This is a genomic window from Leifsonia sp. NPDC058292 (assembly GCF_042880955.1).
Classification (GTDB): domain Bacteria; phylum Actinomycetota; class Actinomycetes; order Actinomycetales; family Microbacteriaceae; genus Leifsonia.
Genome location: NZ_JBHVYL010000001.1, coordinates 276,716 through 392,058, shown reverse-complemented (window position 1 = coordinate 392,058; position 115,343 = coordinate 276,716). Strand labels below are relative to the sequence as shown.

Sequence of the window (115,343 nt, the reverse complement as noted above, 5' to 3'; positions counted from 1 at the left end):
GCCAACGTGAGCAAGGCCGACTCGAACTGGGCCGACGACTACACCAACAACAAGGCGAAGTACGTCAACCCGCCCGCGCTCGCCGGCTTCACCCACACCCAGGAGATCTTCGACAAGGGTCTGATGAACAAGGACTACGCGTCGCTGACGAACGTCAACGCGCTGAAAGCCCTCGCCACGGGAGAAGGCGCCCAGTACCCGATGATCACCGCGGTGATCAGCAACGTGCTGCAGTCGAACCCCGACCAGATCAACGACATCGGCTACTTCGCGATGCCGACCGAGTCGGGCGAGCCGCAGGCCACCGTCTGGGAGCCGGGCGGCGCGTACATCCCGAAGTCGACCACCGGTGACAAGCTGACCGCGGCCAAGAAGCTGGTGGCGTTCATCAACACGCCCGCCGGCTGCGACATTCAGAACGATGCGGGCACCCCTGCCGGCCCGTTCGCGATCAGCACGTGCAAGATCCCGGATGACGCTCCGGCGTTGGTGAAGGACGAGCTGGCGTACCAGGAGGCCGGCAACACCGGTCTGGCGCTCGAGTTCGTCTCGCCGATCAAGGGACCGAACCTCGAGAAGATCCTGATCCAGGTCGGCTCCGGCATCACCAAGGCCAAGCCGGGAGCCGAGCTCTACGACAACGACGTGAAGGCTCAGGCCCAGCAGCTCGGACTCAAGGGCTGGTAGATCGACCGGATGCCGCGCCTCGGGCGTAGCCTCCACGCACGGGACCGGAGACCATCCGGTTTCCGGTCCCGTGCGCCGCACCACAGCACCGAACTCGACGAGGAGTAAGTAAGTCATGTCGACTGCCAACCCCGCGACCGCGATCCAAGCGGCCGACATCATCACCGAGGGTCATCCGCCGGAGAAGAAGAAGCGCCGGTCGATCAAGTCGTTCTACCCGACCTGGTTCTTCATCCCGGCGGTGGCGCTCTACGTCATCTTCTTCGCCATCCCGACGTTCTCGTCGTTCTACTTCTCGCTGACCCGGTGGACGCTGTTCGACTCGCAGTTCATCGGCTTCGACAACTTCGTGCAGTTCTTCCGGGATCCGCAGCTCTACACGAGCTTCATCCACACGCTGATCTACGCCGTGCTCACCTCGGCCACCAAGGTCATCATCGGGTTCTTCCTCGCTCTGCTGCTCACCGGGCCGATCATCGGCCGCGGCTACCTGAGGGCCGTCGTCTTCTTCCCGGTGCTGCTCTCCACGATCGGCGTCGGCATCATGTGGAAGTCGCTGCTCGACCCGTTCCACGGCATGGTCAACGGCGTGCTCGGGTTCTTCGGTCTCCCGCAGCCCGGCTGGTTCACCGACCCGAACCTCGCGCTCTACTCGATCGCCGGCGTCGACATCTGGAAGGGCGTCGGGATCGCCACCCTGATCTTCATGGCCGGCATCGTCGCCATTCCCAACGAATACTTCGAGGCGGCGAGGATCGACGGCGCGAGCTCGTGGAAGATCCTGCGGCAGATCACCATCCCGCTCTCCAAGGGAGCGACCGCCACGGTGATCATCCTGTCGCTCATCGGCGGCCTCCGGTCGTTCGACATCATCTGGGCGACCACGGGCGGAGGCCCAGGATTCACCAGCGACGTGATCGCATCCGTCATCTACAAGCAGTACCAGGCGGGCTTCTACGGCCTGTCCACCGCGGGCAACGTCGTGCTGTTCCTGCTGGTGACGGTGATCATGGTCCCCCTCTCCTACTTCCTCAACCGAAAGCCGGTGGAACTGTGACCCGCGCACGCACTCGAGCCTGGATCGTCGGCGTCATCGCGATCGTCGTCTCCGTCGTCGTCTTTCTCGTGCCGTTCACCTTCGTGCTGCTGCAAGCGGCGAAGACCCCGGCAGAGGCCTCGAACCTCTCGTTCTCCTGGCCGACGAGCTTTCAGTTCCTCCAGAACTTCTGGGAGACGCTCAACTCGAACGACGGCGTCATCTGGCGGGCGATCATCAACAGCGCCGTGCTGACCATCTTCTCGGTCGCCATCATGGTCGCGCTCGCTGCGATGGCCGGCTACGTGCTCGCCCGCAAACGCAGCAAATGGGGCCCGGTCGTCAACTTCTTCGTGCTGGCCGGCCTGATCGTGCCACCGGCCGTGGTGCCGACGATCTGGGTGCTGCAGGGGCTCAAGCTCTTCGGCACGATGCCGGGCATGATCCTCGTCGAGGCCACCTTCGGGCTGTCGTTCTGCATCCTGCTGTTCCGCGCGTTCGTCGGCAACATCCCTCGGGAGCTCGACGAAGCGGCCGTGCTCGACGGCGCCGGCCCGGTGCGCCTCTTCTGGCAGGTCGTGCTGCCCCTGCTGCGCCCGGTCGTCGTGACCGTGATCGTGGTGCAAGCGGTGTTCGTGTTCAACGACTTCGCCGGCCCGCTCTACTTTCTCCCTGGTGACCAGAACGTGACCGTGCAGCTCGCGCTCTACACGTTCTCCGGCCAGAACCTGAGCTTCTACAACCTGCTGTTCATGGCGATCTTCCTGATCACCATCCCTCCCCTCATCGCCTACATCTTCTTCAACAGGCAGATCGTCGCCGGTATGACCAGCGGCGCTGTCAAAGGCTGACCTCACCGTGACCACGAACGAAACCACTGGAGACACATCAATGAACTGGCAAGCTCGCATGATCGCCGCCGACGAGAACTTCGACGGGGCGCCCCTGCTCCGCACCGAGTTCGCGCTCGAGGAGGGCCACGGCGCCGTCGCGAAGGCCGAACTCACGCTCACGGCGCACGGAGTGGTGGAGGGCTGGATCAACGGCCGGCCGGTCTCCGACGCGCTGCTCACCCCCGGCTGGAGCAGCTACGAGTGGCGGCTGCGTTACGTGACCTACGACGTCACGGGGTTGCTCGACTCGAAGAGTGTGCTCGGACTGGCCGTCGGCAAGGGCTGGTTCGGCGGCCGGCTCGGCTGGTCGGGCAAGGGCAGCTTCTACGGCGACACTCTCGCCGCGTTCGCGCAGCTGGAGATCACGTTCGACGACGGCGCCACCCAGCTCGTCGTCACCGACGACTCGTGGACGGCCGGCCCGAGCGCGGTTCTCGCGAACGACCTCTACGACGGCGAGACGATCGATGCGCGCAAGCGTGACGACGCCTGGCTCGGCACGGGCTTCGCCGGCGACGGCTGGGTGGGTGTGCACGAGGTCGAGTTCGACACCGCGGAACTGACCCCGCAGACCAGCCCGGAGGTGAAGCGCTGGGACGAACTGCCCGTGAAGGAGATCTCGACGTCGCCGTCGGGCAAGACCCTGGTCGACTTCGGGCAGAACCTGGTGGGCTGGGTGCGAGTGCGGGTGACGGGCCCCGAGGGCGCCGAGGTCACCATCCGTCACGCCGAGGTGCTGGAGAACGGCGAGCTCGGTGTTCGCCCGCTCCGCTCTGCGCAGGCGACCGACCGCTACATCCTGAGCGGCGGCGACGACGTCTTCGAGCCAACGTTCACCTTCCACGGATTCCGCTACGCCGAGATCTCCGGATGGCCGGGCGAGCTCACGGCAGAAGCGCTGACCGCCGTCGCGGTCGGCTCCGAGCTCACGCGCATCGGCACCTTCCGCACGTCGGACCCGATGCTCAACCAGTTCCACGACAACGTCGTCTGGGGGATGCGCGGCAACTTCGTCGACGTTCCCACCGACTGCCCGCAGCGGGACGAACGCCTCGGCTGGACGGGGGACATCGCTGCGTTCGCGCCCACGGCGGCGTTCCTGTTCGACGTCGACTCGTTCCTCTCCGAGTGGCTGCGCAACGTGGCCGTCGAGCAGGCCCACCAAGACGGGATCATCCCCTACGTCGTGCCGGATGTGCTGAAGTACCTGGACAAGCCGGGCGGCTTCCCCGAGACCGACTCGACCGCCATCTGGAGCGACGCCGGCGTGTGGGTTCCGTGGACCCTCTACCAGGCCTACGGCGACACGGAGGTGCTGAAGGCGCAGTTCGACTCGATGGCGTCGCACGTGCGACGCGTCGGTTCGCTGCTGTCGCCGAACGGTCTGTGGGACACGGGCTTCCAGTTCGGTGACTGGCTCGACCCGGATGCCCCGCCGGAGGACCCGGCGAAGGCCAAGGCCGACACCGGCGTCGTCGCGACCGCCTGCGCGTACCGCTCTGCCGCGATCGTGGCCGAGACGGCTGCCGTGCTCGGTCTCGAAACCGAGCACGCCGAGTTCGCCGAGCGCGCGGCCGCCCTGCGTACCGCGTTCAACGAGCACTACGTCACCGACGGCCGCGTCTTCAGCGACTGCACCACGGTCTACGCGCTCGCCATCGTCTTCGGCCTGCTCGACGACGCCGACGAGCGGGCGGCGGGCGACCGCCTGGCCGAGCTGACCGCCGAGAGCGGCTACCTCATCTCCACCGGGTTCGCCGGAACGCCGTTCATCACCGACGCGCTCACCAAGACCGGTCACCTCGACGACGCGTACAAGCTGCTGCTGCAGCGCGAATGCCCGTCGTGGCTGTACCCGGTGACCATGGGTGCGACCACGGTGTGGGAGCGCTGGGACTCGATGTTGCCCGACGGCACCATCAACCCGGGCGAGATGACGTCGTTCAACCACTACGCCCTCGGTGCCGTTGCCGACTGGATGCACCGGGTCGTCGGCGGGCTCTCCCCGCTGGAGCCCGGCTACGCCAAGGTGCTCATCGCCCCGCAGCCCGGCGGCGGCCTCACCGAGGCCGAGACCGCGCTCGAGACTCCGCACGGCCGAGTGGCCGTCCGTTGGACCCTCTCGGGCGACCAGCTCACGGTGGAGACGGATGTTCCGGCCGGCCTCGAAGGCGTGTTCCGCCTGCCGGGCCAAGACGACCGTCCGCTCGAACCCGGCCGGTCGACCGCCACCGCATCCCTCCCCACCGCCGTCGGCGCGGTGCGCTGAGCGTCGGCATCGCCTGCACCGACGAACCAACCCAGAAATGAATGAGCACTGACATGACTGATCTCACCGCCATCACATCCGCACTGGCGGAGCAGGCGATCGAGCTGCCCTCCTGGGCGTTCGGCAACTCCGGCACCCGCTTCAAGGTCTTCGCGCAGGCCGGCGTTCCGCGCGATCCGTTCGAGAAGATCACCGACGCCGCCCAGGTGCACAAGCACACCGGGCTGGCGCCGAAGGTGGCGTTGCACATCCCGTGGGATCTGGTCGACTCGTACTCCGACCTGCGCAAGCACGCCGAAGACAACGGGGTCGGTTTGGGCACGGTGAACTCGAACACCTTCCAAGACGACGACTACAAGCTGGGGTCGGTCACGCACAGCGACCCGAAGATCAGGCAGAAGGCCATCGACCACCACTTCCAGTGCATCGACGTGATGAACGAGACCGGTTCGCGAGACCTCAAGATCTGGCTCGCCGACGGCACGAACTACCCGGGACAGGACGACATCCGGGCCAGGCAGGACAGGCTGGCCGAGTCGCTCGCCGCGATCTACGCACGGCTCGGCGACGATCAGCGGCTGGTTCTCGAGTACAAGTTCTTCGAGCCGGCGTTCTATCACACCGACGTTCCGGACTGGGGGACCAGCTACGCGCACACGGTCGCCCTCGGCGACAAGGCGTACGTGTGCCTCGACACGGGCCACCACGCACCGGGCACGAACATCGAGTTCATCGTGGCGCAGCTGCTGCGCCTCGGAAAGCTCGGCTCGTTCGACTTCAACTCGCGGTTCTACGCCGACGACGACCTGATCGTGGGCGCGGCCGATCCGTTCCAGCTGTTCCGCATCCTGTACGAGGTCATCCGCGGCGGCGGCTACGCCAACCCGGAGGTCGCGTTCATGCTCGACCAGTGCCACAACATCGAGAAGAAGATCCCGGGCCAGATCCGGTCGGTGCTGAACGTGCAGGAGATGACCGCGCGCGCTCTGCTCGTCGACACGGCCGCGCTGAAGACCGCTCAGGCCGACGGCGACGTGCTCGGCGCCAACGGAATCCTGATGGACGCCTTCTACACGGATGTGCGGCCGGCGCTCGCCGAATGGCGCGAGTCCCGCGGTCTTCCGGGCGACCCGATGAAGGCGTACGCCGCATCCGGATACCAGGAGAAGATCGAGGCCGACCGCGTCGGCGGCACCCAGGCCGGATGGGGGGCCTGAGCCGATGGCCGCGACCGTCACGAACTCCGCCGTCGCCGACCTGATCGCGCGCTCCAACCGCCTGGGAGCCGACCCGCGCAACACCAACTACGCCGGCGGCAACACCTCGGCCAAAGGCACCGACACCGACCCGGTGACAGGGGATGCGGTCGACCTGTTGTGGGTGAAAGGCTCGGGCGGCGATCTCGCCACTCTGACGGAGTCGGGGCTGGCCGTGCTGCGCCTCGACCGGCTGCGGGCCCTGGTCGACGTGTATCCCGGAGTCGAGCGCGAAGACGAGATGGTGGCCGCGTTCGACTACACCCTGCACGGCAAGGGCGGTGCAGCGCCGTCGATCGACACGGCCATGCACGGTCTGGTGGATGCGGCGCACGTCGACCACCTGCATCCCGACTCCGGCATCGCGTTCGCGACGTCGGCCGATGGTGAGCGGCTGACGGCCGAGGCGTTCGGCGGCAAGGTGGTGTGGGTGCCGTGGCGGCGACCGGGCTTCCAGCTCGGGCTGGACATCGCCCGCATCAAACGCGAGAACCCGGATGCCGTCGGCGCGATTCTCGGCGGTCACGGCATCACCGCGTGGGGCGACACCAGTGACGAGGCCGAGGCGAACTCGCTGTGGATCATCGAGACGGCCGCCAAGTACATCACCGAGCACGGGCGGAACGAACCCTTCGGAACCGTCTTACCCGGTTACGAGGCGCTGCCGGAGGCGGAGCGCCGCGCGAAGGCCGCGGCGCTTGCCCCGCACATCCGGGCGATCGCCTCGACCGACCGGGTGCAGGTCGGCCACTTCACCGACTCGGAAGTGGTGCTCGACTTCCTCGCGTCGTCGGAGCATCCCCGGTTGGCGGCGCTCGGCACCTCCTGCCCCGACCACTTTCTGCGCACCAAGGTGAAGCCGCTCGTGCTCGACCTGCCCGCGGACGCCTCCATCGAAGACTCCGTCGCGCGGCTCGAAGAGCTGCACGAGCAGTACCGCGCCGACTACCAGGCCTATTACGACCGCTACGCGACCGATGAGTCTCCGGCGATCCGCGGCGCCGACCCGGCGATCGTGCTGATCCCTGGCGTCGGGATGTTCAGCTACGGCGCGAACAAGCAGACGGCCCGGGTGGCCGGCGAGTTCTACGTCAACGCGATCAACGTGATGCGCGGGGCCGAGGCCCTGTCGACCTACGCGCCGATCGACGAGGCGGAGAAGTTCCGCATCGAGTACTGGGCGCTCGAAGAGGCGAAGCTGCAGCGGATGCCGAAGCCCAAGCCCCTCGCGGGCCGGATCGCGCTCGTGACGGGCGCGGCATCCGGCATCGGCAAGGCCATCGCCACCCGGCTCGCCGCCGAGGGCGCGTGCGTCGTCATCGCCGACCTCGATCTCGAGAAGGCGCAGGCCGCTGCGGCAGAGCTCGGATCTGCGGATGTGGCGATCGGCGTGGTCGCCGACGTCACCGACGAGCGCGCGGTCGCCGCATCCGTCGACGCCGCCCTGCTCGCGTTCGGCGGACTCGACCTGGTCGTCAACAATGCTGGGCTCTCGATCTCGAAGCCCCTGCTGGAGACGACGACGGCCGACTGGGACCTGCAGCACAACGTGATGGCGAAGGGCTCCTTCCTGGTGTCGCGGGCCGCGGCGAAGGTGCTGATCGAGCAGAAGCTCGGCGGCGACATCGTCTACATCTCGTCGAAGAACTCGATCTTCGCCGGCCCGAACAACATCGCGTACTCGGCGACCAAGGCCGACCAGGCGCACCAGGTGCGGCTGCTCGCGGCGGAGCTCGGCGACCACGGCATCCGGGTCAACGGCATCAACCCCGACGGGGTCGTGCGCGGTTCGGGGATCTTCGCCGGCGGCTGGGGCGCGAAACGGGCCGCGGTCTACGGTGTTCCCGAAGAAGAGCTCGGCCAGTACTACGCCCAGCGCACCCTGCTGAAACGTGAGGTGCTGCCGGAGCACGTGGCGAACGCCGTGTTCGTGCTCTGCTCCTCCGACCTCGATCACACCACCGGACTCCACATCCCCGTGGATGCCGGGGTGGCGGCCGCCTTCCTCCGATGAACGCGTCGGTGGGTTCGTCAACCGTCGCCGCCGTCGACCTCGGAGCCACCAGCGGACGGGTGATGGTCGGCCGGGTCGGCCCGAACATCCTCGACCTGTCTGAGGCCGCGCGCTTTGCGAACACACCGGTGCGACTCTGGGAGGGCGACCGCACGGGCCTGCACTGGAACATCGCCGAGCTGTACCGCAACGTCGGCGAGGGGCTCGGTGCCGCACTTCGCGACCACCCCGAGACCGTCAGCGTCGGCGTGGATGCGTGGGCCGTCGACTACGGTCTGCTGCGCGGAGGCGTGTTGCAGGGCATCCCGTACCACTACCGCGACGACCGCTCCGGCGCCGGCACCGACATCGTGCACGGCGTGGTGTCGCCGATCGAGCTGTACCGGGAGAACGGATTGCAGTACCTGCCGTTCAACACTCTCTACCAGCTCGCGGTGGAGAAGCAGGGGTCGCGACTCGACCAGGCGGACACCATGCTGCTCATCCCCGATCTGATCGCCTACTGGCTGAGCGGTGAGGCCGTGGCGGAGCGCACCAACGCCTCGACGACGGGGCTGCTCGCCGCCGACGGGGCGTGGAACTCGGCCCTGATCGAACGGCTCGGGCTGCCGAGACGCCTCTTTCCTAGGCTGGTGGAGGCGGGAACGGCCGTGGGCCAGCTGCTGCCGAGTGTGCGCGAGCAACTGAACCTCGGGGACCGGCCTGGGCCCGGCGTGACCGCGGTCGGCTCGCACGATACCGCGTCGGCGGTCGTCGCAGTGCCGATGCTCATGCCGAATGCGGCATACATCTCGTGCGGCACCTGGGGGCTCGTCGGAGTGGAGCTCGAACGACCGGTTCTCACCGACTCAGCGAGGCTCGCCAACTTCACCAACGAGGGCGGCGTCGACGGGCGGGTGCGGTTTCTGCACAACGTGATGGGATTGTGGCTGCTCAGCGAATCCATCCGCACCTGGCAGACGCGCGGGATGCACGCCGACCTGGCAGCCCTGCTCGAACGCGCTGAGGCGATCGCGGGGCCGGTCCCCGTCTTCGACGCGGACGACCCGAGGTTTCTCGCGCCCGGCGACCTTCCCGCGCGCATCGACGACTGGTTCGCCGAGCGAGGACTGGCGGCGCCGCGCGATGCCGTCGAGTGCGTGCGAAGCATCGTCGAAAGCCTCGCGGATGCGTTCGCGCGCGCCGTTCACTCGGCAGCCGAACTCTCCGGGCGTTCCGTCGAGGTGGTGCACGTCGTGGGCGGCGGGGCGCGCAACCGTCTGCTGTGCCAGCTGGTCGCCGACCGGGCCGGGCTTCCGGTGCTGGCCGGCCCGGTGGAGGCGACGGCGCTCGGCAACGTTCTTGTGCAAGCGCGCGCGCACGCGCTGGTCTCGGGAGACCTCGAGTCGCTGCGGGCGCTGGTGGCAGGTGCGTTCGCGCCGACGCGCTACGAACCGCGGACGGCTGCTGGGCGAGGAGGCGCTGAGTCGCGCCGAACCGACCTGAACCGCGCGCCGCGATGAGCGCGGACCGGGCGGCGGGCGAGGCCGGAGCGGGCGAGGCCGGGGCGGGCGGAGGCACGGAGCTGCAGCGGGTGTGCTTCACGCTGCGGGTGCGGCCCGGACTCATCGACGAGTATCGCCGCGCCCACGAGGCCGTGTGGCCGGAGATGCTGCGAGAGATCGCCGCATCCGGTCGCCGCAACTACTCGCTGTTCCTCGCCGCGGACGGCCTGCTCGTCGGCTACTACGAGACACGATCGCCCGATGCCGCGACGCGCTACCTGGCCGAGTCGCCGGTGGCTGCCGAGTGGGAGCGCGCGATGAGCAGGTTCTTCGTGTCGATCGAAGGGCGCGCCGACCAGGATGCTCCGCAGCTTGCCGAGGTGTTCAACCTGGAACTGCAGGTCGGAGAACTCGTGTGACGCGCCGGTGACTTGTCCGCCGTTGCGGAGATTCGGGCCGGAACGGGCGGAATCACCGACGTGAGGTATGGGCGCGGGCCGGGCAGGGGACGGGGGCCGGTCAGGAGGCGCGGGCGGCGGTGGTCTCGGTTTCGGCCAGTTCTTCGCGAAGCTCCTCGCGGGCGTCGACGGTGAGGCGGGGGAGCCAGGCGGTGAAGCGCAGACGAAGGTTGCGGTACTTCACGAGGTAGAAGACCCCGACGATCGCGGCGGCGAAACCGGATGCGGCCCCGACCCCGAGCGCCCAGCGCGCCCCGAACGTGTTGGCCACCCAGCCGACGATGGGGGCGCCGACCGGCGTTCCTCCCATGAAGATCGCCATGTAGATTGCCATGACGCGGCCGCGCAGCTGCGGTTCCGTCGTCATCTGAACCACGCCGTTGGCGGTGGTCATGAGGGTCTGCGACGAGACGCCGATGATGATCAGCGCGAGGGCGAACAGCCAGTATTCGGGCATGACGGCAGCGATCGCGCATCCGAAACCGAAGAAGGCCGCGCCGGCGAAGAGCAGCGCGACGCGCGGGCGCTCGCGACGGGCCGACAGCAGCGCGCCGACCACCGATCCGATCGCCATGATCGACGACAGCAGGCCGAACTCGCCGGCGCCCTTGTGGAACACGCTCACTGACATGGTCGAGATGAAGATCGGGAAGTTGAGGCCGAACGTGCCGATGAGGAACACCATCACCAGGATGACCATGATGTCGGGGCGCCCACGCACATAGCGGAACCCTTCGACCAGGCCGCCGTGCTTCTTCGCGGCGCGCTCGGACCGGTAGAGCTTCTCGACGCGCAAGAACTTGAGCGACAGCAGCACCGCCCCGAACGTGATCGCGTTGATCAGGAACACCCAGCCGGCGCCGACCACCGCCGTGAGCAGCCCGGCGACCGCCGGGCCGATGAGTCGCGCCGTGTTGAAGGATGCCGAGTTGAGGGCGACGGCGTTCGACAGGTTCGGCCCCGCCACCAGTTCGGAGACGAACGTCTGGCGGGCCGGTGCGTCGAACGCGGCGACGCATCCGAGCAGCGCGGCGAACACGTACACGTGCCAGAGCTGTACGACTCCGGTGACGGTGAGGATGCCGAGCCCGAGGCCCAGCGTGCCCATTGCTCCCTGGGTGGCCATGAGCAGCTTGCGGCGGTCGAGGCGGTCGGCCGCCCATCCCGTGACCGGCAGAAGCAGAAGCTGCGGGCCGAACTGCAGCGCCATCACGAAGCCGACGGCAGCGGCGTTGTTGTGGGTGAGCTGGGTGAGCACGATCCAGTCCTGCGCCGTGCGCTGCATCCAGGTGCCGACGTTCGAGACGATCGCGCCGGCCGCCCAGATGCGGTAGTTCACTCCGGAGAGCGAGCGGAACATGGCGCTCACGAGTCCGCCAGCTCGCGCATGATCGCTGCGGCCTCGGCCAGCGTCTCGCGCTGTTCGGGGGTGAGGCCGCGCAGGCGTTTGTGCAGCCAGGCGTCGCGGCGGCGCCGGGTCTCGGCGACGAGCTCGCGCCCGTCGTCGGTGGCGGTGACGACGACCTTGCGCCCGTCGTCGGCGTCGGGCGTGCGCACGACGTAGCCGGCCGCTTCGAGGTGGTTGATCGTGCGGTTCATCGACGGCGGTTTGACGCGCTCGAACTCGCTGAGCTGGCCGATGGTGCGCGCACCCGACCGCACGACGAACGCCAGAGTCGCGATCTGGGTGTCGCTGAGCTCGTGGTCGGCCTTCTCGGCGCGCAGGCGTCGCGAGAGTCGGGCGACGGCGATCCTGAGCGCGCTGCTGAGGTCGTGAGTGGAGAGTCGGGGCATACATCGTTAGCCTATCAAATTAGCCGCGCTAAATAAATCCCGGTGGCGGATGCGGTGCGCCAGAATGAGCGCGTGCCTACCTTCACCGATGCCCGCGGAACAGCGATCACCTACGACGTGTGGCCGGTCGAGCGCCCTCGGGGGGTCGTGCAGGTGGCGCACGGGGTGGGGGAGCACGCCGCACGGTACCGGGCACTCGCGGAACACCTGAACGCCGACGGGTTCAGCGTCTACGCCGACGACCATCTCGGTCACGGCAGAACCGGGATGGCGCAGTGGGGCGACGCCGCTATGCTCGGCAAACTGGGGCCGGGCGGTGTGCGCGCCGCCGTCGCGGCCATCCACGCGTTCTCGGGCGTCATCCGCGACGCGAACCCGGGGCTGCCACTGGTGTTCTTCGGGCACAGCTGGGGTTCGCTCGCCGCGCAGATGATCCTCAACACGAACGCCGATGACTACGACTACGCCGTGCTCTCCGGCACCGCGTACCGCACACTCGGCTCGATGGACAACGGGTACAACCTCAACAAGCGGCACGCCCACCTCGGCACGACGGGCGCCGAATGGCTCAGCCGCGACCCGGCGGTATCGCAGGCGTTCGTGGACGACCCGCTCACCACATCCGTGCCGCTGCCCAAACTGTTCGGTGCGTTCGAGGCGATGCGCCTGCTCGGCAAGCCGGCGCGCGCGCTCGCCCGCGACATCCCGGTGCTGATCCAGGTGGGCGGCGACGACCCGCTCGGCGGCGAGGCGAGCGCTCGGCGGCTGGAGCGCGCCTACCGGGAGCGTTCGGGGCTGACGGATGTGACCACGATCGTGTACCCGGGCGCCCGGCACGAGATCTACAACGAGACGAACCGCGACGAGGTCATGGCCGACCTCTCCTCCTGGCTCGACGTCCGCATCGCCCGGCGCGAGTCCTAGGCTGGAGGCATGCACGGTGAATACAAGGTGCCCGGCGGCAAGCTCGTCGTGGTCGACCTCGATGTCGTAGACGGCAAGCTCGCGAACTTCCGGCTCGCGGGAGACTTCTTTCTCGAACCGGACACCGCTCTGGAGGCGATCGATCGGGCGGTGAACGGTCTCTCCGCCGAGTCGAGTGCGGCCGACATCGCCGCCGCGGTGCGGGGTGCGCTGCCCGAGGGCGCCATCCTGCTCGGCTTCTCGCCCGAAGGGGTCGCCGTCGCGATCCGCCGTTCGCTGGCGAAAGCCACGAACTGGCGCGACTACGACTGGCAGATCATCCACTCGAAGGCCGTGCATCCGGTGGAGCAGATGGCACTCGACGAGGTGCTCGCCACCGAGGTCGGCGAGGGTCGTCGCCAGCCGACGATGCGCATCTGGGAGTGGGATGAGCCCGCCGTCGTGCTCGGCAGCTTCCAGTCGGTGAAGAACGAGGTCGACGCAGAGAACGCGAAGAAGTACGGCTTCGACATCGTGCGCCGGGTCTCGGGCGGCGGCGCCATGTTCATGGAGGCCGGTTCGGTGGTCACCTACTCGATCTACGCACCGGCCGAACTGGTGCAGGGCATGAGCTTCGCCGACAGCTACGCGTTTCTCGACGAGTGGGTGCTCGTGGCGCTGCAGTCACTCGGCATCGACGCGTTCTACCAGCCGCTCAACGACATCACGAGCCCGAAGGGCAAGATCGGCGGGGCCGCGCAGAAGCGTCTCGGCTCCGGCGCCGTGCTGCACCACGTCACAATGAGCTACGACATGGACGGTCAGAAGATGACGGAAGTGCTGCGCATCGGCCGCGAGAAGATCAGCGACAAGGGCATCACCAGTGCCGCGAAGCGGGTCGACCCGTTGCGGAGTCAGACCGGGCTCTCGCGCGCCGAGATCATCGACCGCATGAAGCAGACCTTCACCCAGCTCTACGGCGCGACCCCCGGCGACATCACGCCCGAGGAGTACGCCGCCGCCGAGAAGCTCGTCGCCGAGAAGTTCGGCACTGACGAATGGCTGTACCGGGTTCCGTAACCGGGCGCCGAGGGGCGAGTCGTCGCGGGCTGGGATGCGTTCCGGCTCGCAACAAGGCGCCCCTCGCCGCTCAGGCGGCCTCCTGCTGCAGCAGGCCGAAGGCCTCGCTCGGGCTCGGGAAGGCGTCGCGGTCGCGAACGGCCGACTCGAGCACCGAGTTCAGGTGGTTGCCGGCGAGGCTGATGCCGCCCATGGCGACGGCTTCCGAGCCGAGCGTCGAGGCGAGCACGGCGGGAGGCAGCGGGCAGATCTCGCGCAGCGTCTTCTCGAACCGCGGGAGGAACACGTCGGCGCCCGGCGAGCTTCCGCCGCCGATGACGAGCAGCTCGGGGTCGAGCGTGAGCGTCATCGCCGCCGCGCCGGTGGCCAGGTCGTCGGCGAACTCGTCGACCGCGGTGACCGCCATCGGGTCGCCGGCGCGCGCGAGCTCGAAGATCTGCTCGCGGCTGGGGCGTGGTGTTCCGAGAACCGAGGTGCCGTACAGCTCATTGAGCTCCGCCCAGCGGAGCTCCGGCATCTCGCCGACGATGCCCGCTGCGCCGTGCACACCGCGGTGCACCTTGCCGCCGACGATCGACGCCCCACTGGTCCGGATGCCGCAGAGCACGTAGACGACGTCGCTGTAGTTCTTCGCCGCCCCGATCGTCAGCTCGGCGTGTGCGCCGAGCGCCACGTCGCCCTCGACGAGCACGGCGGCCGGGAACTCGCGGCCGAAGCGCTCGCGCAGGTCGAGGCCGATCCAGCCGGGCATCCCGCTGCCGCCGAAGTGCGACACGACGCCTGACGCGCTGATCGCGCCGGGGGAGCCGATCGTGACGACCCACAGCGCATCGCGCGAGACGGCGAGGTCGGCGAGCAGCCGGTCGCTCACATCCAGGGCCGCCGCCACCCGATCGGACGCACTCGCCATCTCGTCGATGGGGTCGGTCAGGTGGCCCTGCACCTGCCCGGTCAGGTCGGTGACGACTGCGTAGATGTGGTTCGCGCCGATGTCGATGGAGAGGAAGTACCCCAGCTGCGACGCCACCCGGTACGTCGCGGCGGGCCGGCCGAGGCGGCCCGAGGATGCGATCTCCGACGCTTCCAGCCAGCCCATGCCGACGAGGTCTCCGGCCACAGCGTCGACCGCCGTTCGGGAGAGTCCGGAGCTCGCGGTGAGGTCGCGCAGGGTCTGCGGCTCGTCCATGACGGCTCGCAGGATGCCGAGGGAGTTCATCCGCCGAAGGAGCGATCGGCTGCCGACGGCCCCTCCCGACGACTGAACGAGGGCCTCCTGTGACATGGCTCTCCTTGATGGTTGCGGTTTATAACGGCAAGTTGCATAATTAATGCGATCACCCCAGTCTACCGCGGTCGAAGCCCGCATCTTCAGGTAGATCCCGGCAATTCGAGTGTGCGCCAACGACGGTTCTCTTCTTCGGCGCCGAGAGGTTCCCATGACAGCAGTGCTCCCCAAGGTCACGGCCCGTGACCGCTCTGTGCCAGGGCTGCGGCCCCGTCGCCGACGCGATGACCGCAAGGTCGCGCTCCTGTTCATCGCGCCGGTTCTCCTCGGGTTCGCGGTGTTCTACCTGTACCCGACGGTGCGCGGGGTGTGGTGGTCGTTCACCGACTACAGCCTGCTCGGCGAGCCGAGCTTCGTCGGTCTCGCCAACTACGCGGCCGTGCTCAAAGACGGCGAGTTCTGGAACTCGATGGGCGTCACCCTCTACTACGTGATCTTCAACGTCACGACGCAGACCGTGCTGGCGCTGCTACTGGCCGCGCTGATGCACCGGCTCACGCGGTCGGTCGTCCTGCGCACGACGCTGCTGCTGCCCTGGCTCGTTCCCAACGTCACCGTCGGCCTGATCTGGCTCTGGCTGCTCGACACGAACCTCGGCTTCGTCAACCACGTCATCACCTCGATGGGCCTGCCGGCGGTGGGGTTCTTCACGAACCCGGCCCTCGGCATCCCCACCATCTCGATCGTGAACACCTGGGCCTTCACCGGATACACGGCACTGCTGTTCTACGCAGGGATGCTGCAGATCCCGCACGACCTCTACGAGAGCGCGTCGCTCGACGGGGCAGGGGAGTGGCGGCTGTTCACCCGCATCACGCTTCCGCTGCTGCGGCCGATCATGGCGCTCGTGCTGGTGGTGTCGCTCATCGGCTCGTTCCAGATCTTCGACACCGTCGCCGTGACCACGAAGGGAGGTCCGGTGAACGCCACGAGGGTCATCTACTACTACATCTACCAACAGGCGTTCAACTACTTCCATATGGGCTACGCCGCGACCATGGCCATCGTTCTCGTCCTCATCCTCGGAATCCTGACGGCCGTGCAGCTCCGCCTGCTGCGTGCCTCCGAATCCCAGCTCGCCTAGGAAGCACCCATGACCTCGACATCGCCCACCGTTCCCGTGCTCCCCGCACCTGGCAAGTCAGCCTCGCCGCGCATCCCCAAGCGCGCCCGCCGCCCGTTCTCTCTCGGCCGCACGCTCGGCTGGATCGTGCTGATCGTCTCGCTGGTGCTCACCGTGTTCCCCTTCTACTGGATGCTGAAGACGGCGATCACCCCGGCCGCCGACGTCATCCGGGATTCGGGCGCACTGTTTCCCGGAAACCCGACGCTCGTCAACTTCGCCCGCGTGCTCGGCTTCCTGAGCCCGGACCAGGATCGCGCGGCCGGCGGCTCGGGTGCATCGATCAACTTTCTGCTCTACCTGTGGAACTCGATCGTGTACTGCGTGCTCATCGGGTTCTTCCAGACGCTGTTCTGCGCCATGGGCGGCTATGCGTTCGCACGGCTGAAGTTTCCTGGACGCAACCTGGTGTTCGCCATCCTGATCGCGGCGCTGATGGTGCCCGGCATCTTCACCCTCCTGCCCAACTTCGTGCTGGTGCGCGACCTCGGGCTGCTGAACAACATCTTCGGGATGGTCGCGCCGAGCCTGCTCATGACGCCGTTCGCGCTGTTCTTCCTGCGCCAGTTCTTCCTCAACATCCCGGTCGACGTCGAGGAGGCCGCGCTGCTCGACGGCGCGGGAAAGGCGAAGGTCTTCTGGCGCATCGCCCTCCCGATGAGCAAGGGCCCGCTCATCACCATCGGCCTGATCACCGTGGTGTGGGCGTGGAAGGACTACCTCTGGCCGCTCCTGATCGGCCGCGACGAGTCCGTGCGCACCATGACCGTCGCCCTCGGCGTGTTCTTGCAGCAGTCCCCGAACACGCAACCCGACTGGACCGGGCTGATGGCCGGCTCGACGCTCTCGGTGATCCCGGTGCTCATCCTGCTCATCGTTCTCGGTCGCCGCATCGTCGAATCCCTCAACTTCACCGGCATCAAGTAGCCACACCATCCACCCCTCCAACAGCACTGCCAATCACAGAGAGAGAAAAAGATGAAAAGAGTACGTCGCGTCGCCGCCATCGCTGCCGCCGCCGCACTTCTCGCGGGCGTCTCAGCGTGTTCCTCCAGCGGAGCGGACACCGACGCCAAAGTCACGCTCCAGTACTGGATGTGGGACGACACCCAGGTTCCTGCCTACCAGCAGTGCGCCACCCAGTTCGAGAAGGAGAACCCGAACATCACCATCAAGATCAGCCAGTCGGCTTGGGGTCAGTACTGGACCAACCTGACGACGCAGATCGCCGCCGGAAGCGCCCCTGACGTGTGGGTCGATCAGGCCTCCTACTACCCGCAGTTCGTTCAGGACAAGCAGATCGTCGACCTCGCGCCCTACGTCAAGAAGGACAAGGTCGACCTGAGCCAGTACGTCGACGGCATGGCCGACCTCTGGAAAGACGGCGACGCCCGCTACGGTCTGCCGAAGGACTGGGACACCATGGGCCTGGTCTACAGCAAGGCCGACATGCAGGCCGCGGGCGTGACCGAGGACGACCTGTCGAAGCTCACCTGGAACCCGGAAGACGGGGGAACGTTCGAGCAGACGATCGCGAAGCTGACGGTCGACAAGAACGGCCACAACGGTCTCGACCCGGCGTTCGACAAGAACAACGTGAAGACCTACGGCTTCCTCCCCGAGTGGGCCGACGGATCCCAGGGTCAGAACGGCTGGGGCAACTTCGCTTACTCGAACGGATTCACCTACGCGAACAAGAACCCGTTCGGCACCAAGTTCAACTACAGCGACACGTCGCTGACCGATACCGTGCAGTGGCTGGCCGACCTGTCGGACAAGGGATACGCACCCAAGCTCGACACGCAGTCGACGCTCGCCCGTTCCGACGTTCTCGCCAGCGGTGGTGGCGCTCTCACCACACTGGGGTCGTTCAACCTCGCGATCTACAAGGGCAAGACCGACCAGTTCGGATTCGCTCCGCTGCCGATCGGACCGGAAGGCCGCAAGACCGCGATCAACGGTCTGTCCGACGCGATCTACGCCGGCTCCAAGCACAAGGATCAGGCTTGGGAATGGGTGAAGTACCTGGCGTCGGCGGACTGCCAGAACACCGTTGCCGCCACCGGCGTGGTCTTCCCCGCGATCAAGGAGGCCTCCGAGAAGTCGGCCGCGGTGCGCGAGAAGGACGGGCTGAACGCCAAGGTCTTCCTCGACGAGCAGCAGGCGAAGGACGGCACGTTCATCATCCCGATCAGCCTGCACGGCACGGAGATCAACCAGATCGTGCAAGACGCGATCCAGAGCGTCGCCCTCGGGTCGTCGACGGCGAAGTCCGCGCTGACGAAGGCCAACGACCAGGTCAACGCCCTCTTCAAGTAAGTCATCCGTGAGGGGCGGCGGCAGCCGCCCCTCACGCCTCCACAGAGAAAGTCACCCATGCTGCACACCCTCGAATTCGGCGCACTCCTCATCCCCGCGAACGTCTCCGGACAACCGACGCGAACAGCGACCGGCTACATCGTTCCAGCCGGGCCGCTCGCGCTGCTCCATCCGTTCGGCGACACCGAGTTCTACCGGCACGGCTGGAACTCCTGGAGCCCGAGCGGCTGGGCGAAGGTCAGCGGTGACACGATCGGCATCAAAGACAGCCCCTCCCGGTTGCTGACCGCCGACGACGCCGCGAACGAGACCCCGCACGCGCACTCCGGCAGCGCCGTCGGTGCGGTGGCGGGCCCCGAGGGGAACGTGCTGCTGGTCGGAGCGCTCGGCCTCGGAACACCGCGGGTCGGAGCCGACGCCAACGTGCTCTGGGCGCGCGGCGAGCACGACCTCGCCGAATGGTTCGTGGCCTACGGCCCGGAACAGAAGGTGTTCGCCGACTACACCGACGTGCTCTCCGAGCGGCTGGGCAGCCGGTCGCAGCGGGCCGGAACGGTCTGGAGCAGCTGGTACTCGTTCTTCGAAGACATCGACGAAGAGCTCGTCGCCCGCACGGCCGGCGACCTGGCCGGCTATCCGGTCGACGTCTTCCAACTCGACGACGGCTGGGAGCCCATCGTCGGCGACTGGACGGCGAACTCCAAATTCCCTTCCGGGATGCGCGCCACCGCCGACACGATCGCCCGCGCGGGCTTCCGTCCCGGCCTCTGGCTGGCGCCGCTCATCGCCCTGCCCGGCTCCACGATCGCCCGGCAGCGGCCCGACCTCCTCGTTCAGGATGCCGGCGGCCGGCCCCTCACCACCGGGTACAACTGGGGTTCCCACTACTACTCCCTCGACACCACCCAGGACGAGGTGAAGGAGCACCTCCGGGAGGTGTTCGAGCGAGTCACCGGCTGGGGCTTCAGCTACCTCAAGCTGGACTTCATGTACGGCGGCGCGATCACCGGGCACCGGAGCCAGGACCTCCCGCGCGAGACCGTCTATCGCGAGGCCGTGCAGCACATCCGCTCCGTCGTCGGCGATTCCGTCTACCTGCTCGGCTGCGGCGTTCCGATGATCCCCTCCGTCGGCGTGTTCGATGGCGCCCGTGTCGGGCCGGATGTCGGGGCGTTCTGGGACAACGCCGAACGCTCCGGCGACCCGTCGGGCGTCGGCGCGCGCAACTCCATCGTCTCCTCGCTCAATCGCACCTGGATGAAGCGCCTGTACGAGGTCGACCCGGATGCGATCTACTTCCGCAGCGCGCGCAGCCTCCTCGACGACGGCGAACGGCAGGCGCTGCGCGACACCGCGGCCATTCTCGAGTTCCGCTCCACCTCCGACCCGATCGCCTGGCTGACCGAGTCGGAGCGACGCGAGCTGGCCGACTACATGGATGAGACGGCGGTCATCGAGCAGACCGGCCGCTATGCGTACCGGATCAACGGGCGCTCGGTCGATCTGACGCCCATCGTGACGGGAACGGCGCCCTCGGAGGCCGCATCCATCGTCGTCTAGCAACTCCCACGATCCGACCGATGGTGACGCCGATGTCACCGGAAAGCAGGTGCAAGAGATGAAGAAGACGATCAGAAACATGGTGGCGGGCATGGCGCTCGCCGCCGCGATCACCGTGCCCGCCATCGCGGCGGCCCCGGCGACCGCGACGACGGCGGGCTGGACGCCCCTCGCCTCCGCCCCCGAACCGCAGGTGAACCCGCTGAAGGGCTTCATCCCGTTCCAGGGCTCGTACAGCAAATTCCCGTACTCGATGGAGTGGTCGTACTTTCCACTGAACGCCGTGATGACCGGCCCGAACACGTTCGACTGGACGGCGATGGATGCGGCGCTCGACGACATCGCCTCGCGCGGCCACCAGACGGCTCTGCGCTTCTACCTCGACTACCCGACGAAGCCGAGCGGCATCCCGCAGTATCTGCTCGACGGCGGGCTGGCCACCCATTCGTACGACGACTACGGCAACAACGGTGTGAGCGTTTCGCCGAACTACGACGACCCGGCGCTCCGCACCGCGCTCGACCAGTTCATCGCGGCGCTCGGTCACCGCTACGACGGCGACGCGCGCATCGGGTACGTGCAGGCGGGCCTCGTCGGATTCTGGGGCGAATGGCACACCTACCCATACAACGGCGACGGCGGCCAGCCCAATTGGATGGCGTCGGATGCGACCCAGCAGCAGATCCTGACCGATTTCGTGAACGGCTTCCACACCACGCAGCTGATGGTGCGCAATCCGAACACGATGAACGCGTCGATGCCGATCGGCTACCACGACGACTCGTTCGCCCTCGAGACCAAGACGAGCTCGCTCGGTTGGCACTTCATGGACAACATGGTCGCCGCCGGCGCCACCGACAAATGGAAGAGCTACCCCATCGGCGGTGAGCTGCGACCCGAGCTGCAATCCTGCATCTTCAGTGCTGCAGGGTGCCCGGTGCTCGAAGACGGCGGAGACAACGACTTCGCCGGCAGCGTCGCCCAGACCCACGCCAGCTGGCTGATCGACCACTACGCGTTCGAGACCGGATACTCGGCCGCCGACAAGCCGGCCGCTCTGCTCGGCGCGCAATCGCTCGGGTACTCGTTCCGGGCGACGGAGGCTCTCGTTCCGGCGACGACGTCGGCCACGACGGTCACGGTCGGGATGAAGGTCTCGAACGTGGGAGTCGCGCCGTTCTATTACGACTGGCCGATCAAGCTGGCGTACGTCAACAGCAGCGGAGCGGTCGTCAAGAGCGTGACGACGAGCTGGCACGTCAGTGACATCGCGAGCGGTTCGAGCAAGCAGTTCACCGGATCGGTCAGCCTCAGCGGCGTCGCCGCCGGCAGCTACAAGCTCGTGGCGCAAGTGGTGAACCCGCTTGCCGGCGGCATCCCCGTGCGCTTCGCGAACGCGACGCAGGACACGGCGAAAGACGGCTGGCTCACCCTGGGCTCGACCACCGTGACCGCCGCGAGCCACGGCGCCGGCCACGGCCACGGCGCGGGCCACGGCGCGGGCAACGGCGCCGGTCACGGCGCGGGCCACGCCCCCGGTCACGGCCACGCTCCCTGCCCCCGGAACGGAGCGCGCGCCTTCTGACCTGAGCACACACCGTGCGCCGAGGGGCGAGTCGTTGCGAGCTAGGGGATGCCCTGCCTCGCAACAACTCGCCCCTCGCCGCTCGGGGCGCGGGGCTTGCGCTCGCCCTACCCAGGTCTGTTAGGTTAGGTAAGGCTTAGTTAGCTAAGCCTTACCTAATCACACCAGATCGAAATCAGCGAGACGACATCCAGGTCGTCCCGCTCACAGGAGCGCCATGAGACCGTCGAGTCCACCATTCGCACCCCCGTCAGCCCCTTCCGGCCGGCGCAGAATTCTCGCGGCGGTGCTCGTCACCGCTCTCGCCTCGCTCGGTCTCACCGCCGTCGCGGCGACTCCGGCGATGGCTGCCGGCCCCGCGGTCACGGCGCCCGCCGTGCCGGCCGCGGGCGGCACGATCACCGTCACCGGCAGCGGCTTCGCCGCAGACGGCGTCGGCATCTACCTCGGCCTCGGGCCTGCCGGGCTTCCCGGGTTCTATCTGGGTTCGGGCAGCCTCGCGCCCTCGGAGACCGTGTGGATCGCGACAGGTCTCACCGAGGTGGCGAGCGGCTCCGCGCGCCAGACGCCGATGAACCCGGATGGCAGCTTCTCGGTGTCGATCACCGTTCCGGCGGCCAGCGCGAGCACCCCGGCGTACGCCCTCTACACCTCGAAGGCGCACGGGCAGGGGTTCAGCGACACCTCCCAGAACACCACGACGGCGCTGACCTTCGCCGCCCCCGTGGCCACCGCGACGACCACGACCCTGAGCGCATCGCCGGCCACGGTCGAGGAGGGCGGTTCCGTGGTGCTCACCGCGGAGGTCTCGCCCGCCGCATCCGGAACCGTCGCGTTCACGGAAGGCTCGTCGGCGCTGGGCAGCACCGCCGTGACCGACGGCAAAGCCGCGCTCACCACCTCGGCGCTCAGTGTCGGCGACCATTCCGTGACCGCCGCGTTCACACCGGATGACGCGGCGGCGTTCGACGGCAGCTCGTCGGATGCGGTGGCCGTCAAGGTCACCGCACGGGTCGCGCCGGCCACGGCATCCGTCTCCGTCTCTCCCGCCACCGGGCTCGACCCGAGCGGCGCCAGCCTCACGGTCACCGGCACCGCCTTCAAGCCGACGGGCGGCAGCGTCTTCGGCGTCTACGTCGGCGTCGGGCCGAAGTCGGTGCTGAACGACCCGAACTGGTACCTGAACGCCGGCTACTTCGCCAACGTCAAGTGGGTCAGCACCATCGGTGCCGGCGGCTCGTTCACCAGCACCCTCACGGGGGTGAAGGCCGCGATCACGTCGAACGGCCAGTCCGTGGACTGCACCGCCGTCGAGTGCGGCATCTTCACGATGGCCGCGCACGGCTCGGCCGACCGCACGCAAGACACGTTCACGCCGATCTCGTTCGCCTCCCCGAGCACCGGCCCGGTCTCGACCCTGCTCACGCTCACCACGTCGGCGGCCTCGACCACCCCGGGCGCCGGCGTCGATGTCACCGTCAAGGTCTCGCCGGTCGCGGCCGGAACCGTCACCATCTACGACGGCGTCGCCTCCAGCCTTCCCGCCAGTCTAGTCGTGGCTGCTGCGGCGGCGGCGCCGACTGCGCTGGCGTCGAACCTGCGTCTGGTCAACGGCTCGGTGACCACCCACCTCGACGGGTTCGCGCTCGGCTCCCGCACGCTCAGCGCATCCTTCACACCGGACGACCCTGCGGCCTTCGCTCCCGCCGTCGCCCCGTCGGTGACGCTGAACGTCACCGATGTCGCGGTGGTGGACCCCGGCACCGTGCCCGTGGTCACGACGCCTGCGGCGAACACACCGGCGCAGCCCGTGTGCGTCGCCCGTTCCGTCGACGGCGCGACCCTCGACTGGGGCATCAAGTCGAGCTTCCGCACCTACATCTCCGGCGGCATCGCCAACGGGTCGTGGACGCTCTCCGGCGTCACCTACGGCAACGGCGCATACTCGTGGAGCAACGGCAGCGGAACCTACAACGCCGTCGACGACAAGGGCACGATCCGCTTTCCCGGCAGTGTGTCGTTCACGGGTCACGGCGGGGTCCTCAACCTGGTGATCTCGAACGTCGCCCTCCGGGTCGCCGGCGCGAACAGCGCCACGATCGTCGCCGATGTGCACTCCACCGACATGGACGGCACGCCGAGTGACTACGCGGGCGTCTCGTTCGCGACCGTCGCCCTCAGCGGCGGAGCTTCGGGGAACACGCTGACCGCATCCGGAGCCCCCGTCACGCTCACGGCGGACGGCGCCAAGGCGTTCGCCGGGTTCTACACCGCCGGCACCGCGCTCGACCCCGTGTCGTTCACGGTTCCGCTCGGCAGCGACGTCGAGTGCGACAGCACCACGGCCAGTGGCCTGGCCACGACCGGTGGCGCAGACGCGGGCGGCTGGCCGCTTCTCGGCGGACTGCTCCTGCTCGTGGGTGTCGCGGCCGTCGTCGCCGTGCGCCGTCGTGCGACCGCCGAGGTCGCGACCCCCGAGGTCGCGGGCCCCGCCGCACTGTGACGAAGCCCGTCTCGACCCGGCCCGTGGGCGGCGCGACAAGCGCCGTCCGCGGGTCGCGGCCTGCCCGCTTCGTGCCCGTCTCGTTGCTGGTGGCGGCGGTGCTCGTGCTCTCGGGATGCGGGGTCGGGGTGGAGAACGCGTCCGTCACCCCGAAGCCGAGCGTTGCGTCTTCGGCGACCCCGGATGCCCGGGCCGGCCTGCAGAACCCCCGCACCATCACCGGCCCGTCGACCGCGGCGTCGGTCGCCGACGTGGTTCCGATCCAGAAGGATCCGTCGCCGAAACTTCCGGTGACGGTGACGGATGCGCAGGGCCAGTCCGTCACCGTGACCGACGCCGACCGTATCCTCGCCCTCGACATCTACGGCACGCTCGCGGAGACCGTCGTCGGGCTCGGCCTGGGCGACCGGCTGGTCGGCCGCGGCTCCTCGAACACGCTGAGCTCCATGCGCGACCTGCCCCTCGTCACGCAGAACGGTCACGAGCTGAACGGCGAGGCCATCCTCGCTCTGCGGCCGACGCTCGTGCTCACCGACACCACCCTCGGGCCCCGAGAGGTGCAGGATCAGCTGCGCGCATCCGGGGTCACCGTGGTGTTCTTCGATCCCGAACGCAGCATCTCGACGATCGGCGCACAGGTCGAGTCGGTGGCGCACGCCGTCGGCCTCGACTCCCTCGGCCGCAAGCTCGCCACGCGCATCGCGACCGAGCTCGACAACGCCAAGGCGACGATTGCTCGCGTCGTCCCAGCGGCTGAGGAGGAACGGCCGCGCATCGCCTTCCTCTACGCGCGGGGCACGGCCGGCGTGTTCTTCCTCTTCGGAAAAGGGATGGGGCCCGACGACTTGATCGACGCGATCGGCGGCGTCGACGTCGCGACGGCGGCGGGCATCACCGGCAGCAAACCGGCGAACAGCGAGGCGCTGTTGGCGACCAACCCGGACGTGTTCCTGATGATGACGGACGGCCTGGCGTCGACCGGCGGGATCGAGGGGCTGCTGCAACGTCCCGGAGTGGCCGACACCGCGGCAGGTCAGCATCGCCGCATCGTCGACATGGCCGACGGGCAGGTGCTCTCCTTCGGCCCGACGACACCCGCCGTGCTGCTCTCGCTCGCCGACGCCGTCTACCGCCCGGGCGCCGCCGGATGACCGCATCCGCACGCCCGCCCCGCCCGCCGCGCGCATCCCGCCCGCCGCGCCCGCCGCGCGGCGAGAGTGCCCGTTCCGGTCGAGTCGGCCCGGTGCGCCGGCCACGCTCGACCGGAACGGGCGCACTCGCGAGTTCGGCGGTCGTCCGCGCCCACCGTCGCCGCGGCCCGGTGATCGCCGGGCTGATCGTGCTGCTCGTCGCCGTGCTGCTCACCTCGTCGGCGCTCGGCCAGTTCTCGGTGGCGCCGGCGGAGGTGGTCGCCTCGTTCGCGCGCCGGCTTGGTCTCGCCCCGACCGCTTCGGGGGCCGCCGCGTACGCGGACGCCGCACTGTGGAACATCCGGTTTCCGCGCCTCGTACTCGGAGTGGTGGTCGGCGCGGCCCTCGGCGTCGCCGGCGCCCTGATGCAGGGAGTCTTCGCGAACCCGCTCGCCGAACCGGCCGTCGTCGGGGTGTCCGCCGGGTGCGCCGTCGGCGCGTGCACGGTCATCGTGTTCGACGTGCAGTGGCTCGGCCCGGCCACCGTGCCCGCCGCCGCTTTCGTCACGGGGGTGCTCACCACCATCCTCGTCTACGTGCTCTCCCGGGCCCGTGGCAAGACGCAGGTGCTGATGCTCGTGCTGACCGGCATCGCCGTGAACGCGGTGGCGAACGCGATCATCGCCTTCCTCGTCTTCAGCGCCGACACCGCGAGCCGTGAGCAGGTCACTTTCTGGCAGCTGGGGTCGCTCAACGGTGCGACGTGGACGGCCGTCGCCGTCACCGTTCCGTTGCTCGTCGTCGGTGTCGCGGGTGCGTGGTCTCTCGCCCGGCGGCTCGACGCCCTGGCACTGGGGGAGCGGAGCGCCCGCCACCTCGGTGTCGACGTCGAACGGGTACGGCTCTGGGCCGTGCTGATCGTCGCTCTGCTCACTGCCGCAGCTGTCTCGTACGCCGGGATCATCGCCTTCGTCGGCCTGATCATCCCGCACCTGCTGCGGCTGCTGATCGGGCCGGCCCACGCGGCACTCATCCCCGCGAGCGCGATCGGCGGTGCTCTGCTCATCAGCGGCTCCGACCTGGTGGCCCGCACGGCCATCCCGTTCGCCGACCTGCCTATCGGAATGTTCACCGCGCTGGTGGGTGGCCCTGTGTTCTTCGTGCTGCTCCGGCGCACAATCGGCGCGAAGGACGCGCGGTCATGACGCTCGAACAGGCCGACGTCGCCCTGGCGTCTGGTGCCCGGATGCGCGGCGTCGATCTGAGCATCGGCGGGCGCCGCCTGCTGCACGGGGTCGACCTCGCCGTCGACCCCGGCGAGCTGGTGGCCCTGATCGGGCCGAACGGCGCGGGAAAGTCCACGGCGCTCTCGGTGCTGGCCGGGGATGTGCGACCCGACGTCGGCGAGGTTCAGCTCGGCGGCAGGGCGGCGGCGGGGATCCGCATCTCCGAGCTCGGGCGCCTGCGCAGTGTGCTCTTGCAGCAGAAGGGCGTGGCGTTCTCCTACCCCGTGCGCGATGTCGTGGCGATGGGCAGGATGCCGTGGTCCCGCACCCCGCAGAGCGACGCCGACGACGAGATCGTCGCCGACGCGCTCGCCCGCACCGACACCGAGCACCTCGCCGACCGTGACGTCACGACCCTGTCGGGCGGCGAACTCGCCCGGGTCGCCCTCGCGCGCGTCGTCGCCCAGCGGTGCCGCGTGGTGCTCCTCGACGAACCCACCGACGCTCTCGACATCGGCCATCAGGAGCAGGTGCTCGCGCTCGCCGCAGGGTTGGCGGCCGACGGATGCGCGGTGCTGGCCGTGCTCCACGACCTCGGTCTCGCTGCTGCCTATGCCGACCGCGTGGTGCTCATCGCGGGCGGACGCGTGCTGGCCGACGGCCCGCCGCGCGAGGTGCTCACCGGTGCCCTCCTCACCGAGGTGTACGCGCATCCCGTCGAGGTCTTCGACCATCCACGCACGGGGTCGCTTCTCGTGCTGCCGGTGCGACAGCCCCGCGCCGTCGCGACCGGCTCAGGTAGCCTGAAGCGGTGAACTGGTGGATCGTCGGTGGGATAGCAGTGGTCGTCGTGCTCGGAGTCGTGGCCGCCAAGCTCGGCTGGATCGACCTCTCTGACAAGACGAAACGAACCGGTGGTTCCTCGAGCAGCGTCGTCGGAATCGGCGACGAGGTGTTCGCGCCAACCCGCCACGAGGCGCAGGTCGAACTGGACAGGCAGACCATGCTGCCGGCGCCCGCCCCGCTCGCCGGCGACGGTGACAACGGCATCTGGGAGGGCAAGATCCGCATCGACGTCGCGCCCGACGGGACGGTTCGAGACCGGAACGATCAGACGGCAGCGGCGCGCGACGAATCCTGAGGCTGGTCGGCGTCAGCGTCGGCGTCAGTGTCGGCGTCGTTGTCGGGTCTCCGAGAGTGTTCGTCCGCATCCATCGTCGCCTCGTCGAAGGGCGCCGAGCCTGTGAGCACGTCGCGGAGACGCTCGCGATCCAGCTCGCGCGTCCAGGTGCCGACCAGCAGGGTGGCCACGGCGTTGCCGGTGAAGTTGGTGAGCGCTCGCGCTTCGGACATGAACCGATCGATACCGACGATGAAGCCGACACCGTCGATGAGGTCGGGCCGGTGCGCCTGAAGGCCGCCGGCCAGCGTCGCGATGCCCGCGCCGGTGACGCCCGCCGCCCCCTTCGAGGCGATCATCATGAACAGCATCAGTGACACCTGCTCGCCGAGCTCGAGAGGTGTGCCGAGGGCGGTTGCGATGAAGAGCGAGGCCATGGTCAGGTAGATCGCGGTTCCGTCGAGGTTGAACGAGTATCCCGTGGGGATGGTGATGCCGGCCACCGGCTTGGAGACGCCGGCGTGCTCCATCTTCGCGATGAGGCGTGGAAGGGCGACCTCGCTCGACGAGGTCGAGACGATCAGCAGGTATTCGCGCCCCAGGTACTTCATGAGGCGGAAGATGTTCACCCGCGCGACCATCCACAGCAGCGAACCGAGAACCACGACGATGAAGACGACACAGGTCACATAGAAGGCGCCCATCAGCGTGCCGAGACCGATCAGTGCGGCGATCCCTGCGCTACCGACAACGGCGGCGATGGCGCCGAACGCGCCGATCGGCGCCGCCCACATGATCATCGACAGGATGCGGAACACGAGCACCTGCAACTGACGGATCGCCTCGAGGATGGGGGCGCCGCGCTCACCCAACCGCTGGAGGGCGAACCCGACGAGCAGTGCGACGAACAGCACCTGCAGGATGTTGTTCGCCATGAGAGAGGCGAAGAGCGAGCTCGGGATGATGCCGAGCAGGAACTCGGTGGTCGAGGTCGCTTCGCCCTGCGATGCGTCGTAGTGGGCATTCGCGAGGGAGAGCCCTTCGCCGGGATGGATGACGTTGCCCACCACCAGACCGATCGCCAGTGCCACCGTCGACATCGCGAGAAAGTATCCGAGAGCGATGCCGCCGACCTTGCCGACGGTCGCCGCCTTGGCGATCGATCCGACGCCGAGCACGATCGTGCAGAAGATCACGGGGGCGATCATCATTTTGATCAGGGCGACGAAAGCGTCACCCACCGGTTTGAGTCCGAGCGCGAAACCCGGGGCGGAGAGGCCGACGGCAACACCGGCGACCACCGCCACGATCACGGCGATGTACAGCCAGTGGGAGGAGCCGATCCGTCGTCGGGGCGCGCGGCGGCTGAGGGGTTGCGTCATTGCAGGGTGCCTTCCATCGGCGCCTGACGAGACCCCGCAGACCCGTCAGATCGCATCTGATATTAACGTTGTGCCAGGAAGTATATGAGATGAGCTGGCAGTTGTCAGTCGCGAGCGCCCGTGAGGTATCGCTGGATCGCCGGGGAGACCTCGTCGACGATGGTCTCCCGGTCGAGCGCGACCACCGGTGCGGCCTTCAGTACGTAGCGGGCGATCGCGACACCGAGCAGATGCGAGGCGGCCAGCGCGATCTGCCGCATCCGGATGTCGTCGACCGCCTCGGCGCCCTCTTGGGTTCGAACGCGCGAGACCATGACGTCGATGAGCATGTCGGCGGCGTGCTCCGAGGTGACGGCGGAGCGCACGAGGGAGAGCAGAGTCGGGCGGGTCGCCGGCTCCTCCCAGAGGCGGAGATAGGTGTCGGTCACGCGCCGGCCGACCGTGGCCGGGTCGCCGACGAGGGTTTCGGCGATGCGCTGCGGGATCGTCGTGCGGTTGGCGACCGTCGCCGCGAACAAGGTGCCCTTGTCACCGAAGAAGTGGCGGATGAGCGCCGGGTCGACTCCTGCGGCGTTCGCGATCGCCCGAACCGAGGCGCCGTCGAGGCCGCGCTCGGCGAACAGGTCGCGGGCCGCGTCGAGGATGGCGTCGCGCGTGCCGCTGTCGCCCGTGCGGCGGCCGGTCGGGCGCTTGCGGGCGGGTCCCAATTCGGGGTCGGGTGGCGTCACGATGCGAGCCTACTCTTCGGCCGGGGATTTCCTCGCGCGTGGAATTGGCATACAGTGGCCTCATTCCTGACGAAGGGACGACTCATGGGCACGGATGCGATGATCGAGGTCGAAGGACTCACGAAGTCGTTCGGAAAGTTTCCAGCGCTCAGGGGCCTCGATCTCGCGGTCACGCGCGGCGAGGTGCACGGATTCCTCGGCCCGAACGGGGCGGGCAAGTCGACCACCATCCGGGTGCTGCTCGGCCTGCTGCGCGCAGACGGCGGAACCGTGCGGCTCCTGGGAGGCGACCCCTGGCGTGACGTCGTCGAACTGCACCGTCGGCTCGCCTATGTTCCGGGCGACGTGTCGCTCTGGCCGGGGATGACCGGCGGTGAGGCGATCGACCTGCTCGGCACCCTGCGCGGCGGCCTGAACGAGCAGCGGCGCGCCGAGCTCATCGACCGGTTCGAGCTCGATCCCACGAAGCGCGGCCGGCAGTATTCGAAGGGCAACAAGCAGAAGGTCGCCATCGTCGCGGCGCTGTCATCGGATGTCGAGCTGCTGATCCTGGACGAGCCGACGAGCGGCCTCGACCCGCTGATGGAGAACGTGTTCCAGGATGTGATCGGTGAGGCGAAGAAGCGGGGCACGACGGTGCTGCTCTCCAGCCACATCCTCGCCGAGGTCGAGTCGCTGGCCGACCGGCTGAGCATCATCCGCGACGGCCGCATCGTGGAGAACGGCACGCTCGCCGAGCTGCGGGGTCACACGCGCACCTCGATCCGCGCCGTGGTGGAGCGCATCCCGTCGACCGGCGAGCTGGCCGCCTTTCACGACGTGCACCTCGACGGCGATCAGCTGACCGGCACCGTCGACTCCGACCGCATCGGCGAGGCGATGACCGTGTTGGCTCCGCTCGGTCTCTCCTCCCTCACGGTCGAGCCGCCGTCGCTCGAGAGCCTGTTCCTGCGCCTCTACGACGATGCTCACGAGGCTCACGATGCCACCGTCACGGCCGCCGGCGACGACACGGCGGCAGCGCGATGAGCACGGCCGTCGCCGGCACGGCACCCCTGCTGCGCGCGTCGATGGAGCACGACGGCCGCCGCATGGCACCGTGGATCGTCATCGTGACGGCGCTGTCCGCATCCTCGGTTCTCGTCTATCCGCTGATCTTTCCCGAGCAGCAGGAGCGGGCCGCCCTCGCGACGGCCATCGGCGCGAACCCGGCCCTGGGGTTGATCTTCGGCCCCGCCTTCGATCTGAGCACCACCGACGGGTTCAACGCGTGGCGCAGTCTGGCGCTCGGCGGCTTTCTCGCCGCGCTGGGCGCGATCTTCGCGGTGACGCGCGCGACGCGCGCACAGGAGGACTCGGGCCAGGCGGAACTCCTCGCCTCCGGGGTGCTCGGCCGCGCCGGCCGCCTGCTCGCGGGTGTCGGCCTCGCGATGATCGGCTCGGTCATGCTCGGTGTCGTCTGCGGCGTCGTCACGGCGCTCTGCGGCGGCGACTGGGGCTCCTCGCTGTTGCTCGCCGCGACCTTCACCGCGATGGGCTGGATGTTCGCCGCCGTCGCTGCCGTCACCGCACAGCTCGGCTCGGACTCCCGCACGGCGAACTCGATGGCGGTGGGAACGCTCGGCGCGCTGTTTCTGCTCCGCGGCTTCGCGTACTCCGTCGACGCACCCGCCTGGACGGTCTGGATCAATCCGCTCGGCTGGATGACCGAGACCCGGCCCGCGAACGGGGATCGCTGGTGGCCGCTCTGGTACGCGCTCGCGCTCTCACTGGTGCTCATCGGTGTCGCGTTCGCACTGCAGGCCCGGCGCGACTTCGGCCAGGGGATCATCGCCCCGCGACCCGGGCCGTCGCGGGGGAGGGCTCGCACCACGTGGCGCCTCGTGCTGAGGCTCAACCGGGGGCCGGTGATCACCTGGGCGGTCGCGTTCGTTGCGCTGGGGGTCGTGTTCGGGTTCTTCGCGACCTCGATCACCGACATCCTCGGCGAGAACAGTGCCGTCGCCCATGTGCTCGCGGCGGGTGCGACGACGCCGGATGCCCTCGTCTCGGCCTTTCTCGTCACGATCCTCAGCCTGGTGGGCATCATCGCCTCCATCCCGGGCGTGCAGATCATGCTCAGGCTGCGCACCGAGGAACTGGAAGACAGGGTCGAACCGGTCGTCGCGACGAAGGTTCGTCGCCGGCGGTACTTCGCCGGCAACGTCGTGCTCGCACTCGCGGCGCCCGCCGTTTACGTGCTCATTGCCGGAATGCTCATCGCGACGCTTGCCGCGACCGCCGACATCGGTGTCGAGTTCGGCGACGCGCTGGTGCAGGCGGCGGCGACCGTTCCGGCCGTCTGGACAGTCGTCGCCGTGTCGGTCGCGGTGGTCGGTGCGCGTCCGGTCGTCAGCCTCGTCGCCTGGCTGGGCGTTCTGGTCTCGTTCGTTCTCACCCTGCTCGGCCCGACGTTCAAGCTGTGGGATTGGGTGCTCGCGATCAGCCCCTACTGGCACATCCCCAACGTCACCGCCGCCGATGCCGACTGGCTGGGCCTCGTCTGGATCAGCCTCGTCACCGCGCTCTTCGTGGCGATCGGATTCGCCGGGTTCCGCCGCCGCGACCTCGCCCGCTGACGAGCGCGATCAGGCGAAGGCGATCGCCGTCCACGAGACGGGTGGCAGCACGACGGTCAGACGGCCGTCTTCGAGTGTCGCGCTGTCGTTCGCGTGAGGGGCCACCCGGTTCCGGTCGTCGATGGTGTTCTTGGCGTACACGTCGTCGTCGGAGAGCGTGACGGACTCGAGGATGCGCGTCGCCGCGAGGTCGCGCACGTCGATGCTCACCGTTCGCGCCTGGGTCTGATCGCGGCTGACCAGGAAGACGGATCCGCTTGCCGTCTCGTCGTCGTAGGTCGCGACGGCGTCGACGATGTCGGCGTCGCCGTGCCCGGTGGTCTCGTAGGTCGGCGAGTCGATGACCGGGCGGAGCACAGAGCCGCGGGCGAGCCTGCTCGTCAGCGAGAACGGGAAGAACGTGGTCTGCCGCCAGGCTCCACCGCCCGGCTCGGTCATGATCGGCGCGATCACGTTCACCAACTGGGCGAGGGATGCCGACTGCACCCTGTCGCTGTTCTTCAGCAGGGTGATGAGGAGGTTGCCGAGCACGACGGCGTCGGCGACCGAGTAGACGTCTTCGAGCTGCCGCGGGGCATAGCGCCACTCGTCGTTGATCTCGTCGGAGGCCTGGTGCTCGTCGAGGTACCAGATGTTCCACTCGTCGAACGAGATGTTGATCTTCTTCTTGCTCTTCAGCTTGTAGCCGACGTGGTCGGCCGTCGCCACGACCGTGTCGATGAAGTACTGCATGTCCACCGACGACGCGAGGAACGTTCCGAGGTCGCCGCCACGCTCCTGGTAGTAGGCGTGCGCCGAGATGAAGTCGACGTGATCGTAGGAGTGCTCGAGCACGATGCGCTCCCACTCGCCGAACGTCGGCATCCCCGAGCCGGAGGATCCGCAGACGACCAATTCGAGGTCTTTGTCGGCCATCTTCATCGCGGCGGCGGTGCGTGCGGCGAGCTTGCCGTAGTCGTCGGCGGTGCGGTAGCCGGTCTGCCACGGGCCGTCCATCTCGTTTCCGAGGCACCACATCCGGATGTCGTGCGGCTCCGGCGTGCCGTTCGCGATCCGCTGGTCGCTCAGCGCGGTGCCGGCGGGGTGGTTCGCGTACTCGAGCAGGTCGAGGGCCGCCTGGATTCCGCGGGTGCCCAGGTTGACGGCCAGCATGAGCTCGGAGCCGGTCAGTTTGAGCCACCGCGAGAACTCGTCGAGCCCCACCTGGTTGGTCTCCAGCGAGTGCCAGGCGAGGTCGCGGCGCACCGGGCGCTGCTCGCGCGGGCCGACGCTGTCTTCCCAGCGGAACCCGGAGACGAAGTTTCCGCCGGGGTAGCGGATGGTCGTCGAGCCGAGCTCTTTGACGAGCTCGACCACGTCGAGCCGGAAGCCGTCTTCGTTCGCGGTCGGGTGCCCGGGCTCGTAGATGCCGTCGTACACGCAGCGGCCGAGGTGCTCGACGAACGAGCCGAACGTGCGGCTGCGCACCGGTCCGACGGTGTGGGCGCGATCGAGGATGATGGTGGAGTCAGGCATTGTGTGGTGTTTTTCCTCGTCGTGGTCGCGTGGTCTACAACGTTTACCAACAACGTTGTAGATTCACTATCGAACACACGGCCCGGCAGTGTCAAGCAGAGCGCCGCCGCCCACGGCGCTCGGCCTCACCGGGGTGACGGAGAACCGCTGGCGGCCTCGCGCTGCTGGAGGTCCTGATACTCGGGATGCTCGCCCAGCCAATGCCGCACGTACGGGCACGACGCCGCCACCCGCAGATCGGTGTCGTCGCGCACGTCGTCGAGCGCCTGCTGCACGAGCGTCGACGCGAGGCCTTTCTCGCGCTGGCCCTTGTCGATCTCGGTGTGCACGAAGTCGATGACGCCGTCGCCCAGCTCGTACTCGGCGATGCCGATGCGTTCGCCGTCACGCAGAAGCACGTAGCGGGAGGCGTCCGGTTCTTTCACGACTGTGAGGCTCATGCCGCCAGGGTAACCCGCGAGCCTTCGCGCGCAAGCGGTCGCCCCCGCGCACTGCGAGAATGGGTGCCATGCCAGACGAAGCCACCGCAGCGGATGCTGTTCCAGCCGCACTCTGGCACCCCGACGCGCCGAGTCAGGTCGTGCACGCCGACAACCTGGATGTGGTCGTCGCGCTGCCCGACGCATCCTTCACCCTCATCTATCTCGACCCGCCCTTCAACACCGGGAGATCGCAAGCCCGGCAGAGCACGACCTCGGTTCGCTCCGACGGCGGCTCCGGCAGCGTGACCGGGTTCAAAGGCCGCAGCTACGAGCGCATCAAGGGGGATCTGCTCAGCTACGACGACCGGTTCGACGACTACTGGGAGTTTCTGGAGCCGCGACTGATCGAAGCGTGGAGGGTACTGGCCGACGACGGAACCCTCTATCTGCACCTCGACTATCGCGAGGCCCACTACGCCAAAGTGCTGCTCGACGCCCTGTTCGGTCGTGAGTCTTTTCTCAACGAGATCATCTGGGCATACGACTACGGCGCCAAGTCGAAGAATCGGTGGCCGACGAAGCACGACACGATCCTCGTCTACGTCAAGAATCCCGACCGCTACTACTTCGACTCCTCGACGGTCGACCGCGAGCCGTACATGGCTCCCGGCCTGGTGACGGCGGAGAAGGCGGAGCTCGGAAAGCTGCCGACAGACGTGTGGTGGCACACGATCGTCTCCCCGACCGGCCGCGAGAAGACGGGGTATCCGACGCAGAAGCCCGAGGGCATCCTGCGGCGCATCGTGCAGGCGTCGACCCGCGAGGGCGACTGGGTGCTCGACTTCTTCGCCGGGAGCGGCACCACCGGCGCCGTGGCGGGTGCGCTCGGGCGGCGATTCCTGCTGGTGGACCGCAATCCCGAGGCCATCGCGGTGATGCGGACGCGCTTCGCCGCTGCCCCCGTCGACTTCGTGATGTGACGATTCCCGGCCCACGCGAGGTCGGCGTGCGGCCTTTCCCAGGCGCCGTATGGAAGGCTTGTCTGCTATGCGTACCGCATCAGGAACCGCCCTCCGCGCCCTCCCGTTCGTGTGGGGTGCGCTCGGCAGTGCGGTGGCGTTCGTGGTGGTGTACCTGGTGTTCGTGCGCAGCTACATGGGCCAGGTCATCGACGAGCGGGCGTTCGCGGGCGCGGATGCGTGGAAGGGCGATCTCATCGAGTTCGCCCACGCCTTCCTGAACGCACTGCCGGCGGTCTCGGTGGTGCTCGCGGCCATCGCTGCCGTCATCATCGTCGCGGTGCGGCGCAACTGGACGGTCTTCATCGTGGCCGTCGCCGCCGCGGCCCTCGCCAACGGCAGCACGCAGCTGCTGAAGTACACCTTCCTCAGTCGTCCGGAGAAGGGTGTGGATGCGGGCCTCAGCAACTCGCTTCCCTCCGGTCACACCACGGTCGCGGCCTCGGCGGCCCTCGTCGTGTTCCTCGTCGCCAGCCCCCGCCTCCGCCCGCTCGCCGCCGTGATCGGTTCGGTCTTCTCCATCGCGGCCGGCGCATCCACCCTCGTCGAGCAGTGGCACCGGCCGAGCGACGTCGTGGCCGGGATGCTCGTCGTCGCGTTCTGGGCCTGCCTCGCTGGGCTCGTGCTCGCCGGGATGCGCGCATCCACCACCGACGATCCCGCGCGCGCGAAACTGTGGCCGCTCGTCTGGATCGGCGCGATCTGCGGTGCCGGTGCCGTGATCGCGCTCCTGGTCACCTACTTCTCCGCCCAGTCCGGGTCGAGCCACCTCTTCGTGGCCTACGCCGGCGGCGTCGCCGCAATCGTGTCGGTCGGCTTCTTCCTCGCCGTCATCGGCAACCGCCTCTTCCGCGCGCTCGCCTGACGCCGGCCCGCCGCCCGCCCGCGGGCTGCCGCCCGCCGCCCGCGCCCGCCCGCGAGCGTGGCCGTTCTCCCCGAGTGTGGCCGTTTCGGTCGAGTGTGCCCGGCACACCGGCCACATTCGACCGGATCGGTCACACTCGCCGGGCTTCTGCCCCGATGCCCGCCCTGCCGCCCGCCGCCCATCCCTGTCGCCTGTCGCCTGTCGCCCGCCGCCCATCCCTGTCGCCCCTCGCCTGTCGCCCGCCGCCCATCCGCGTCGCCTGCTGCCCGTCGGGCGCCCGAGGGTGGCCGTTCTCCCCGAGTGTGGCCGTTTCGGTCGAATGTGCCCGGCACACCGGCCACTCTCGACCGCACCGGCCACAATCGGCGGGAAATGTGCGAGAGCCTGAGCGCGCGGACGGCTCAGTCGAGCCCGAAGGCGCGGAAGATCGTCGACCAGAACGTCGACCGTCGCGGCAGCGCCGCACGCTCGCTCCGACCGGACGCCGTGCGCACAGCGGAGCGCGTCGCCGGACGGCGATCGATCGTCGCCAGGTCGTGCAGATTGTTGCGGCGTGAGCCGTCCCAGTTGGCGTAGAGATACGCGCCACCGGATGCCGCAATCGCCTTGATCGGAGCGCGCACGTAGCTGTCCGGCCCGGCGACGTACCTGGCTCGTCCGCTGGCGATCTCGGCCGAAGCGGTGCGCGCGTCGACCACGCCGTGGGGCGTGACGAGAGCCACGATCGACCCGAGTTCATCCCTCGCCACGATCTCGATCTTCAGGTCGCACATCCGCTTGCCTCGTTCTCCTTACCCCTGCCGGGCTGACTGTCAGTCGAATGAAGGAGGAGGTGCCGCTGGCCTGTCGCACAGTGCCGCGCCGACGGCGACCGTGCCAACTTCACGTACAAGCCTGGCACCGCAGATTGATCGAGTCCAACAGTGAGTGCTTCTGACCCCATTCGCCACGTCGCTGAATCGGATGCGCTGCAAAGGATGCGCGCCGCCCGCGAGTGTGGCTCGTGCGGTCGAATGTGGCCGGCGCACCTGCCACGCTCGACCGCAACGGCCACACTCGACCGCAACGGCCACACTCGGCCACACTCGGCCGAAGCAGGGCGTCAGCTGCTCTGCCGCACCACGAGCTCGGTCGGCAACAGGGTCACCCTGTCTACAGGCTCGCCGGCGATGCGTTTCACGAGCACGCGGGCCATGGTCTCCCCGAGGCCGATCGACGGCTGGTGCACCGTGGTGAGCGGCGGCGTGGCCGTGAGCCCGAAGTAGTCGTCGTCGTAGCCGACCACCGCGATATCGCCCGGGATGCTGCGGCCGGTCTCGAGGATGGACGAATACGCCCCCGCCGCCATCTGGTCGTTGGTGGCGAACAGTCCGTCGATGCTGCGGCCCGATTCGAGCAGGCGGCGCATGGCGTTCATCCCGGAGACCGGCGAGAAGTCACCGTACTCGACCATCGACGTGTCGAGCCCGTGCCTGTCCATCGCGGTGCGCCAGCCGGTGAGCCGGTCCACACCGGCGGGCATGTCCTGCGGGCCGGTGATGAGGGCGATGTGACGCCGCCCCCGTTCGATGAGGTGCTCGGTGGCACCGGCCGAGCCCGCGATGTTGTCGACGTCGACGAAGTAGGAGTTGTGCTCGGCGTCGCTCACCGGCCGCCCGCCGAACACGATCGGCAGCGAATTGCCGAGCTGCGCATACGAGTGGTCGCCCGAGTGGTGCGAGACCACGAGCGCTCCGTCGACGTTGCCGCCCATGAGGTAGCGCCGGGTCTTGTCGGGGTTGAGCTCCGAAGAGATGACCATGTTGAGCGTGTACTCGGTGTCGGCGAGATGCAGGGCGACACCCTGCACGATGGAGGCGAAGAACGGGTCGGCGAACACCTTGGCGGTCGACTCCGGCACCACCAGCGCGATCACCTGCGTGCGACGGGATGCGAGCGACCGCGCCGCGCGGTTCGGCACGTAGTTGAGGTCGGCGATGGCCTGGGTGACCGTTTCGATGACGTCGGGGGCGACCTTGGTGGAGCCGTTGACCACGCGCGACACCGTCGCCCGGGATACGCCCGCGCGCGCCGCGACCGCCTCCAGGGTCGGCACCGCTCCGTGCTCCGACGTCATCGAGTCACCTTTCTTGCCGTCGTCCCATGCTAGACGCGGTCGGCCGCGGCGTGGGCTGCCTCGATGAGCGTCGCGAACGTGTGTCCGCTCTGCTTCACGGTCCGCTCCTGCGTGTCGTAGTCGACCCGCACGATGCCGAACCTCTTCTCGTACCCCCACGCCCACTCGAAGTTGTCGAGGAACGACCACACGAAGTAGCCGCGCACATCCGCCCCCTCGGCGATGGCCTGACGCACCGCTTCGACGTGCGCGAGGATGTACGCCTCGCGGTCGGTGTCTCGCACCTGGCCGTCGGCATCCACCGCGTCGTCGTAGGATGCGCCGTTCTCGGTGATGTACAGCGCCGGCAGGGTCGGGTACTCGCGGCCGAGGCGCACCAGCAGGGTTCGCAGCCCGTCGGGGTTCATCTCCCAGCCCATCGCCGTGCGCGGTAGATGCCGCGACGGGAATGTGACGTATTCGCTGCCGACGAACGGCGACGATTTCGGCCGGTCGGTCGGGGTCAGCCCCGGCTCCGCCTCGGCCGGCAGCGGGTGCCCGCTGACGTTGTCGTCGTGGTAGTGGTTGACGCCGAGGAAGTCGATCGGCTGCGCGATCGTCTCCAGGTCTCCGTCGTGCACGAGCGACTCGAAGTCGTGGTCGCGCAGGTCGTCGATCACGTCGGCGGGGTAGCTGCCGAGCAGGAGCGGCTCGAGGAACATGCGGTTCCAGAGCCCGTCGATGCGCCGGGCGGCCTCGAGGTCGACCGGGTCGCTGGGGTCGTCGGGCACCGCGTTGGTGAGGTTCAGCGTGATGCCGAATCGTAGGTCGGCAGCGGCTGGAGTCGCCGTGCCCGCGGCCGCCCGCTCGCGCAGCGCCTGCACCGCAAGACCGTGCGCGAGATGCTGGTGGTGCAGCGCCGCCAGCGCCGCGCGCGGTTCGCGCCGACCCGGCGCGTGCTCGCCCGCCGCATACGAGATGAGGGATGAGCAGAGCGGCTCGTTGAACGTGGTCCAGTGGGTCACGCGGTCGCCGAGGGCGTCGAACACGACTTCGGCGTAGTCGCGGAAGCGGTACGCGGTGTCGCGATTCGCCCAGCCGCCCGCATCCTCGAGCGCCTGCGGAAGGTCCCAGTGGTAGAGCGTGAGCCAGGGCAGGATGTCCGCATCCAGCAACTCGTCGACGAGCCGGCTGTAGAAGTCGAGGCCGGCCTGGTTCACCTGGCGGTCACCGGGAACGACGCGCGCCCACGAGGTCGAGAATCGGTACGACTGCAGGCCGAGCTGTTTCATGAGCGCGACGTCTTCTGGCATCCGGTGGTAGTGGTCGACGGCGATCTCGGGCGTATCGCCCTGGGCGACCGCTCCGGGGATGCGGGCGAAGTGATCCCAGATGGAGTCCTCTTTGCCGTCTTCATGGGCCGCGCCCTCGATCTGCGCCGCCGCGGTGGCGGAGCCCCACAAGAAGCCGTCGGGCCAGCGGAATCCTTCGGGCCAGCCGAACCCGGCGGGCGTGCGGATGCCTTCGCGCCCGGTGGACGTGGTGGGTGAGAGAGTCATTCTTAGCCTTTCACCGCGCCGGCCATGATGCCGGAGACCAGCTGGCGGCCCGCGAGCACGAAGAGGATGAGCAGGGGGATCGTCGCCATCACGGCTCCGGCGAGCACGATCGAGTAGTCGACGTATTTGGCCGACTGCAGCTGGCTGAGCGCGACCTGCAGGGTCGGGTTCTGTGGCACGACGAGGAGCGGCCAGAGGTAGTCGGTCCAGGCGGTCATGAACGTGAACAGCCCGAGGATCGCCATGGCGGGGCGGGCGGCCGGAACGCCGACGTGCCAGAAGGTGCGGATCATGTTGGCGCCGTCCATTCGCGCCGCCTCGATGAGCTCTTCGGGGATCACGTCGATCAGGTACTGGCGCATGAAGAACACGCCGAAAGCCGTCACTAGGGTGGGGATGATCACCGCGCCGAGTGTTCCCGTCCAGCCGAACTGCTTCATCACCATGAACAGGGGGATGATGCCGAGTTGTGTCGGAACGGCCAGCGTGGCGATCACGAACACCATCAGGCCTTCACGTCCGCGGAAGCGCAGCTTGGCGAAGGCGTACCCGGCGAGTGTCGAGAACGCGACGACCGACAGGGTGATCACGCTGGCGACGATGATCGAGTTGCCGAGCGCGAGCCAGAACGGGATCGTGTCGAGCACCTGCCCGACGTTGGTCCAGAACTGTCCGCCGGGAAGCAGGGGCGGCCAGGTGGAGGAGAGCACGCTGCTCGGGCTCGAGCCGGCGACGAACGACCACCAGAGCGGGTAGGCGCCGCCCACGAACAGGGCGATGAGGAGGCCGTAGGTCAGGAATCCGGGGCGGCGGTCGATGCCGAGGGCACGGCGCCGGGGCTTCCGTTCTTTCGGTGCGCGCGCCGTCTCGCGGACGCGGGGAGCGGTGGCGGTCATGATCTCTTCTCCTCGGCGGCCGCCGCGAGGGCAAGGCCGCCTTCTGTCTGAGCGTCTGTGATGTCGGTGTCGGTGTCGGTGGCGGGGTCGCCGGCAGCGGCGCTCGCCGACTGGTGGCGCGCGATCTTCCGCGCCGTCCGCTTCTTGTGCAGCCTGTTCTCGGTGGATGCGATGCGCCGCGAGATCAAGAAGTTGAGCACGCCGAACAGCACGATGATGATGAACAGCAGCCAGGCGATGGCTGAGGCCCTGCCGAAGTTCTGGCGGTTGAACGCCATGTCCCACAGGTAGAGCACGGTGGTCTGATACTGCCGCTGCGGGCCGCCGGGTACGGCACTGGACGGGTTGAAGAGCTTCGGCTCGGTGAAGATCTGCAGACCGCCGATCGTGGCGGTGATGATCACGAAGATCATGGTCGGCCGGATGCTCGGCAGCGTGATCGAGAAGAACCGGCGGAAAGACCCGGCGCCGTCGAGCGCGGCGGACTCGTGGATGTCGCGCGGCACGGCCTGCATCGCCGCCAGCAGGATTAGCGCGTTGTAGCCGGTCCAGCGCCAGTTGACCATCGAGGCGATGGCGACGTGCGACGGAAAGGTCTCGGTCTTCCAGTTGATCGGCGAGAGGTGGAACGACTGCAGCAGGTTGTTGATGAGGCCGTACTTCTCGTCGAACGCGCTGGAGAAGATGAGGGTCACCGCGACCGGGGTCACGACGTAGGGGATGAGCACGCTCATGCGCCAGAAGGTCTTGCCCCGGATGTTCTGGTCGAGGATGGCGGCGATGAACACCGCGCCGATCAGCTGCGGGATGGCGGAGAGCAAGAAGATGCTGACCGTGTTGAACAGCGAGTTCCAGAAGAACGGGTCGTTCAGCTCGGTGACGTAGTTGCCGAGGCCGACCCACTCGCCGGGCCCGGTCAGCAGGTTCCACTTGTTCAGAGACACGACGAACGTGTAGACGAGCGGGAACAGCCCGACGAGACCGAAGAGGATGAAGAACGGCGCGACGTAGAAGTACGGCGACGCCTTCACGTCGAAGCGGTTCAGCTTCTGACGAAAGGTGAGTGCTCGACGGGCGTCGCGGTCGTTGCGGTCGGGGCGGCGGCGGTCGTCGCCGCGGCCCCTGTCGGACGCGCTCGTGGCGGGTGGCGTGGTGACGGTGGTCATGATCTCCCCAAGTGCGGGCCCTCGGATGCGGTGGTGCCGCATCCGAGGGCCCCGATGGTTCTGCTTACTTGTTGACGACGAGCTGGTCGAGCAGCTTCATGGCGTTGTCCCACGCCTGATCGCCGTTGGCCTTGCCGGAGTCGAGCTGCTGCACCGACGGACCGAACACCTGGGACTGGATGACGGAGTCGTCCGGTCCCTTGTACTGTGCGACGACGCCCTTCGCGCGCTCGGCGAGGATCGTGCCGAGGGGTGCGTTGTTGAAGAACTTCGTCAGGTCGCTGTCACCGGTGACACCCGGGTCGGACTGCGCCTCGGTGACCGAGGGGAACGTTCCGGCGGCCTGGAAGGTAGCGACCTGCGACTTGGCGGTGGTCAGCCAGGCGGCGAGGTCTGCGGCCTCCTTCGCGTGCTTCGACTGCTTCGGCACGGTCAGGAACGAGCCGCCCCAGTTGGCTGCGCCACCGGGGAAGACGTTGGCGAAGTCCCAACCGGTGGTGGCGTCTCCGCCGCCGGCCTTGACCTGGCCCTGAACGACGCCGAGCATCCAGCCCGGGCAGACGAACGTGGCGAACGAGCCGTCGGTGAACGCCTTGCCCTTGCCCCAGTCCCACTGGGTCTGGTTGGAGGAGAGGCCGGCAGCGGCGCCCGCGGCGAGCTGGCTCCACAGACCCTTGAGGTCGGCGTTGTCCTTGATGTTGAGGTCACCGTCGGTGGTGTAGTACCCCTCCTTCTGCTGGTTCACCATCGCGTTCCAGAGAAAGCCGGACTGGTCGTAGAACGGCTTGCCGGTGGCTGCCTTGTACTGCTCGCCGACCTTGAAGTAGTTCTCCCAGGTGGCGGAGTCTCCACCGAACAGCTTCGCGACGCCGTCGCGGTCGCTCGGCAGGCCGGCGGCGGCGAACAGCTTGCTGTTGTAGCAGAGGCCTTCCGGTCCGATGTCGGTGCCGTAACCGATGACGCGGCCGTCTTTGTCGGTGGCCTGCTTGAGCTTCCAGTCGACCCATCGGCTGTCGATCTTGGAGGCGCCGAAGTCTTTCAGGTCGTTGAACTGGTCGGAGACCTGCATGACCTTGCTGAGCCAGCCCTCCTCGACGGCCTGCACGTCGGGCAGTCCGCTTCCGGCGGCCTGCTTGGTCTGCCAGTCGGTCAGGGCGTTGTCACCGGTGTCGATGTTGGTGGCCTTGATCTTGATGCTGGGGTGCTCCTTCTCGTACTGCGAGTAGAGCTTGTCGAATCCCATCGTGCCGAACGTGGTGACGGTCAATGTGATCGGGTTCGAGCTGCTGCCGCTGTCCCCGCCGCTGGATGAACATCCTGCTGCGAGGAGGGCGAAGGATGCTGCGCCGGCGACGGCCGCAGCGACCTTGGTGCGTCGTGAGAACTTCACGGTCACTCCCTTGTGTGCGTGTGTGTGCGTGGTCTTGTGTTTCCTCGGAGAGAGCGCTCTCACGAAATGTCGTGAGAGCGCTCTCACGAGTTGCGTCAAACCATATGCATGCACTCGCCCCTGTGTCAACACGAGCGACGGTTCGCGCGGCGCCGGATCGACCCTCCAGCGGCCCGCGAAGCTCGATTCGCCGCGAGTCGGCACCCGGAAAACGGCGACGGCCGCCGACTCCGGAGGGGAGCCGACGGCCGTCAGGACCGTGATCTAATCGTGACCTCAGTCGGTCGCGGGATCGACCTTGGGGCGCTGCGCGCGAACGGATGCGGTGTTCGCGCCGGGCTCGATCAGGGCGCCGAAATCGTCGGCCGCGCGGTGGGCGAGCACGCCCGTGTCCAGTTCGGCGGCTTCGTCGTCTTCGGCCGCCGAGCCGAGCACGCTGGCGACACTGATGCGCTCACGCTCGGTCTCTGCATCCGCCTCGGCCTTGTCGTCGGCCGCCTCCTGCAGCGCCGACTTGGCGCGGAGCGGGGGAGCCTTGAAGAACAGGGTGAGCACGAACGCCAGCAGCACCACGATCAGCGCCACCCAGTAGACGGTCACCGCCGAGGCGTTGAACCCCTGGAGGAACGGCTTGGCCAGTCGCGGGTCTGCGCCCTTCAGGAACGACGTGTCGTTGAGGCTCGCGTTGCCGGCCGAGGAGGCATCGCTCGATCCGCTCGTCGGGTTGGCGTTGATCTGGTCGACGGCCTGCTTCACGACCTGCTCGCGCACGGCGTCGTTCGACAGGTCGGTTCCGGGCGGCAACTGAGCCTTGATCGGCGTCACGAACTTGTCGTAGGCGAGGGACATGATCTGCTTGTTCTCGGGTGCGTTGGCCACGGCCGGGTCGAGAGCCGCATCCAGAGCGCTGGTGAGCGTCGCGTCGTTCGTGAGCGAGTTCGTGAGATTCGCCGGGAACACCGAGAACAGCAGCGACAGCAGCACCGCGGTGCCGAGCGTTCCACCGATCTGACGGAAGAACGTGGAGGCGCTGGTCGCGACACCCATGTCTTTCAGGCCGACCGAGTTCTGGCTCGCGATAGTGAGCGTCTGCATCAGCTGGCCGAGTCCCAGACCGATGAGGAGCATGGCTCCCGCGATGAACCAGTACGAGTCGTCGTAGTGCAGGAACGTCAGGTAGAAGAACCCGCCGGCGAGGAACAGCGTTCCGATGACGGGGAACTGCCGGTAGCGACCGGTGCGGGCGATGATCTGACCGCTGGCGATCGAGGAGATCATCAGACCCAGGATCATCGGCAGCAGCTGCAGACCGCTCTCGGTCGGGTTGGAGCCGAGCACCAGCTGGAGGTAGAGCGGCAGGGTCAGCATGGCGCCGAACATCCCGAAACCGACGAACACACCGATGATGGTCGCCATCGAGAACGTGGACGAGCGGAACAGCTTGAGCGGGATGAGCGCGTCGTCTTTCATCGCCATCTCGATGAAGATGAACGCGATGATGCCCACAGCTCCGAGCACGTAGCAGACGAAGGCGCCCGGGCTGTCCCAGCCCCACTCGCGCCCCTGCTCGGCGATGAGGAGCAGCGGGGCGAGCGCCACGATCACGGCCGTCGCACCCCACCAGTCGATCCTCACCGAGCCGGGTGTGTGCTTGGGCAGGTGCAGGAATCGCAACACGACGAGCAGCGCGATGACGCCGATCGGAACGTTGATCAAGAAGACCCAGCGCCAGCCGGCGATCCACAGGATCTGGTTCGCGCCGGCGAACAGGCCGCCGACCAGTGGGCCGATCAGGCTCGAGATGCCGAACACCGCGAGGAAGTATCCCTGGTATTTCGCACGCTCGCGGGGGGCGAGCATGTCACCCATGATCGCTAGCGGCATCGACATGAGGCCACCGGCTCCGAGACCCTGGATGGCACGGAACACGGCGAGTTCGATCATCGACGTCGAGAAGACGGCGAGGATCGATCCGGCCACGAAGATGACGATCGCGAGGATGAAGAGCAGGCGACGGCCGAAGATGTCGGAGAGCTTGCCGTAGATGGGCGTCGAGATCGTCGACACGATGAGGTAGCCGGTGGTCACCCACGCCTGCTGGCTGAGGCCGTGCAGATCGTCACCGATGGTGCGGATGGCGGTTCCGACGACGGTCTGGTCGAGAGCGGACAGGAACATTCCGGCCATGAGGCCGAAGATGACGAACAGGATCTGCCGGTGCGACATGATCGCGTTCGTCGGGGCGGCCGGGGCCGGGGATGCTTGGCTTGACATGAGTCTCCGAGTCGAGAGTCGTAGAAAAAGGGGACACCCGAGCCATGGGCATCACACCGATGTGGGCGCAAAGAAAAATTGCGGAGAGTGCAAAGTTACACCCTCTGTGAGCAGTGATCCAACACGATTCTCCCCCTGGAGTGGCTGTTCGCCCAGGGCGAACCTCGCGCCAGCGCTGGGATCGATGCGGACGCATGGAGCCGGTGTGCGCGCCACGCGCACCCCACTCAGGTGTCGCAAAGACTCGAAGCGTACCGTTGACGACAACCCGAACCGACCTCTCGCCCGCCACACCCCCGAAGGCCACGACGCATGCGTTCGATTTCACGATCATCCACTTCCCGCAGAATCCTCGCCATCGCCGGCTTCGCTGCGGCGACCGCTTTTGTGCTCACCGGATGCGCTGGCCAGCCGTCGCCCGCGGTCAAGGCTGTCGCCGGAACGGCTGAGACGAAGGCCCCTGCCGGCACGACGATCTCAACGGTCAGCCCCGCGGCCGGCAGCGTCTCCGGCGGCACCGTCACGATCACCGGAACCAACCTCGACGACGTGAAGACCGTGCAGATCGGTTCGCAGACTGCCGCCGTGCAGAAGGCGACGGACTCCAAGATCGTCGCCGTCGTGCCCGCCGCCACCAGCTTCCAGCCCGGTCAGGCGGCCGTGTCGGTCACCACCGCCGCGGGCAAGGCCGTCACCACCGGCAAGACGTACTCGTACGAGGTGTCCAGTCCGGTCGACAAGCAGCTCAACTACGCGATGACGTACTGGAAGAACTACAACACGGCCGAGTGGGGAGACCTCAACTCGGTGGGCGGCGATTGCGCCAATTTCGTGAGTCAGACCCTGATCGCGCGCGGGTGGACGCAGAACGACGACTGGTACAACAAGGATGCGGCCGGCGACTGGGCCCCCGCCTGGGGTTACGTGCCGTCGATGGATGCGTACTTCCGCGCGAATGCCGCATCCCTCGGCCTCACGGAGTATTCGTTCGACCAGCGCGACAAGATCAAGGTCGGCGACATCGTGATGTTCGACTGGAACGACAACGACTCCCTCGACCACGTGCAGATCGTCTCGGCCGTCGAGAACGTGAACGGCCAGGTCAAGATCAAGATGGTCGGCCACAACGAAGACAGCGACTACCGCGACCTAGACGACGCGATCACCGTCGACCACCCGGGCGGCATCGGTCACTTCTGGAGCCTGTCCAAGTAGCCCGTCACCCCTTTGCGGGGTACGCCCCGGCGTATGGGTGGTGTCGGCCCGGTCTAGGCTCGGCCGTGTGATGTTCGGTGCCGGGGGTGGGCGCCCCGCGATGCGGCGGGAGCGCGGGTCGAAGCGGGTTCGCGCGATGCGGCGGACGCCGCCGATGGTCGCCGTGCTGCTGTCCGCTCTCGTCGTGACCGGTTGCGCGGCTGGTCCTTCTCAGGCCGGAGTGCAGAGTCCTGGAGGTTCTCATCACCACACGCCGCATTCGACTCCGTCGGCCGAACGCCCGACGCCCACAGCGACTCCGACGCCGACCGTGATCGCGTTCGACAAGACCGCGCAGTCGGTGGATGACCCCGCGAGCCCGTGGGTCGTGGTGAACAAGCCTCGCCAGCTGAACCCGGTCGGCTATGTTCCCGCCGACCTGGTGTTCCCCGGCGTCACGTACATGAACCGGCAGCCCATGCGGCAGCAGACGGCGGATGCGCTTCTCGCCCTCTTCGCCGCCGGTCGCGCCGAGGCCGGTCTCGAGTTCTCGGTGCAGAGCGCATACCGCGCGTACGATTCGCAGGTGCGCGTCTACGACGACGACGTCGCCCGTAACGGGCGCGTTTACGCCGACACCGACACCGCGCGCCCGGGCCACAGCGAGCACCAGACCGGTCTGGCCGTCGACATCAGTGCCGTTCCCGCCAAGTGCTCGCTCGACGCGTGCTTCGCGCAGACGCCTCAAGGCGTCTGGCTGGCCGCGAACGCCTACCGGTTCGGCTTCCTGCTCCGCTACCCGGCCGACAAGGTCGCCGTGACCGGCTTCACCTTCGAGCCTTGGCATTTCCGCTTCGTCGGCGTTCCCTTGGCGACCGAACTGCACCGCACCGGCGTCACCACCCTCGAAGAGTTCTTCGGCGTCCCCGGCGGCACCCAGTACACCGGCTGACCGGCTGACCGGCCGACCTCGCGTGGCGGGGTCGCGCGAGTGTGGCCATCCCCAACGAGTGTGGCCACTGCGGTCGAGTGTGCCCGGCATACCGGCCACACTCGACCGCACCGGCCACATTCACGCTCGTCTCGACACCACCGGCCACATTCGCGAACCCGCTCGCGCGCAAACCGGCCACATTCGCGCCCAACATCCGCGCGACCGGGCTGGATGCGCATCCACCTGCCGACCGGCACGCACACCGTTCACTACCCGCGGCGGGCGGAACACGATGCGCGCCGCGCGTGCGCCGCGCGTCCGGCGTGCCAACGCGTGCGTGCACCGTGCGTGCCGGCGCGTGCGTTCACCGTGCGCGCCCACCGTGCATGCCCAGGCGCGCCGGCGCGCCGCGTCACGCCCCAGCCAGCGCCTCCCCGACGATGCGCTTGGCCTCTTCTTGCACCTCGCGGAGATTGTCGGCGCCGTCGAACGATTCCGCGTAGATCTTGTAGACGTTCTCGGTGCCACTGGGGCGTGCCGCGAACCAGGCCCGGGCCGTCTCGACTTTGACGCCGCCGAGGGCTGCGTCGTTGCCGGGGGCGCGGCTGAGCTTGGCCGTGATCGGTTCGCCGGCGAGCTCGGTCGCGGTGATCGCGTCTCCGTCGAGCTTGCCCAGAGCAGACTTCTCGGCGGGACTGGCCGGAGCGTCGACCCTCTCGTAGACCGGGTCGCCGAACTTCTCGGTGAGCTCGGCGTAGAGCTGAGACGGCGTCTTGCCTGTGACGGCACGGATCTCGCTCGCCAGCAGCGCCAGCAGAATGCCGTCTTTGTCGGTCGTCCAGACCGAGCCGTCGAAACGGAGGAAGCTCGCACCCGCGCTCTCTTCGCCGCCGAAGCCGACCGAACCGTCGATCAGGCCGGGAACGAACCACTTGAACCCGACGGGCACCTCCCACAGCCGGCGACCGAGCGACTCCGCCACGCGGTCGATGATGGAGGAGGAGACGAGGGTCTTGCCGACGGCCGCATCTTCGCGCCAGCCGGAGCGTGTGCGGTAGAGGTAGTCGATCGCGACGGCGAGGTAGTGGTTGGGGTTCATCAGACCGCCGTCGGGAGTGACGATGCCGTGCCGGTCGGCGTCGGCGTCGTTTCCGGTGAGGATGTCGTAGTCGTCTTTATGCTGAAGCACCGAGGCCATCGCCAACGGACTCGAGGGGTCCATGCGGATCTTGCCGTCCCAGTCGAGGGTCATGAAGCTCCAGGTCGGGTCGACCGTCGGGTTCACCACCGTGAGGTCGAGCCCGTAGCGCTCGGCGATCGCCGACCAGTAGTGCACGCTCGCGCCGCCGAGCGGGTCGGCGCCGATACGGATGCCGCTCTCTTTGATGGCCTTGACGTCGATAATTTTCTCGAGGTCGTCGACATAGCGCCCCCGGAAGTCGTAGGTTTCGACACCGCTCGGCTCGCTCATCCGTACATCCCGGAGCTCGTCGGCGATGAGCTCGTTCGCCCGCTTCGCTATCCAGCTCGTGGCGTCGGTGTCGGCGGGGCCGCCGTGCGGAGGGTTGTACTTGAAGCCGCCGTCGGTGGGCGGGTTGTGGCTCGGGGTCACGACTATGCCGTCGGCCTGGTCGTCGTGCCCTGCCCGGTTGTAGGCGATGATCGCGTGCGACACGGCAGGCGTGGGCACCCAATCGTCGAACTCGTCGACCAGCACGCGCACCTCGTTGCCGACGAGCACGGCGAGGGCCGTGGTCATCGCGAATTCGCTGAGCAGGTGGGTGTCGGCGCCGATGAAGAGAGGGCCGGTGATGCCCTGCGACGCGCGGTACTCGACGATCGCCTGCGTGGTGGCCGCGATGTGGTTCTCGTTGAACGCCGTGTTGAGTGAACTGCCTCGGTGCCCGGAGGTGCCGAACACCACCCGCTGCTCGGGGATGTTCACATCGGGCTTCAGCTCGTAGTAGGCACGGCGAAGCGCGTCGACGTCGATCAGGTCGGACTCCTGGGCGGGGGTGCCAGCTCGTTCGTTCATGCCCCCATCCTTCCACTCGGGGCCCGGCGCGCCAGAGGGGCTGCTCGATGATGTGCGTAAGTTTCTCGGCGGGCGAACTGTGGAGAAGCGCTTGGCTAAGCTGATCGCCATGTCCGATCCTGCCGAGCCCACCGCCGATCCGCTCTCCGCGCTCTCGACCGACGTAGACGACGCAGAAGAGGTCTACAGCTTTCTCGGCCCGTCCGGCACCTTCACCGAGGCTGCCCTCGCGCAGGTTCCTCAGGCCGTCGGCAAGAAGTGGCGCGCGGTCAACAACGTCGGCGAAGCTCTCGCCGACGTCGTCGCCGGTCGCAGTGTCGCCGCGATGATCGCGATCGAGAACTCGATCGAGGGCGGTGTGTCGGTCGCACAGGACGCACTCGCGACCATCCCCGGTCTGCGGATCGTGGGGGAGTACCTCGTTCCCGTCAACTTCGTGCTGGTCGCCCGGCCCGGCACGACGCTCGCCGACGTCAAGCTCGTGAACGCGCATCCGGTCGCCTACGGCCAGACGCACCAGTGGCTCGACGCGAACCTGCCCGATCACGGACACCTGCCCGCGTCGAGCAACGTGGCGGCCGCGTCGTCGCTCTTCGACGGCAGCCCCGCGGATGCCGCGATCGCCCCGCCCACGATCGTCGACCACCACGACGTCGTCGTGCTGGCGGAGAACATCGGCGACAACCCCAACGCGGTCACCCGGTTCGTGCTCGTCGGTCGCGACCGCGGCGTGCCCGCCCCGACGGGCGCCGACAAGACGAGCCTCGTCGCCGAGCTTCCCGACGACCGCCCCGGAAGCCTGCTCGATCTCCTCGAACAGTTCTCGACCCGCGGCGTCAACCTCAGCCTCATCGAGTCCCGGCCGATCGGCGACGCCCTCGGGCGCTACCGGTTCGTGATCGACGCCGACGGCCACATCCATGACGAGCGGGTGGCGGATGCGCTGCTCGGCCTCCGCCGGTTCAGCCCGGCTGTCATCTTCCTCGGCTCCTACCCTCGCGCCGACGGCGCCGCGGTCGACTACGACCGCCGCTACCGCGACGACGTGTTCACCGAGGCGCGCGAGTGGCTCGCGTCACTCACCGCCCCGGAACCGGGGCCGGACGCCGACCGCACACGCTGATCGTGCGGGGGTAGGCTGCGAGCCAGAAGCGAGGAGGCGCCATGGTTCTGAACCACGACCGTCGCGAGAGCGAGAGCGAGAGCGGCAGCGGTGCCGGCGGCGTTCCGGATGCGGTGGGCCAGTCCCCGAGCGCAGACGCGGCCCCGACCGCGCGCGCCACAGAACCGGCCGCACCGGCCGCAGCGTCCGCATCCTCGGAAGGCGCTTTCGACCCGAACTACGACCCGGCCTTTCAGCGCGGATACTCTCCCCGCCCCGGCGAGGAGAGCCGCACCCGCCTCCGCACCGTCGCCGACGACTCCCCGTTCCGGCGCCCGGCCGCCGGCGCCCCGGCCGATCAGCGCCCGCCGCGTGTTCCGCGCGCCCCGCGTGCGCCGCGCGACGACTCCTGGGCCGCATCCGACGCCGCGTCGCTCGACCGCGCCGAGGCCGAGGCAGCCGATGTAGCCGCAGCCGCAGCCGCAGTGTCCGGCGCGGGGTCGGCGCTGCCGCCCGAACTCGAAGCGCTCGGCTTCGGCGCATCCAGCGTTCCCTTCGACGACGACGAAGACGACGCGGCCCCCGACGGGTGGCGCCCGCTCGACCGCAGCGACACCGCCGTGGTGATCACCGGGGCGAGCATCCTCGAACGGGCCGAGCTGTCGCCGCGGCGCAACCCGTACTTCTTGGCGCTGTGGATCATGGGCGGCGGATTCGTGGTTCTCGGCGTCTTGCTCTACGCCGTCTCGGTCTACACCTCGTACACATCGACCGCCGACTCGCAAGACGTCTCGACGCTCGTGTTCAGCCAGGTCGGGTGGATGCTCGCCAGCCCTCTCGTGATGGTCGGCCTGGCGACCATCGTGGCGCTCGTGCTGCTCACCGCGCTCCGTTCGCGTACGCGTCGGCACTCCTCGGAAGCCGAGGGAGCAGCCGATCGGACCACGGCGCCGGGTGCCGGCGAGAGCTACTGAGGGCGGCTCCGGATGCCCGCCGCGACCCGCGCACTGCTCAGAACGTCTCGCCTGTTGGTGGCCGTGTCGATCGTGTTCGCCGTCGGCGCCGCGATCTGCGTGATCGTGCCCGTCGCGAACTACCCGGACGCCCGCACGTCGTACCTCTTTGCGGGATCGTTGTCGACAGGTCTGGCCCAGCTCTTGAGCGCTCCGACCGTCACGTTCGCGCTCGTCAGCGCCGTCGGTGCGGTCGTGCTGCGCGCCATCGCCTGGGAGGGTCGTTCGCCCGTGGAGCGGCGACCGGTCAGACCGCCGAGGGAACCCTGACCTTCAGCCCGCGCCGGTGGACCGTGAGATCCACGGCGACGACCTCGCCGAATCCGTCGCCGTCGAGCTCGAACGGCTCGGGCACCTCCACCGTCAGCTGCACGCTCCCGGAGCGCAGGTAGCTGAGCTCCGTGCGCACGGCGCGGTCGGTGATGCGGATGATCCGCTGACCGAGCGCCGTCTTGCGCAGCACCCGGTTCTCCCAGGTGACCTTGCGCCAGATCATCAGCCAGCCGAACATCGACTTGGGCTGCATGATCGCGATGTCGAGCATCCCGTCGTCGACCAGCGCGTCGGGGATGAGCACGATGTTGCCCGGGAGCGTGCCGCAGTTGGCCACCAGGATGGTGCTCACGTGCGCGGAGCGCGGTTCTCCGTCGTCGAGCGCGTAGCCGACGCGCACCTTCTGGGCCCGGGGAAGCGCGCGGAACCCGGCGTCGACGTAGGCGAGCCAGCCGACCCGGCGCTTGAGGCGCGGCCGGGTGTTCGCGATCATCGCCGCGTCGATGCCGAGGCCGACCATCACCAGGAAGGTGTGCTCCTTCTTCTCCCCGTGCACTCCGGTGGTGACCGCGAGCCCGATGTCGATCGCGCGCGTCGCACCCTCGAAGGCGATCGCGCACGCGACCTCGACGCTGGAGTGCGTGATCCCGATGTTGCGGGCGAGCAGATTGCCGGTGCCCGACGGCAGGATGGCGAGCACCGCATCCGTGTCGCGCACCGCTTCGGCGACCGCCCGCACGGTGCCGTCGCCGCCCGCCGCGATCACGAGGGTCGCACCGGCCGCGACGGCGTCGCGCGTCTGCTGCTGGCCTTCGTTCTCGACGGTCGTCTCGAACCACATCAGCGAGGCGACGCCGGCTCGGGCGGCGGCCGCTTCGATCGCCGCCTTCACCCGGGCGATGTCGACCTTGATCGGGTTGTAGACGACGGCGACGGGTCCGCTGGGGATGCTCGGCCGATCGCTCACGCGTTCACGCTACTCGTTCCCTGTGGATAACCCCGAATGCGTCGGACGCGCTCGATAAGCTGTCGGGGTGATCGATCCAGTGCTCCTCCGCGAAAACCCCGACGTCATCAAGCGATCGCAAGAGGCGAGGGGCGACTCCGTCGAACTCGTCGACCAGGCTCTGCAGGCAGACCGGGAGCGTCGGGCGGCGATCGCGGCCTTCGAAGAGCTGCGTGCCGAGCAGAACGCATTCGGCAAGCAGGTCGCGGCGGCGCCCAAGGAGCAGAAGAAGGAGCTCGTCGCTCAGGCGCAGAGCCTCGCGGGCCGGGTGAAAGAGGCGCAGGCCGCATCGAACGAGGCGGACGCTCGCTTCACCGAGGTGCTGCGCAGCATCGGCAACCCGATCATCGACGGGGTGCCAGCGGGCGGCGAAGACGACTTCGTCACGCTGAGAACCGTGGGCGAGAAGCCAACGTTCGACTTCGAGCCGCGAGACCACCTCGAACTCGGCGAACTGCTCGGCGCCATCGACATGGCCCGAGGGGCCAAGGTCTCCGGCGCGCGATTCTCCTACCTGCGCGGCGTGGGCGCCCGGCTCGAGATCGCGCTGATGAACATGGCGCTCGATCGCGCGCTCGCCGCAGGGTTCATCCCCATGATCACCCCGACGCTCGTGAAGCCCGAGATCATGCAGGGCACCGGCTTTCTCGGCGCCCACGCCGACGAGATCTACCACCTGCCGGCCGACGACCTCTACCTCACGGGAACGAGCGAGGTCGCGCTCGCCGGGTATCACGCCGACGAGATCGTCGACGTGACCGAGCCCATCCGTTACGCCGGCTGGTCCACCTGCTACCGCCGCGAGGCCGGCTCGGCGGGCAAAGACACCCGGGGCATCATCCGGGTGCACCAGTTCAACAAGCTCGAGATGTTCGTCTACACGCTGCCCGAAGCGGCGGAAGCCGAGCACGCCCGCCTGCTGCAGTTGCAGGAAGACATGCTGCAGTCGCTCGGTCTCAGCTACCGGGTGATCGACACGGCCGCGGGCGACCTCGGTTCGAGCGCCGCGCGCAAGTACGACGTCGAAGCCTGGGTGCCGACGCAGGATGCGTACCGCGAGCTCACCTCGACCTCCAACTGCACGACGTTCCAGGCCCGGCGGCTCGACATCCGCTACCGCACCGAGAGCGGCAAGACCAGCCCGGTCGCCACGCTCAACGGCACGCTGGCGACGACCCGCTGGCTCGTCGCCATCCTCGAGACACACCAGCAGGCCGACGGTTCGGTGATCGTGCCGGAGCCGCTGCGCCCCTACCTGGGTGGCCTCGAGGTGCTGGAGCCGATCGAACGGTGAGCCACGAGAACCGCATACTGATCGCGCTCGACGTCGACGGCACACTCATCCATGAAGACGAGACGGTCGGCGACGCCGTGCTCGCGGCTGTGGCCCGCGTTCGCGACGCAGGCCACGAGGTCATGCTCGCCACCGGCCGCAGCTGGGAGACCGCCCGCGGCATCCACGAACGGTTCGGCCTCGACAGCGAGTTCGTGGTGTGCGCGAACGGCGCCGTCACCATGAAACGCGACGACACCGCCGATGACGGTTACCGTCGTGAGTTCGTGGAGGTGTTCGATCCCACGGAGGTGCTGGAGACCATCCGGCCTTTCCTGCCGAGCGGCAGTTTCATGGTCGAAGACGGCACAGGGTTCCGGCGCTACACCGAGGGCATGAGCGAGTGGGAGCTCGCGAACGGCATCGAGGTGCCGTTCGAGGAGCTGACCCGTCATCCCGCCACCCGCGTCGTCGTCGTGTCTCCGCAGCACGACGAGGAGGAGTTCCTCTCCATCGTCGAGCGGATGGGCCTGCACAAGGTCACCTACGCCATCGGCTGGACGGCGTGGCTCGACATCGCTCCCGAAGGCGTGAACAAGGCGACCGCGCTCGAACGGGTGCGAGCGGCGCTGGACATCCCGCTCTCCCGCGTGGTGGCCGTGGGTGACGGCCGCAACGACATCGACATGCTCACCTGGGCGGCCGCCGAAGGCCGGGGCGTCGCGATGGGGCAGGCTCCGGATGAGGTCAAAGCGGTGGCCAATTCGGTCACGGCACCGGTCGTGGAAGATGGTTTGGCGCAGCTGCTCGATCACCTGTGATCAGCACTTCTTGCGCGTGTGTCCAGAAGTTTGCCAGGGTGATCTGCGACTCTGGAAAGCCGTGCGACGCACGCAAGACCCCTGGAAGGAAGTGAATGAGCGAGTTGCCCACCCGCGCCGAGTTGCGTGCGAAAGAGACATCGGCTGGTCCGACCATCGCGCGCCACGGCCGCTTGAAAGAGCATCGCCCGTTCCGTTTCATCCTCATGATGCTCGTCGCCGTGATCGGCGTCGTGTCGGTCAGCAGCGTCTCCGTGGCCGCCTATGCGCTGTGGGATGTGACCTCCAGCCTCAAAGCGCCGGTCAAGCTGGTCGACGCCAAGGGTCAGCCGATCCCGCAGGTGGGCGCGATCGACGGCGCCTTCAACGTTCTCCTCGCCGGAAGCGACTCGGGTGGCGGCAACGCCTCGTATGGTGAGCGCGGCGAGAACCTCAACGACGTGACGATGCTGCTCCACGTCTCCGCCGACCACAAGAACATGACGGTCGTGAGCTTTCCCCGCGACATGTACGTGCCCATCCCCGCATGCCCCGACGGCAAGGGCGGAACGTACGACGCGATGAGCCGCCAGAAGATCAACAACACGCTGGCCTACGGCGGCCTGGCGTGCACGGTGCTCACCGTCGAGAAGCTCACCGGCATGACCATCCCCTACGCAGGAGTCATCGAGTTCGACGGCGTGATCGAGATGTCGAACGCCGTCGGCGGTGTTCCCGTCTGTGTCGCCGGCGACATCACCGACCCATACACCGGGCTCGACGTGAAGGCCGGCCAGAACACTTTGCAGGGCAGCCAGGCGCTCGCGTTCCTGCGCACCCGCCACGGTGTCGGCGACGGTTCCGACCTCGGCCGCATCAGCAACCAGCAGGTGTTCCTCTCCTCGCTCGTGCGCACGATCAAGAGCGCGGACACCCTCTCGAACCCGGTGAAGGTCTACGGCCTGGCCAAGGCTGCGACGAGCAACATCAGTCTCTCCGAAAGCCTCAACAACATCGGCACGATCGCATCCATGGCGGTGGCGCTGAAAGACATCGACCTCAACAAAGTGGTGTTCGTGCAATACCCGAACCACTATGTCGACGGCGGCGTGGCCCCCACCGAAGACGCGGCCACTGCGCTGTTCAGCGCCCTCCAGAACGACCAGTCGATCGCGCTGACCGGCGACACCGGCGTCGGCTCCGAGGCCGACCCGAACGCTCCGGCCACCGACACCCCGGCGACGACCGCGCCCACCGACGGTTCCACGGCCCCCGCGACCGAGGCTCCAGCCGACGGTTCCACCGACGGCTCGACGGATGCCGGTGGCACGGTCGACCTCCCGTCGACGGTGCACGGCCAGACAGCCAACCAGTACACCTGCTCCAAGCCGTTCAGCGAGTAGCAGCGCCGGAACGCTCGGGCGCCGTCCGTTAGAATCGGTCGACGCCGGTTAGCGCCGGCGCCGGGAGGGCTGTCCGAGCGGCCGATGGAGCCAGTCTTGAAAACTGGTGGGCAGAAATGTCTCGTGGGTTCGAATCCCACGCCCTCCGCATGATGTAGAACTCCCTCTTCCCAGGAATTTGCTGGGAAACGGCGTCTCCCCAGCGATGAACCAGTGACGATTTGCGCACATTTTGCGCACAACTGGAGCGGCACGAAGCCCGCCTGATGAGCCTTTCCGGGGTCAGCACAGAGGTTATCGGCCGCGGAGCCAGTCCTCATCCGGCTCCCAGTCCAGCACGCTTTCGTCCGCCGGTTCTGGCTGAAGCTCTACTTGCCTGTTCATCGGGGCGAACGGTTCCATTTCACCCGACGCCTCATCGAGGAACAATCCACACACCGAACACCGGAACTCGGCAGGCAACCCGTAGACCTCATGAACGAACCACTCGCTGTCAAACTGTCCGTTGTGGTCGTAGATGCTCTCAGTGGTGATCTCCTCTGCTCGCTCGCGAATGTAGGTCAGCTTCCCCATTCGCTCGCACGCGGGGCACTTCCAAGGAGTCTGCTGCCAGTCGTGAGGAAGCCGAACGGGTACGGGGCGCCCTTCTAGGATGCTTAGCGCTCGCTCGCGATCCGTGTCAGAGAGTCCGGCGCTGAGGACGCTGACTGTATCTCGCGCCGCAGCTAGCTTGGTTGCGACTCGTCGCGACACTTCTGTGCTGCGAACATCGCGTAGTTCCCTTACAAGCGGTTGCAGCTCTTCACCCCAAAAGTCCTCTTCTTCCCATTCGATCTGATGAACGTGAAGGTCGCCCACGATACTGACGCAGGCGACTGCGGCTTCGGCGGCCGCCGATCGTCCAGTGAGAGCAGCATGCGCAGCGGCGTTACGCACTTCCATGACCGAATCGACTCGGGCAGCGAGATTGAGAGTCGGAAAGGCAAGCGAGATGTACCTGACCTGGTCGGTAAGCTTCGCTGTCCGGTGCGCTCGAAGATCGAGGCGTCCGGATTTATTGTGACGGGAAAGCGCGACCATGGATAATGGACTGTTTCGGTCGGCGAGCAGCACAGGATCAATGTGAGCCACGAAGGACGCAATCAAGTACTCCACGGCTGCTCCCAGCGCCATAGATGCCCGCCTAAGATCGCCATCGTCTTCGGCGGCGTGGCTAGTGAGACCCCGCCGCGCTTCGTCCTTTGCGGCGGCATAGAGGCCTTGCTCGAGCTGGGTTCGGTTGTCAGGGTTTGACTGCACGAGCCGATCTTGCCACTACCGCGTCCCTCAGCGCTCGGCCCACGGCCAAATCCAGAGCGTCCGCCACGGCGTCGAGATCGTCGTCGAAGAGGTCGGCGTATACGTCTAGGGTCATCGCGGCGGAGGCGTGACCCAGCATCCGCTGAACGGCTTTCACGTTCGCACCAGCGCTTACAGCCAGGCTCGCTGCAGTATGCCGGAGGTCGTGTACCGTCATCGGCTCGATTTCCGCACTCGCGAGGGCGGCCTTGAACCAGGTCCGTTCTCCGCGTGTCGCGCGCTTGAGGTGCTCGCCCAAGCGGCCGGGGAACAGGAGGTCGTTCGGCTGCTTATCGGCAACGACACTCGTGAGTGCGTCTGCAAGGAATGAGGGAAAGGCGACGGAACGCCGCTTGTGGGACTTAGGAGTGCCGACGATGGTTTCGCGGCCTACCTCGACTGCGTTCTCGGACACGACGATTCGTCGCCGCTTCAGGTCGACGTCGCGCACACGCAGTGCCGTCACCTCGCCCCACCGAAGACCGGTGTAAGCGAGCACCAGTATCAGCGCCTCGTGCTTACCGCTGGACCTTGCCAGATCGTGGACCTGCTGGTGGCTGAGGTAGCGGTGCGCTCGAGCGACCTTGCGGGGGAGTCGTGCCCCGCGCGCGACGTTGTTGGGGACGCGGCGATCGCGTACCGCAACGTCGAGGATGCCAGCGAGCACGCCGTAGGCGCGCAAGACAGTCGTCGCCGAACGTCCCGCGGTCAACGACGTGACCCATGCCTGAACGTCCGAGTGACGAACGTCTCCCACGGCGACGTTGCCCCATCGTGGTTGGACCTGGAGCCGCCACGCGATCTCGAGCGGGCGGAGCGACGACGGCTTCAGATGCGTCTGGTTGGCGAGCCACTCGACGCCCAGTGAGTTGATCGTTGTTCTCGCAGCGCTCGCGTCGATGTACTCGCCACGGGCCTTGCTCGTCTCGATGGATGCCAAGTACAACTCGGCGTCGCGTTTCGTCTGGAAGCCGCGCTTGGCGCCCTGCCGTCGTTCGGGCGTCCGGTACCGAACGACGTAGCGCTTGCCCTTGGCGCTTTCGTACGATTCGATGCTGCCCATCTGGCGTCCTCCCGCCGGTTATGACGCGTTGTCGGATCCGTCGGAGATCCCAGCATTAACTAACAGACCCGCCACGCGAGATGCTTCGCTGGTGACCCTGTCGATGCGATTCCGGACGTCGTCGCTGCTGCCGAGGAGGTCTGGATCACCGGATGCGCTCTGGACGTCCAGTACCATGCGCAGACGTTCGAGTTCTCGCCGGAGCGTCCCAAGCTCGCGCAGCGAATTCAGCACGTCAGTATCGACTCGCTCTGCTGCGAGCCTCGGCTTGTACGAGCTTGCCGGCGTTGCGGACAGCCAGCAATCGAATTCGGCAGCAGTCATCCCGTTGAACTGGTCGCTGAGGTTGGGAAGATCGAGTTCGGAGCTGGGGGAACCGATTGGCGCGAGCAGCATGCTCGGAGGAACCCCCAAGCCGCGAGCGATGTTCAACAGCTGACTAACGCTGATATCGGCCTTTCTGCCGGACTCGATGTTTTCCAGAACCGCCGCAGTGACATTGCCGCCGGGGATCGCATCCGCGAGCTCGCGGGTAGTGCGATAACCACGTTGGCGCCGCGCCAACTTGATACGCGCTCCGACGCCAGGTTCCGATCGATAATCCGTCATTTCGACAGAATAGCGCCTCGGTGCTTGTCAATCCAGCGAATAGCCGCTACTGTCAATTCAACAATCCAGGAGCTCCCGAGTTGTCGAACGGAGGAATTGAGATGACAGGAGAATTCATCCCACCAGAAGAGGTGGCTGACCTTACGGGCATGAGTCTGAAGGCCCTGGGCTATCTTCGCTGGCACGGCGGGGGGCCTCGGTTCTACAAGCCGACGCCGCGCACCATCCTCTATAAGAGGGCGGAGGTATTGGCATGGCTGGAAGCGAGCGCCCAGACGAAGACCGGAGTTCCCGCGTAGTCGAGCCGGCTCCGGTCGGCCCTGGCGTGATCCAGGACTTCGTGGATGGCTATCTCGTGCCGGTCGATCCAATGGGCAACTTGCAGTGCGATAGCTGTCAGTAGAACAGCTGGTTCACCTCGGCGTGCCATCCGCCTTCGTCCCCTATTCGGGGGTAGCGTGCGGCACCAAATGGAGCGGCTGATTCTTACCTCGATCACCGTGACGCTCGGCTCTCGATTCGAGTCAGGGCGGCGGTAACGCATCGTGACTGAGACTCCCGAGCTTCAGAGTCGAAGTCGCTTCTCCATCACCGAATCCGGGCGCGCCGCCCCGACCTCCCCGGCGACGCTCGGCCGACCCAAACACCCATCCGCACCGGCGCTACCCCGCGCCCATTCGCGCAATCTCACGAGCCATCCCGGCTCGAACCCGGTCCTTCGCAGTAGCCACCCCAGTCCAAGGAAGGTTGTGATCTCGTGGCTGGAGGAACCCAAGTCCGCACGCGGCCGGATGCTCTTCTCACCGAGCTGCTCCGTGAAGTCGACACGTTGCGACCGTACGTCCGTTTTCAATTGCGCGGCTGGCCGAATGAGGTCGAAGCCGTTCTACAGATCGCCCGGGAGACGGTCTGGCACCGATGCTCCGCATACGATCCCCAGCGTGGGTCGCCGCACGCATTCGTGTTCGGCATCACCCGTCATGTCGTGCTGCGGGAGATCGAGCGGAAGCATGTCTCGATCGACGACGTTCCGGACGACGTCGAGTCCGGCTCGGACATCGACCCCTTGGAGGCGATGATCCGGCGGTTCGACGCGCACCGGTGGATGGTGCTGGTCGCCGATTTCGTCGGTCCATCTGACTGGCACGTGATGAGCGACCTGAGCCTGGCAAACGGTGACGCCGAGCGGGTAGCAGGCGCGCATCAGCTGTCCAAACGTGGCGTCCGCACGATCCATGACCGAGTGTGCCAGACCGCACGAACTGTGCTCGCCGCGCTCGCGGCCGCAGACGCGGGACTGCCAATGACGGGGTCCGTGATCGTCTCGTGCGTGCCCGAGACCGGTGGGTTCCGTGAGGTCGCGGGGATGATCGGTGACGACGCGGGCACCATCGCCGCGAGATTGCACATCCATCCCGGCTCTGCGCGGGCGCGGATAGCGACAGCGAAGCGGTTGCTGATGATCGCCCGATCCGTCCTGGAGCAGGAGGTGGCGGCGTGATCGGCGTCGGCACCGCTGCGGCGCAGGCCATCGCTCATCCGAAGACGACCCGGAACCTCCTGATCGTCGCGGCGGTCATCGTCCTGATCGTCCCTGTCGCGCTCGTCGCCGTCCCGGTGTCGCTGGTGCTCGCAATGGGCGCGAGCGGCTTCGGTGGTGGGGGAGTGTGCGGCGGATCCGCCCCGTCCGTCGAAGCCGGCCAGAACGTCGACGGGTACGGAACGGGGCAACTGAAGATCGCAGCAACGATTATCGTCGTTGGCCAGCAGATGAGCGTTCCCCCGCACGGCCAGACTCTCGCGTTGATGGTCGCCATCGGCGAATCCGGGCTCCGCAATCTCGACCACGGGGATGCCGTCGACAACACGACCATTGGCGTCTTCCAGCAGGGCGCCGGCTATGGGACCCCTGCGCATCGGATGGACCCGGCGACCGCGGCCGCCGCGTTCTACACACGCATGCTGCACGTCCCGGACTGGCAGACACTCGCTCCGACGCTCGTTGCGCACGCGGTCCAGATCAACGCCGACCCGTACCACTATGCGCGGTTCTGGACACCGGCCGAGCACGTGTTGGCGGCTCTGTCCGGCGCGAGCGCGGGTACCTGCGAAGTGCCAGCGGACGCCCGCGCTGCGGCCGCGGTCCTCGTCGGTGCAATCCAGGCGAAGACGCTCAACTTCCTTGAGCCGCGCTACCAGCAGCAGGTCATCAACATGGCCGACGGGACCGCGACACCGGACTGCACGATCGATGCACACGTGCTCCAGCTGATCGTCGTCGCCGTCCAGTCGTTCCAACAGGTCGGAATCAGCGACCTGAACCGGCGCTGCACGGGCATGACCCCCGGCGCCGGAACCAAGTCGGCGCACTGGAAGGGCAAAGCGGTGGACTTCTACGCGATCAACCGGCAGTCCCTCACCGGCGCCGACGCCCTCTCAGTCCAGCTGATTCACGTGCTGGACCCGTACGCCCCTCACGGGTCATCGGCTGGCCAAAGCGACTGCCGCGCACGCGCTGACGTTTCGCTGGGCCTCCTGACGAACATCACCAGCGACTTCCCCGATACCTGCAACCACCAACACATCCAGGTGCCCTGACCAAAGAAGTCCGGAGGTGCGCGCCAAAAACTACGCCGAACCGGAAGTTCTAAGTGAAGGCGCCCACGAAATCGAGGTGAATCAAGATGAACAAGAGGCTGATCGCAATCGCGGCACTCTTCCCATTCATTGTCCTGACGGGCTGCGCAGCAAGCGCTCCCGCCCCGAAGCCTTCGTTCACGACCGTCGCACCGGCCGCCCCCACCGCGACTCCGTCCGACGCGACTCCCGCAGCTGACGGCATCGTGGACACCGTCTACGTGAAGGTCTTCCCCGGGAAGACCTTCAAGGCGAAGCACGGCTGCCGATGCACCCTCCCGGATTCGAGCCAAGAACTGTTTCCGATAGGGACGCCGGTGATCTTCGTGAAGTTCACGATGACCGGCGAATGGAAGCCATCGCAGGGAAACCAGACCTACCAGGACGTCACAGGTACCACGCTCAAAGGCACGCAGTTCGACGGACGTCCCGAGCCGGCCGTGCTCGACACCGCCGACGGACCTGCGGCCGCCAAAGCCGCCGGGCTCGCGTGGCTGCCGAGCGGGCTCTTCCGCGACAGACCTACTTGGACGATCCCGAACGACAAGGAACGGTCCTTCGGCGCCGCCTGGTACCTGCCGGCCGGCGTCGACCGGCTTCTCCTCACCATGAACGTCCCCTCCGAGGGACGACCGCTGGGTCTTACCGTCCCGCTGCCCGTGTCCGCGACGGGCGCGGCCAATGCGAGTGGGGAGTAGCCCCATGGAACTCCTGCAGAACGTGCTCGGCCTCCTGCTCATCGTCGGCATCACCCTGCTCGGAATCGTCGGTTCCGGGCTGCTAGCAGCGAATCGGATGACCGAGACCCGAGACCCCGAGCCGAGAACCAATCACACCGAAAGGAAGACCCACTCATGAACGCACTCAACGAAGCCCTTGTCACCGTTCACGTTCGCGCGATCAACGTGTCGACGGTGAACAACCCGTCACCCGACTTCTCGGGCCCCGGCGTCGGCGCTCTCCAGTCGATCGCGAACGTTGTGTTCGCGATCGTGCTCTCGCTCGGCGTGATCGGGGGCCTGATCGCGGCCGGGTTCATCGTCGTCGGCCACGTCTCTAGCAACGGACGAGTCCAGAAGATGGGAATCGTCGGCGTCATGAGTTGCGTCGCCGGGGTCGCCGTCGCCGCCGGAATCGCTGGACTCATCAACTGGGGTCAGTCGCTGAAGGTGGCATGATCCCGATGCTCATCTCAGCCGCTGCTGCTCCGCCGGACCCGTTCTCGCCGAACTACGGCTGCTTCATGGCCGACTTTGGCTGCCAAGCCTCACAGACGGTTGCCCAATTCATGGGCTCCACGATCCGGAACTTGGGCGACTTCATCGCCACCATGATCGCCGGCTCGTTCAACACCAACATCGATCAGGGCAGCTGGCAGATCGCCCACTCGCAGTTCTTGTTCTGGATCGCCGTCACCGCCCCGGTCATTCTGATCGTGGCCCTGGTGCAGATCGGGATAGCGATGATCCTGCAGGACTGGTCCCGGATCGGCCGCACCGCGGCTGGCGCCGCCCTAGCCATCCCGTTCTCGGCGATATGCGTGTGGGGGATGCAGAAGGCGTCTGGAGTAACCGATGCCGTGACCGCCAGCCTCACCTCGACCGTCCAAGGCGGCGACCTGAGCAAGGGACTCCTGCGGGTAGTCGGGATCCTCGACGTCACCAAGCAAGCGCCCAACGCGGTCATGCACAACGCCCAATTCACCCAAGGTGGCGTCATCTTCACTATCGTCACCCAAGGTGCGCAAGGTCCGGGCTCGGTCGGCGAGTACGTGATGGCGTTGCTCGTGGTCGGACTGATGATGATCGCCTCGCTCTTCCTCTTCATCGCCATGTCCATTCGCGAGTTTGGGCTCCTCGCCCTCGCGGCGATGGCCCCGGTGGGGCTAATGATGATCGGCCAGCCCAAGCTCACCGCCTGGGCACAAAGATGGATGAACCTGACCATCGGCCTGCTGATCGCCAAACCTCTCGCCGCCGGTGTCGTGCTCCTCGCCGTGGAACTGACAAAGGCGAGCCTCAGCATCGGGGTCATCCTCGTCGCTGCGGGGGCGGTGATTGCCGCATCGTTCTCCCCGTTGTGGGCAACGAAGCTCGTGTCCTTCGCCGGTGCCGAGGTAGGCACCGCCCTTCACCACCGGTTCTCGGTGCGCGACCAATTCTCGCGGGTAAACACCGCCGCCGCTCCGGTCCGCTCGGCCGCCCGGGTCATCAAGGTTGGGAGATAACTCATGACCACCTTCATCGCCGACCAGATCCTCACCGACGAAGGCGCACCCCGGGTCCGCTTCGCCGCCCGGGAGCGACGAGGCATTTTCCTCGGCCTCACCTTCCTGCAGCTCGTCGTCATCGGCGCCGCCATCGCCATGCTGCTGGCAACGCTGTTCATCAACCTCAACGCGTTCTGGGTGATGCTCCCGCTCATCGCGCTGGTGGTGTTCTTCGCGCTCGCTACCTACCGACGTGAGCCCGTGCTCGTCATCGCAGCACAAGCCGCCCGCTACGTCTACCGCAGCCTCACCGGCCAAACCGCCTTCCGCCGCGATGTCTGGCTCCGGGTGACCATGGCATCCCTGAGCGTCGGCCAAGCCCAGGTGGCCGCAGTCGCACCCGTTGTCACCTCAAAGTTCCTCCTTCCCGGCGCCCTGGGCGACGTTCAACTGGTCCAGATCCCCGGCGCAGGAGCGTTTGTCTACAACGCCCGCGGACGGCTGGCAGCGGTCACCGTCAAAGTCGGTTCTCGCGCATGGGCCCTCCGCGACAAAGGCACCCAGGAGGCCGCCTACGACGGGTTCGTCGAATGGCTCAGCTCCCTGGAAAACCTCCCAGGGGTGCGGGAGACCACGATCCGGATCCGGGTTGACCGAGCCTCCTCGAACGAGCTTCGCGACTACCTGGTGGTTCGGCAGAATGAGCACGACCCGCAGGTCACCGCTGAGCTACGCGAGCAGTACTGGGCACTCACGCAGGCGGCGTCAAAGCGGTCGATGGGGTTCACGAACTACATCACGCTCACCTTCGACACCACCGCCCTCAACAGCGCCATCCGCGACGCGGGCAAGGGCCTCGCCGGCCTCGCCGCTGTGCTCAGGGAGCGGGTCGCCGGCATCGAGACCTCAATGGAGCACGCTCGGCTCACTCCGGCCGGCTGGCTCACGTCCGACGAGCTGGACGAGCTTAATGCGCTGTCCGCCGACCCGGTCGCGGCCGCGAGCCGGAGGGAACAGGACTCGAGCGTTGTATCCGCGCCGTCGCCGGTGATGGGGATCGACGAGGGCTGGGATGCGCTGCGCGTGGATGAGTCCTGGCATCAGACGTTCTGGGTCGCTGAATGGCCGCGCACTGACGTCCGCACCGGCTTCCTCGAACCGCTCCTGTACGCCGGGGACGCTACCCGCGTGATCACTCTGCAGGTACGTCCAGTGGCAACGCACAAGGCGCTGGCCCAGCTGAACCGGGCCCAGTCGGACATGGAGACGGCTGCGACGATCCGGATGAAGCTGTCCTCCCGAATCCCGCTCACCCACCTCCGCGAAGAAGAAGATCTGGCGGTGCGGGAGCACGACCTCGTGGACGGGTTCGGCGACGTCCAGTACCGCGGGTTCGTCACCATCTCCGCCGAATCCAAGGACGCCCTTGCTAAGGCGCGGACGGACATCGAGCAGGCCTCGCATCCGGCCCGGCTTGTCCTCGCTTCAATGTCCGGACAGCAGGCCGCGGGGTTCGTTACCGCGGCGCTGCCGGTGCCGGTGGAAGGGGAATGAGATGAGACAGTCAGCCGTCATCGGTCGCATCCCAGCGAACGAGAAGCCCGGCGGCAACGGCCGCCAGCGCCAGTCCACCCTTTCGGACGAGAACTCGGGCTGGAAGGTTCAGTCCGCGGAGCTGCCCGCGTCGAAGATGCCGGCCTGGGGGTGGAGGCAGCCGCACAACCTGCGTGGTCCACTGCGCGCCACCCCACCCGCACATCGGTGCTCCTCCAAAGTTCTCGGTGGGGCGTATCCGTTCCTGGCGGAGACCGGGGACATCCTCACCGGCGCGTATATCGGGGAGAACCTGCTCTCTCGGGCGCCGTTCTGCTTCGACCCCTGGGATGCCTACTCCGCCGAGGCCGTCCGGTCTCACTCGGTCGCGATCCTTGGGGTGAAGGGGACGGGCAAGTCGATGCTGGCCAAGTCCTGGTCGTCGAGGCTCGCTCGGCTGGGTCGGAAGGTCGCCGTTCCTCACGATCCGAACGGGGAGTGGATGCGTGTCGCCACCTACGTCGGCGGCACCTCCATCTCCGTCGGACCTGGCAAGGCCGCCCGAATCAACCTGCTCGACGAAGGCCCGCGGGATGCGTCGTTCTCCGACGAGGACTGGAATCAGAACGTCCTCCAGTACCGGCGCGCGACGGTGAAGACGATCATCCGCCGCCTCCGCGAGGGCGGGAATCTGGAACCGGTCGAGCACACCGCCCTCGACGTCGCCCTCGATTCCCTGCGCGGCCAGTCCACCGTCACCATCACCCACGTCTACGACCGCCTCGTCGACCCCGACCTGGGCCAGCCGCTCGAGGTGGTCGAGGCCGGCCACCGGCTCGCGCACTCTCTGCGTCGGATGGTTTCTGGCGACCTCACCGGGTTCTTCGACGGACCCTCCACTGTCCGTTTCGACGCCGACGCCCCGATGATGGTCGTTGACACCTCCGCCCTGAAAGGCGCATCGCCCGAGGCGCAGGCGCTGGCCCGGCTGGCAACCGCGAACTGGATCCGTCGCTCCTCCCTCGGCGCAAATCGGCAGGCCCGGGTAATCATCCATGAAGAGGCCGCCGTCGAGCTGCTCAACGACGTCTCCGGCGGCGACGGGCTCGCCGACCGAGTCGAGGACGAGAAGATCGCCCGTCACCTCGGCACCTCGAACTGGTACCTGCTGCACCGGGTCGCTGACCTCGATGCGCTTGGCGACCGCAACAGCGCCCTCCACTCACGGGCGCTCGGTCTCCTCGCTGACTGCGAAACGCGGATCTCGTACGCGCAGCACTCGGGGGAGATCGCCAGATCGCGGGAGATCCTGGGCTGGAACGACACCCAAGCCGACCTGGTCCGCAAGCTCCACAAGGGTGAAGGGCTCTGGCAGATCGGGCAGGACCGGGTCGCGAAGGTCCGCAACATCTGCACCGACTACGAACTCGGCATCTTCCGCACCGACGCCATGGGCGGAGAACGAGCATGAGAACGCACAGCTCCTCCTGGACGCACGTCGCCCTCTACAGCCTGTTCGCGATCGTCGTCGCGGGCGCATTAGCTACCGGCGTCGCGAGCGCGACCATCACCACGACTTGTGACGGTGGCGGCCAGCCGGGCAGCGTCTTCGCTGGCCTGCAACTGGCAATGAGCGGCGATCCAAGCGGGTTCGCCCTGGCGTCCGGATGCACGGCTCCCGTGACATTGATCCGCGTCCTGGATCTGCTTACTGTCTTCCTTCTTCTCGGCGCGACTGCAGTCGGGGTGATCTGGTGGCTTCGTTATCGGCAGTCCGACCGGTACTTCATCCACGAGCTCCGGGGGCGTGACGGGCTCGCCAAGCCCGGCGAAGTCCGGAAGCACACGTCCGCCCGCACGGCGCTCCGTCGGGCCAAGACGCTACGCCCGTCGCTGGTCGATCCGTCGCCAGCTGCGGCGGGGTGGAAAGTCGGTAGCGCCCATGGGCAGGACGTCTACGTATCGATCGAGGACTCGATCGTCGTGGAGGGCGCGCCCCGTTCCGGGAAGGGTTACCGATTCATCATCAACGCCATCCTCGACTGGGACGGACCGCTGATCACCACCTCCACCCGCAACGACAACCTCTCCGCCACGATGCGCGAACGCGCCCGCGTCGGCGAGGTCACCGTCTTCGACCCTCAAGAGCTCACCGGCGTTCGCTCCGGGCTGCGAATCTCGCCGGTGGCCGGATGTGAGGATCCGCTGGTCGCGGATCAGCGGGGTCAGGCGATCATCGCCGGCACCGCCCTCGGAACGTCCAAGACCAACCAGGAATGGGCGCAGGTGTCCTCCAACGTGCTGTCCCGGCTGCTGCACGCCGCCGCCGTGTCGGGCCGCGGCACCGACGCGCTGGCGCGGTGGGGATCCAATCCCCGGATCGCGCGAGAAGCCGTCAGTGTGCTCGCCAACCAGGGAACGCCGGGCTGGTCCGAGGACCTGGACGCGATCATCAACGGTGACGAGAAGCTCCTCGCCAACACCTGGTTCGGCGTCTTTGGCGCTCTCCGCCCGCTGTCCATCCCCGCAATCCGAAAGGCGATGACGCCCGGGCAGGGGGAGCAGTTCGACCTCGACGCGTTCCTCGCAGGACCCAACAGCCTGTACCTCGTCGGAACCGGCGCCGGCGCAGGCTCCGTCGGCGGGTTCCTCGGCGCAGTCCTCGACGACATCGTCGAGACCGCGCGCCGCAAAGCGCTCGCCTCACCCGGCTCCCGCCTCGGCTTTCCGCTCGCTGTGATCTTGGACGAGATCGCGAACATGTTCTCCTGGCCGGCGCTGCCGCGGATCATGGCCGACGGCGGCGGAATCGGCATCTCCACCATCGTGGTCCTCCAAGCCCTCTCACAGGCCGAGACCGCGTGGTCCCGGTCGGAGGCCGACACGATCTGGTCCGCAGCCACGGCCAAGCTCCTCCTCGGTGGCGCGTCCGATGTCGACCACCTCCGCGACATCGAATCTCTCCTCGGGACGCGTCGGATGCGGAACACCGGTCACTCGTACAACGACAACGGGACGTCGACGAATGTGCAGAACGAGAAGGTGCCGGTCATGACGCTCGACGAGATCCGGCGCATGCCCGAAAGTGTTGGTCTCCTCGCTTACCGCAACCGGCGCGGGATCCTGCTCGACCTACGCGGTTGGACGGACCGCGACGATGCCCGTCGGGTCAGGGCCGGGAAGAAGCTCACCGAGCTCGACCAGCAGGTCGTGTTCACCGAACAGTATCAAGCCGCGCTCGATCGTCGAGGATCAGCGGGGGAGGGACACTGATGTCCAACCGTCGTCGTCCGGCCCGGGACAACACTTACCGCATCCGCTTCCTGCACTCGTCGGCGTGGTTTGCTCGCCGCGACCGCTGGTTTCTCGACGAAGGACACCGCAACGGCGTCATCCGCTGCGCCCTCTGCCTCGGCGCCGGCAGCGACCGCTCCCTCGAACTGCACCATCTCGACTACCGCGGCGTCACTCAGACCCCGTATGGCTGGACCGCTCACGAGCGGCACGACGACCTGGCGGCGCTGCACCCGCGCTGCCACGAGTACGTGCACCAGCTGATCGAACGCGACCACGCGCTCTCGGGGTTCGTTTCTCGCCGAACCGCCTCCATCCAGGCGATCGCCCGGCTCCAGGCCAAGATCGCCCACTACATCGAAGCGTCTCTGGAACAGCAGTGACCGACGACATCCCCCTGGACGACATCGTCGTCTCAATTGCCGAGGGATGGGAGGACCAGGCGCCCCGGCAGAGTCCGGGGATGCTCGGCATCCGTGTCATCAACTGGCGCACGCTGGAGGACCAGGACGCTTCGCAGGTCTGGACCGACCTACGGAGCTGGGTGGTCTGGTTCATCCACCGCTACAACATCGCTACACGGAAGATCCCACCGTGCTGGTTCAAACACGGCGCGCTCGTCGAAGAACTCTCCGCCTTGCACACCGCGTGGCTGGTGTCGTATGACAGCCTCGACGCCGGCTACGGACCCATCGGCTGGCACGAACGCCTCGCCGTCGCAATCCCGCGACTGGCGACTTGGTACAACGGCGAATGCCACAACGGCCACACCGAACTCCCACAAACCGGCGACGACGCGATCCCGGCGGAATGGGCCAACTGGATATGCCAAGGCCACGCCCATGAGTGAGCGTCGGCGCCGCGATTTGCGCGCCTCCTGCGCGCATTTTCTGCTCTCGAATCGGAAGTTCCAAGTGACAGCGACCCGGCCAGCGGTCGCGAAAGGAAAGGAACAGAAAGATGAGCACACGAGTCCCGATCACCATCGAAGGCAACCTCGTCGCCGACCCCGACTACGGCGAATCCCAGAACGGCACCAAGTTCGCCAAGTTCACCGTCGCCGTCACCGACCGCAAGCTCGAAGACGGCAAGTGGGTCGACGGAGACACCCAGTACCACCGAACCACTGTCTTCGGCCGCACCGCCGAGAACGTCCGCGCCAGCCTCGCCAAGGGCGACACCGTCATCGTCAACGGAAACCTCGAGTTCCGCCACTGGACCGACCAGGCCACCGGCGAACCCCGAGCCGCCACCGAAGTCGTCGCCGACAGCGTCGGCCCCTCGCTCCGCTACACCACCGCCGAGGTCACCCGACGCGCCCCAAAAGCTGACGGCCCAGACGTATCTGCGACCGGGCCTGTCGTTGACAGCACCCCGGACATGAGTCCGGCCATCGCCTAAGCAGCACGATGTTGAAGGGGTCGACCGCTGTGGTCGACCCCTTTAGCGTCGTGTGGTCTCGGATATGAAGCGTGAATTCGCGAGGCTTCCGATGTGGTCACCGATAGTGTTTGACCAACCGCGCGCCAATAGATAAGGGGGAGGCGTGTCTGACGACTTGTTATCGGCGGGCTCGGTGCCAGGCAGCATCGACGATTCGTCGGTTCGAGCTTTCGCCCGAATGGCATCAGATCCAACGGGGACAGTCACATTTGAACGGTTCCTGTGGCAGGCCAAACTCGCGGTTCGAGAAGGACTCGCGACACTGAGTCCGGGGGGCCCGATCGCGGTCGTTTGTGAGCACGTTGAGGATCTAGTCATCGTTCAGACATCGCTCATCCGCTTCGCTCAGCTCAAGACACGGGACAAGGGGTCCTGGACTGCGGCAAGGATCTGTGGCGAGCACCACGCGATCAGCTCACTCGTTAAGGCGTACTTGAGCGCGAGCGAAGCTGAGATTCTGGAGATCTCGCAGTTCGAGGTTTGGCTTGAGGGTCCTCAAGGCGATGAGAAAGAAACGACGACCTTCTTTGACGACCCCACGAAAGCTTCTGACAAGATCAAGGCGAAGATCCGCGCCATGGGTCTGCGTGGCAGGAAGCTGACTGACTTCCTGAGTCGCCTCGTTATTCATTGTCAGCAGCCCTCGCGTGCTTCAATCGACGCGGTTGTTATGAAAGCAATCGGCGCGGTCTGGCCGGGAATGGCCTATTGGGAAGTTGAGGCGCTTTACGAGAAGCTCCTCCAAGCGGCTACATCAGCGCAAGCCGCGTCCGAGCAGCCTCTGACAGTTCGGCGTGCAGTGAGCGCAGCACGGACCGAACCCGAAAATCAAACGCACTGGGATCCCATCCGGAGCCAGTCGCTGACCAGAGATCAGGTTCGTGCGCTGTGCCCGCCGACCAACACTGAATCCAACGAAGAGCTGTTCAAACGTGCAGCCGCCGGCGAGGCTTCTCTGCTGGAACTCAAGCTCGTCCGCGCTGGAGCGCGGACGCCAACACTCAAGTCGGCGCTCGACGTTCGAGCGGATGCCGAGGTCGCCACCGTGAAAGGGCGGGCATCTGGACGGGTCGACGATGACTCGCTGATTCGGTTAGAAAGCCGAGTCTTGAGCATGGCTGACTCACTCCTCGCGCTTCATGCGGCGAACGGCGGAGTCGGTAGCACGGCGGAACATGTGTTTCACACCATGATGACCCACGGACAAGACGTAAACGCGACCGACGTTGATCGCGTCTTTGAAGGGGACTACAGACTGGTGGTGGGACACCTCTGCGGAGTATCCGATCAATGCCGATTTGGCTGGGGCGTGTCGTGAGCGACGAGGATGTCACGACGTCTCGCCCCGCGGACTTTCGCGCCAAGTACAGGTCCAGCCGCGAAGCTGAAGCGCGGGTTCTGCTCCTTATCGACGGTTTCAGTCGTGATTCGAGAGGTCCGCGAAGCCTCGAAGGGCGTGTGAAACTCGCGAAGCTTGATTTCTACCTGCGCTATCCGAAGCATCTCGCTAAGACTCTCGAGGACCGGGGCGTCAGCGAGAAGACGCGCACGTCCCTCCTCCAACAAGACAGTCCGCTCGAATCTAGGATGGTGCGCTATCGATATGGACCTTGGGATCCGAGCCACTTCGCCATACTCGGTTCACTGATTGGTCGCGGGCTGGTTGAGATCGTTCCGTCGGCAGCCACACGTGCGCTTGGGTATCGCACGACTGACCTGGGTGCTGAGTTTGCGAACCGGCTCCGCGAGGACGGAGCATTCGAGGAAGTTACCGATCGGGTTTCGCTTCTTCGAAGGCACCTCGACTTGACGGGCGAGGGATTGAAGAAGATCGTCTACCAGCTTCCAGACGTTTCAGGCGCCGCATGGCACGAGGAGATCTGATGGAGAACTTAGCCGCCAATCTAGGTCGAGGAGAGCGAGACCGTTCTCATCTGTTGCAGGTCGATCGGATCGAGTTGGTGGGTGGTGCGAGATCAGTAACATTCAACCCGGGATTGAACTTTATACGCGGTGACATCACCACCGGAAAGACCACTCTTGTCCGACTTCTCCGTGGACTGGTCGGGAACATACCCACGAGCCTTCCCCCTGAGACCGCGGAAGTGCGCGCGCTTGCTGGCGAAGTCGTCCTGGGATCGAGGACGTGGGAAATCTATCGACCAACGGTCACGACTGCTTCAGCACCCGTTGAGGTCGCCCAAAAGGACGACCCCGAAGGGGTAGCGCTCCGCCTTGCGGCAACCGGCGCCGGTGGTTACGGCGAGTTTGTGTTGCAGGAGCTCGCACTACCAGTGGTTTACGTCCCCCGCGCGAGGCAAGAGCCAACTACAGAACTTTCACCGGTGACTATCAACGACTGGCTCAACTACTGCGTCGTCCCGGGCGACGAGCTGGACGTCCAGGTCTTCGGTCACAGGGAGACGTTTCGCGATCTGAAGAGGAAGTGGGTTTTCGAGATCGCTTACGGGCTTTACGACGAAACCCTCGCTCAGCTAGTCGCCGAGAGTCGTCGCGTTCAGGCGGAGATTCGTGCGACTGAGGCTGAGAGCGAGGTCGTCAAGCAATTTCTCGCTGGCTCCGAATTCGGCAGCAAGCAGGACCTCGAGATCGAACTCCTCGCTCAGGAGCAGCGTCGTGAGGAGCTACGGGCGCAACAGGGCAGCGTTCGCACCATGGTGTTTGACCCAGCGGGGGAGATTGCTGAGCTCCGCGAGAATCTATTGGCCTCTAGAGCAGAGTTAGACGAAATTAACCAGAGGCTTCGCGACGAGCAAGCGCAAATCCGAAACCTGAACGACCTCGACCGTCAACTTGGTGGACAATCCAAGCGGTTGACGCGGGCGATAGTGGCCGATGAGTGGATGGTGGATTTTGACTTTATGGTGTGCCCGCGCTGCGGCCATGACGTTGACCACAATCGCGCGCAAACACCCATCTGCTATCTGTGTGAGCAACCCGAGCCAGACACATTGCCATCGCGAGATTCACTCCTGCGCGAACAGGACCGTGTGGCCTTCCAGATCAGCGAAACGCGACAACTCTTGCAGGACCGTGAGGCCAGCATCAGTGTCCTCCAGGGAATTCGTCACGGGGTTGGTTCTCGACTAGATGAGCTCTCGGTGCAACTTGACGCTGCGACGGCCGATTTTGTATCAACCCAGGCTTCCACGCTCAGATCTGTGGCTGCCAAGTCAGCCGAAATCGACGCCAACGTTCGATGGATCCAGAGAGCGCTTACCCTGTTCGAGCATGAAGCGACGCGCGAGATACGGCTTGCCGAGCTGCGCGCCCAACTCGACAAGCTAGAGGTCGAGATTGCTGAGCATCGAACGAGCATCGCGGTGGCTGAGGAGAATATCGTCGCGCTAGAACGACGGATGGTGAATTACCTTGAGCGGCTTCACGTGCCAACCATCGGCGAGTTGTTGACCGTACGGATCAATCGGACAACCTACCTTCCGGAGGTCAGCACTCGCACCTTTGATGAATTGTCGAGCCAAGGACTCAAGACTCTCGTAAATGTCGCGCACGCACTCGCACATCACACCGTTGCCATCGATCGTCAGCTCGACATGCCCGGGCTCTTGATCCTTGACGGTGTTTCGGCGAACTCGGGCAGAGAGGGTCTCGATGGGAACCGAATCCTTGACATGTACCGGCTATTCGCAGAGGTCTCAGAAGAGTACGGAAGCGAACTGCAGCTGATCGTCGTCGACAATGAGATGCCATCCGAGATTGTGCGTGAGCATGCAGACCGCATCGCCCTCACCCTGTCACAGTCGGATCGGCTCATCGGCCAAGTTGCTCCAACCGAGACCTCGCCAAATTGACCGACCCATTCGCATTGCCGGCGTTCGTTTTATCGATCGTTGGTCTGGTGGTCGCAGTCATAGGCGCCTTGACTGGAATTGTTTCCTTGGTGTGGCAAATCCTCACCCGCACGCGCGGCGCGCACCGGGTCGTCGTTAGCGCTCGTTCTGACCTCTACCTGACGGCAGCGGACGGATCGGACGCTGCCGACATCGGCATTGATCCCGGGCCATACTTAGCGATCGAGGTGTCGAATCGCGGTGCTGCGGCGGTTCAGATCAGGCAATGGATGGTGATGCTCCCAGATGGGAATGGTCTCATGATCGCCAATCCGTTGGCGTATCCTCCCTCTGCGCCCCTGCCATATCTGCTTGAAGCTGGAACAAATGCGACGTTCTACTCCCTCCTTAGCGCGCTAGTCGAAGCCGCTGGAGACAGGGACCTCCGCAACGCGCGAATAGAAGTTCAGTTAGCCACTGGGCAACGGGTCAGAGGGAAGGCTGGGGAAATCCGTCCAAGAGCCGGCGAAAGATCGGAAGCCGCTCAGAAGCAGAAAAGGCCGCCCGTCGACTGACGCGACCACACGGCATCGACGCTGCCGGTCGTTGTTGAGACAATAGATGTCGTGGATGCGTATGAGAGCGCGCGTAGGCGTTGGGGTGCCACTGGCGCCGCCGCGGTAGAGCTCTGCCATCAGTGGATGCTCCGCCTGGGCGCCACAGACACCGTCATCTCCCGCGGCGAGGAGGCCGAGGTCTGTGACCTGTACAGCGCGCGCTATTTAGCCTGGGTGGAGAGTCGCCGTGGCAACCTCGATCCAGAAGTTGTCGAGCGCGCAGCTTCCGTCAGCTCTTCCGACGGCCGCGCCGCCTTGGTATTCATCGCCGGAGGGGTTTTCCCATCAGTGCAAGACCGCGCCGACGCTCTCGCAATTGGACTGCTGCGTTTCGACGCGCGCGCGGGCGATCTGGACGGAGCGAACGCTGTCGGCCGTCGCGTGCTCGCGAGTGGACTTGTAGTGGCGTAGCTGTCCCGCTTACTGCAGACCGGGGCGATTCCGTACGCGAGGATCGCCACCCGTGATCGGCCCCGTAAGCGAATGAGCCGCACGATCGAATTCAGTCCTTGCGGCCGCGCGCGACTTCTCGATCGTCGCTTCCACTGTCTGACGCTGCATCGTCTCGACTAGTTGAGACCGAGCCGACGACTCGGTAGGAGCAATCGCAACCGCTCGATTGCTCATCTTGCCTCTCGTCATTCCCACGTACAAGCCCGCCGCATCTACGCCCGGGCCGACTACGGATTGGTCCATTGTCTCGCCCTGGACGCCGTAAACGGTCGTGGCGTATGCCAAGTGGAGGTGTGAACCCGCATATTCGTGACTGATCGTTCGCAGATCTGTCGAATCGTTTGCAGACGCCAACATTACGTGCTGAGAAGTTACGCTCTTTACTACCCAGTTCTGGCGATTCTGGACATCCATCGTGCGGTCGTTTCGTCGCGTCTGGACGACATCACCAACAAAGATCGGCTGTCCGGCCTGCCCCGAAACCGCTCCGCTGGTGTCGACTGAACCGGCCGCGACCCGACGAGCCTGAATATCCTCGCTCACTGACTGTGCCTCGGCGTGGGTCGCGGCGACAATAGCGATGGACTGGTGCGCTGCGGTGGCGTCAAACCACGCACCCACGAGGATATTGTGAGCTTGCGTCTCGCTGCTTGAGAGCACTACATGCCCTGTACTGATCAATTCATCGGCGGTACGCACTGCTTCTTCTAGGTCATCTGGTTGCCGAAGTCGAAGACTCAGATCCGCCCAAGCTGGGTCTTCAAATCGATGGATAGTCAGGAGTTCGACCTGTCGTGTTGCTCGACGCCAGACGAGTGCCATAGCGCCCGAGTGACCAACCGGAAGCGCTTGGTGCTGGTCTCCGACGAGAGCGACGCATGCGCCGGTGCGGCCGACGACGTCGAGAAGGGCGTTCGCCGCCTCGAGGTCAAGCATGCCCGCTTCGTCCACGACGATGCGATCACCCGGTCGAATGCTGATGCGCGGACCGACGTAATGCGTACCTGTAGTCGGATCGACCTCACCGATCGTGAGGCATGACCACTTCGTGGCCCCGGCTCGATCGCTGATCCATCGCCAGCCGTAGTCGTGCAGGAGCTGATGGAGAGATGATGACTCGCTCCCGGTTTCGCGTCCCGCGACAGCGGAAGCCTTCTTTGTCGGAGCGACGATGATCATCGCCCGGCCGCTACGACGGAGCGCCGCTCCCGCCACCTTTAGCATGGTCGTCTTGCCCGTGCCCGCGGCACCGGAGATCGTCACGACTCGGTCGGAACCTGCGATCGAGGAGGCGCCCTCCAACTGCCCTTCGTCCAACACGCGGTTGGGTTCGATGGCTTTCGCTACTTCGGTGATCTCGGCTAGGGAAGGCACCGAACCAGGCGCGGCGAGGGACTCGGTCCGATGCGCGACGGTGGCCTTGAGAGTGGCGGTGGCAATGGCCATCCGGCTCTTGATGTGTGGGGGAATGTCGACGTCTGACAGCAGCGTCACTGTGTACGTCCGAGTGGCGTAGGCAGTCACTTCGTCGACGACTTCGGCTAGCTGGGTCCGATCATCGATCACGCCCGATGCGGCGATGGCTCGTATGGCTCCGGCTCGGATGTCCATGTCGCTGAATCGCCCTCCCGTCCCGGTTGACCGACCGTCCGCATCGACGATCGCCTTCGCCGCGAGAAGCTCGATGTCCAGGTCCTTAACCGCGATCGAACGTGCCACCTTTGCGTCTCGTGGACGTCCGAGTTCCGGATCGGCGTGCAGGAGTTCGCCCATCACAATGGACGTCCAATCCGCCTCGTCCAGCCGCCCCGGTTTGTTCGGACGGTCGGCCGCCCATGACCACTGATCGATCTGAGTCAGAACGGTGGCGGAGGGCTCCTCACCGGGGTGCTGCTCCCTCCACTCGCGGAGGTGAGCTGCCCTATTGGCTTCGATCTGCGCGGAGCGCTTCGACAGCGGCCGCACCAGGTGCTGCAGCTGTGCGATCTCCCCGTCCGAATTCAGCGTGAAGCCCTTCGACGCGAGAGCAGCGACCCATGCTGGGTCGGTCCTGGAGGCGAGGTCGCCTTCCGCGTTTACGACGTTCTGGAATCGGAGAGCGACCCGGGTGTCGACGTTGGACCACTTCCCGTCGAGTCCTTGGACTTTGACGTTCAGCCAGACGTGGCGGTGCTTGTGCGGATCTAGCGAGCGCGACCGTTCGTGCCTCAGCTCGACGACTTCGATGCGGGCAAGGTTCTCACGTATACATCCCTGCTTCCCGCGCCGGGCATTGAGCTCGGTTTGCCACAGCTTGATGATCCGATCCCGCAACCGGTGCTGCAGATCCTCGTACGCGGCCGCCAACTCCGGGTCCAGCATCGCCGCGATCGAGAACGACTTCGGAGCGTTGATCGTCGCATCGAGGATCAGATCCGCGACCGGCGACTCCAGGTCCCGGCCCCGACGCTCACCAGTTAGAGGGTCGACGCCGTCGACCCAATCCTTCAGTTGGGAGCGGGTGAGCAAGTCGTCACGGATGGCGCCGTTCTCGACGATGTACCGCGTCATCACGGCGTCCGCGTAGCCGGCTGCAGCGAGGGCGCCGTCAGCGGTCCTCGCAGTCAGGGTGGCGTCGCAGACACCGCCGAAGGCGTAGTGCACGGCCTGCTTGACCCCTTGGGCCGACTGCCCGCGCTTCCAGCGTGCCACTCCACCTCTCACACTTAGAACTTCCGGTTGCGCGCGCTTTCTGGCGCGCATCGCGCGCGCACATCTCGAAAAGTGCCTACGTGCATCACCTCTTTTCGTCTCTCTGTGCTTGGACTCCCTCAACATTCTTTTCTCATCTAGTTTTCGCCCTCCTTCACTCTGGTCTCCTATCGCCCGCTTTCCTTCTTGCCTCGGCTTCTGCTCTTGTTCGCTAAGCCCTCGGCACTCGCGATCGAGGAACCCACCCGTTGCGCAATAATCCGAAACCTCAACCGCGAGTGGCTAGATTCTTTTTGTTCGCAGGGCTTTCCTGGGGGCTCGATCGGAGAACCATGACCAAGTCGCTCTTCAACGCTCGCTGGAGCGTCCGCCGGAAGATCAGCGGGTTCGTTGATCTAATGGGCGGTGCCGAGGCGACGGAGGTCACGCTCCCGCACGACGCGATGCTCGGCTTCGCTCGTTCGCGAGAGGTCGTGGGGGGAGCGTCGGCAGCTTTCTATCCCGGGGGCGAGGTCGAGTACTCCAAGCGATTCCAGGCGCCAAGCGACTGGCGCGAGAAGCGTGTGAGCGTTGAGTTCGAAGGGGTTTATCGCGACGCGATGGTGTTCGTGAACGATGAGTTCGCAGGACAGTGGAAGTACGGGTACAGCGTCTTTCGAGTCTCGCTCGATCCGTATCTCAGATACGGATCCGAAAACGTGATCCGCGTCGAGGCCCGCGCGCACCAGGATTCGCGATGGTACTCCGGACTCGGTATCTATCGGGACGTTCATCTGGTGGTCGTCCCTCTGATCCACGTGGGGGACGACGACGTCAAAATCAGCACGCCAGACGTGGACGACGAATGGGCTGTCGTTGAATCAGCGGTCCCGGTAATCAACGAGAGTGCCATCACTCAGCGTCTCGATCTCGAGGTAGAAGTTCGCGACCATGCTGGTTCTGTGGTCGCTCGGGAAACCAGCCCCATCACCGTCGCGCCGAACGCCCGCACGATCGCGCGTAGCCGGCTCTACGTCGCTGACCCGCACCGGTGGAGTTGTGACGATCCCTACTTGTACACATTCGCGGCACGTTTGCACGGCCAGGATGACCCCAGCGCGCCCGAGGACGACGTCACCGTGCCTTTCGGTATCCGCACCCTTCGTGTCGACCCCTACAGGGGACTGCGTATTAACGACCAAACTGTCAAACTGCGCGGTGCTTGTATCCATCATGACAACGCCCCACTGGGTGCGGCGACGTTCCGGCGCGCGGAGGAGCGACGCATCGAACTCCTCAAGGAGGCCGGCTTCAACGCGATCCGCAGCTCTCATAGTCCGCTGAGCCCGGCAATGTTAGACGCGTGCGACCGCTTGGGGATGCTCGTCTTCGACGAGACTTTCGACGCATGGACCGAGATGAATAAGCCCTATGACTACACGCTTGATTTCCCGGAATGGTGGGAGCGGGACATCGATGCAATGGTACGCAAGGATTTCAACCACCCAAGTGTGATTCTGTACTGCATCGGCAACGAGATACACGAGTACGGATCAGGTTTCGGCGGTGCTAGGGCACGAGATATCGCAGAACGGATCCGTGGTCGTGACGAAACCCGTTTCATCACGACCGCTGTGAGCGGATTCTGGGCGGTGGCGAGTGAGGTGATCGACGACCTGAAGGCACGTTTGGAGAACGCCGTCGCTCGCGGAGTCAACGATGTCATGAACGAAATGACCGAGTTCTTCGACGAGGTCACCGTCTCGGACACGGTGGGTGTCAAGACCGCGGAATCGCACGCGGCCGTAGACATCGCTGGGCTCAACTACGCCGAATCTCGGTATGCCCTCGACATCCCAGCCTTCCCCAACCGCATTGTTCTCGGAACTGAGACCAACCCCCGCGACACAGCGAAATCCTGGAATGCGACCATCGCCCATAACCATGTCATCGGAGGGTTCACCTGGGCCGGTTGGGACTACTTGGGAGAAGTGGGACTCGGTCGAACCGAGTACACGGATGACCCTGATGCTAAAGGGGGAGGCGACCCTGATTTCCCATGGCGCACGGCTTGGGTCGGAGACTTCGACATCACCGGCTTCCGTCGCCCGCAGTCGTACTATCGCGAGATCGTCTATGGCCTTCGTCAAGAGCCGTACATCGCTGTGCTGCGTCCCGACCATCACGGGCAGAGGCGATTGGAGATGCAGTGGGCGTGGAGCGACGCTGTGTCGAGTTGGACGTGGGATGTGCCGACCGGCTCCCCAGCGGAAGTAGAGGTCTATAGCGACGCCGATGAAGTCGAGCTCATTCTGAACGGCGTTTCGCTCGGGCGGCGGCATACCGGAGGAGATCACGACTTCCGCGCCAGCTTCGAACTCGCCTTCGAGCCTGGCGAACTGACCGCAGTCGGATATCGCGGAGGAAGGGCGAGCGAAGCGACCTCGCTTCTCACCGCGACGGGCAGCCAGCTCATTGCCAGTGCTGATCGCTCCGAAGTGCTTGTCGATGGAGGTGATCTGGCGTTCGTCACAATCGAGTTCCGCGATGGTCGCGGAATCTTGGACGCTTCACGCGATCGCCTTGTGAACGTCACCGTGGATGGTCCGGGCGAACTACAGGCGCTTGGAAGTGCATGCCCAGCGAGCGAGGAATCATTCCTTGCGTCATCGTGTACAACCTTCGACGGCCGAGCGCTTGCGATCATTCGGCCAACAGGGCCTGGTGAAATCCAGGTCACTGTGACGAGCGATGAGATGCGACCGTCGGTGGTGCACTTGACCGCGGAACGCTCGTCAGTACGGGCACCGCTCGTTTAGCGCTGCTCGTTGACCCCAGCATCCTCGATGTCGAAGACCATTAGGCGTGCGCTCAAGACTCGAAGAACAGCGGCGAACGGAAGGTGGGAGGGGTGGGTGAGGTGCGCGTCGGGGCCGGTGGCGGCGTCGAACTCGATCACCGGCCCATAGTCGAACGAGCCTTCTAGCCCTTCTGGGCTGGTACTGGGGCCTTGTGGGTGACCGGGTGAGCGGCTCAGGCCTCCGTGAGACGCAGGGCCATGTGAGGCCGAGCCGGCAGCTGGATACGCGTCGTGCCCGAGTGCGTCCCGGGAACGTCCTCGACCGTCATGTTCCAGGTGTCGACGACCTGGATTCGTGCGTGCATCCCGTCGGGGATGACGACATCACGGAACTTCGGTCGGTGCAGGCCGAAGTAGATGAGGATGTACTGATCCTTCACTCCGCCCCAGGGTGCATCCCAGTCGGAGGCCAAAGGGTCGAGACGGCCGGTAGGGGACTCCTCGACGAGGCGCCGCAGGAAGGCGATCCGCGCGACGCTCTCACCTTGTAGGCGGCCGCCCTTGGACCACCAGATCACTTCGTCGTCGCGGTAGAAGGTCTCACCGTGGGTGAGGTATCCTCCTCGGATCATTCCGGCCCAGAACCGGTCGACGACGTCTTCCGAGCGGAGGTTTCCCCACCCCTGGTCGAGATCACCGTCGTAGCCGAATTCGTCCACGACGACGGGCTTACCCCACTGGTGGCGCCACTCGTCGATGCGCTTTGACATGTCGGCGTCGCCGCGCTGGATGCTCGCGTGGGTGGCCCAAGGCACTGAGTAGTCGAAGAGGTCTGACCAGTTGTGAATGGACAACAGGTGGTCCGCGTGGTCCTCTTGCTGCACGACCTCGGCGAGCCGACTCCAGTCCTCTGGCCGTTTACTGAGCAGGAGGTCGTACTCGTTCGCCATGGACCACCAGACGTTCGCGAAACCTGCGAGGCGTCTCGTGACGTAGCGCACGTAGCGTTCGTCGGCCGCCGTTCCCAACGTGGAGAAACCCCAGCGGTCATACGGATGGAAGAGAATGAGGTCTGCTTCGATGCCGAGCACGCCGAGTTGACCGATACGTTCCTCGAGGTTCTTGAAGAATTCGGTGTCGAATCGTTCGGTGTCGAAGGTTCCGTCCTCGTTCGTGGGAAAGACGTAGTTCTCAGGTTCGTTCGAGTTGTACAGGAAGTCCTTGGGGAACAGGCCCATGCGTAGCTTGTTGAACGGTGCCGCGGCGAGAGTCTCCAGGGTTTCCAGCTGAAGTGATTCAGGCTGGTGGGTCCACACGTATGAAGTGGTTCCGAAGGGTGAGTATGGGGCACCGTTCGCATAGCTGAAGGCATATTGTTCGCTAACCCGCACCGGCCCGCGTTCGCTACTTTCCTCGACGGAGAAATATCCGACCAGGCCGTCCAACGAGCGCGCATTCGAGGTCGTGCTCAGCGTCCACTCGCCGGGTAGCGGTGGCAAGAATCGCAGCAGGTAGCGACCGTCGCCGTCATAGAAACCGCCGATAGTCAGCGTGATATCGGGATGCACAAAATCTGCTGTCAGCTCGACGTCGACGAAGGGGTTCCCGTGCTCGGGCCCAGCCACGACGATCTCGACTGTCTTGTGAACGAATGCGCTCGCAGGCTCCATGAGGGTTGCGCTTCCGCGGACCACCTCCTCGGATTCGTAGTCATTGCGGGGCACGATCGGTGCCGCCTCGGCGGGACGGGGAGTCTTGTCCTCGATGCGGCCGAGTTGCGAGAGAAGGGCATCGATCTTGGCTTCGTCCGGAGCGAGCGCGAAACGAAGGAATCCTCCAAGAGGGAAGCCTCGCAAGCTGGTCGCGAGCGACGACTGCAAGATGTCTGGAATTGAACGCTCCAGAACCTCCCGCGCTTCTGAATTGTCCAGCGCGTCTCCGAAGCTGGCGTACTGGTCGAACGTGCGCACCGTCGCGTCTCCTCAATGGGTCTGTGCCGAGCAGTCGTCGGTCACGCTTTAGGTTTGCATCCTCGACGACATCAGGCGCGACATTTGCGCAAAACCGATAGTGCGGATGCTCGGGATTTGCTCAGCGATGCCCGAGTTCCTGGAATGAATCCGGAGCTGTTGTGGACGGTCCACGCGAGCCATTCTGCGCTCGCAGTCTCAGGGCGGTGCCTGGCTCACCTTCCCGGGGCCGCACTTCGTTCTCTGCGCTCAGTAGGTTGCGCGGCCGCCGCTGATGTCATAGACCGCGCCCGTCGAGAAGCTGACGCCATCGGAGGTGAGCCATTCGACGAGTGACGCGACCTCCTCCGGTCGCCCGACGCGCTTCATCGGAATGAGGCTGGTGATGTGCGCCAGTACGTCCGGGGCGGTGTCGTCGTTCATTGGTGTGGCGATCACTGCGGGCGCGATGGCGTTCACAAGGACACCGGTGGTGGCGAGTTCTTTTCCGGCTGACTTGGTGAGGGCGATCACGGCAGCTTTGGACGCGGAGTAGATGGAGAGATTGGGGTTGCCGTCCTTGCCGGCCATGCTGGCGAAGTTCACCACGCGCCCCCAGCCGCGAGTCACCATCCCGGGGACGAAGGTGCGCATGGCGGCGACAGTGCCCAGCACATTGACGTCCAGAACCTTGCGCCAGTCCTCGGGAGCTGTCTCCAGCAACGGCTTGTTGGGCCCGACGATGCCGGCGGAGTTGACGAGGATATCCACCGGGCCGATCGTGGCCGCCGCGTCCGTCAACGCGTCGAGGTCGGTGACGTCGAGCCGAAAGTCGGCGTCGCCGCCGAGATCGAGGGTGACCACTTTCACCCCTACGTCGCGGAGCCGGGCGGCGGTGGCGGCGCCGAGGCCACTCGCGCCCCCGGTGACGACTGCTGTTCTCATCGTTTCTTTCCTTCCGCCGGGAGCTGCGATGCGCCCGGGATTGCGATGTGTGTCTTCGGTCCGGCATCGACGGACGCGGGAAGGTCTCCCGCGAGGACGGCCGCCAGGTGGTCCAGGTCGATCACTGTCGACACCAGCGGCCGCGGGTCGACGGAGCCGTCGGCGAATGCCTCGATGGCCCCGTCAAGCCCTTGGCTGCCGCCCAGGATTCCGACGGCCGTGACGTCTTTGAGCGCGAGGACACGGGTGTCGATCAGGCTCGGGCTGCCGGCTAGGCCGACGTAAACAACCCGTTTGCCGGGTTCTACGAGTTCGACCGCCTTGGCGGGGAGGGAGGGCGCGTTGGATGCGTCGATGACCGCATCCCAAGCCAGAGTGGGAAGCGAGGTCTCGGTCCAAACGTGCTCGAAGCCGAGCGATCGTGCAAAGCGCAATGATCGTTCGCTGCGCCCCATCAAATGAACCTCAGCTCCGGCGGCGCGCGCGAACATCGCCACGAGCAGACCGATCGTGCCAAGCCCGAGAACCAGCACGCGATCGCCGGTGCTGAGGTTGGCGCCCCACACGGAGCGTAAGGCGTTGCCGGCCGGTTCGACCAACGCGCCCGAGGCGTCGTCGACGGCATCGGGAAGGGGGTGAAGATAGGAAGCGGGATAGGCGAGGCGTTCGGCCAGAGCGCCCGCACGGCCGCCGCGGATGCCTAGTTCGAATCGGAACTCGCAGACGTGGTGCCGACCGTCCAAGCAGCGGTGGCAGGTGCCGCACCCGATCATGGTGTCGCCCGTCACGCGTTTGCCGATCCAGGTCTTATCCACGCCCTCGCCGACTTCAGCGACGACGCCCATCCATTCGTGTCCCAAGCGGATCGGGTACGCGGCGTTGCCATCATGGAGGTACTGCATTTCACCGGTGTAGAACTCGACATCCGTACCGCAGACGCCGGCTCGGCGCACGTCGATCACTACTTCACCTGGACCTGCCGTCGGCTCCAAAACGTCTTCTACGCCCGCGTCGCGGGGGCCGCGCACGACGAACGCCTTCATCGAGGTGCGATCACGTTCTGGCGCTGGGTCCCGAGTCCATCAATTCCGAGTTCCATCACGTCGCCGGCGTTCAGCCAGATCTGTGGGTGGAAACCCATTCCGACACCGGGAGGAGTGCCCGTGTTGATGAGGTCGCCGGGCTCAAGCACGAGGAATTGGCTGATGTAGTGGACGATGAAGTAGGGGTCGAAGATCATGGTCGCGGTCGTGCCTGTCTGGCGACGCGTTCCATTCACGTCGAGCCACATGCCGAGCGAGCCGATGTCGTCGATCTCGTCCTGAGTGACGAGCCATGGTCCGGCCGGGTTGAAGGTCTCGGCGGACTTTCCTTTGAGCCATTGCCCCCCGCGTTCCATCTGGAAGGCGCGTTCGCTCACGTCGTTGACCAGTACCCAGCCGGCGATGGCGTCGCGGGCGTCCTCGACAGAGTCGAGGTAGCTGCTGCGCTTGCCGATCACGATGCCGAGTTCCACCTCCCAGTCGGGCTTGGTGGCTCCGCGCGGGATGCGAACGTTGTCGTTCGGTCCAACCAGGGTGTTGGGCGATTTGGTGAACAGAATCGGTTCTGAGGGAACGGCCTGCCCGGTCTCGGCTGCGTGGTCGCTGAAGTTGAGGCCGACGCAAATGATCTGGTGCGGGCGGGCGATCGGTGCTCCGATGCGTTGCCCGCCGACGGGCCGCGTCCCCCCGGTCGCGATCCGCTCCTCGACAATGGGACGCAGATTCTCGATCCCGTCGGCACCGAAGAACTGCTCGTCGAAGTCGAGGACCACGTCGGAGAGATCGACATAGTTCTCTCGGTCGACCAGCGCTGCGGGCTTCTCGGCGCCGAAGTCGCCGATGCGAAGGAGTTTCATGTGTTCCTCTTGTTAGTGGGGGGCAGGGAGGGGGTAGCCGCTCCAGAGCGGCTGAGACAGCCCAGAGACTCTGGGCCTGGAGGTGAAGATGTGGCCGGAAAGTGGGTACGCCTGCAGTTGCGCGGCTGTCAGGTCTTGGCGGGCGGTGGTGATGACGAGCGTGTCCAGTTCCGGCCCAGCGAACGCGACACTCGAGGTGTGCGGGGCGGGAACGGCCACCGTGTCCACGAGTTGACCCTGCGGCGAGAAGCGCCGGACCTCGCCGGCACCCCAGATCGCGATCCAAAGATGGCCTTCTGCGTCAATGGTCATGCCGTCGGGGTAGCCGTCGCCGATCGTGAGAAAGGTATGGCGCGGCCCGACATCGCCGCTTTCGATGTCGTATGGCCGGGCATAGACCGTCTGGCGCTCGGTGTCGACGCTGTACAAGGTGTGTCCGTCAGCCGACCAGGCCAGACCGTTGGAGAGTGTCAGGTCGTCGTCGATGACGCGGAGTGACCCGTCGAAGTCGATGGAGACGAGTGATTCGGTTCGAGAGGGCCCGGTCAGTGAGAGCGTGCCGACAAGATAGCGGCCAGCGGGATCAGCCTTCCCGTCGTTCAGCCTTCGGCCGGAATTCTCTTCGAGGATGCGATCTCCGTCAACGAGGGTCCCGTCGAGTGAGCGGAAGTAGATTCGCTCGTGACCGGCGATGATCCAGTCCCCAAGGTTCGAAACGCTGACGGCGCCGACACTCTGGTTCAGCTCGAACCGCTCCGAGACCTCGATCGTGCCGCCTGGGTCGAGCACACCGCTGTAGACGCATCCTTCGCGGATATCGACCCAGATCAGGCGTGACCTGATCGGATCCCAGAGCGGCCCTTCGCCCAGAAGATATGAGTCCGTGGTCGCCGTGATGAGTTCGATCGTCACGCGGTCTTCTCCTGGCCCGCCGTCGGCTGATCGATGATGTTGCGGATGTCGGACGCTGCTTCGACGAGCGCGGCCAGCGGAGTGCGGTACGCCACAGCGCTGACGCTGATCGCGCCGGACGGCTCGCTTGGGGAGGCGAGATAGACCGGGACGGCGATGCAGTTGATCCCGGCCTCGTTCTCCTGGTCGTCGACGGCGTAGCCCCGCTCGCGCGTCTCGCTCAAGCGCGCGTGGAGTTCCCCAGCGGTTGTGGCGGTGGCGGCGGTCCGTCGTTCGAGGGTGCGGTCGCCGATCCACTTCTCGACGTCTGCAAGGGTATGAAGACGTGTGGCGAGAAGTGCCTTGCCGACGCCGGTGCAGTGAGCCGGATTGCGGCCGCCGACCGTGGAGGTCAGGCGAACCGCGCCGCCAGTCGGGTCGACCTTGTCCCGGTAGACGACGTCAGTGCCATCCAGTACGGCGAAGTGGATGGTCTCTCCGAAACGCTCCGCCAGCCGGTCGAGGATCGGGCGCACGCGGAGGTGGTCTGGCCGGGCCTCGTGGTGCGCGAAAGCGAGGCGGAGGAATTCGTCGCCGAGGATGTAGTGGCCGCGACCGTCTTGCGTCGCCAGCCCGGCACGCTTCAGGGAAGCCAAGGCCCGATGCACCGTCGCTTTCGGATGTCCGGTGCGTCGCACCATGTCATCGAGCGTCGCACCGGCGGGCTGCTGGGCGAGCTCGACGAGCACCGCAAGCACCCGGTCTGTTCCGACCAGACGTGCTTCGCCTTCGGTGGCCGCAGGTGTGGGTGACATTGGTGTCCTCCTCGTCGATCGCCTATGCTAGCAAGAGTTTCACTATATAGATCGCAATTCCGAAAGTTGGAACAATGGCGTCAACTCTTCGCAGTTCGGAGTGGTACTCCGGCGATGACCGCAACTCGTACATCCATCGCGCGTGGATGCGGCGAGGCCTCCCTCACGACTTTGACAGTCGGCCCCAGATCGCCATCGCGAACACGGCGTCCGACCTCACCCCGTGCAATGCGCATCTCACTGAGATCGCGCAGTCGGTCAAGAACGGGATTTACGAGGCGGGCGGTATCCCGCTGGAGCTTCCCGTAGTGTCGCTCGGCGAGACCCAGGTGCGGCCCACGGCGATGCTGTGGCGCAATATGGCGGCGATGGCGACCGAGGAGATGCTGCGAGCCAACCCGATTGACGGTGTCGTGCTCCTTGGGGGTTGCGACAAGACAATCCCGTCGCTGCTCATGGCAGCAGCTTCGGTCGACATCCCGGCTGTCGTAGTGCCCGGTGGCCCGATGCTCACCGGCACATTCCGGGGAGAGCCCCTGGGATGCGGCACGGACGTCTGGCGCCTCAGCGAAGAGGTGCGCGCCGGTACCCTGAGTCAGCAGCAGTTCCTGAAGTCCGAGTCGTCGATGATCCGCAGCAAGGGTCACTGCAACACGATGGGCACCGCGAGCACCATGGCCCTGGTCGCGGAGGCTCTGGGCATAGTCATCCCCGGAGTCGCCGGCACTCCCGCGCCGGACAGCCGCCTGTTGGAGGCCGCTCATGAAGCCGGCCGCCTCTCGGTCGAGCTCGTCCGTGAGGACCGGCGGCCCAGCACCTTCCTCACCAAGGGGAGCTTCCACAACGCCATCGTCGCGCTCGCCGCGATCGGGGGATCGACCAATGCGGTCGTTCACCTGCTCGCCATAGCGGGCCGGCTCGGCATCGACATCACCATCGACGACTTCGACCGCATCGGCGCCGAGGTGCCGTTGCTGGTCAACCTCCAGCCCGCCGGGCAGTACCTGATGGACGACCTCCACCGTGCGGGCGGCTTCCTGGCCGTGCTCAAAGAAGTGCAAGACCTGCTGGATCCGACCGCCGTGACCATCACCGGCAAGCCCCTGATCGACCATCTTGCCGACGCCGAGATCTGGGACAAGGACGTCATCACACCACGCGAGACTCCGCTGATTCCTGCGGCCGGGATCAGCGTGCTCCGCGGATCGCTCGCGCCCGGCGGCGCGATCATCAAACCCGCAGCAGCTTCCGCCCACCTGCTCAAACATCGCGGTAGAGCGGTCGTCTTCGACAGCATCGAGGACTTCCACAACCGCATCGACGACCCCGAACTCGACATCGACGAGACCTCGGTCATGGTGCTGCGCGGATGCGGGCCCAAGGGCTACCCCGGCATGCCCGAGGTGTCCAACATGCCGCTGCCGAAGAAACTGCTCGAGGCGGGCGTGCGCGACATGGTCCGCATCTGCGATGGCCGGATGAGCGGAACCGCGTACGGCACAGTCATCCTGCACGTGACTCCCGAAGCCGCCGCAGGCGGACCTCTCGCGCTGGTACGGACCGGCGACCGGATCTCGCTCGACGTGCGGAACCGGCGGCTCGACCTCGAGGTACCGCCCGAGGAACTGGCCGCCCGGACACCCAACCAAGCGACGCTGGACGGCTACGCAAAGCCGCGCCGAGGCTGGGAGCGGCTCTACGTCGACCACGTCCTTCAGGCGGACACCGGAGCCGATCTCGACTTCCTCGTCGGCTCCTCCGGATCGAAGGTCAGCCGTGAGTCGCACTGAGCACGGCGTCGTGTTCGGGCCACCGGACGAGAAGCTGCTCGCGGCACTGCGCTCCGCCGCGACGGCGGTTCATGCCCGGCCCACCGACCGGTTGAGTTCAGCGCACGACGCGTCGCACTACCTCCTGACGCCGCAGGCCGTCGTCGCCCCGTCGGGCATCGAGGAGGTCGCCGCCGTGCTGGCCGCTGCGAGTCGGATCGGCGTGCCCGTCACGTTCCGCTCGGGTGGCACGAGCCTCAGCGGCCAAGCCGGCACCGACGGGATCCTCGTCGACACACGGCGCAACTTCCGTGGCATCGAGGTGCTCGACAAGGGACTGCGGGTGCGCACCGGCCCCGGCGCGACCGTGCGGGCCGTCAATGCCCGGCTCATCCGCCACACGCGCAGGCTTGGCCCCGACCCGGCCAGTGAGATCGCCTGCACCGTGGGCGGGGTGGTCGCGAACAACTCGTCCGGGATGTCGTGCGGCACCCACGCCAACACCTATCGCACTCTCGACTCCACCATCCTGGTGCTGCCCGACGGCACGGTCGTCGACACCTCACTCGACGACGCGGATCAGCTGCTGCAGGTTGGCAAGCCCGAGTTACACGCAGGCCTCATCCGGCTCCGCGAACGCGTGCGCGCCGATTCGGCTTCGGTCGCCACCATCCGCTCCCTCTTCGCCATCAAGAACACGATGGGCTACGCCGTCAACGCGTTCCTCGACTTCGAGCGTCCCGTCGACATTCTGGAGCACCTCGTCGTCGGCAGTGAGGGGACGCTCGCCTTCATCGCCGAGGCGACCTTCCGCACCGTCGCGCTGAAGCCGCACCTCGCGACCGGTCTGCTGTTCTTCCCCGATCTGGACTCTGCTACCGCCTCTCTGCCGGCGCTCGTCGACGCCGGTTTCGCGACGATCGAGCTGATGGATGCGACCAGCCTGAGGGTCGCCCAGCGGGATCCTGAGGCGACGGACGAACTGCTCGCTCAGGACGTGGTCGATCACGCCGCGCTGCTGGTGGAGTACCAGGAAGAGACAGCCGAAGAGCTGGAGCTGCGCGTCGCACAGTCCGCCGAGGTGTTCCGCTCCCTCCCGCTGGTGGCGTCCGCGTCACTCAGCACGGACGCAGACCGGCGTGCCGCGCTGTGGCACATCCGCAAGGGTCTGTTCACGCTCGTAGCAGGAAACCGCGCGCCCGGAACCACGGCCCTGCTCGAGGACATCGCTGTGCCCGTCGAACGCCTACTGCCCACTTGCACCGCCCTGATACAACTCTTTGCGAAGCACGGGTATGAGGACTCCGTGATCTTCGGACATGCCAAGGACGGCAACATCCACTTCATGATCAGCGAACGCTTCGACGACCCGGCATCCCTGGCCCGTTATGAGGCGTTCACCGAGGAGATGGTGGAGCTCGTGCTGAGTCACGGCGGCACTCTCAAGGCCGAGCACGGCACCGGGCGCATCATGGCGCCCTTCGTGCGACGGCAGTACGGCGATGAACTCTACGAGGTCATGCGCGAGGTGAAGCGGCTGGTCGACCCGACCGCGCTGCTGAACCCGGGAGTGCTACTCAATGACGATCCTGGTGTGCACCTTCAGAACCTCAAGGTCGCCCCAGCCGTGGAGGCCGAGGTCGACCGCTGCGTGGAGTGCGGCTACTGCGAGCCGGTCTGCCCCAGCCGTGACCTCACCCTCACCCCACGTGAGCGGATCGTGCTCCGTCGGGAGATCGCCGCTGCCGGTGCGCGCGGCGACACAGAGCTGGCCGCGACTCTGCGCCAGGAATACGGCTACGACGGAATCGACACGTGCGCCGTCGACGGGATGTGCCAGACGGCGTGCCCGGTCCTGATCAACACGGGAGACCTGGTACGCCGGCTTCGGGCCGAGAACACCGGACGGCTGGAGCAGGCCGCGTGGAAATCGGCCGCACACAATTGGGATGCGGTGAGCCGGGTGGGAGGCATCGCCCTCACGGTCGCCGGCAAGCTGCCTTCTGCCCTGCCCCGGATGGCGACCGACGTCGGCCGCGTCCTCCTCGGTCGCGACATCGTCCCCCGGTACTCCTCCGACCTACCGGCCGGAGGAAGCAGGCGCCGCGTCGTCAGCTGCGCCGATCCTGTCGCCGTCTATTTCTCGAGCTGTACCACGACGATGTTCGGTCCGGCCGATGGGGGAGAGGGCGTCGCCGCGGCATTCGTCGCTCTATGCGCGCGCGCCGGCGTCGCGGTGGCAACCCCGGACGACCTTCCTTCGCTGTGCTGCGGCACGCCGTGGAAGTCGAAGGGACTCACTGACGGCTACGCCGAGATGAGGGCGAAGGTCGCCGACTCACTCCGCCGAGCGACACGCGGCGGCGAGCTTCCGGTGGTGTGCGACGCGTCGTCCTGCACCGAGGGGCTCCAAGTGCTGCTTGATGCGGCCGGCGAACACGGCATCCGGGTCGTAGACGCCGTCGCCTTCGTGGCCGAGCAGGTCTTCCCTCACCTGCCGGACGCACATCGAATCAAGCGGCTCACGCTGCATCCGACCTGCTCCTCAACTCGGCTCGGCCTCGCTGGCGCGCTGACAACCGTCGCCGCGACGGTGGCTGACGAGGTCGTCGTCCCCGACGACTGGGGATGCTGCGCCTTCGCCGGCGACCGTGGGCTGCTGCACCCTGAACTCACCGCCTCGGCCACAATGCCGGAAGCAGCAGGCGTTCTGGCCGCAGCTGGGCAGGCGCACGCCTCCCTCAACCGCACATGCGAACTCGGAATGACCCGCGCCACCGGCGAACCTTACCGCCACGTGTTGGAGTTGCTGGACGAGGCAACCGCTGCCGTTGGTGACCCGATGCGATCAGAGTAGGGATACCGTGTCTGTACAGGAGCTTTCGACGGGACTCCGCGCCGGGTACTGCATGCTGAAACCATTCAGTTGACATCGCCGGGGGCCTCCGACCGCTTGCGCAAAAGGCCACCCTGAGTGTGGTCGGAATTCGGGGCTCGGCTACGTTGCTGACATGGTAAGAGCGCCGACTCCGAATAGACCAGCCTTGATCGACGGAGAACTCATTGTCGAAGGAAAGCCGTTCCGTATCCTGGGCGCGGAAATTCACAACTCCAGCTCGAGCACTCCGAAAGCAACCGCGGAGTCGTTCAAACGGGTAGCGTCGCTCGGTGCGAACACGGTCTTGGCTCCCATCGCTTGGGAGTCGATCGAGCCGGTGGAAGGCGAATTCGACTTCACATTAGCGACCTCCCTCCTAGACGAGGCAAACGCAAATGGGCTCAAACTGATCCCACTCTGGTTCGGATCATGGAAGAACGGAATGTCCTCGTACGTGCCGGGATGGGTCAAGAAGGACACGGTCCGATTTCCCCGGGCGGCGACGGCAGCCACCGGCCATATCGAGCACCTCACTCCCTTCGCCGCGGAGGTGGGTCAAGCCGACGCGCGCGCGTTCGCTGCCCTCATGGGCCATTTCGCCGCTCATGACCAGGCGGCCACCATTGTGATGGTGCAGGTGGAGAACGAAGCCGGCTTGTTGGGCGACTCACGCGACCGCAGCGAGCTCGCCGAAGGTGTGTGGAGCGAGGCCGTACCTGAACGAATCGCGGAAGCAGCACAAGCACAGTCCGGTTCTCACACCTGGCGAGGGCTCTTCGGAGACAGGGCCGACGAAGCCATGATGGCGTACGGCTACGCCTCCAGCGTCGAAGTCGTAGCAGCCGCGGGCCGACGACAGTTCGACGTGCCGATGATCGTGAACGCCTGGCTTGATGCCATCATCGACCCGGAGCTTCCGGCGCTCGCGTCGGAGACTATCGCCGTCGCGGGCGGCGCCGCTCCAGGCGACTATCCGAGCGGCGGACCCTTGTCGCACACGGCGACGATCTGGCGAGCGATTGCCCCCTCGATCGACCTCATCTCACCAGACATCTACTTCGGCCCTTTTGATAAGACGTGCACGGATTTCAAGAGCGTGTCGGATGCGCTCTTCATCCCCGAGATGCGACGCTCCGCGGTCGGTGTCGCGCAGATGTTCCGCGCGATCGGAGAGCACGGCGCAATCGGCGTCTCGCCTTTCGGAGTGGATTCACTGCGCGATGACGAAAAGAACTTTCGCAGACTGCGTGACGCCTTCGGGCTCCTCAAGATGGCGTCCGAACTACTTGCGGCACCCTACTCGGGGGTGCGCGGTTTCTTTCTTTCCCCAGAGCGCCCTCGCGAGACTTTCACATTTGGTGAGTTCGCCATTCAGGCAATCGCCGGCGCAACGTTCTTCTCCGAGACTCCGGAGGAACCTGCCTACGGTTTGCTCATCGAGATCGAGCCGACGAAGTTCGTGGCGATTGGCCGTGGCTTTTCGCTGACCTTCTCCGCAGGATCGGACGTTGGCGCCTCATTGTTGCACGCTGACGAGCGTGTCTTTGAGGAGGGTCACTGGCAGACGGTTCGAAGACTGAATGGTGACGAGTCAGGTTCGGGAAGTTTCATCCGTTTCCCCGCTCTCGAGGAAGCGTATGAGCACCCGATCGTGGCATTCAACACGAGGTTGACCGGCGTCGTTGCGTTCGAGCTCTACACATTTGACCGCTGAGTTGCTGAGGCGACGACTAGCCGAACTCGAGACGCCTGCATGAACTCAGTCCGTTCTCCGTACGAGCAGGAGCCAGTCGCCCGCAGTCGGAGGGGGCGGGATGCTCAGAAGGCCGTCAGCTTCTGTTGCTCGCTTTTCGGGTGGCGTGAACTCACCTGTGCGTGGGTCGAACCACTCGAAGCCGTAGGCGCCCGCTGGAACATCCGTAATGTATGCGGCTCCTTCCTCGGGTCGATAGGTCTCGCCGAAGAAGATGACGATCGTGTGGCGAATAGCGTCAGCCGACACCATAGGCGGATAGAAGGTCTCGTTGACCCAGCTCTCAGTGCGGAAGCACTCGGGGGCGGGGGACAGTGACGTCCATTCGAATGACTGGTAGAACTTCCGCAAGTGGCCCATCTGCTCGCCGCCCGGAAGCTCGACCCCTTCGTGCCAGGGCAGATCGCCCCACGTGCTGCCCTGCTCGGTCGAGTCCCACGCGCCATTCCAACATCCCTGCGCACCGTAGGTGTAGCCGCAACACCCGGACTGGAAAGCCCTGTAGGCGACCTGTCTGACCATCGTGTCGGTGACGGGGCGTCTGCCGTTCGGCTCCATACTTATGAGGCCTTCATAGAAGGACTCACCCTCGACGAGCGGCTTGCCCGGGTGCGCGTCTTTCTGGTCCCTCCAATGGGCCGAACCCATATCGAGGTCGCCGTGACCGAGCTGGCTCAGCGTAAAGGTGAGCCAATCCTCGTCCTGGTAGTCCGCGGGCATCGGCCGCTCATTGGTGAGATGCGCCGTTATCGGGTGGCAGTAATCGTCCGATTCCTGGATCGCGAGCGCGACATCACGCCAACCTGCGAGGCGCCGTTCACGGAGTTGCGGCTCATAGCCTGCGACTTCACCGCCGAGGGTCCACACCATCGGGTAGGAGCCGTATCGGGCGACGAAGTACCGGGCAAGCTTCGCCATCGCTGTGGGTGCGCGGTCTATCGCGTCGTACCAGGACAACCCGAGCGCGAGGACTAGACCTCTCCGTGCGATGTACGCGAAGCGTGGATCGAGGACTTCCTGGAAGAACGAGACGTCGAAGTCGTCGGCATCGGCGAGCTGATCCCAGAAGGAGGGCGGGGTCCAGGAGAAAGCGTTGGCCTGGTATACGGTAAACCCCTGCTCGGCACGGCGGTCAACCGTGCCTCGGAACTGCGACGACCATCCCGGCTTGTTCGACTCGTCCCAACGCTCCCAGGCCAGACGCCAATGTGTGTCCCCGAGCCAGAAGAACGGCGTTCCGTCGACGTGCTGCAGATGCCGCCCATCCGGCGAAGCGTGAAGGAAGCCGTGGCGGTAGATCCCATGAGCTGAAGCGTTCGCGACACACTCGACTTGTCCGCCGATCGAGTGCAGGCCACTGTCCGATGTGTCCGACGCGGCTGTTGTGTAAATCCAGGTGCCGACAGCGGTGGGTGCGAACCGTACCCGCCAGATCCTGCCGCCGTCCCAGAACGCCGTTCGCCGGATCCTGCGTCCGTCGGGGCCATCGAAAGTGACCTCGACGGCGACATCCTCGTAGGGGCGTTCGTGATCGAAGTCGCTCTCGAACGAGATCTCGGTGGTCGCCCACCGGTCAGGGGATGACACGAATTCCTCCTTGAATGAAGCGGAGCGCGGTACACCGCCGCCTCCTTCATCGTGGTGGACGTCGCGAAAAACACGTCATTCAGCGGGAGAATTGCGCAACTGATAGGGAGGTGGGGTGCGTTTCCCGCGGACAGCAGCCGGCCGAGCTCAGGTCGGCGGTGCAGCGGTGGTGGAGCGAACGGCCAAGCGCGGGGTGACGACATGGCGAACGGGGTCACGTCTCCCACCTATCCGCTCTAGCAGCAGTCGGGCGCTGGCCATACCTGTCTCATGTGCGGACTGATTCACGGTCGTGAGTCCCACCCGGGACATGCCCGAGACCGTGATGTCGTCGTACCCCGCAATCGAGATGTCCCCGGGCACATGGAGCCCTCGCTCCTCCGCGGCTCGCACCGCACCCAGCGCAGCGACGTCTGCACCGGCGAAGATCGCGGTGGGCCGGTTGTCGCGCTCAAGGAGCGCTATTCCAGCGTCATATCCACCCCGCTCCGTGTACGCCGTCTCAACGACGTCGGGAGTGAGTCCACGTTCCCGCATCGCCGCTTCGTACCCGCGCAGGCGTTCGGTATGGGAGAGAACGTACTGCCCACGTAATCCGCCTGACGGCTGCGTGGTGTGCGCGATCCGGGAGTGGCCGAGTCGGGTCAGATGATCAACGATGAGCTGGGCGCCGAGCGCATCGTCGTCGACGACCGTGTCGAACGTGCGGGGTGCTCCGTGTCGCGCGACGACGACCGTCGGGATGTCGCGGCCGAGATCTTCCAGCCACGCCTGGGAGGTCCACGGCGCAATGACGATGACACCGTCCACCTGCCTGTCGAAAAGTGCCTCGATGCTTCTTCTCTGCCCCCACGGTTCGGCTCCACCACGAATGGCGATCTCCTGATACGGAGTGGCTTCCAGCTGGGCGCTGATGCCGTCGACCACCTCCGGCTGGAACGGTGAAGAGAATTCGGTGAGCATCACGCCGATCGTGAACGACGTGCCCCGCATACCCCGCGCGCCGGCATGCGGTCGATAGTTCAGTTCTTCGATCGCCCGCTCGACCCGACCGCGCATCTGGGGGCTCACGCCCGGCGCCGACCGGAGAACCTTGGACACGGCAGAGGTCGAGACCCCAGCAGCGAGCGCGACATCCCTGATCGTCGCCCGACGGCGAGGCGTACGGTCGGCCGCGGGCGGCTCACTCGACTCCATGATGGTCCGACCATACCCAAGCCGTATGTTGATCTCAATGAGGTCGATTGATGGGCACTTGCGCAAAAATGGGCCTCTCGATTGCGGATAAATCATTGCCTTCGTAAGTTCAACCTGTATAACGATGCACGCCGGATTACCCCACGGCAGGTGAACCCACCGGACCCCGGCATGTCTCCCCCTTACAACAAAGGAGTTGCAATGCGAAGCACCCGACGGCGAGCGCTTTTCGCTCTGTCGATCCCGGTCCTGGTCGCAGCGGTCACGCTGAGCGGCTGCACGGCCGGCAATACGTCATCCTCCGCGTCTGCATCCAAGCAGGCGCTCACGCTCGGCATCACCGCCGACATCACCGGTTGGGATCCGTCCAACCAACCCGCGTATCAGAACTATCCGATGATGGCGGTGTGGGACACCCTCATCCAGTGCGACAAACTCGGCAAGCCGCTTCCCGGTCTCGCTGAGAGCTGGAAGATCAGCGCCGACAATCGCACGATCTCGGCCACTCTTCGCTCGGGGCAAAAGTTCTCTGACGGAACTCCCGCTGACTCGGCTGCTGTCAAAGCGACGTTCGAATTCTCAGCCGCCAACGGTGGCGGTGCAGCGAGATACAAGGGCATCAAGGTTGATGCACCGGACTCGACCCACGTGAGCATCACCTGGCCCACCGCCAATCCGTTGATTGTCTTGAATACTTGCAATGTTCCCCTCACCACGCCGAAGGTGCTCGCCGCAAAGAATTTCAAGGCTCCAGTTGGATCCGGTCCCTACGTTCTGGACGCGTCGCACACCACGCAGGGGTCCGTGTATTCCTTCACAAAGAACGACTCTTACTGGGACGCGAAGGATTATCCCTACAAGAAGCTCGCAGTCAAGGTTCTCCCCAGTGACACGGCTGTCCTCAGCGCGCTCAAGACCGGTCAGATCGACGGATCGCTGATCACCACTTCGACCGTAAGCCAGGCAAAGTCGTCCGGCCTCAAGCTCCAGACGCTGAAAGGCAACACCACCCGCCTCCTCATCACTGACCACCTGGGCAAGACGATCCCGGCTCTTGGCAGCGTCGATGTTCGTCGTGCCATGAATATGGTCTTTGACAAGGACGCAGTCGCCGACAAGCTCTACCTTGGCAACGCTAAGCCGGCCTACCAGATCTTCCGGCCCGGCAGCGACGCATACATCGAGGGCATGAAGGACGCCTACCCGTACGACGTCGCGAAGGCTAAGCAGCTGATGAAGGATGCGGGCTACGAAAGCGGATTCACGCTAACCATCCCGGTGATCGTTGGCTCCGGTGTGGACAAGCTCCTGCCGTACGTCACACAGCAGCTTGCCCTGATCAACATCAAGGTCGAACAGCAGGCGCTCTCTGGACCGAACATGTACTCCGAACTGCTCAGTGGCAAGTTCCCCGTCCCGCTCTGGCCGCTCGGCAACTACGGCGAGTCACTTCAGGACATCTATGACTACGTCCTCACCGACGGGATCTGGAACGTCTCCCACCAGGACGACCCAACGATCGACTCGCTTTGGAAGAAGATCACGAGCACGTCTGGGGACCAGCGGAAGCAGGCTGAACACGACATCAACGAATACATCACCAAGCAGGCGTGGTTCGTGCCGATGGCTTACCCTGACGGCTTCTACGCCTACAACTCGAAGATCACCGTGCAGCCCGCCTCTGACTTCGCCGCACTGAACCCGCTTCTGCGGGACTTCAAGTAACACCCGGGAAGGGGGACCACGTCCCATGTTGACTATCTCCATTCTGAAGAAGTTGGCTCGCGCAGTAGCAGTACTGCTTGTGGTCACGTTCGTCACCTTCTGCATGATGTTCGGAAATGCCGAGGGCATCGCTCGCGGTGTGCTCGGTCTGAACGCTGCCGAGGGGGACGTCCATCGTGAGGTTGTCAAACTGGGGCTCGATCAGCCTCTTCTGGTGCAGTACGGAAAATGGCTCCTCGGAGTCGTCACCGGTGACCTGGGTCACTCGTTTTTCACGGGACAGTCCGTGAACGATGCTCTTGCGACCCGGGTCCCGGTGACCCTCTCCCTGGTCTTGGCGACCCTGATCCTCACACTCTTGCTGAGCGTGGCCATTGGTGTCACCGCCGCAATCTATGGGGGTTGGATCGACCGCGTTGTGCAATTCCTGACGGTACTCGGAGCTGCCGTCCCCGCCTTCATCATCGGCGTGGTTCTGGTCTTCGCCTTCGCGATCGCCATTCCCCTTTTCCCGGCAACCGGTTACATTCCCATCGCCGACGATCCTGCCGGGTGGTTGCACTCGATCGCGCTTCCTGTGATCGCGCTTCTCATCGGATCCGTTGCGAGCGCCGCGACGCAGATCCGGGGGGCTGTCCTCGATGTTCAGGGCAAGGACTTCGTTCGAACGCTGCGGGCTCGGGGCATTTCAGAGGGACCATTACTGTTCCGACACGTCCTTCGGAGCGCTTCCGGACCGGGACTTACCGTCCTCAGCCTTCAGACGCTGGCGCTGCTCGGCGGCGCCGTTTTCGTCGAACAGATCTACGCTCTGCCCGGCATCGGACAGCTCGCGAACACATCCGCACAGCAAGGCGACGTGCCGATCGTCATGGGAGTCGTGCTCGTCACCATCATTTTCGTCCTGGTCGTGAATCTCCTCGGCGACCTCGCCAACGCCGCACTCAACCCGAAAGCGAGGACCCGATGAGCCTCCGACCCACAACCGAATCGCTGCGGGCGGTCAGGCCTCAGCCGCGACGCAGGCGTTCGCTGGTCGCGAGGCTATTTAGGAACCCCCAGGGCGCGATCACCGTTCTCTTTCTTCTGTTCGTCGTGGCCCTGGGTATCTTCGCCCCCCTGATCGCGCCGGTGAAGCCAAATGTCGCCGATTTGAACGCAGTCAACGCGCCGCCGTTCTCGCCAGGCCACCTGCTCGGTGCCGACCAGTCCGGACGTGACATCTTCTCCCGTCTTGTTTGGGGGACTCAGCCCACGCTGATCGGAGCGTTGATCGTTCTCGCCGTGTCCGTCCTATTCGGCGTGACCGGTGGCCTGCTCGCTGGGTTCTTCAGAGGCAAGCTCGAAGCGGTCGGGAATTTTGTTTCGGACATCATCATGTCGCTGCCCGGAATCGTTCTGCTGATCGCGTTGTACACGCTCACTGGGCCGAACATCCCAGCTGCCATGGCCGTTTTCGGCATCTTGGTCGCACCGACATACTTTCGGCTCGTGCGCGCGGTCGTCGTCGGAGTGCGGAACGAGCTCTACGTGGACGCCGCCCGTGTAGTCGGTCTGTCAACGTCGCGGATCATCGGCAAGCACATCCTCTGGGCAGTGCGGGGGCCGGTGATCATCCAGAGCGCGTTCATCATTGCGGCAGGTATTGGAATCCAAGCCGGTGTCGACTTTCTCGGACTCGGTAACCCCAGCCAGCCCTCGTGGGGAAGCGTCCTCCAGGACGCCTTCAACAACATCTACAACAACAGCGTCGCGGTCTGGTGGCCCGCGCTTCTCATCAGCTTGACAATTCTCTGCCTGGTACTCCTCGGGAGCGTCCTCCGCGACGAGCTTCAGTCAACCGGCGTCAAGCCGTTGACCGCACGTCGCCGCAGACGGCTGAACGATGAGCTTTCCGTACCACGAACACAGGCTGCGCCGAACGAGGAGTACGCAATCGCCGTGCGCGGCCTCCGGATCGGCTACCCCGAGCACAACGGAGAGATCAAAGAAGTAGTCCACGGCGTCGACCTCGATGTGCGTCCGGGCGAAATCCACGGACTGGTCGGAGAATCCGGGTCCGGAAAGTCTCAGATCGCGTTCTCCACTCTTGGCATCCTGCCCCGTGAGGCGGTGATCCTCGGGGGGAGCATCTGGATCGCCGGCGATGACCTTCTGGCAGATCCAAAGCGCCTCAAGAGTGCGCGTGGCCGGCGAATCGGCTACGTGCCGCAGGAGCCGATGTCCAACCTGGACCCATCGTTCACAGTTGGCGCCCAACTTACCTACGGTCTGCGCGCAGCGAAGCAAATCTCAAAGAACGAGGCACGAAAGCAGTTGCTCGCGCTACTTGCCCGCGTTGGGATCCGGAACCCAGAGCAAGTGTTCAAAATGTACCCGCACGAGATCTCCGGCGGCATGGCGCAGCGCGTTCTCATCTGTGGCGCAATCGCATCCGACCCGGACATCATCGTCGCGGACGAGCCGACGACGGCACTGGACGTCACCGTACAGGCTGAGGTGCTCGAACTCCTCCGCGAGCTCAGTGTCGAGCGCGGATTGGCCATGATCCTTGTAACTCACAACCTCGGCGTCGTCGCCGACATCTGCGACGTCGTCAGCGTAATGCGAGACGGCCTGATCGTCGAAGAAGCCGACGTCGAGACTTTGTTCGCCGCGCCTCGAGAGAAGTACACGAAGGAACTGCTCGACTCCTCCCGGAGCGTTGAGATTGTTGAGGAAGCATCATGAGCGAACCGATCCTCCAGGTGAAGAACTTGGTCGTCACCTTCGGCTCAAACCGAAAGTCTGCCAAGACGGTGATCAATGACGTCTCGTTCGACCTCCACGCCGGAGAGACGCTGAGCCTCGTCGGCGAGTCCGGTTCAGGCAAGACAACGATCGGTCGCGCGATCCTCGGGCTAGCCCCCGTGAGCGAGGGAAGTGTCGAGTTTCGCGGAACCACCATCAGCAACGTTTCCAGAGCCGAACGCCGCAAGACCGCTCGCGCGATCCAAGTGGTGTTCCAGGATCCATACTCGTCGCTGAACCCCTCGATGACGGTCGAGGACATCCTGGTAGAGCCTTTGAAGTCTGCGGGAATTTCCGACGGCCGCAAACGCGTTCGCGAGCTTCTCGACTCCGTGGGGCTGCCTTCCGACGCCGGCGGCCGCTACCCCAAGGAATTCTCGGGAGGCCAGCGACAGCGCATCGCGATCGCGCGAGCGCTCGCCCTCGAGCCATCGGTGATCATTTGCGACGAGCCGACCAGCGCTCTCGACGTCACGACTCAGGCGCGGGTGCTGACTCTCCTGCGTGAACTTCAGGAGCGCACTGGCGTTGCGTACCTCTTCATCAGCCATGACCTGGGAGTCGTCAACGCGATCAGTGGCAGGATCGCGGTGCTCTACCAAGGTCGTATCGTCGAGCTCGGTGACGCTCCGCAAGTCACTCACCACCCACACCATCCGTACACGCGCCGGCTGCAGATCTCTGCGCCGGTGGCGGATCCCCAACTCCAGCGAGAGCGGCGTCTAGAGCGATTGCGCCTGTTCGCGGAGCAAGGTCCGGTGGCCGTGACCTGACAGTGCCGCCGGTCCGCGAACCGACCGCCAAACGCTCCCGCTGAGCACTCAAAGAGATTTCCATGCCTTCAGCGACTCCCGCCACACACGGTTTGGCAGCCGCAGAACCTCGCGGCTCGCTGACCACGCGGTCCCCACACACGCGCCAATCCAAACGAAACGAATGACGATGACTCATAACTCCGCACACCTCGATCGTCGCCTCGCACCCGAGGCTCGCGCCGAGCTGCTCCTCCAGCAGATGACCCTGCGGGAGAAATGCTTTCAACTGACATCGGTGCCCCCGTGGTACCTAGTCGCCCCGAACGGGGGCCCGTCAGACGGCACAGCGGACTGGCTCGCGAAAGCGCCCGGGTTCATTTGCAACTTCGGCATCGACGACCCTGCGGCGGCAGCAGACATCGTGGGTCGTCTTCAACGGACGGCGGTGGAAGGGACCCGGCTCGGCATCCCGCTCCTCCTCCATGCGGAAGCGCTGAATGGATTTCTGGCGGGCGGGCATATGGTCTTCCCTACGGCTATCGGCCTCGCCGCGACCTGGAGCCCTGACCTCATACGCGAGATGGCCGACGTCATTCGAAAGCAGATGAAGCGCGTCGGGATCCGGCAGGCACTGTCGCCGAACATGGACATCGCACTTGACCCTCGATGGGGGCGAGTCCACGAAACGTATGGCGAGGATCCCTATCTCGCTGCCGCATTGAGTGTTGCCTTCACACAAGGGCTCCAGAGCGAAGACCTTACCGAAGGGGTCATCGCCACCGCGAAGCACTTCATCGCATATTCGGCCCCGGAAGGCGGCGTGAATCTGTCCGCCTACGAGGGCGGAAGCAGGCGCACCCGCGATCTGTTCGGGTATCCGTTCGAGGCGGCTATCAACATGGCCGGCCTAGGGTCGGTGATGAACGCCTATTCCAGCGTCGACGGCGTGCCCGCCGGTGCTTCGCGGGAAGTCCTCACCGAGCTGCTGCGTGAGACCCTCGGCTTTGACGGGTTCGTCTCGGCCGATTACATGACGCTTGAGCACATCGTCACTCGTCAGTTCGCCGCGAGCACACCGGCGGTGGCGGGTCGCCTCGCCATCGCTGCCGGACTCGATGCCGAGTTCCCCACCCCCTACGGCTACGGCGACGTCCTCGCCGCCGAGGTCGAGGCCGGTCGTGCAGACGTGACAGACGTGAATGCTTCCGTGCGGCGAATCCTGACCGCGAAGTTCCGGCTCGGTCTCTTCGAGAACCCCTACCCGGAAGAGTCGATCGATGTGGTCGCAGTAGCGGCAGAGGGCCGCGAACTTTCCGCAGAACTGGCGAGCCGCTCCGTTGTGCTGGCCAAGAATGACGGCCTCCTCCCTCTGTCCGAGGGCAAAGTGTCAGTAGCCGTGATCGGCCCGCATGCGGACGCCGTCAAATTACAGTTCCCGACATACAGCTATCCTGCTTTCCGCGACATGACCGTCTTCATGTCGTCAGGCGGACTCGGCAACATGGTCGGCATTGATCCCGGTATGACGGCCTGGAACGAAGCGCTCTTCACAGACACGCCGGTCGAGGAGTTTGTTCGGGGGCAGCTCGGCGCGACCGCTCTGGCAGAAGAAATTGACGCGCGGGCCGCTCGCTCGGTCGCATCGGTAGGAAGTACTCTGACCGAGGACCTCGGCGACGCAGCAATCGCTGACGCTGTCGCGGCTGCGCAGGAATCCGATGTCGTCGTCCTCGCCCTGGGTGGCGCGAGCCTGTGGTTCAATGGCGAACGAACCGAAGGCGAAGGAAGCGACTCCGCCGACATCTCGCTCCCAGCAGCGCAGACTCGCCTCGCGGAAGCCGTCGCGGCCATCGGCAAGCCGATCGTCGCTGTGCTCTTCCAAGGCCGCGCCTACGCGTTGCCCCCAGTCATCCAAGATGCTGAGGCCATCATCGTCGCCCCGTATGGCGGCCCATTCGGGGCGGCCGCCGTCGCCGACGTCATCTTCGGATCGGTCAACCCGAGCGGCAAGCTGCCCTACAGCATCCCCCGCCACAGCGGTCAAATCCCCGTCTACCACCACCAGCACGCTGGAACGGGGTACCGTAACCCACTTCCGCCGGACGTGAACAGGCACTACCTCGACATGCCCGCAACTCCGCTGTTTACGTTCGGTCACGGGTTGAGCTACACCCGATTCGAACTTGAAGAACTCAACAGTGAGACATCCGCCCTGACAGATGGCACCTGGCACCTTGCGACCACCGTTGCAAACAAAGGGGAGCGTGCCGGGGTGGCAACTGTGCAGTTGTACGCGCGGATGAACGCGACAGGCGTGACTCGACCAGCGCAACAGCTCATCGGCTTCGCTCGAATCGAGCTCCAACCGGGCGCGCGGAGCCGTGCATCATTCACGGTTGATGCGTCCCTGCTCGGTTTCACCGGCCTTGACCATCTATTCGGTGTGGAGCCGGGGCGAGTCGACTTCTTCTTAGGCTTCGATGCCGCGGATCGGCGACAGAGCGGATCGTTCGAATTAGTCGGCGACCGAGTGGTGCTATCGAGTGCCGAACGTACCTTCCTCTCGGAGGCGGCGATCGGCAGTGTCTGAGGGTACCCGCGCGGCAGTCGCGAACGATGGCGCGCCCCCGCAAGCGCAGCGATCCGCCGCGACCAACCCGGTCATACCCGGCTTCTACCCCGATCCGACCATTTGCCGCGTCGGCAGCGACTATTACCTGGCGAACTCGAGCTTTGAATATTTCCCCGGGGCGCCGCTGTTTCACAGTACCGACCTGGTGGAGTGGACTCAGATCGGGCACATCTTGAACCGTCGCACCCAGTTCAGACATGGGCGCGAGGGGGCGTCGACCGGGGTGTACGGGTCCACCCTGCGTTACCGCGACGGGCGTTTCTGGTTCATCACTACGAATCTCAGTATTTTCGCAGCGGGTCAGATCCTCCTCACTGCAACGGACCCAGCAGGTGAGTGGAGCGACCCGATCTACATCCCGGAGGCAGTCGGCATCGATCCCGACCTCTGCTGGGATGACGACGGCACATGCTATCTAACATGGAACGCCCTGAACTTCACGGATGGCGGTCGCGGCATCCGTCAGGCGCCACTTGACACCGAGACAGGAAGACTGCTGAGCGCGGATTATCCAGTGTGGCAGGGCACGGGCATGGTCGCGCCAGAGGGGCCTCATCTTTATCACATCGGCGACTATTGGTACCTTCTGCTCGCGGAGGGAGGCACCGAGCGCGGGCACAGCGTGACGGTTGCCCGGGGCGAGTCCCCTCAGGGCCCATTCGAGTCGTGCCCCTGGAACCCGGTGTTCACGCACCGCAGCTCGGGCCATCCCGTACAGAACGTCGGGCACGCCGACCTGGTCGTTGGACCGGAGGGCGACTGGGCCGCCGTCTACCTTGGCGCTCGACCCCAGGGTTCGACCCCCCAGTACCACGTGCTCGGACGGGAAACCTTTCTCGCTGGCGTCGACTGGCTTGAAGGCTGGCCTGTGTTCGACGAAGGGCGATACGAGACCGGAAGGGTCGAGACTGCGTTCTTCGATCAATTCGATGCACCGACACTCCACGCCAGGTGGGTAGTGCCCGGAGGCGAGGCTGAGGCCATCGCCACGGTCCTCGCCGGCGGTGGACTCGGCCTTCATAATGCCGACGATGGGGTAGGGCTCTGCGTGCGGGTACGCGACCTCAACTGGTCGGCGGACGTCGTGCTCGCTCCCTCAGGTACCTTCAGGGTCCGGATCGATGATCGCCACTGGTATGGGCTTCGAGCTCACCACGGTTCAATCTCGGCACAGGCACGCATTGGCGACGTCGAGGCGACCGTGAATTCGGTGCGCTACTACGGGGACAGCATCACTGTGCGGATCGAAAGCGTCCCACCGTCGTCTGCTCCTGTCCCGCTTGGCCACGGCGGTCCCGACGACCTCGTCTTGTCATTCGACGATGGGAATGGCTTCACCGAGTTGGCCCGGCTGGACGGCCGTTACATCTCCACGGAGGTTGCGTCGGGCTTCACCGGACGAATGCTGATGATCGGAGCGGCCGACGAGGATTCTCGTGCACTGCTCGTCACCTACGAGTCGCGATAGTCGACTTGCGCACAATGAGCCGGGTTGGCAACTCAAGTCGCTCGAAGCGATCGGTCTTGCGGGTGCGGAGATCCGCGACGAGTTGGACGGCGCGCGCTGCCATCGCCTCCAACGGTTGTCGGACTGAGGTGAGGGCCGGTTCGGCATCGGCCGCGCGTGGCTCGTCGTTGAACCCGACCACGCTCACGTCCTCGGGGACCCGCAGGTTAAGCGCCGCCGCAGCACGGTAAACGGCAAGAGCCATCTCGTCGTTGCATGCGAATATCCCGATAGGAGGGGGAAGCTTGGAAACGAGGGCGCGCAGTTCGTGGGTTACCTCAGCTCCTGTCCAGTTCGCGTCTATTCGTGAAACGGGTGCATCTCCGAGCCTGTCGGCGATCGCCGATCGGAAACCGTCCTCCCGTGCCTTCCCGAAACGATAGTGAGGAACCCCAGATACGACCGCGAAACGCTCCAGCTCCGTGGCGGCGAGGTGGGCTCCGGCGTCGTATCCTCCCTGCCAGTCAGTCGTCCCCACACTGGCAACTTCTCCATGCGGGTCGGATCGCGGGTCGAGGAGGACCACAGGGATTCGCGCAGCAGCCAGATCCTCGATCTGCCGACGAGTCGGTTTGATGATTCCCAGAATTACTCCCGAAGGTCGCCGGCGCGCAACGCGCGTCGGCCAGTCATCGGCCGGGTCATCACGTTCCAGCGTTAGAACGAGGTCGAAGCCGTGCCCGAACGCACCCTTTCTCGCTCCGTTGACGATGGCTTGAGTCCACGCGTCATCGAACGTGCCGAGCACGAGTTCGATGAGGCGGAGGTCGAGTGCAGCTGGTCGCCCCCGACTGCTCATCGCCGCATCGTAGTTGAGCTCATTTGCGACACGAAGCACTGAGTTGCGGGTACCAGCCTTCAGATCGCCGCGCCCGGAGAGCGCTCGGGAAGCGGTCGAAACAGACACTCCGGCCTCGCGGGCTACGTCCTGAAGGGTCACCGGACCGTCGTTGGTTTCCGACACGTTCAGCCTCCTGCCACCATTTTTGCGCAAGCCTTGTCGATCAGTTCATTATTGCGCAACGACGTCGCCGTCGACACGACGACCTGAGACGGTATGTCAAGGCGATGACGATCTGCGCATCGCCACTCGCGATGACGGGAAACGCAATGGTGCGCACCTTCGACGGTTGGGCCGCAGCCGGGGACCCCCTGAGAACCATGGCGCCCGACGGTTGCTCATGGGCGAGATTCCCGATGTGACGTTCGCCGTCGCCCCGGGCGCAAATGCGGCACAGCCACTCATCGCTCGAGTCTCCGTCATCGGACTCTCCAACAGCCGGTACGCCGCCATGTGTCTACGCGAGCTGCAGCAGACCGATAACTGCCAGTTCACGCATCGGAACGTGCGAAGTCGCGCGGTCCATCAACAAGAGAAGGATATGGAGGGCCAATGATGATCCACCTACGACGCTCCCGCAGAAAGTCACCACCCCCGCGGCCCCCGCTGCGAACCGTGCTTGCGATAGCTCTCGCAGGCGCGCTGGTCGTCGGATTCGTGCCGGCAACCGCCACCGCCGCCGACCTCAACCAAGACCATCAACCGGGCCGCGACTACTTCCCGGTGCCCGCCGCGGCAACGGTTCGCCAGCTCGGTGAGATACCGCCGGGGCCGTCCACGCCCGGGTTCCCGGGCCTGCCCGAAAGTGTTCCCGGATTGGGCGTACCGCTGGGCGGCGTCGGCGCCGGCTCATTCATGATCAACCAGTCCGGGACCTTCGGGCCCTGGTTCTTCGGCGGCTCCCAGAACGACAGCTGGGAAATGCGAGCCCTGCCCCAAGCAGCCTTCCACGTCCGCGAGCAATCCGGCACAGACCCGGCCACAGTGAAAACGCTCGCCACGAACGGCCCAACCTCATCGTCCGCCGCACGGTCCTGGGAGTCACCCCTTTCCGGGTGGAACGTGTTGCAGCCGGGCGAAGGCTCCTACGCTGCGCTCTATCCCTTCGGCTGGACCAGTTACACACCATTCAAGTCCGACGTCTCGATGCGGTTCTATTCTCCGATCGTCGCGGGTGAAGACCGACGCACCTCGATGCCTCTGGCCTACTTCGACGTTCGGGTAGCCAACCACACGGCAAAGTCGGACAACATCTCCGTCATGTTCACGATGCCCAATGCTCCAGCCCACGAAGGGCGACAGCCCGCCACCGTCCGCACTGGCCTGGACAGCCACTTCACCGACGATCGCCGATCCGGCGTGCAAGCCGTGACGCTGACGTCCAACGACCCCTCCAATACGCCGGACGCGGCCAAGTCCGAATGGACGATCGCGGCTAAACCGTCGGCCGGACAGAAGGTCAGTTACACAACTTCGTGGAACGCGGCCGGTGACGGAAGCGACGTGTATTCCGCCTTCACCTCACATGGCGCTTTGGCTGACATGCCGATCGACGGATCACATTCTGCTGGAGCGATCTCCGTCTCTGTGAAGTTGAGGCCAGGCGAGGTCACAACGGTCCCGTTCGCGCTGAGCTGGGACTTCCCGCAGGTCGCCTTCGCGGACAACAACTCCGTGTGGATGCGCCGGTACACCAACTTCTACGGCGCAAAAGAAGACGCCACGAACAACTACATCAAGGGCAGCTACCCGTTCAATCAGAGCTTCGCGATCGCCCGCGACGCGCTAGCAGACCGTGTCCAGTCGTTACGCGCTGTCGAAAACTGGTGGAACCCGATCGCGAACGAACCCGCATACCCGCTCGCCATCCGGACCGGGGCACTCAACCAGCTGGCTCAAGTGCCGTTCAAGACCGCGCTCTGGGAAGGGGGCCTGGTATCCAACTCGGTCGCTCCGACTGGGGGCAGACGCTTAGGCACAACGGTGCCCGGCACCCACCTGTACCTCGGCGTCGATTCAAATGCTGGAGGCGGAGCGAACGGCGGTATGGGAACGGAGGTTGGCACCTACAGTGCTCTGGCGTACAGCCAGGTCTTCCCATCCATCGAACGTGACAGGCTCCAAGCCAAGATCGAGGCGGTCGTGGCGGACCCACACGGAGATCCCTGGGATCCAGGGTTGACATCGTCCACCGATCCAACGGCATACTCGGCAACGGGTGACCCCTTCATCACCTGGACGCAGGGTCCGGATCCGTCGCCTGGCAACGTCTGGTTCATCGACAGGCCGAGCGAAAACCTCTTCCGCCTCTACGACTACGCACACAGCACAGGCGACCGCGCGTTCTTGAAGCGCGCGTATCCCGCCATGCAGAAGCTCCTCGCGTACATCCAAGCAACGATTCCGTCAGGGTCGAATCTTCCTCAAGCGCCGAACATGAATGCACCGAGCCCGGGTTTGAAGAGTCCTCTTCCTTTCGCGAACGTCTTCGACACCATCCCGGTCAACAAAGTCGACGCGTACACGTCGCAGTTGTACCTGCTCGCTCTCGAGTCGATTTCGGCGGCAGGTAAGCAGTTGGGAGGGTCGCGAACGACCTTGACGACCTGGAAGACCCAACTGGTCGCCGCAAAGGCTGAGTATGAGGCGACCTTCTGGAATCCTGACCACCAGTATTACCGGTACACACCAGGACCAACCGCGGACAACGACAGCGTGCTGCTCGCGACGTTCTTCGCCCAGCATCTGGCTGAGCGGGCCGGCCTGCCGGACCTCGTCAACGTGGCTCACTATCGGCAGCAGCTGGCCACCCAGACGTCACTCTTCACATCCCTGACGGACAGTGCGGGCCGACCGATCGGGTCGCCGAACATGGCGCTGCCACCAGGCTCGACCAGCTTCCCCTACGTCGGCTTCGCAGGTACGACGTTCGAGAACGGTGTTTGGCCCAGCGTCAACTACTTCATGGGTGCGACGTATGTTGATGCTGCGAAGCGATTCCGAGATCCGGCACTGAGGCAGAACGGGATCAGTCTCGGGACCGCTGTGGCCACTCAGATCTGGCAAGTGGATGAGAACGGCTACCAGTTCAACGCACCTATTCAGTGGAACAAGAGCGACGCAGGCCGCTGGATCTACCCGGCATTCGAAAGCAACCTCGCATCATGGGAGCTCCTCAACGCGATAAAGCCGGTTCGGGCTTCTAGCCACTAGCCACACAAAAAGAGGGCCGGCGCAGCTTCAGGGCTGCGCCGGCCCGATTTGTCGTTCCGAGCATCCCCGCGGGCGGTTTATTGCGCAAAAGGCTGCGGAATGCTCGGGCGAACTGAGATGCTGCTTGGGACCTTGCGGTTCGTGGCCGGGGTAACGCTTCTAGACAGTTCGAGGACCCCATGCGCTGCAAACAGCATTTCGTGTTGCCTTACTCCGCCCTTTTGTCCGCGGGCAGTGGACGTTGACCGCCATCGACGAGCGCCGGTCCCGGTCCGTACCGGCTGGCTTCGCGCTCGGCTCTCCTCGTAGGACTGCGTTTGTGGTTCTCGTTTTGGGTGCGATTGCGGCACTCGGCCCATTCACGATGGATCTGTACCTGCCCGCGTTTCCGACCGTGATGCGCCAACTGGACACGACCGAGGGCGCCGTTCAGCTGACACTGACTGCGACGGCGGTCGGGATGGGCGTCGGGCAGTTGGTCGTCGGCCCTCTGAGCGACATGTTCGGGAGGAAGTCGCCACTCGTCGTTGCGACGTTGCTGCACATCGCCTCGAGCGTCGGTGTCGCATTGGCGCCCACCATAAGCATCGTCACGCTCATGCGATTCGGTCAGGGCATCGGAGCGGCAGCCAGCGCGGTGGTCACCGTTGCGATGATCCGCGATGCCTTTGCGGGCTATCCATTAGTGCGGATGCTTGCTCGCATCGCTTTGGTCAGCGGGTTCGCTCCAGTGTTGGCGCCGGTGATCGGTTCGCAACTTCTTCAGATTATCGACTGGCGCGGGGTCTTCTGGATTCTGGCTGCATTCGGATCAGCCGTCGTGATTGCAACGTTGGTCGTCATACCAGAGACGCTGACTCGGTCGCGTCGGGGACGAGCTAGCTTGGCGGTCGGCGCCCTGAGGTTCCGGGCCGTTCTCTCGGACAGAGTATTCGTCGGGACCGCCCTAGTAGGCGCCCTCGTGTTCTCGACCCTGGTCACTTACCTGTCTACCTCGCCGTTCCTGTTCCAGGTTACCGAGGGGCTGAGCGCGCAGGAGTTCGGCCTTCTGTTCGGTGTGATAGCCATCGTCCTGTGGTTCGCGACACAGCTGGCGGCGCGACTGATGCGCTGGTTCGAGCCCGGGTGGCTTGCGCTATGCGCGCTCGGAGTCCTTCTCCTGTCGGGATCGGCCATGATCGTGGCATACGCCCTCGGTGCCGGATTCGTGCCGTTTGCGGTCGCGTGTCTCGTCCTTGTCTCGGCGTGCGGCTTCTGCTTTCCGTGCCTCCAGGTAGTCGCTTTGCAGAATCATCAGGAGCAGGCCGGCACGGCCGTCGCACTTACAGGGTTCGCCAACTCGATCGTGGGCGGCGTGATTTCGCCCCTTCCGAGCCTCATCGGAGGGATCACCGTGGGCTCGCTTGGGGTGGTTGTCGCGGGGTCGATCCTTTCCGCAATCCTCATCCTGCTTGTGGTCGTACGTCCTTGGAATGTGGCACCGCTCGCGCGTTAGCAACCCCGGCAGTGTTCGGCCTGTCGCATTTGGCGACACCGTCTGCGAGGGCAGTAAGAGTTCCCTTGTTCGTTCTTCGGACGACAGAGAGCGCACAGCTTCGCGTCACGACACGTCAATCGGAGTCGGTCTCCGAGGTCGGCCATCCTATGGGAGCTCCGTCTGGCGCTTCACATCGGTGTCTAGTCGAGTACGCAAGCCTCGGTGCTGCTGCCGCGTGATTGCGTCGGAGCGGTTCGCCTGCTGGTGTGCCCGTCGGTGGAGATGCGTCCGGCGGCGCTGCGTTCACCGGGTTATGTCTCTTTCCGAGGGCGGATCGTAGCTCGGTCCCGGTGCTCCGCCGCTTCAAACGCGATATCCCGGCCAATTCCTCCGACACTTGAGCTGCCTGGGAAGCGGAGCCGCACGGAGGCGGCGCTGCTACTGCTGCACGGGACGCCGTCCGGCGTGCTGGTCTTCTTTGTTTTCTTTCCGATCCGGCAGCCGATCATGGCGACCTCCATCAGCTTTGTTCCCTCCGGTCGCTATTTGCAGACTTCACTCGCACGCTCGCTGCGCTTAGCAACCGCTCACTCCGGGCACTGCGCTGCCTCCGCCCGCTCTCGATCTCTGTGCCGGAACGGCAAGAAAAACGATCAGGGCAGGACAGCACAACCGCCCCCACCTGGTCAGTCCGCCCCGGCAGACCAATTTGACACCGACCCAGAGAAGGGTCGATCAATCCAGGGGAGTGATCAGGATGCGGGTATTCGTCATCGATACGAGAAGCATGGGTCCGGAACTACAGGGCGGACTGATTGGGGTGGTCGGCTCGGCCAGCCCGACCGCTGAGGAGAAGAAGGAGTGCGTGGAAACGGTGAGCCGGTACGCGGTAGATGGGTGGGCGATCGCCGCTGATCCGCGCACACCGATCGGACGGCTTGCAGCGCTGACGGCCGAGACGGCGTGTGTGCCGTTCCTGGCCTTCAACCGGGTAGCCCAGCGGGGAGGTCCGGTCATCGGGACGCCGATGGTTGGTTGTCCGGTTCGCCAACTGTCCTGACCGCGCAAACGACAAGCGGGCCCCGTGTGCGCGGGGCCCGCTTCCGCTCGGTCGTGATCAGTCGTTTGCGCCAGGTTCCGCGCTGGGTGAAGCAGCATCACCTTCCGCGTCGTGGCCCTTGTCGACGGTCACGATCTGCTCGACGTCGCTGAGGCTGTACCCCCAGGCGGCGAGCAGGGTGAAGTAGTCGTTGTCGGTGGGGGAGGGGTAACGCCAGGTCTGTTTGCTCGTGACGGACTCACACGCCCCAAGCACGACCGCGAGGGCGACGTGCTGAGCTTTGACCGGAGTCTGCTCGATCAGCGAAGTGAGCTTGTCGTTCTCGAAGTAGCCGGACGGCTCGAGGCCGAGCAACTGGTGTGCAAGCTCGTTCCCCTCTCGGGTGGCAGTGCTGATGGCCTGCCGGTGGACAGTAAGTCCCTTGGCGATCACGACCGCGGAGTCCTTAGGAAGGGTCTTGCGTGAGAGGAGCGTGGGTGAGCCATTCGCGGCGGACGATCTCGGCCGATGCCCAGGCCTTGTTGTTGGCGATTAGAACGCGCCGCTCGGCTTTCTCCTCGTCGGTCATCGGGCCGGATTTAGACTGGCCGCCGCTGTAGCTGTGGAACCCGGCAGCTTTGGGTTCGCGGACGAAGTAGGTGACGTCGGCGTCACCGTCCGCGTAGACGCGAACGTAGGCGGCGCGTCCCTCCAGGCTCTCGATGTGCTCGACGGTCACCCTCTGGTCGTCGGCAGTAAGCAGTTCGCTGACACGGGTGAAATCGGTGTCGTAGTAGCCAGGATCGCTGACGAGGACCAGGTAGCCGCGCTCGGCCAGGTCAGCTTCCGTGTCCGCCTTGCCCTTGGCGCGGGCTTTCTCGTCGCGTGCCCGCTGGGCCGCGTGCGCGAACTGCGCTGGGTCGGTGGTCGCGACCCGGATGAGGTCGGCGCGGATCTCGTCGTCGCCGTCGAACTCGATCAACGCCGCTGCTTGATCCAGGGTCAGCGGGTGCTCCTGGATTGCGCTCGCCGCAGCCTGGTTCTCGACCACGGCTAACGCGGTCTTGACCTCCTTCTGCTTCGTCCCGAGTCGTCGTGCGATTGCGGTGACGCTGAGTCCTTCGAACGCGAGTTGCTGGAACGCGGCGGCACGGTCGCCGTCGGTGAGGGCTTCGCGCTGGTCGTTTTCGACCATCTGCTGCACGATCCGCTCCGCCGTCACGTCGTCCGCCTCCACCAGGTAGACGGGGATGGTGGCGAGGCCGGCTTCACGCGAAGCGAACACCCTGCGCTGTCCTGCCCGGACCGTCACACTGCCGTCATCGCTTCGGTGACCGAGGACAGGGGTGAGAACGCCGTTCTGGCGGATGCTCTGCACGAAGGCGGGAGCGATGGGTGCGGAGGGGCGCACGTTGGTTTCGATGATCAAGGTGTGCGGGTCCAGGTGCTCGATCGTGCCCGCACCGGTGGTGGTGTTGCTCATTGCTCTGTTTCCCTTCAACTGTTCTTGTTCGCCTGTCTGGCAAGGGGATCGAGGGAGAGCGGAAGCCAGCGAAGTGCCGGGACGGGGAATACCGCAGGGAGCGAAGCGAGTGAGGATATGCCGCGAAAGCCCGGAACGCAGCCGGCGCAGCGAACTACGATCGACGGCCAGGCAGACGGACGACCCTACAACACGGCGCCGCTCGCGGCTCATATAGTCTTCCCTTCACATGAAGACGAGCCCACGCCGTCGGTGGCGTGGGCTCAGGGTGGCTACTGGCAGCTGTCGCAGCCCAGGTCGTCCATCGGGTCGATGGGGACCAGGTACTCGAGGGTGTCGCCTTGGTAGTGGGCGTCGCCGAGTTGGTCGTCGGTGGCGTGTTCCTGGAGCCAGGTGTCTGCGGTTGCGGGTTCTCCGAGGGCTCGGAGGAGTCCGGCGAGGGCATCGATTTCGATGCAGCTGAGTCGGGGTGCAATGTCAGCGGCGAGGTCGTGTTTGCTGAACATCGCGGTGAAGTGGGTAAGTTCGTTGCTGTCGGTGATGAGGGTGCTCATGATCGCTTCCTCCCTGCTGGTTGGTGTGCCGTGAAGGCACGCAGTGCCGATCAGGGAGTCCCGTCCGGAGTGCCACCCGGCAGGGCGACGTCAGTCGGCCCCGAAGGGGCTTGCGCGCAGGGCGGGCGACCGAACAATCGCCGCAGGCTTCACGGCGCACTTATCACGCAGGGGAGGAGGGCGGGTGCACAGCTCGAGCGGGTCAGCGTTCGATGCTCGACCTTCCGTGTCGGTTTCGAACGGACGGCGTCCTTCCACACCCAACCCTCGTGCACCGGGCCGTCGCGGGCGGTGAAGCGGATACGGACGGCGAGCTCAGTCCACGCTACCAGCTCGACCTCAGGCGGACGACGGCTTCGTGGAAGCGCATGTACGCGATCGCAGGTGACGGCGCGGTGGGGACGACGGCAGGGTCGTGTTCCAGGTCGACTTCTTCCTCGCTCAGCCAGACGGGCGTGGACGAGTAATTGCGTGTTCG

Annotated in this window: 94 protein-coding genes and 1 tRNA gene (1 of these 95 cut by a window edge); 62 read left to right on the top strand and 33 right to left on the bottom strand. The window is 65.8% G+C overall.

The features are described 5' to 3' along the window. From ACFVWR_RS01875 to ACFVWR_RS01840, 8 genes are all read left to right on the top strand, one after another. On the top strand, positions 1-687 hold the 3' portion of the coding sequence (locus tag ACFVWR_RS01875) for an ABC transporter substrate-binding protein (protein ID WP_387207385.1). It extends 621 nt beyond the left edge of the window; 687 of the gene's 1,308 nt are visible here — the last part of the coding sequence; its start codon lies off the left edge, out of view; the stop codon is at positions 685-687. A gap of 115 nt (positions 688-802) precedes the next feature. Further along, on the top strand, positions 803-1,744 hold the full coding sequence (locus tag ACFVWR_RS01870) for a carbohydrate ABC transporter permease (RefSeq protein WP_387207384.1): 942 nt from the start codon (positions 803-805) through the stop codon (positions 1,742-1,744). Next, on the top strand, positions 1,741-2,574 hold the full coding sequence (locus ACFVWR_RS01865) for a carbohydrate ABC transporter permease (RefSeq protein WP_387207382.1): 834 nt from the start codon (positions 1,741-1,743) through the stop codon (positions 2,572-2,574). Before ACFVWR_RS01870 ends, ACFVWR_RS01865 begins: the two co-directional genes overlap by 4 nt. A 40-nt stretch (positions 2,575-2,614) precedes the next feature. Beyond that, the gene (locus tag ACFVWR_RS01860; protein ID WP_387207380.1) at positions 2,615-4,885 is read left to right on the top strand and encodes a family 78 glycoside hydrolase catalytic domain; all 2,271 of its coding nucleotides are present in this window, start codon (positions 2,615-2,617) and stop codon (positions 4,883-4,885) included. A 53-nt stretch (positions 4,886-4,938) separates the two neighbouring features. Next, the gene (gene rhaI, locus ACFVWR_RS01855) at positions 4,939-6,102 is read left to right on the top strand and encodes an L-rhamnose isomerase (protein WP_387207378.1); all 1,164 of its coding nucleotides are present in this window, start codon (positions 4,939-4,941) and stop codon (positions 6,100-6,102) included. A gap of 4 nt (positions 6,103-6,106) precedes the next feature. After that, the gene (locus ACFVWR_RS01850; RefSeq protein WP_387207376.1) at positions 6,107-8,155 is read left to right on the top strand and encodes a bifunctional aldolase/short-chain dehydrogenase; all 2,049 of its coding nucleotides are present in this window, start codon (positions 6,107-6,109) and stop codon (positions 8,153-8,155) included. Then, positions 8,152-9,657, top strand: coding sequence for a rhamnulokinase family protein (locus ACFVWR_RS01845; RefSeq protein WP_387207374.1), 1,506 nt, complete (start codon positions 8,152-8,154; stop codon positions 9,655-9,657). Before ACFVWR_RS01850 ends, ACFVWR_RS01845 begins: the two co-directional genes overlap by 4 nt. Continuing rightward, positions 9,654-10,058, top strand: coding sequence for an L-rhamnose mutarotase (locus ACFVWR_RS01840; RefSeq protein WP_387207372.1), 405 nt, complete (start codon positions 9,654-9,656; stop codon positions 10,056-10,058). Before ACFVWR_RS01845 ends, ACFVWR_RS01840 begins: the two co-directional genes overlap by 4 nt. 100 nt (positions 10,059-10,158) lie before the next feature. Here ACFVWR_RS01840 and ACFVWR_RS01835 read toward each other — a convergent pair whose 3' ends face one another. After that, on the bottom strand, positions 10,159-11,457 hold the full coding sequence (locus ACFVWR_RS01835) for an MFS transporter (protein ID WP_387207446.1): 1,299 nt from the start codon (positions 11,455-11,457) through the stop codon (positions 10,159-10,161). Positions 11,458-11,462: 5 nt separating this feature from the next. Beyond that, a complete protein-coding gene (locus ACFVWR_RS01830; protein WP_387207370.1) occupies positions 11,463-11,891 on the bottom strand; it encodes a MarR family winged helix-turn-helix transcriptional regulator in 429 nt (142 codons plus the stop codon). A 72-nt stretch (positions 11,892-11,963) separates the two neighbouring features. Here ACFVWR_RS01830 and ACFVWR_RS01825 point away from each other — a divergent pair, with 72 nt between their 5' ends. Both ACFVWR_RS01825 and ACFVWR_RS01820 read left to right on the top strand, forming a co-directional pair. Beyond that, a complete protein-coding gene (locus tag ACFVWR_RS01825; RefSeq protein ID WP_387207368.1) occupies positions 11,964-12,815 on the top strand; it encodes an alpha/beta fold hydrolase in 852 nt (283 codons plus the stop codon). Positions 12,816-12,824: 9 nt separating this feature from the next. Then, positions 12,825-13,874 carry a biotin/lipoate A/B protein ligase family protein gene (locus ACFVWR_RS01820; protein ID WP_387207366.1) on the top strand — a complete coding sequence of 350 codons (1,050 nt, stop codon included), beginning with the start codon at positions 12,825-12,827 and terminating at the stop codon, positions 13,872-13,874. 70 nt (positions 13,875-13,944) lie between these two features. Here ACFVWR_RS01820 and ACFVWR_RS01815 read toward each other — a convergent pair whose 3' ends face one another. After that, on the bottom strand, positions 13,945-15,156 hold the full coding sequence (locus tag ACFVWR_RS01815; RefSeq protein ID WP_387207364.1) for an ROK family protein: 1,212 nt from the start codon (positions 15,154-15,156) through the stop codon (positions 13,945-13,947). Positions 15,157-15,310: 154 nt separating this feature from the next. Here ACFVWR_RS01815 and ACFVWR_RS01810 point away from each other — a divergent pair, with 154 nt between their 5' ends. The 10 genes from ACFVWR_RS01810 (at position 15,311) to ACFVWR_RS01765 (ending at position 27,746) form a co-directional block, all read left to right on the top strand. Then, positions 15,311-16,243, top strand: a complete 933-nt coding sequence (locus tag ACFVWR_RS01810) for a carbohydrate ABC transporter permease (RefSeq protein WP_387207362.1) — start codon at positions 15,311-15,313, stop codon at positions 16,241-16,243. A 9-nt stretch (positions 16,244-16,252) separates the two neighbouring features. Then, positions 16,253-17,209: a carbohydrate ABC transporter permease gene (locus ACFVWR_RS01805; RefSeq protein ID WP_387207360.1), complete on the top strand. Its 957-nt coding sequence runs from the start codon at positions 16,253-16,255 to the stop codon at positions 17,207-17,209. 51 nt (positions 17,210-17,260) lie between these two features. Further along, a complete protein-coding gene (locus ACFVWR_RS01800; protein ID WP_387207358.1) occupies positions 17,261-18,601 on the top strand; it encodes an ABC transporter substrate-binding protein in 1,341 nt (446 codons plus the stop codon). Positions 18,602-18,658: 57 nt separating this feature from the next. Further along, positions 18,659-20,161: a glycoside hydrolase family 36 protein gene (locus ACFVWR_RS01795; protein WP_387207356.1), complete on the top strand. Its 1,503-nt coding sequence runs from the start codon at positions 18,659-18,661 to the stop codon at positions 20,159-20,161. Between the two features lie 58 nt (positions 20,162-20,219). Next, on the top strand, positions 20,220-21,746 hold the full coding sequence (locus tag ACFVWR_RS01790) for a DUF4832 domain-containing protein (protein WP_387207354.1): 1,527 nt from the start codon (positions 20,220-20,222) through the stop codon (positions 21,744-21,746). 286 nt (positions 21,747-22,032) lie between these two features. Then, positions 22,033-24,249 (top strand): HtaA domain-containing protein, encoded by a 2,217-nt coding sequence (locus tag ACFVWR_RS01785; protein WP_387207352.1) that lies wholly within the window; start codon positions 22,033-22,035, stop codon positions 24,247-24,249. A gap of 23 nt (positions 24,250-24,272) precedes the next feature. Beyond that, complete coding sequence (locus tag ACFVWR_RS01780) at positions 24,273-25,400, top strand: hemin ABC transporter substrate-binding protein (RefSeq protein ID WP_387207350.1); 1,128 nt, start codon at positions 24,273-24,275, stop codon at positions 25,398-25,400. Positions 25,401-25,492: 92 nt separating this feature from the next. Beyond that, positions 25,493-26,584 carry a FecCD family ABC transporter permease gene (locus ACFVWR_RS01775; protein WP_387207348.1) on the top strand — a complete coding sequence of 364 codons (1,092 nt, stop codon included), beginning with the start codon at positions 25,493-25,495 and terminating at the stop codon, positions 26,582-26,584. Beyond that, on the top strand, positions 26,581-27,420 hold the full coding sequence (locus tag ACFVWR_RS01770) for a heme ABC transporter ATP-binding protein (protein WP_387207346.1): 840 nt from the start codon (positions 26,581-26,583) through the stop codon (positions 27,418-27,420). Before ACFVWR_RS01775 ends, ACFVWR_RS01770 begins: the two co-directional genes overlap by 4 nt. Beyond that, complete coding sequence (locus ACFVWR_RS01765) at positions 27,417-27,746, top strand: hypothetical protein (RefSeq protein ID WP_387207344.1); 330 nt, start codon at positions 27,417-27,419, stop codon at positions 27,744-27,746. The genes ACFVWR_RS01770 and ACFVWR_RS01765 overlap by 4 nt, the downstream gene beginning before the upstream one ends. Here ACFVWR_RS01765 and ACFVWR_RS01760 read toward each other — a convergent pair. Further along, positions 27,716-29,107, bottom strand: a complete 1,392-nt coding sequence (locus tag ACFVWR_RS01760) for a cation:dicarboxylate symporter family transporter (RefSeq protein WP_387207342.1) — start codon at positions 29,105-29,107, stop codon at positions 27,716-27,718. The genes ACFVWR_RS01765 and ACFVWR_RS01760 overlap by 31 nt on opposite strands. 104 nt (positions 29,108-29,211) lie before the next feature. Then, positions 29,212-29,835, bottom strand: a complete 624-nt coding sequence (locus tag ACFVWR_RS01755; RefSeq protein WP_387207340.1) for a TetR family transcriptional regulator — start codon at positions 29,833-29,835, stop codon at positions 29,212-29,214. An 84-nt stretch (positions 29,836-29,919) separates the two neighbouring features. Here ACFVWR_RS01755 and ACFVWR_RS01750 point away from each other — a divergent pair, with 84 nt between their 5' ends. Together ACFVWR_RS01750 and ACFVWR_RS01745 are read left to right on the top strand one after the other, a co-directional pair. Beyond that, positions 29,920-30,864 carry an ABC transporter ATP-binding protein gene (locus ACFVWR_RS01750; RefSeq protein ID WP_387207338.1) on the top strand — a complete coding sequence of 315 codons (945 nt, stop codon included), beginning with the start codon at positions 29,920-29,922 and terminating at the stop codon, positions 30,862-30,864. Next, on the top strand, positions 30,861-32,453 hold the full coding sequence (locus tag ACFVWR_RS01745) for an ABC transporter permease (RefSeq protein ID WP_387207337.1): 1,593 nt from the start codon (positions 30,861-30,863) through the stop codon (positions 32,451-32,453). Before ACFVWR_RS01750 ends, ACFVWR_RS01745 begins: the two co-directional genes overlap by 4 nt. 9 nt (positions 32,454-32,462) lie before the next feature. On the opposite strand, the gene ACFVWR_RS01740 is transcribed toward ACFVWR_RS01745, so the two are convergent. Then, a complete protein-coding gene (locus tag ACFVWR_RS01740; protein WP_387207336.1) occupies positions 32,463-33,968 on the bottom strand; it encodes an alpha-N-arabinofuranosidase in 1,506 nt (501 codons plus the stop codon). A gap of 125 nt (positions 33,969-34,093) precedes the next feature. Next, positions 34,094-34,408, bottom strand: coding sequence for a GNAT family N-acetyltransferase (locus ACFVWR_RS01735; protein ID WP_387207335.1), 315 nt, complete (start codon positions 34,406-34,408; stop codon positions 34,094-34,096). Positions 34,409-34,476: 68 nt separating this feature from the next. Here ACFVWR_RS01735 and ACFVWR_RS01730 point away from each other — a divergent pair, with 68 nt between their 5' ends. Together ACFVWR_RS01730 and ACFVWR_RS01725 are read left to right on the top strand one after the other, a co-directional pair. Further along, positions 34,477-35,370 carry a DNA-methyltransferase gene (locus ACFVWR_RS01730; RefSeq protein ID WP_387207334.1) on the top strand — a complete coding sequence of 298 codons (894 nt, stop codon included), beginning with the start codon at positions 34,477-34,479 and terminating at the stop codon, positions 35,368-35,370. Positions 35,371-35,437: 67 nt separating this feature from the next. Continuing rightward, positions 35,438-36,274 (top strand): phosphatase PAP2 family protein, encoded by an 837-nt coding sequence (locus tag ACFVWR_RS01725; protein ID WP_387207333.1) that lies wholly within the window; start codon positions 35,438-35,440, stop codon positions 36,272-36,274. Between the two features lie 401 nt (positions 36,275-36,675). Here ACFVWR_RS01725 and ACFVWR_RS01720 read toward each other — a convergent pair whose 3' ends face one another. The 7 genes from ACFVWR_RS01720 to ACFVWR_RS01690 form a co-directional block, all read right to left on the bottom strand. Beyond that, positions 36,676-37,047, bottom strand: a complete 372-nt coding sequence (locus ACFVWR_RS01720) for a hypothetical protein (protein WP_387207332.1) — start codon at positions 37,045-37,047, stop codon at positions 36,676-36,678. A gap of 329 nt (positions 37,048-37,376) precedes the next feature. Continuing rightward, positions 37,377-38,390, bottom strand: coding sequence for a LacI family DNA-binding transcriptional regulator (locus tag ACFVWR_RS01715; protein WP_387207331.1), 1,014 nt, complete (start codon positions 38,388-38,390; stop codon positions 37,377-37,379). 29 nt (positions 38,391-38,419) lie between these two features. After that, positions 38,420-39,928, bottom strand: a complete 1,509-nt coding sequence (locus ACFVWR_RS01710; protein WP_387207330.1) for a GH1 family beta-glucosidase — start codon at positions 39,926-39,928, stop codon at positions 38,420-38,422. 2 nt (positions 39,929-39,930) lie between these two features. Further along, positions 39,931-40,824 (bottom strand): carbohydrate ABC transporter permease, encoded by an 894-nt coding sequence (locus ACFVWR_RS01705; protein ID WP_387207329.1) that lies wholly within the window; start codon positions 40,822-40,824, stop codon positions 39,931-39,933. Then, positions 40,821-41,990, bottom strand: coding sequence for a carbohydrate ABC transporter permease (locus tag ACFVWR_RS01700; RefSeq protein ID WP_387207328.1), 1,170 nt, complete (start codon positions 41,988-41,990; stop codon positions 40,821-40,823). Before ACFVWR_RS01700 ends, ACFVWR_RS01705 begins: the two co-directional genes overlap by 4 nt. Positions 41,991-42,054: 64 nt before the next feature. Then, positions 42,055-43,380, bottom strand: a complete 1,326-nt coding sequence (locus ACFVWR_RS01695; protein ID WP_387207327.1) for an extracellular solute-binding protein — start codon at positions 43,378-43,380, stop codon at positions 42,055-42,057. Between the two features lie 276 nt (positions 43,381-43,656). Then, the gene (locus tag ACFVWR_RS01690; RefSeq protein ID WP_387207326.1) at positions 43,657-45,654 is read right to left on the bottom strand and encodes an MDR family MFS transporter; all 1,998 of its coding nucleotides are present in this window, start codon (positions 45,652-45,654) and stop codon (positions 43,657-43,659) included. Positions 45,655-45,966: 312 nt separating this feature from the next. On the opposite strand from ACFVWR_RS01690, the gene ACFVWR_RS01685 reads away from it, so the two are divergent. Beyond that, positions 45,967-46,869: a DUF1287 domain-containing protein gene (locus tag ACFVWR_RS01685; RefSeq protein ID WP_387207325.1), complete on the top strand. Its 903-nt coding sequence runs from the start codon at positions 45,967-45,969 to the stop codon at positions 46,867-46,869. 70 nt (positions 46,870-46,939) lie between these two features. Continuing rightward, positions 46,940-47,800, top strand: a complete 861-nt coding sequence (locus ACFVWR_RS01680; RefSeq protein ID WP_387207444.1) for a M15 family metallopeptidase — start codon at positions 46,940-46,942, stop codon at positions 47,798-47,800. 394 nt (positions 47,801-48,194) lie between these two features. On the opposite strand, the gene pgm is transcribed toward ACFVWR_RS01680, so the two are convergent. After that, complete coding sequence (gene pgm, locus ACFVWR_RS01675) at positions 48,195-49,817, bottom strand: phosphoglucomutase (alpha-D-glucose-1,6-bisphosphate-dependent) (RefSeq protein WP_387207324.1); 1,623 nt, start codon at positions 49,815-49,817, stop codon at positions 48,195-48,197. Between the two features lie 109 nt (positions 49,818-49,926). Between pgm and pheA the strand changes: the two genes are divergently transcribed. Genes pheA through ACFVWR_RS01660 form a run of 3 tightly spaced genes read left to right on the top strand, consistent with a single transcriptional unit; the run spans position 49,927 to position 52,202 of the window. Further along, entirely contained in the window at positions 49,927-50,940 is a 1,014-nt protein-coding gene (pheA, locus tag ACFVWR_RS01670; RefSeq protein WP_387207323.1) for a prephenate dehydratase, read from the top strand. Between the two features lie 41 nt (positions 50,941-50,981). Further along, positions 50,982-51,893 carry a hypothetical protein gene (locus tag ACFVWR_RS01665; RefSeq protein WP_387207322.1) on the top strand — a complete coding sequence of 304 codons (912 nt, stop codon included), beginning with the start codon at positions 50,982-50,984 and terminating at the stop codon, positions 51,891-51,893. A 12-nt stretch (positions 51,894-51,905) separates the two neighbouring features. Further along, positions 51,906-52,202, top strand: a complete 297-nt coding sequence (locus tag ACFVWR_RS01660; RefSeq protein ID WP_387207321.1) for a hypothetical protein — start codon at positions 51,906-51,908, stop codon at positions 52,200-52,202. On the opposite strand, the gene ACFVWR_RS01655 is transcribed toward ACFVWR_RS01660, so the two are convergent. Continuing rightward, positions 52,180-53,172 (bottom strand): diacylglycerol/lipid kinase family protein, encoded by a 993-nt coding sequence (locus ACFVWR_RS01655; protein WP_387207320.1) that lies wholly within the window; start codon positions 53,170-53,172, stop codon positions 52,180-52,182. The genes ACFVWR_RS01660 and ACFVWR_RS01655 overlap by 23 nt on opposite strands. Before the next feature lie 67 nt (positions 53,173-53,239). On the opposite strand from ACFVWR_RS01655, the gene serS reads away from it, so the two are divergent. The 4 genes from serS (at position 53,240) to ACFVWR_RS01635 (ending at position 56,835) form a co-directional block, all read left to right on the top strand. Next, positions 53,240-54,505: a serine--tRNA ligase gene (gene serS, locus ACFVWR_RS01650; RefSeq protein WP_387207319.1), complete on the top strand. Its 1,266-nt coding sequence runs from the start codon at positions 53,240-53,242 to the stop codon at positions 54,503-54,505. Next, entirely contained in the window at positions 54,502-55,305 is an 804-nt protein-coding gene (locus ACFVWR_RS01645) for an HAD family hydrolase (RefSeq protein ID WP_387207318.1), read from the top strand. Before serS ends, ACFVWR_RS01645 begins: the two co-directional genes overlap by 4 nt. A gap of 95 nt (positions 55,306-55,400) precedes the next feature. Further along, positions 55,401-56,687 (top strand): LCP family protein, encoded by a 1,287-nt coding sequence (locus ACFVWR_RS01640; protein WP_387207317.1) that lies wholly within the window; start codon positions 55,401-55,403, stop codon positions 56,685-56,687. Between the two features lie 63 nt (positions 56,688-56,750). Further along, a tRNA-Ser gene (locus tag ACFVWR_RS01635) sits at positions 56,751-56,835 on the top strand. 146 nt (positions 56,836-56,981) lie between these two features. Here ACFVWR_RS01635 and ACFVWR_RS01630 read toward each other — a convergent pair. The 3 genes from ACFVWR_RS01630 to ACFVWR_RS01620 all read right to left on the bottom strand — a co-directional run bounded on the left by ACFVWR_RS01630 (position 56,982) and on the right by ACFVWR_RS01620 (position 59,697). Then, a complete protein-coding gene (locus ACFVWR_RS01630; RefSeq protein ID WP_387207316.1) occupies positions 56,982-57,860 on the bottom strand; it encodes a hypothetical protein in 879 nt (292 codons plus the stop codon). Between the two features lie 109 nt (positions 57,861-57,969). Next, positions 57,970-59,088 (bottom strand): tyrosine-type recombinase/integrase, encoded by a 1,119-nt coding sequence (locus ACFVWR_RS01625; RefSeq protein ID WP_387207315.1) that lies wholly within the window; start codon positions 59,086-59,088, stop codon positions 57,970-57,972. A gap of 18 nt (positions 59,089-59,106) precedes the next feature. After that, complete coding sequence (locus ACFVWR_RS01620) at positions 59,107-59,697, bottom strand: helix-turn-helix domain-containing protein (protein ID WP_387207314.1); 591 nt, start codon at positions 59,695-59,697, stop codon at positions 59,107-59,109. Positions 59,698-60,658: 961 nt separating this feature from the next. Between ACFVWR_RS01620 and ACFVWR_RS01615 the strand changes: the two genes are divergently transcribed. The 16 genes from ACFVWR_RS01615 (at position 60,659) to ACFVWR_RS01540 (ending at position 75,653) form a co-directional block, all read left to right on the top strand. Then, complete coding sequence (locus ACFVWR_RS01615; RefSeq protein ID WP_387207313.1) at positions 60,659-61,198, top strand: hypothetical protein; 540 nt, start codon at positions 60,659-60,661, stop codon at positions 61,196-61,198. Beyond that, entirely contained in the window at positions 61,195-62,295 is a 1,101-nt protein-coding gene (locus ACFVWR_RS01610) for a hypothetical protein (protein ID WP_387207312.1), read from the top strand. The genes ACFVWR_RS01615 and ACFVWR_RS01610 overlap by 4 nt, the downstream gene beginning before the upstream one ends. An 86-nt stretch (positions 62,296-62,381) precedes the next feature. Further along, positions 62,382-63,032 (top strand): hypothetical protein, encoded by a 651-nt coding sequence (locus tag ACFVWR_RS01605; protein WP_387207311.1) that lies wholly within the window; start codon positions 62,382-62,384, stop codon positions 63,030-63,032. Between the two features lie 4 nt (positions 63,033-63,036). After that, on the top strand, positions 63,037-63,192 hold the full coding sequence (locus ACFVWR_RS01600) for a hypothetical protein (RefSeq protein WP_387207310.1): 156 nt from the start codon (positions 63,037-63,039) through the stop codon (positions 63,190-63,192). Further along, on the top strand, positions 63,189-63,512 hold the full coding sequence (locus tag ACFVWR_RS01595) for a hypothetical protein (RefSeq protein WP_387207309.1): 324 nt from the start codon (positions 63,189-63,191) through the stop codon (positions 63,510-63,512). Before ACFVWR_RS01600 ends, ACFVWR_RS01595 begins: the two co-directional genes overlap by 4 nt. After that, a complete protein-coding gene (locus ACFVWR_RS01590) occupies positions 63,509-64,561 on the top strand; it encodes a hypothetical protein (protein ID WP_387207308.1) in 1,053 nt (350 codons plus the stop codon). The genes ACFVWR_RS01595 and ACFVWR_RS01590 overlap by 4 nt, the downstream gene beginning before the upstream one ends. 3 nt (positions 64,562-64,564) lie before the next feature. Beyond that, the gene (locus tag ACFVWR_RS01585; protein WP_387207307.1) at positions 64,565-66,097 is read left to right on the top strand and encodes an SCO6880 family protein; all 1,533 of its coding nucleotides are present in this window, start codon (positions 64,565-64,567) and stop codon (positions 66,095-66,097) included. A gap of 1 nt (position 66,098) precedes the next feature. Next, on the top strand, positions 66,099-67,547 hold the full coding sequence (locus ACFVWR_RS01580; RefSeq protein WP_387207306.1) for an ATP-binding protein: 1,449 nt from the start codon (positions 66,099-66,101) through the stop codon (positions 67,545-67,547). Beyond that, positions 67,544-69,349 (top strand): type IV secretory system conjugative DNA transfer family protein, encoded by a 1,806-nt coding sequence (locus ACFVWR_RS01575; RefSeq protein WP_387207305.1) that lies wholly within the window; start codon positions 67,544-67,546, stop codon positions 69,347-69,349. Before ACFVWR_RS01580 ends, ACFVWR_RS01575 begins: the two co-directional genes overlap by 4 nt. After that, positions 69,349-69,753, top strand: coding sequence for a hypothetical protein (locus tag ACFVWR_RS01570; RefSeq protein WP_387207304.1), 405 nt, complete (start codon positions 69,349-69,351; stop codon positions 69,751-69,753). The genes ACFVWR_RS01575 and ACFVWR_RS01570 overlap by 1 nt, the downstream gene beginning before the upstream one ends. Beyond that, entirely contained in the window at positions 69,750-70,220 is a 471-nt protein-coding gene (locus ACFVWR_RS01565; protein ID WP_387207303.1) for a hypothetical protein, read from the top strand. Before ACFVWR_RS01570 ends, ACFVWR_RS01565 begins: the two co-directional genes overlap by 4 nt. Positions 70,221-70,330: 110 nt before the next feature. After that, a complete protein-coding gene (locus tag ACFVWR_RS01560) occupies positions 70,331-70,771 on the top strand; it encodes a single-stranded DNA-binding protein (protein ID WP_387207302.1) in 441 nt (146 codons plus the stop codon). 145 nt (positions 70,772-70,916) lie between these two features. Further along, entirely contained in the window at positions 70,917-72,131 is a 1,215-nt protein-coding gene (locus ACFVWR_RS01555) for a dsDNA nuclease domain-containing protein (RefSeq protein WP_387207301.1), read from the top strand. Then, positions 72,128-72,697 (top strand): hypothetical protein, encoded by a 570-nt coding sequence (locus ACFVWR_RS01550; protein ID WP_387207300.1) that lies wholly within the window; start codon positions 72,128-72,130, stop codon positions 72,695-72,697. The genes ACFVWR_RS01555 and ACFVWR_RS01550 overlap by 4 nt, the downstream gene beginning before the upstream one ends. A 461-nt stretch (positions 72,698-73,158) precedes the next feature. Continuing rightward, positions 73,159-74,646 (top strand): hypothetical protein, encoded by a 1,488-nt coding sequence (locus tag ACFVWR_RS01545; protein WP_387207299.1) that lies wholly within the window; start codon positions 73,159-73,161, stop codon positions 74,644-74,646. Between the two features lie 605 nt (positions 74,647-75,251). Further along, the gene (locus ACFVWR_RS01540) at positions 75,252-75,653 is read left to right on the top strand and encodes a hypothetical protein (protein WP_387207298.1); all 402 of its coding nucleotides are present in this window, start codon (positions 75,252-75,254) and stop codon (positions 75,651-75,653) included. 9 nt (positions 75,654-75,662) lie between these two features. On the opposite strand, the gene ACFVWR_RS01535 is transcribed toward ACFVWR_RS01540, so the two are convergent. Then, positions 75,663-78,386, bottom strand: coding sequence for an AAA family ATPase (locus ACFVWR_RS01535; protein ID WP_387207297.1), 2,724 nt, complete (start codon positions 78,384-78,386; stop codon positions 75,663-75,665). 332 nt (positions 78,387-78,718) lie between these two features. Here ACFVWR_RS01535 and ACFVWR_RS01530 point away from each other — a divergent pair, with 332 nt between their 5' ends. Next, positions 78,719-81,184: a glycoside hydrolase family 2 TIM barrel-domain containing protein gene (locus ACFVWR_RS01530; protein ID WP_387207296.1), complete on the top strand. Its 2,466-nt coding sequence runs from the start codon at positions 78,719-78,721 to the stop codon at positions 81,182-81,184. Here ACFVWR_RS01530 and ACFVWR_RS01525 read toward each other — a convergent pair. The 7 genes from ACFVWR_RS01525 to ACFVWR_RS01495 form a co-directional block, all read right to left on the bottom strand. Then, complete coding sequence (locus ACFVWR_RS01525; protein WP_387207295.1) at positions 81,181-81,324, bottom strand: hypothetical protein; 144 nt, start codon at positions 81,322-81,324, stop codon at positions 81,181-81,183. The two genes, ACFVWR_RS01530 and ACFVWR_RS01525, sit on opposite strands and share 4 nt — an antisense overlap. A 74-nt stretch (positions 81,325-81,398) precedes the next feature. Then, positions 81,399-83,135: a DUF5605 domain-containing protein gene (locus tag ACFVWR_RS01520; protein ID WP_387207294.1), complete on the bottom strand. Its 1,737-nt coding sequence runs from the start codon at positions 83,133-83,135 to the stop codon at positions 81,399-81,401. 249 nt (positions 83,136-83,384) lie between these two features. Then, the gene (locus ACFVWR_RS01515) at positions 83,385-84,059 is read right to left on the bottom strand and encodes an SDR family NAD(P)-dependent oxidoreductase (RefSeq protein ID WP_387207293.1); all 675 of its coding nucleotides are present in this window, start codon (positions 84,057-84,059) and stop codon (positions 83,385-83,387) included. Further along, entirely contained in the window at positions 84,056-85,102 is a 1,047-nt protein-coding gene (locus ACFVWR_RS01510; RefSeq protein ID WP_387207292.1) for a zinc-binding dehydrogenase, read from the bottom strand. The genes ACFVWR_RS01515 and ACFVWR_RS01510 overlap by 4 nt, the downstream gene beginning before the upstream one ends. After that, positions 85,099-85,959 (bottom strand): fumarylacetoacetate hydrolase family protein, encoded by an 861-nt coding sequence (locus ACFVWR_RS01505; protein WP_387207291.1) that lies wholly within the window; start codon positions 85,957-85,959, stop codon positions 85,099-85,101. The genes ACFVWR_RS01510 and ACFVWR_RS01505 overlap by 4 nt, the downstream gene beginning before the upstream one ends. Before the next feature lie 12 nt (positions 85,960-85,971). Beyond that, complete coding sequence (locus ACFVWR_RS01500; protein WP_387207290.1) at positions 85,972-86,871, bottom strand: SMP-30/gluconolactonase/LRE family protein; 900 nt, start codon at positions 86,869-86,871, stop codon at positions 85,972-85,974. Then, on the bottom strand, positions 86,868-87,665 hold the full coding sequence (locus ACFVWR_RS01495; RefSeq protein WP_387207289.1) for an IclR family transcriptional regulator: 798 nt from the start codon (positions 87,663-87,665) through the stop codon (positions 86,868-86,870). Before ACFVWR_RS01495 ends, ACFVWR_RS01500 begins: the two co-directional genes overlap by 4 nt. Before the next feature lie 74 nt (positions 87,666-87,739). On the opposite strand from ACFVWR_RS01495, the gene ACFVWR_RS01490 reads away from it, so the two are divergent. The 3 genes from ACFVWR_RS01490 to ACFVWR_RS01480 all read left to right on the top strand — a co-directional run bounded on the left by ACFVWR_RS01490 (position 87,740) and on the right by ACFVWR_RS01480 (position 94,026). Continuing rightward, positions 87,740-89,455, top strand: coding sequence for an IlvD/Edd family dehydratase (locus ACFVWR_RS01490; protein ID WP_387207288.1), 1,716 nt, complete (start codon positions 87,740-87,742; stop codon positions 89,453-89,455). Next, entirely contained in the window at positions 89,442-92,291 is a 2,850-nt protein-coding gene (locus ACFVWR_RS01485) for an FAD-binding and (Fe-S)-binding domain-containing protein (RefSeq protein WP_387207287.1), read from the top strand. The genes ACFVWR_RS01490 and ACFVWR_RS01485 overlap by 14 nt, the downstream gene beginning before the upstream one ends. A 187-nt stretch (positions 92,292-92,478) precedes the next feature. After that, positions 92,479-94,026, top strand: a complete 1,548-nt coding sequence (locus tag ACFVWR_RS01480) for a DUF5597 domain-containing protein (protein WP_387207286.1) — start codon at positions 92,479-92,481, stop codon at positions 94,024-94,026. Positions 94,027-94,071: 45 nt separating this feature from the next. Here ACFVWR_RS01480 and ACFVWR_RS01475 read toward each other — a convergent pair whose 3' ends face one another. Together ACFVWR_RS01475 and ACFVWR_RS01470 are read right to left on the bottom strand one after the other, a co-directional pair. Beyond that, positions 94,072-95,652 carry a DUF4038 domain-containing protein gene (locus ACFVWR_RS01475; protein WP_387207285.1) on the bottom strand — a complete coding sequence of 527 codons (1,581 nt, stop codon included), beginning with the start codon at positions 95,650-95,652 and terminating at the stop codon, positions 94,072-94,074. Positions 95,653-95,799: 147 nt separating this feature from the next. Further along, a complete protein-coding gene (locus ACFVWR_RS01470; protein WP_387207284.1) occupies positions 95,800-96,849 on the bottom strand; it encodes a LacI family DNA-binding transcriptional regulator in 1,050 nt (349 codons plus the stop codon). Positions 96,850-97,050: 201 nt separating this feature from the next. On the opposite strand from ACFVWR_RS01470, the gene ACFVWR_RS01465 reads away from it, so the two are divergent. The 6 genes from ACFVWR_RS01465 to ACFVWR_RS01440 all read left to right on the top strand — a co-directional run bounded on the left by ACFVWR_RS01465 (position 97,051) and on the right by ACFVWR_RS01440 (position 106,219). After that, positions 97,051-98,574, top strand: coding sequence for an ABC transporter substrate-binding protein (locus tag ACFVWR_RS01465; RefSeq protein WP_387207283.1), 1,524 nt, complete (start codon positions 97,051-97,053; stop codon positions 98,572-98,574). Between the two features lie 25 nt (positions 98,575-98,599). Next, a complete protein-coding gene (locus ACFVWR_RS01460; RefSeq protein WP_387207282.1) occupies positions 98,600-99,544 on the top strand; it encodes an ABC transporter permease in 945 nt (314 codons plus the stop codon). Next, positions 99,541-101,304 carry a dipeptide/oligopeptide/nickel ABC transporter permease/ATP-binding protein gene (locus tag ACFVWR_RS01455; RefSeq protein WP_387207281.1) on the top strand — a complete coding sequence of 588 codons (1,764 nt, stop codon included), beginning with the start codon at positions 99,541-99,543 and terminating at the stop codon, positions 101,302-101,304. The genes ACFVWR_RS01460 and ACFVWR_RS01455 overlap by 4 nt, the downstream gene beginning before the upstream one ends. After that, a complete protein-coding gene (locus tag ACFVWR_RS01450) occupies positions 101,301-102,137 on the top strand; it encodes an ABC transporter ATP-binding protein (protein WP_387207280.1) in 837 nt (278 codons plus the stop codon). Before ACFVWR_RS01455 ends, ACFVWR_RS01450 begins: the two co-directional genes overlap by 4 nt. 169 nt (positions 102,138-102,306) lie before the next feature. Further along, positions 102,307-104,709, top strand: coding sequence for a glycoside hydrolase family 3 N-terminal domain-containing protein (locus tag ACFVWR_RS01445; protein ID WP_387207279.1), 2,403 nt, complete (start codon positions 102,307-102,309; stop codon positions 104,707-104,709). Beyond that, complete coding sequence (locus ACFVWR_RS01440; protein ID WP_387207278.1) at positions 104,702-106,219, top strand: glycoside hydrolase family 43 protein; 1,518 nt, start codon at positions 104,702-104,704, stop codon at positions 106,217-106,219. Before ACFVWR_RS01445 ends, ACFVWR_RS01440 begins: the two co-directional genes overlap by 8 nt. Here the strand turns inward: ACFVWR_RS01440 and ACFVWR_RS01435 are convergent. Continuing rightward, a complete protein-coding gene (locus tag ACFVWR_RS01435; protein WP_387207277.1) occupies positions 106,200-107,222 on the bottom strand; it encodes a LacI family DNA-binding transcriptional regulator in 1,023 nt (340 codons plus the stop codon). The two genes, ACFVWR_RS01440 and ACFVWR_RS01435, sit on opposite strands and share 20 nt — an antisense overlap. Positions 107,223-107,714: 492 nt before the next feature. On the opposite strand from ACFVWR_RS01435, the gene ACFVWR_RS01430 reads away from it, so the two are divergent. From ACFVWR_RS01430 to ACFVWR_RS01420, 3 genes are all read left to right on the top strand, one after another. Next, complete coding sequence (locus ACFVWR_RS01430; protein ID WP_387207276.1) at positions 107,715-110,312, top strand: GH116 family glycosyl-hydrolase; 2,598 nt, start codon at positions 107,715-107,717, stop codon at positions 110,310-110,312. Positions 110,313-110,631: 319 nt separating this feature from the next. Continuing rightward, positions 110,632-111,807 carry a multidrug effflux MFS transporter gene (locus ACFVWR_RS01425; protein ID WP_387207275.1) on the top strand — a complete coding sequence of 392 codons (1,176 nt, stop codon included), beginning with the start codon at positions 110,632-110,634 and terminating at the stop codon, positions 111,805-111,807. Positions 111,808-112,546: 739 nt separating this feature from the next. Continuing rightward, entirely contained in the window at positions 112,547-112,849 is a 303-nt protein-coding gene (locus ACFVWR_RS01420) for a hypothetical protein (protein ID WP_387207274.1), read from the top strand. Between the two features lie 57 nt (positions 112,850-112,906). Here ACFVWR_RS01420 and ACFVWR_RS01415 read toward each other — a convergent pair whose 3' ends face one another. The 3 genes from ACFVWR_RS01415 to ACFVWR_RS01405 form a co-directional block, all read right to left on the bottom strand. After that, a complete protein-coding gene (locus ACFVWR_RS01415; protein ID WP_387207273.1) occupies positions 112,907-113,281 on the bottom strand; it encodes a hypothetical protein in 375 nt (124 codons plus the stop codon). A gap of 13 nt (positions 113,282-113,294) precedes the next feature. Next, positions 113,295-114,311, bottom strand: a complete 1,017-nt coding sequence (locus tag ACFVWR_RS01410) for a ParB/RepB/Spo0J family partition protein (protein WP_387207272.1) — start codon at positions 114,309-114,311, stop codon at positions 113,295-113,297. A 272-nt stretch (positions 114,312-114,583) separates the two neighbouring features. After that, on the bottom strand, positions 114,584-114,865 hold the full coding sequence (locus ACFVWR_RS01405) for a hypothetical protein (protein WP_387207271.1): 282 nt from the start codon (positions 114,863-114,865) through the stop codon (positions 114,584-114,586). Between the last annotated feature and the right edge of the window lie 478 nt (positions 114,866-115,343).

Coding starts and splice junctions, on each gene's coding strand:
- ACFVWR_RS01870 (WP_387207384.1), top strand. CDS start 803: ATGTCGACTGCCAACCCCGCGACCGCGATCCAAGCGGCCGACATCATC.
- ACFVWR_RS01860 (WP_387207380.1), top strand. CDS start 2,615: ATGAACTGGCAAGCTCGCATGATCGCCGCCGACGAGAACTTCGACGGG.
- rhaI (WP_387207378.1), top strand. CDS start 4,939: ATGACTGATCTCACCGCCATCACATCCGCACTGGCGGAGCAGGCGATC.
- ACFVWR_RS01850 (WP_387207376.1), top strand. CDS start 6,107: ATGGCCGCGACCGTCACGAACTCCGCCGTCGCCGACCTGATCGCGCGC.
- ACFVWR_RS01845 (WP_387207374.1), top strand. CDS start 8,152: ATGAACGCGTCGGTGGGTTCGTCAACCGTCGCCGCCGTCGACCTCGGA.
- ACFVWR_RS01840 (WP_387207372.1), top strand. CDS start 9,654: ATGAGCGCGGACCGGGCGGCGGGCGAGGCCGGAGCGGGCGAGGCCGGG.
- ACFVWR_RS01835 (WP_387207446.1), bottom strand. CDS start 11,457: ATGTTCCGCTCGCTCTCCGGAGTGAACTACCGCATCTGGGCGGCCGGC.
- ACFVWR_RS01830 (WP_387207370.1), bottom strand. CDS start 11,891: ATGCCCCGACTCTCCACTCACGACCTCAGCAGCGCGCTCAGGATCGCC.
- ACFVWR_RS01820 (WP_387207366.1), top strand. CDS start 12,825: ATGCACGGTGAATACAAGGTGCCCGGCGGCAAGCTCGTCGTGGTCGAC.
- ACFVWR_RS01815 (WP_387207364.1), bottom strand. CDS start 15,156: ATGTCACAGGAGGCCCTCGTTCAGTCGTCGGGAGGGGCCGTCGGCAGC.
- ACFVWR_RS01810 (WP_387207362.1), top strand. CDS start 15,311: ATGACAGCAGTGCTCCCCAAGGTCACGGCCCGTGACCGCTCTGTGCCA.
- ACFVWR_RS01805 (WP_387207360.1), top strand. CDS start 16,253: ATGACCTCGACATCGCCCACCGTTCCCGTGCTCCCCGCACCTGGCAAG.
- ACFVWR_RS01800 (WP_387207358.1), top strand. CDS start 17,261: ATGAAAAGAGTACGTCGCGTCGCCGCCATCGCTGCCGCCGCCGCACTT.
- ACFVWR_RS01795 (WP_387207356.1), top strand. CDS start 18,659: ATGCTGCACACCCTCGAATTCGGCGCACTCCTCATCCCCGCGAACGTC.
- ACFVWR_RS01790 (WP_387207354.1), top strand. CDS start 20,220: ATGAAGAAGACGATCAGAAACATGGTGGCGGGCATGGCGCTCGCCGCC.
- ACFVWR_RS01770 (WP_387207346.1), top strand. CDS start 26,581: ATGACGCTCGAACAGGCCGACGTCGCCCTGGCGTCTGGTGCCCGGATG.
- ACFVWR_RS01760 (WP_387207342.1), bottom strand. CDS start 29,107: ATGACGCAACCCCTCAGCCGCCGCGCGCCCCGACGACGGATCGGCTCC.
- ACFVWR_RS01750 (WP_387207338.1), top strand. CDS start 29,920: ATGGGCACGGATGCGATGATCGAGGTCGAAGGACTCACGAAGTCGTTC.
- ACFVWR_RS01745 (WP_387207337.1), top strand. CDS start 30,861: ATGAGCACGGCCGTCGCCGGCACGGCACCCCTGCTGCGCGCGTCGATG.
- ACFVWR_RS01740 (WP_387207336.1), bottom strand. CDS start 33,968: ATGCCTGACTCCACCATCATCCTCGATCGCGCCCACACCGTCGGACCG.
- ACFVWR_RS01735 (WP_387207335.1), bottom strand. CDS start 34,408: ATGAGCCTCACAGTCGTGAAAGAACCGGACGCCTCCCGCTACGTGCTT.
- ACFVWR_RS01730 (WP_387207334.1), top strand. CDS start 34,477: ATGCCAGACGAAGCCACCGCAGCGGATGCTGTTCCAGCCGCACTCTGG.
- ACFVWR_RS01725 (WP_387207333.1), top strand. CDS start 35,438: ATGCGTACCGCATCAGGAACCGCCCTCCGCGCCCTCCCGTTCGTGTGG.
- ACFVWR_RS01720 (WP_387207332.1), bottom strand. CDS start 37,047: ATGTGCGACCTGAAGATCGAGATCGTGGCGAGGGATGAACTCGGGTCG.
- ACFVWR_RS01715 (WP_387207331.1), bottom strand. CDS start 38,390: ATGACGTCGGAGCACGGAGCGGTGCCGACCCTGGAGGCGGTCGCGGCG.
- ACFVWR_RS01710 (WP_387207330.1), bottom strand. CDS start 39,928: ATGACTCTCTCACCCACCACGTCCACCGGGCGCGAAGGCATCCGCACG.
- ACFVWR_RS01705 (WP_387207329.1), bottom strand. CDS start 40,824: ATGACCGCCACCGCTCCCCGCGTCCGCGAGACGGCGCGCGCACCGAAA.
- ACFVWR_RS01700 (WP_387207328.1), bottom strand. CDS start 41,990: ATGACCACCGTCACCACGCCACCCGCCACGAGCGCGTCCGACAGGGGC.
- ACFVWR_RS01690 (WP_387207326.1), bottom strand. CDS start 45,654: ATGTCAAGCCAAGCATCCCCGGCCCCGGCCGCCCCGACGAACGCGATC.
- ACFVWR_RS01685 (WP_387207325.1), top strand. CDS start 45,967: ATGCGTTCGATTTCACGATCATCCACTTCCCGCAGAATCCTCGCCATC.
- ACFVWR_RS01680 (WP_387207444.1), top strand. CDS start 46,940: ATGTTCGGTGCCGGGGGTGGGCGCCCCGCGATGCGGCGGGAGCGCGGG.
- pgm (WP_387207324.1), bottom strand. CDS start 49,817: ATGAACGAACGAGCTGGCACCCCCGCCCAGGAGTCCGACCTGATCGAC.
- pheA (WP_387207323.1), top strand. CDS start 49,927: ATGTCCGATCCTGCCGAGCCCACCGCCGATCCGCTCTCCGCGCTCTCG.
- ACFVWR_RS01665 (WP_387207322.1), top strand. CDS start 50,982: ATGGTTCTGAACCACGACCGTCGCGAGAGCGAGAGCGAGAGCGGCAGC.
- ACFVWR_RS01660 (WP_387207321.1), top strand. CDS start 51,906: ATGCCCGCCGCGACCCGCGCACTGCTCAGAACGTCTCGCCTGTTGGTG.
- ACFVWR_RS01640 (WP_387207317.1), top strand. CDS start 55,401: ATGAGCGAGTTGCCCACCCGCGCCGAGTTGCGTGCGAAAGAGACATCG.
- ACFVWR_RS01630 (WP_387207316.1), bottom strand. CDS start 57,860: ATGGCGCTGGGAGCAGCCGTGGAGTACTTGATTGCGTCCTTCGTGGCT.
- ACFVWR_RS01625 (WP_387207315.1), bottom strand. CDS start 59,088: ATGGGCAGCATCGAATCGTACGAAAGCGCCAAGGGCAAGCGCTACGTC.
- ACFVWR_RS01620 (WP_387207314.1), bottom strand. CDS start 59,697: ATGACGGATTATCGATCGGAACCTGGCGTCGGAGCGCGTATCAAGTTG.
- ACFVWR_RS01605 (WP_387207311.1), top strand. CDS start 62,382: ATGAACAAGAGGCTGATCGCAATCGCGGCACTCTTCCCATTCATTGTC.
- ACFVWR_RS01600 (WP_387207310.1), top strand. CDS start 63,037: ATGGAACTCCTGCAGAACGTGCTCGGCCTCCTGCTCATCGTCGGCATC.
- ACFVWR_RS01595 (WP_387207309.1), top strand. CDS start 63,189: ATGAACGCACTCAACGAAGCCCTTGTCACCGTTCACGTTCGCGCGATC.
- ACFVWR_RS01590 (WP_387207308.1), top strand. CDS start 63,509: ATGATCCCGATGCTCATCTCAGCCGCTGCTGCTCCGCCGGACCCGTTC.
- ACFVWR_RS01585 (WP_387207307.1), top strand. CDS start 64,565: ATGACCACCTTCATCGCCGACCAGATCCTCACCGACGAAGGCGCACCC.
- ACFVWR_RS01580 (WP_387207306.1), top strand. CDS start 66,099: ATGAGACAGTCAGCCGTCATCGGTCGCATCCCAGCGAACGAGAAGCCC.
- ACFVWR_RS01575 (WP_387207305.1), top strand. CDS start 67,544: ATGAGAACGCACAGCTCCTCCTGGACGCACGTCGCCCTCTACAGCCTG.
- ACFVWR_RS01570 (WP_387207304.1), top strand. CDS start 69,349: ATGTCCAACCGTCGTCGTCCGGCCCGGGACAACACTTACCGCATCCGC.
- ACFVWR_RS01560 (WP_387207302.1), top strand. CDS start 70,331: ATGAGCACACGAGTCCCGATCACCATCGAAGGCAACCTCGTCGCCGAC.
- ACFVWR_RS01530 (WP_387207296.1), top strand. CDS start 78,719: ATGACCAAGTCGCTCTTCAACGCTCGCTGGAGCGTCCGCCGGAAGATC.
- ACFVWR_RS01515 (WP_387207293.1), bottom strand. CDS start 84,059: ATGAGAACAGCAGTCGTCACCGGGGGCGCGAGTGGCCTCGGCGCCGCC.
- ACFVWR_RS01510 (WP_387207292.1), bottom strand. CDS start 85,102: ATGAAGGCGTTCGTCGTGCGCGGCCCCCGCGACGCGGGCGTAGAAGAC.
- ACFVWR_RS01505 (WP_387207291.1), bottom strand. CDS start 85,959: ATGAAACTCCTTCGCATCGGCGACTTCGGCGCCGAGAAGCCCGCAGCG.
- ACFVWR_RS01495 (WP_387207289.1), bottom strand. CDS start 87,665: ATGTCACCCACACCTGCGGCCACCGAAGGCGAAGCACGTCTGGTCGGA.
- ACFVWR_RS01490 (WP_387207288.1), top strand. CDS start 87,740: ATGGCGTCAACTCTTCGCAGTTCGGAGTGGTACTCCGGCGATGACCGC.
- ACFVWR_RS01470 (WP_387207284.1), bottom strand. CDS start 96,849: ATGGAGTCGAGTGAGCCGCCCGCGGCCGACCGTACGCCTCGCCGTCGG.
- ACFVWR_RS01465 (WP_387207283.1), top strand. CDS start 97,051: ATGCGAAGCACCCGACGGCGAGCGCTTTTCGCTCTGTCGATCCCGGTC.
- ACFVWR_RS01460 (WP_387207282.1), top strand. CDS start 98,600: ATGTTGACTATCTCCATTCTGAAGAAGTTGGCTCGCGCAGTAGCAGTA.
- ACFVWR_RS01455 (WP_387207281.1), top strand. CDS start 99,541: ATGAGCCTCCGACCCACAACCGAATCGCTGCGGGCGGTCAGGCCTCAG.
- ACFVWR_RS01450 (WP_387207280.1), top strand. CDS start 101,301: ATGAGCGAACCGATCCTCCAGGTGAAGAACTTGGTCGTCACCTTCGGC.
- ACFVWR_RS01445 (WP_387207279.1), top strand. CDS start 102,307: ATGACTCATAACTCCGCACACCTCGATCGTCGCCTCGCACCCGAGGCT.
- ACFVWR_RS01420 (WP_387207274.1), top strand. CDS start 112,547: ATGCGGGTATTCGTCATCGATACGAGAAGCATGGGTCCGGAACTACAG.
- ACFVWR_RS01410 (WP_387207272.1), bottom strand. CDS start 114,311: ATGAGCAACACCACCACCGGTGCGGGCACGATCGAGCACCTGGACCCG.
- ACFVWR_RS01405 (WP_387207271.1), bottom strand. CDS start 114,865: ATGAGCACCCTCATCACCGACAGCAACGAACTTACCCACTTCACCGCG.